Raw genomic sequence first — 111,944 nt, forward strand, 5'->3', positions numbered from 1 at the left:
CTCTCCGCCAGCCCACGATAGTGAATATCAGAAAGTGAACAGGAGGCGGAAGAGGTGGGAGTGGTAACACCAATCATGGCCGCCGAGCTCGCCGAGCTCGCTAACGCGGAGGTTCTGCATTCAGCGGCTGCCGGGGTTTCGCGCCTCTCGAAGCCCTTCCGCAAAGTGGCGAATCACGGCTTGGCCTACGCCATCATGCCGCTGCTGAACCGGCTTAGCAGGCGCGGCTATGTGCAGTACCGGCCGGACCGTTACGCCCGTCGGTTCGCGGAGATATTGCGATACCAGGCCTTCTGGGAGCAGGGCGCGACGGCCAACAATCGCGGTGACTATGCACGCCTCTACTTCCTGATCGCGACCGTCGAAGCGCTACAGAGCAGCAACCTGCCGGGATCTTTCGCCGAACTCGGCGTCTACAAGGGCTGTTCGGCCAAGATTCTCAACCACCTTGCGCCAGATCGGCCACTCTGGTTGTTCGACACCTTCGAGGGCTTCCCGCTCGAGCACGCGCGCGACGACCCTTCCTCGGCTGAGGCAGGCGGCCTCGCAGCAAGCTTGGCAGAGGTGCGGGACTTCGTCGGGGCCGCGCCGGACATTCACTATTGCCAAGGCGTGTTTCCGGAGACGGCGGCACAAGTGCCGGAGAGCGAGCGCTTCGCGTTGGTGCACCTGGATGCTGACCTCTACGCGCCGACGAAAGCGGGACTGGAGTTCTTCTACCCGCGCCTCGTCCGGGGCGGCATCCTGATACTCCACGACTATCACAGCGGCTTATGGCCGGGCGTAACTTCGGCCGTGGACGAATTCCTCGCGGACAAGCCGGAGGGGCTCGTGCGCATTCCCGACAAGTCCGGAACCGCCGCGCTCACAAGATCGCGGGCGCCGACCTGACGGCGCCTACCACGCCCGGTGCTGCCGCGCCGGCAGCCACCAATCAGCACGAGGGCCTCCTGCTAGACGCCGGGCCCTTTCGGGGAGGGAATGACTTGCATTCGGACAAGAACAGATTGGCTACGAAGGAGAAGGAGGCGGCCACGCAGGGACGGATCGACGTGACCCACCGCCGCTACCGAGTTATTGCCGGCTACCAGGCCGAAACGGGCGTCGCGATCGCGTACCTGGGGATGCGCAAGATCGAGACGGTGCGTGCCGGGAACGTGACCGAAGCCCTGGAGGCTCTCAAAGGGACGCTCGACAGGCGTTTCGAGCACCTGAGATCCGAACGGAGCGGAGAAGTCCCCAGCGAAGCGGAGTACGACGAGGCGCTCCAGGTCCTGCGCGCGGATGTGCCCGAGCAGTCGATGGCGCTGCTGCTTCTCCTCTGCCGGCTGCCCGAGGTGTCGGCGACCTTGCCTGAGTTGGCGCTTCGGCTGGGCCGGTCGGAGCCCGCCGTGACGACGGAAGCCGCGCGGCTGGGCAGGAGGCTGGGCGCCCTCCTCGACTTCGCGCCCGACCCGGAGGGGCTCGACCGGCTGTTGGCGCCGGTGCTGTCCTTTGCGCGAGTGTCGAGGATCCGGCCCGGATCCCCGCAGATCCTCCGCCTCCGGCCGGAGATCGTCGCGCCTCTGCGCGGCCTGGGTCAGGGCGAGGCACGCGCGCTGCGATGAGCGAGGATCCGACACGGAAGGACCGACCACTCGGCGGCTCGAGGGCCGCGCTCGACAGCTCGGAGACGGTGGGGCGGGCGATCCAGCAGCACCTGCTGGCTCGGCGCGCTCCTCCCGGGAGCGAGGAGATCCGCGACGCTCCCCCTCCGGAACTCGGCGAGGAACTAAGGCTTGAGCAGGAGGCGGCGGAGGAGGACGCGCGGGCTGCACCCGCGGCTGTCCGTCTCCGGGCCCTAGAGGAGGCAGGACATCATGACCATGCGCAATCGCCGTGGCGTCTTCATCGAATGCGTGGAGGGCGACATTGCGGACCAGCCGGATATGGAAGCCGTCGTCAACGCCGCTAATGCCGAGCTGCGGATCGGCGGCGGCGTCGCGGGCGCGCTGCACGCCGCAGCTGGCCCGGGCCTTGAGGAAGAATGCCGTCCCCTTGCGCCGATCCGGCCCGGGCAAGCGGTGATCACCAGTGCCCACCGCCTCCCGAATCGCCACGTGATCCACTGCCTGGGGCCTGTCTACGGCCGGGACCAGCCGGAAGACGTGCTACTGGCCGCCTGCTACCGCAACGCGCTGCACCTGGTCGAGCTGCGACGGATCCGCTCTGTCGCCTTTCCCGCAATCTCGACTGGCGCTTTCGGCTACCCCGTAGAGCCTGCGGCACGCATCGCGCTCTCGACGGTCCTGGACGAACTGCAGCACCTGACGACTGCCAGGCACGTCCGCTTCGTCCTCTATAGTGCCCAGGACGCTATGCTTCACGGGCGCATCCTGGAAGAACTCCATGACCGAACCTGAGCGCGCCATTGGAGCGCGCGCCGAGAGGCAAAACGCTTCTGAAGCAGGGCCCGTAGCGGCCCCGTCAGGCGCCGCGTCCGGACTGTCCGCCTCGTTGCGGCCTGGGTGGCAAAGGACCGCCCTTCGAGGCCGCAACGGTCGCCTTGCGTATCGGCACTCGAAGTGCGCCACCGAGTGCTCAGGAAGGCGACAGCCGGTACAGGCTCGGTAGGAGCAGCCAGAGGGTGAGCGAAGCGGCGGTCGCATAAATCGACATCGCCAGGTACTGGAGCTCCAGGCTCACCCCTAGATCGAGCAGGACCCCAATCAGGCCTGGCGCCAAGGCAGAGGCGAAGACCTGGACCCCGAACGCGAGGGAGCGAATGGCACCGAGATGTCTTGTGCCGAAGAGCTCCGCCCAGATTGCGCCAAGCAGCGTCTTCGCGCTGCCGTTGGTGATCGCGCCGAGGACCATGAAGGCCGGCACGGCGTATCGAGAGTCGAACAGGCAGAGCACGAGCACGCCTCCAGCCATCGGAAGCAGAAACAGGGGCAGGAGCCGCCTCGCGTCGAGACGGTCGATGATCGCGCCAGTCAGAAGCGCCGCCAGAACGCTGACGCCAGCGAAGGCGGGAAACCAGCTGACGAACCAGTCGAGCGTCCAGCCCTTCACCTCGACCAGATAGACCTGGTGAAAAAAGACTGCGGTCATCACAAAGGAAGGCGCGATCACACCAGACAGCAGCAGGAAGAACTCTGGCCTGCGTAGCACCTCCGCACGCGTCCATTGGCCATGGCGCCGTTCCGTAGCGAAGTTCCGGGATATCCTCTGCGTGGGTGGCTCGTTGCGAAGAAACACCAACACAAGCGGTACCGACACCAGGCACAGCGCGGCAGCCGCCACCAGCCACGTCGGACGCCACCCGAGAGTCCCGATCAAGGCTACGGCGACGATCGGTAGCGCAGCCTCGCTCGCGGGAAGCCCCAGCACCGCCAGGGACATCATCCTCCCGCGCCTGCGCTCATACCAGCGCCCGACGCCGGTCATCGAAAGATGCCCCAAGGAGCCCTGGCCGAAGAGGCGCAAGCCGAAGAGGATGGGCAGGAGCAGGATGACGGACGTGTTGCTCGCCATAGCCGCGCAACAGACGGCGAGGCCGAGCAGCACGACAACCGCCAGCCAGCGGATCCGGAAACGATCGGCCAGGCCACCCGCCCAGATCAGCACGGCAGCGCTCGCCACATTGGCGAGGGTGTACAGGCCGCCGAAGGTTCCGTCGGTCAGTCCGAGTTCCGCCTTCAGCCACGGCGCGAAAAGGGCAATGAAGTAGGTCTGGCCAAAAGCCGATGAAAGCGTCATCAGGAAAGCAGCCACGACCGGTCCGGCCGGCGCCGGACGGCGCGCTTGCATCCCTTTCTCTCTCCTTGTTGCCGACAGCGCGCAGGCCCGCCAGGACGGGGCGGCAAGGCCAACGCCACACGCCAGCGGCGGGCGGTCTCTGCCGGCGCTGACCGAAGCTGCCGAGACAGGTGCGAGGCGGAAGCGACAGGCTCGGCAGCTAGGCGATGAGTCGCTCGATAGCACCTCGGTGCCGCACCGACATCATCCGTCCGGGCATGGCTGGGTCCTTGGACTCACTCGTCGGATAGCCTTGCCCCTGCGAGGCGGTCGCGAGCGCCGCATCCGGGCGGGAGCTTCCTTCGTGGCCGATTCGCGGCCTCACCTGCGATCAGATTGCCTACGCGCACCCTGGCCGTGTGCGCGCAGCTTTGGCGCCGCCGCGTGGGTGGTGACGCCGCCGTTTAGCGTTTGAGGGGACTCGGGGCTTTCGGCTTTGCTGGCGCCAACCCCTGGGAGCCTACCTTCCGTGAGCGCGCAGCCCGCCCTGCAGTTCGATCCCCTGGCCGCGGCCGCCTTCGTCGAGCGGCGCCGGCAGGATGCCGAGGCGCTGGGCCTGACCGTGCGCGTGCGCCGCGACTTCGCCGCGCTGCAGCGGCCGGGAGAGGCCGGCGGGCAGCCGGCGGGACGCCTGTTCGGCGCCGCCGGCTTCGACCTGCTGGCCGGCCGGGCCTTCTGGATCGAGACCGCCGACCTCGAGGGCCGGCGGGTGCACCAGCAGGCCATGCGCCACGAGGATCTCGCCGGCGCGACGGCGGCCGAGCTGCTGGAGAGCCAGCTGCGCCGGCTCTTCCCCGAGACCGCCGAGCGGCTGCCGGGCCCGCTCGACTGCGCGCCGATCCTCCACCGCCTGCGCGGCCGCCTGGTCTGGCACGGCGAGGCCTGGCTCGCCGAGAGCTGGCGCGGGCGCAACCTGGCGGGCCCGCTCGGCGAGCTCGCGCTCTGCCTGGCGCTGATCGAGTGGCGGCCGGACGCCATCCTCGGCGTCGCCAGCGAGCACGACACCCGCCGCGGCTACCCCCTGCGCGAGGGCTACCACCACGCCCAGCCGCTCGGCGAGCTCTGGCGCCTGGCGCCGAGCTGGCTCTACAGCGACGACTGGATCAATTGGGTCGAGGCGGACGAGCTGGTCCGGCTGGTCGGCCTGGACCGTGGGCGAAGCGAGTCACCACACCCACGGCCGGCCCGAGGCTGAGGCTGAGCGGCAGCACCAGGCGGTGGTAGGCGACGAGGTGCGTCATATCGTCGAGCGTCAGTGCGAGGCGGACGTGCTGGGCGATCGGCCGTCCCGCCGCCGCGGCCTCCCCGTAGACCGCCGAGAGCGCCAGGGCCGAGGGCTCGCCGGGCAGCGTGCGGCGGCCGGCGACGGCCAGGGCGACCTCGCGGCCGTAGATCAGGGCCGTCGTGGTGCGCAGGCCGCAGTGCAGGTAGGGCGCGCCCTCGCTGGCCGGGGCGAAGAGCTGGAGGTCGGGCAGCAGCGCCTCGAAGCCCTCGGCCGACTCGGCCGCCTGCCCCAGGCAGGCTCCATGCCAGGCCAGGGCCTGGGCGAAGACCTCCGAAGCCGCGGCGAGCCGCTCGACGGTCAGGTCCTCGATCTCGAGGGCGGCGCCCGGACGCGACATCGCTAGCCTTCGACCTCGCGCGCGCCGGAGCCGCCGAGACGGCCGACCAGCGCCTGCAGGCGGTCGGCCTGGTCGTTGACTTCGCGCAGCTCTTCAGGCGTCAGCTGCTCGGCCGCCGAGGCGCCGAAGCGGTCGCGCATGAACTGGCGCAGCAGCGCGGCGACGTCGGCGCCGAGGTGCGCCAGGACCGGATCCGGCACGCCCTCGCCGAACAGCAGCCAGTGGACCGAGACGCCGTAGAGCTCAGCCGCCTCGCGGAGCTGGCGCACGGTCGGCTCGGCGATGCCGGCCTCGACGCGCTGCAGCGCCTCCTCCGTCAGGCCCAGGGCCGTCGCCGCCTTGGCCCGTGCCAGCCCGCCGCGGGCGCGGCGCAGACGGCCGTTCAGGGTTTCCTGCGGCCGGTTTCCGGGCCGCGCGTTCCGGTCGGTCATGCCACAGGATTGCCACTTTGGGCCTTGACGTCGAGTCGTTTTGGTCGAGCAGGTCCCTCGAGCGGGCCCGCGCGGCGGCCTGTCAGACGATCCGGACGTTCTTGAACTGCCAGGGATCCTCGCGGTCGAGATCCTCGGCGAAGAGGGTCTCGCGGCGATCGAGCGGGGTCCAGTCGCCGTAGACGCCGACGACCGGGCCGAGGTAGGGCCGGCAGATCTCCAGGATCCGCTCGTGGTCCAGCTCCTCGGGCTCGACCAGGCCGCGCGCCGGGTTCTCGCAGGCCCAGATCAGTCCGGCGAGCACCGGGATCGTGACCTGCAGCGAGGTCGCGTTGTTGTGGGGCGCCAGGGCCCGCGCCTCGTCGACCGACAGCCGCGAGCCGTACCAGTAGGCGTTGCGCGCGTGGCCGCAGAGCAGCACGCCGAGTTCGTCGATGCCGCCCGGCTGGACCTCCTCGACGATCAGGCGCTTGCTCTCCTGCATCTGCCACTGCCGGCCGCTCAGCTCGTGGACCGACAGCACCGCAGCGTCGCAGGGGTGGTAGGCGTAGTGAACGGTCGGCCGGTAGAGCGCGCCGGAGCCGCCCGGCTCGCGCACCGTCAGGTAGTCGGCCAGGGAGATCGACTCGTTGTGGGTGATCAGGAAGGCGTCGATCGGGCCGGCCAGCGGCGTCCAGGTGCGCACGCGGGTCGAGGCGCCGGGGCGCAGCAGGTAGATCGCGGCGTCGGAGCCCGACTCGTGGCGGCGGCCGTCGGGCGGCAGGGCCTTCTCGTGGCTGCCCCAGCCGAGCTCCGCCGGCTGGCAGCCCTCGGAAAAGAAGCCCTCGACCGACCAGGTGTTGACGAACTCGCCCGGCCGCTTCGGCGTCGTCGGCACCTGGGTGTCGCGCTCGGCGACATGGATCACCTTGACACCCAGGCGGCGCGACAGGGCGGCCCAGCCGGCGCGGTCGACGGGCGGCGCGGCCTCGGCGCCGGTATCGCGGGCGATGTCGAGCAGCGCCTGCTTGACGAAGTGGCTGACCATGCCGGGGTTGGCGCCGTGGGTCAGCACCGCGGTCGGCGCGCCGGGCCCCAGCGCCCGGCCGGCGGCCAGGGCCTGCTCGCGCAGGGCATAGTTGGTGCGCTGGGCGGCCGGCACCGAGGCGTCGGTGTAGCCGCCCGGCCAGGGCTCGATGCAGGTGTCGAGGTAGAGCGCGCCGCGCTCGGCGGCGAAGCTGAAGAGGACGATCGAGGAGACGTCGACCGACAGGTTGAGCAGGAAGTCGCCGGGCCCGAGGCGTGGCTCCAGCTCGGCGCGGTAGTTGTCAGGCGTCAGCGCCACCGCGCGGAAGAGGACGCCGTACTCCTCGGCGACCGGGCGGCCCGATTCGTCCGGCGACAGGATCTCGATCCGGTCTGGCGCGATCTCGAGATGGCGCAGGATCAGCGGCAGCACGCCCTGGCCGATCGAGCCGAAGCCGACCATGACGAGGCGGCGGGAGAAGGCGAGATACTTCTTCGGCTCGGCCATCGGCTTTCGACGCTCCTGCTTGGGCCCCGGGCGGGCGCGGATTCCGGCCAGCGGCCGCTGCGCCGCGCCGCATAGAGAAAAGGGCCCGGAGGCGCAACCGCAAAGCCGCGAAGACGGTCGTGGAAGGTGTCGCCAAACCCTTAACGGGCCTCGCTTTCCCGGCTCCGCCCGCCTTGAAATTTTCACTTGCGCCGGCGGCCGAAAGCTCCATATTCCGCTTCCGACGCAAATGCGCACGTGCCTCTGGTCGTCCCGAACGGCCACGCAACGACGTCCCAGCGGATCTCGTTGATTTGGCCGCCGGCCCAAGCCCCAGGGCGAAGCCGGTACGGAGACGGTGCAATGACGACACGCAGGCCGCTTGCGGCTCTCCCACACTACTTTTTCCTGGCGACACGCGACGCGACCTCGGCGCCCTCGCTGCGCTGGGACTATTGGATGCTACTCGGCCGGGACGTGCCGTCGAGCAGTACGAGGGGCTGACGCCCAGCTTCTTCCCTCGCTGCTCGAGACCACGACTCCCTTTCGGGAATTTCCGTGAACGGATTCCCGCCGGCCCCCAGGAGCCTCCGCCGATGACCCCGAAGATCGCCCGCTTCCTCGCGGAGCAGCGTCCCGCCACGCCCTGCCTAGTGCTCGACCTCGACGTCGTCGAGGAGCGCTACCGCTCGCTCGCCGCGGCGCTGCCCTCGGCCTCGATCTACTACGCCGTCAAGGCCAATCCGGCGCCCGAGATCCTGGCGCTGCTGGAGCGTCTCGGCTCCTGCTTCGACACGGCCTCCGCCCAGGAGATCCGGATGGTGCTGGCGACCGGCGCGGGTCCGGAGCGGATCTCCTTCGGCAACACCATCAAGAAGCAGGCCGACATCGCCTGGGCGCACTCCCAAGGCGTCAGCCTCTACGCCTTCGACAGCGAGGCCGAGCTCGAGAAGCTCGCCGAAGCGGCGCCGGGCAGCCGCGTCTTCTGCCGCATCCTGGTCGAGACCCAGGGCGCCGAGTGGCCGCTCTCGCGCAAGTTCGGCTGCGCGCCCGAGATGGCCGCGGACCTGCTGGTGCGCGCCCGCGAGCGCGGCCTGGAGCCTTACGGCGTCTCCTTCCACGTCGGCTCGCAGCAGACCGACACCGAGCAGTGGGACGTCGCCCTGGGCGCGGCGAAGATGGTCTTCGCCAGCCTGCAGGAGGCCGGCATCGAGCTGAAGCTGGTCAACCTGGGCGGCGGCTTCCCGACCCGCTACCGCGAAGAGATCGGCGGCATCGACGCCTACGGGGCGCGCATCGCCGAGGCGCTGGCACGGCAGTTCGGCAACCACGTCCCGGCGACCATCGTCGAGCCCGGCCGCTACATGGTCGGCGAGGCCGGCGTCATCGAGGCCGAGGTCGTGCTGGTCGCCCGCAAGTCCTATGCCGAAGACAAGCGCTGGGTCTACCTGGACATCGGCCGCTTCTCCGGGCTCGCCGAGACCGAGGGCGAGGCGATCCGCTACCCGATCCTGACGCCGCGCGACGGCGGCGCGGCCGGGCCGGTGGTACTGGCGGGGCCGAGCTGCGATTCCGCCGACATCCTCTACGACAAGGCGGGCTACGAGCTGCCCCTCGACCTGGCGGTCGGCGACCGCGTTCGGCTGCTCTCGACCGGTGCCTACACCACGACCTACGCCTCGGTCGGCTTCAACGGCTTCCCGCCGCTCGCCAGCTACTGCATCTGAGCCGGCAGGTCCGAGGGCGCAGCGGCGCCCCCGGATCGCGCCTTTCCTGGCCCGCCCACCACCAAGCCCGAGGCGCTGGCATCGCGGCCGGCCGCGTGCTAAGGCGGTCGGACCGGCCCGAGGGATCAGGCCGGGCGGCTGGCAGATCGGGTGGGGTAGATCGGGTGGGAATGTCGATGTCGATGCGTTTCCTCATGGCGGCCACCGCCGCGCTGAGCATCCTGGGCAGCGGCGCGGCCCTCGCCCAGAGCGGCTACCCCGCGCCCTACGCCCAGCAGCCCTATCCCCAGGGCTACGCCCAGCCGCAGGTCCTCCCGCAGGCCAACCCCTACGCGCCGGCCAACCGCTACCCCCAGGGCTACGCCTCGCCCTATGGCCAGGGCTACGCCGCGCCCTATGGACAGCCGGCCTACGGCACCGCCTCCTACGTGCAGCCCTCCTACGGCTCGCCCTATTCTCCGCAGGCGGGCGACCCATTCCCCGAGCAGCCGGCGCAGGGGCGCTATCAGCAGCCCGACAGCCCGACCGTGATCGTCTCGGGCGGCGGCGTCCAGACGCTGGGCGGCGCCGCGAGCGCGCCACCCGCCGCGCCGCTACGCGCCGAACAGCCGGCACGCAGCCAGCCGGTCCCGGCCGCGCAACCGCGCCGGGCGGAGCCCGCCGCCCAGCCAATCGCCGCCCAGCCGATCGCCGTCGAGCCGCCGCCGGCCACGCCCGCGGGTACCATGGCCGCCGGTTCCATGGCCGCCGGTTCCATGGCTGGTGGGCGGCCGCAGGCGCCCGCCGGCACCTTCGACGAGCTCTACGCCGCCCGCCACGAGCAGCCGCAGGTCGCCCAGTGGGAGCCGGATCCCCAGGAGGGCTACGGCGGCTGGTTGTCGGAGCTGCGCTTCGGCGTGCTGGAGCACGACGCCGGCCTGTGGAGCGGCAAGAAAGAGGACGGCCTAGACATCAACGGCGAGATCCTCTTCACCTCGCCCGCCTTCCTCGACTTCATGTTCTCGCCGCGCCCGACGATCGGCGGCACCATCCACACCGAGGGCGAGATCAACGTCGTCTATCTCGGCCTGACCTGGGAGTGGAACGTCACACCCTGGCTCTACCTCGAGGCCCAGTGGGGCCCGGCCTTCCACGACGGCAACCTGACCGGCCAGACGGCCGACAAGAAGGGTTACGGCTGCCCCGTGCTGTCGCGCGTCTCCGCGGGGGTCGGCGTGCGCTACGAGCACCATTCGCTCCAGGCCTTCTACTCGCACATGTCCAACGGCGACATCTGCGAGGAGAACGACGGCCTCGACACCGCCGGCATCCGGTACGGCTACCGCTTCTAGCCCAGAACGGGTGCGGCGGCGGGCCGCACGGACGGCGTTCCCAGGCGCCCCGGTTCTGGTCTAGTCTGCCGGCCATGCGCAGCCTGGATCGCTACATCTTCGGCCAGCTCGGCTGGACGACCATCGCGGTGACCATCGCCCTGACCTTCGCGATCTGGCTGACCCAGTCGCTGCGGCTCTTCGACTACATCGTCAACCGCGGCCTGCCGGCCGACAAGTTCCTGCTGTTCGCCGCCCTGCTGATGCCGTCCTTCCTGGGCGTCGTGGTGCCGATCGCGGCCTTCGTCGCGGTGCTCTTCGTCTACAACAAGATGGTCGGAGACCGGGAGTTGGTCGTGCTGCGGGCGGCCGGCCTCAGCCAGGGCCAGCTGGCGCGCGCCGCCGTCTTCCTGTGCGGTATCTGCGTCATCGTCGGCTACGGCATGACGATCTACCTGCAGCCGGCCTCCTTCCGCGCCTTCAAGGACCTGCAGTTCGAGCTGCGCAACGACCTCTCGACGGTGCTGGTGCAGGACGGCGTGTTCAACGAGATCGAGGACGGCCTGACGGTCTACGTGCGCGAGCGCCTCGACAACGGCGAGCTCCTCGGCATCCTGGTCCACGACCAGCGCGAGAGCGGACAGCCGGTGACGATCATGGCCAAGCGCGGCGCGCTGGTGAAGGCGCCCGAAGGGACCATGGTGGTGATGGGCGAGGGCAACCGCCAGGAGTTCGACGCCACCAAGGGACGCCTGTCGATGCTGGAGTTCGACCGCTACTCGGTCGAGCTCGGCTCGATGACCGGCGCCGACCAGATACCCTGGCGCTGGCGCGAGCCGCCGGAGCGCTATCTCGGCGAGCTGCTCGGGCCTCCGGAGGTCGAGGAGGACACGCGCTACCGCCCCCAGCTGATGGCGGAGTTCCACCAGCGCATGGTGGTGCCGCTCTACACCATCGCCTTCGTCGCGATCGGCCTCGCGGCGATGCTGGGCGGCGAGTTCGACCGCCGCGGCCGGCCGCGGCGCTTGGCCGCGGCGGTGATTGCGGTCGGCGGACTCGAGGGCCTGCAGCTCACGCTCCAGGACTTCGCCGAGCGCACGCCCGAGATCGCCGGGCTGATCTACCTGCCGCCGGTCGTGGTGACGCTCATCGCCCTGGCCTTCCTCTACCAGCGCCCGCGACGGCGGAACCGCGCCGCCGTGGCCGCCTGATGACCGCTTCGCCGGCCGAGGGCCCGGGCACCTCCTGCGACCGCGCGGCCATTGAGGCCTTCCTCGCCGAGCCGGCGAGCTATGGCCTGGACGGCGCGGCGGTCGAGCGGATCGACACCCACGTCGCGACCGTCTTCCTCGCCGGCGAGCGCGCCTACAAGCTGAAGCGGCCGGTCGCCTATTCCTTCCTCGACTTCACCACCCTCGAGGCGCGCCGCGCCGCCCTCTGCCGCGAGCTCGAGCTCAACCGCCGGACCGCGCCGGAGCTCTATCTCGCGGTCGTGCCGCTGCTGCTCGACGAGACGGGCACCCTGTGCTTCGGCGAGGCCGAGGCCGAGCGTCAGGAAGAGGCCGGGCAGCAGCAGGCCGTCGAGTGGGTGCTGGTGATGCGCCGCTTCGACCAGGAGGACCGCTTCGACCGCCTGGCCGAGAGCGGCGGCCTGGACCGACCGCTGGTCGAGCGGCTGGTCGACGGCGTGATGGCCTTCCACCAGTTCGCGGAGCGCTTGGGCAAGCCCTTCGGCGGCGCCGCCTACCTGCGCCGCGTCGTGGCCGAGAACGTGGCGGATTGCGCGGACCTCGGCGAGATCCTGCCGGCCGAGCGGATCGCGCGCTACAGCGCCGCCGCCGCCGAGGCGGTCGCCGAGGTCGCCGCGATCCTCGACTCGCGGCGTGCCGGCGGCCTGGTCCGCCGCTGCCACGGCGACCTGCACCTGGCCAACATCGTGCTTTGGCGCGGCGAGCCGACGCTGTTCGACTGCATCGAGTTCAGCGAGGAGATCGCCAACGTCGACCTGCTCTACGACTTCGCCTTCCTGCTGATGGACCTCGACGTCCGCGGACTGCGCGACCTCGCCTCGGCGGCCTGCGCCCGCTATTTCGGGCGCAGCGGCCAGAGCGCCTCCCTGCGCGCCCTGCCGGTCCTGCTGTCGATCCGCGCTGCCGTCCGCGCCAAGGTGACGGCCCTCGGGCTGGCGGCGCAGCGCAGCGAGCGGGAGCGCGCGGCGGGTGAAGCGCAGGCGCTCGCCTACCTGGCCGCCGCCGAGCGCTACCTCGAGCCCTCGCGGCCGCGGCTGATCGTCGTCGGCGGCCTCTCCGGCAGCGGCAAGTCGACCCTGGCGCGCAGCCTGGCGCCGCTCCTCGCCGGGCCGCTCGGCGCCCTGCACCTGCGCAGCGACCTGCTGCGCAAGCGGCTGTTCGGCGTCGCCCCCGAGGAAAGGCTGCCGGAGCAGGCCTACGGCCGCGACGTCAACCGGCAGGTCTACGAGCTGCTGCTCGCCGAGGCGCGCATGGCCCTGGTCGCGGGCTGGCCGGTGGTGGTCGATGCCGTCTTCGCCCGTCCCGGGGAGCGTCACGACGTCCGCGAGATCGCCGCCGATCTCGGCCTGCCGCTTGAAGCCATCTGGCTCGAGGCGCCGGACGAGCTGCTCAAGCAGCGCGCGGCGCGGCGCGGGCGCGACGTCTCGGACGCGACGCCGACCGTCGTCGAGCGCCAACTCGCGCTCGACCTCGGCCAGATCGAGTGGCCGCGCCTCAGCGCCACCGGCGACGGCGCCGCCGTCGCCGCGGCAGCCCGAGAGCTGCTCGACATCGGCCCGCCCGACGGCGTCTGATCCCAGTCGAGGCGCTCGGGCGGGCGCCGGTCCCGGGGGAGAGGGCATGGGCGAGGCTGCGGGATCGCGACGGCGGGTGGGGAGCGACGCCGAGAACCGATCGGGACTCGTGATCGGCCCCGTGGCGACGCTGCTGATCAGCGTCAGCCTGCTGGTGCTCGGCAACGGGCTGCAGGGCACGCTCCTGGTCGTGCGCGCCGGCCAGGAGGGATTCCGCGGCGAGACGATCGGCGCGATGATGTCGGCCTATTTCGCCGGCTACGCGCTCGGCTCCCTGCTTTTGCCGCGCGTGGTCGGCTCGGCCGGTCACATCCGGGCCTTCGCCGGCTTCGCCTCGATCGCCTCGGCCGTTCCGCTGATGCACCTGCTGCTCCTTGACGCACCGGCGTGGATCCTGCTGCGCGCCGTGACCGGCTTCGCCTACGCCGGCATGATCCTGGTCACGGAGAGCTGGCTCAACGCCCATGCGGTGCGGGCGACGCGCGGGCGCCTGCTCGCGCTCTACGGTATGGTCACCATGGGCGTCTGGGCGCTGGGCCAGGGCGCCCTCAACCTGGCGCCGACGGAGGGCATCGTGCTGTTCCTCGTCGCCTCGGTGCTGGTCTCTTTCGCCCTGGTCCCGATCACGCTGCTGCCGAGCCGGCCGCCGACGATCGCGGGCCAGGCGCCGCTCAAGCTGCGTCGGCTCCTGAACACCTCGCCGCTGGGCACGCTGGGCGCCATGACCTCCGGCCTGGCGCTCGGCGCCTTCTGGGGAATGGGGCCGAGATTCGCCCAGGACGTCGGCCTCGACACCGCCGGCATATCCGCCTTCATGGCCGTGGTGCTACTCGGCGCGCTGGTTCTGCAGTGGCCGCTCGGCTGGCTGTCCGACCGGCATCCGCGCCGCCTGGTGATCGCCGGCGCCTGCCTCGGCGCCGCCCTTGCCGGGACGGGCCTGGCGCTCGCCGAGCAGGCCGGCCTGCCCGCCTTGCTAACGCTCGGCTTCCTGTTCGGCGGCTTCGGCATCCCGCTCTACACGCTCTGCGTCGCCCACGCCAACGACCGCCTGCGGGCAGAGGAGACCCTGGCGGCGGCGCAAGGCCTTGTGCTGCTGAACGGACTCGGGGCCGCCCTAGGGCCGATCCTCGCCAGCCTCGAGATGCGCTGGCTCGGCCCCGGCGGCCTGTTCCTCCACGCGGCGGCGCTGCTCACGGCACTGATGGCGGTGGCGCTGCTGCGCCGCTGGCAGGGCCCAGCCGAGTCCACGACCACGCCACTGCTGCCCTGCACGCCCCAGATCGCCCTGGCCCTCGACACGCGCGGCGAGGACCGCTGAGCGGTCCGCCTACAGTTCCCGCGGCTCGGCCGGCTCCGGCGCCGCGACCAGGTCGCGATAGGCGTGCCAGGTCGCGTGGCCGACGATCGGCAGGGTGACGATCAGGCCGAGGTAGAAGGTCGCCAGGCCGGCGCCGATGAACAGCACGATCAGGCAGGCCCAGACGAACATCGGGAAGGGGTTGCGGCGCACCGCCTCGACGCTGGTCGCGATCGCCACCACGACGTTGACGTCGCGGTCGAGCAGCATCGGCGCCGAGATCGCGGCGATGGCGAAGACCAGCGTCGCCAGCAGGGCGCCGATGCCGCCGCCGACCAGCAGGAAGGGGATCGACTCCCAGCGCAGGAAGACGTGCTCGAGGAAGCCGCTCGGCGAGGGCGGGTCGTAGGCGAAGAACAGCATGAAGATCAGCGAGGCGAGGCGCATCCAGGCGATGAAGAAGAGCAGCAGCACCACGCCGAGCAGCGCCACCTGGCCGAGGTTGCGCTGCCAGGCGGTCAGTGCCAGTCGCATTGAGCAGGGCTCGCCGGCCTGGAGCCGCCGGCTGGTCTCGTAGAGACCGACGGCGAGCACCGGCGCGACCAGCAGGAAGCCGCCGGCAAGCGGCAGGAACAGCTCGAAGAGGTCCCAGGCCGCCATCAGCGCCAGCACCAGGAAGCCGACCAGCGCGAAGAGCGCGCCGTAGCCGAGGCCGACCGCGGGGGCTGCCCGCAGGTCGACCCAGCCGCGGGCCAGCCAGGTCCAGGGCTGGTCGGCCGAGATCCGGTTGATCCGCGGCACGCCGCTGGACAGCACCGCCACCTGCTCGCTCATCGTTCCCTCCCCTTTTCCGGCCCTGCCCTTTTCCGGCCCTGCCGGTCCGGCTTATGATGGCCCGGCGCGCCGGGCGGGTCGAGCCTGGCGCCAAGACAGCCCGGGACGCAAGCGGCGGGCATTGACGCAGATCAATGTCGGGAAGGCTCCTCCTGCGGCTTTCTCCTGCCAGCGGGCCGCGGCGCGAGGGCGTCCGGCTGCGACGAAGAGAGGGGAACCATGTCCGACAGCGCCGTCGTGGCGGGCCGCTATCCGGCCTCGCCCTACGATGACGGCCCGATCCGGCTGCTGACGATCGCAACCATGTTCTGGGGCGTCGTCGGCTTCCTGGTCGGCATCGTCATCGCCTTCCAGCTCGCCTACCCGGCGCTCAACCTGAACGAGGCCTGGACGACCTTCGGCCGCCTGCGGCCGGTCCACACCTCGGGCGTGATCTTCGGGTTCGGCGGCAACGCGCTGATCGCGACCTCGCTCTACGTCGTGCAGCGGACCTGCCGGACGCGACTGTTCGGCGGCGAGGAGGCCGGCTACTTCCTGTTCTTCGGCTACCAGCTGTTCCTGGTCATGGCCGCCTGGGGCTACATCAACGGCGTGACCCAGAGCCGCGAGTATGCGGAGCCGGAATGGTACGTCGACATCTGGCTGGCGATCGTCTGGGTCGCCTACCTGGTCGTCTTCGTCGGCACGATAATGAAGCGCCGCGAGCCGCACATCTACGTGGCCAACTGGTTCTACCTGGCCTTCATCGTGACCATCGCGATGCTGCACATCGTCAACAACCTCGCGGTTCCGGTGTCCTGGACCGGCGCCAAGAGCTACAGCCTCTTCGCCGGCGTCCAGGATGCGCTGATCCAGTGGTGGTACGGCCACAACGCGGTCGGCTTCTTCCTGACCGCCGGCTTCCTCGGGATCATGTACTACTTCATCCCGAAGCAGGCCGAGCGGCCGGTCTATTCCTATCGACTGTCGATCATCCACTTCTGGTCGCTGATCTTCCTCTACATCTGGGCCGGACCGCACCACCTGCACTACACCGCCCTGCCCGACTGGGCGCAGACGCTCGGCATGACCTTCTCGGTCATGCTCTGGATGCCGTCCTGGGGCGGCATGATCAACGGACTGATGACCCTGTCGGGCGCCTGGGACAAGCTGCGCACCGACCCGGTCCTGCGCTTCCTGGTGACCTCCGTCGCCTTCTACGGCATGAGCACCTTCGAGGGGCCGCTGATGTCGGTGAAGCCGGTCAACGCGCTGTCCCACTACACCGACTGGACCATCGGCCACGTGCATTCGGGCGCGCTCGGCTGGGTCGCCTTCATCTCCTTCGGCGCGGTCTACTTCCTGGTGCCGAAGCTGTGGGGGGCCACGAGGCTCTACTCGATCAAGCTGGTCAGCTACCACTTCTGGATCGCGACCCTCGGGATCGTGCTCTACATCACCTCGATGTGGATCAGCGGCATCATGCAGGGCCTGATGTGGCGGTCCTACGACCAGCTCGGCTTCCTGCAGTACTCCTTCGTCGAGACCGTGGCCGCGATGCATCCCTTCTACGTGATCCGGGCGCTCGGCGGGGTCCTGTTCCTGATCGGCGCGCTGATCATGGTCTACAACCTCGTCAGGACCGCGCGGGGCGAGATCCGCGACGAAAAGGTCGTGCTGCGTGGGCCCGCCGCCCACCGGCTGCCGGCCGAGTAAGGGGGCCCCGTCATGGCACTGCTCGACAAGCACCACAAGATCGAGAAGAACGTCAGCCTGATGCTGGTGCTGACCCTGATCACCGTCGCCATCGGCGGCTTGGTCGAGATCGTTCCGCTGTTCACCATCGAAACCACGATCGAGCGGGTCAAGGGCGTGCGGCCCTACAGCCCGCTCGAGCTGAGCGGGCGAAACATCTACATCCGCGAGGGCTGCTACCTCTGCCACTCGCAGCAGATCCGGCCGTTCCGCGACGAGGCCGAGCGCTACGGCCACTACTCCCTGGCCGCGGAATCGATGTACGACCACCCCTTCCAGTGGGGCTCCAAGCGGACCGGGCCGGACCTTGCCCGGGTCGGCGGCAAGTACTCAAACGACTGGCACGCCGCGCACCTGGCCGACCCACGCTCGGTGGTCCCGGAGTCGATCATGCCCCCCTACGCCTTCCTCTACGAGCGGCCGGTTTCCGACTCGGACATCGCCGACCACCTGCTGGCCAACCGCGCCGTCGGCGTGCCCTACGACGAGACGGCGATCGAGAACGCAGCGGCCGACCTCAGGGATCAGGCCGACCCGGCCGCCGACCACGAGGGCCTGCTCGCGCGCTACCCCAAGGCCGCGGTCGGCGACTTCGACGGCCGGCCGGGCCCGCCGAGCGAGATGGACGCGCTGATCGCCTACCTGCAGATCCTCGGGCGGATGGTCGACTTCACCGACGTCCGCCCCGACGACCTGCGCCAGCAGTAGGCCCGACCATGGAAGAGCTGGGATCCTTCCTGCGCAGCTTCTGGGTCGTCTGGCTGATGGCGATCTTCGTGGGCATCGTCCTGTGGGTCTACTGGCCGAGCCGCAGGCGCAAGCGGCGCATGCAGGACCACGCCCACATTCCCTTGCGCGACGAGCTCCCGCCGTCCGGGCCGCAGGCCCCGGACGAAACCCGGGACGACCGGAGGCCCGAGTAAGATGCCGACGAAGATCGAGAAGGACGCCGTCACCGGCACCGAGACGACGGGCCACGAGTGGGACGGCATCAAGGAGCTCAACACGCCGCTGCCGAAGTGGTGGCTCTGGGTGCTTTACGCGACGATCGCCTGGTCGCTGGTCTACTACGTGTTCTACCCGGCGATCCCCTACGTCACGGGTGCGACCAACGGCCTTCTGGGATGGTCGAGCCGCGAGCAGATCCGCGAGCAGCTGGCCGAGGCGGAGGCCGCCCGGGCGGACTACCTCGACGGCCTGCGCGAGGTCGAGCTGGCGGCGATCCCGGACGACGCCCGGCTGTTCGAGTTCGCGCGACGTGGCGGCCAGGCCGTCTTCAACGAGAACTGCGCCCAGTGCCACGGCGTCGGCGGCGCCGGCAATCCCGGCGGCTTCCCGGTGCTGGCCGACGACGTCTGGCTGTGGGGCGGCACGCTGGACGCGATCTCCACGACGGTGCAGCACGGCATCCGCTGGAACGACGACCCGGACACCCGGATCTCCGAGATGCCGGCCTTCGGCGAGATGCTGGCGCGCGAGGAGGTCGGCCAGGTCGCGGACTACGTGCTCTCGCTGTCGGGAGGCGGCGAAGGCACCGAGGCCGATCTCGAGGCCGGAGCGAGCCTGTTCCTCGACAACTGCGCCGCCTGCCACGGCGAGCAGGGCGAGGGTGTCCAGGACCTGGGTGCGCCGCGGCTGAACGACGCCGTCTGGCTCTACGGCGGCACGCGCGCCGAGGTGATCGACCAGGTGGCCCGGCCGAAGCACGGCGTCATGCCGGCCTGGTCCGGCCGCCTGGACGAGAACACCATCAAGATGCTCAGCATCTACGTCCATTCGCTGGGCGGCGGCGAGTAGCCCCCTTCCCACCATCGCCGGCCGATTTGATCCACCGCAATGCAGCAGGCGGCCGGGCGGCGCATCTCTGGCATCGCGCTGCCGCCCCTCCGGGCGGCGGCCGAATCGCTGACGGCGAGGGCCCGCAGAGCATGGCCGAACAGGTGGCCGACGACATCACAGCCGACGAGGTGGCCTCGGTCCGCGAGCAGAAGGCCACGCTGAAGCGCCAGGAGGCCGAGCAGGCGCCGGCCGGCGTCGACGCCCCGCGGCAGTCGCTCTACGCCGACCGCGTGAAGGTCTACCCGCGCCAGGTCCGAGGCACCTTCCGGCGCCTGAAGTGGGCGGCGCTCGGCATCCTGCTGGCGATCTACTACCTGGTACCCTGGATCCGCTGGGACCGCGGGCCCGGGGCGCCCGACCAAGCCGTACTGATCGACATGCCGGCGCGGCGCGCCTACTTCTTCTTCATCGAGATCTGGCCGCAGGAGGTCTACTACCTGACCGGTCTGCTGATCCTGGCGTCGATCGGCCTGTTCTTCGTGACCTCCCTCGCCGGCCGCGTCTGGTGCGGCTACGCCTGCCCCCAGACCGTCTGGACCGACCTCTTCATGTGGGTCGAGCGCCTGATCGAGGGCGACCGCAACGCCCGCATGCGCCTCGACCGCCAGCCGCTCTCGGCCGGCAAGGTCGCCCGCAAGGCAGCCAAGCACGGCGTCTGGCTGCTGATCGCGCTGGTCACCGGCGGCGCCTGGATCATGTATTTCAAGGACGCCCCCACCCTGGTCCGCGAGCTCGCCACCCTGGAGGCCAGCCAGACCGTCTGGCTGTTCATCGGGCTGTTCACGGCGACGACCTACCTGCTGGCCGGCTGGGCGCGCGAGCAGGTCTGCACCTACATGTGCCCCTGGCCGCGCTTCCAGGCCGCGATGTTCGACGAGGACACCCTGATCGTCACCTACCAGCGCTGGCGCGGCGAGCCGCGCGGCAAGCTGAAGAAGGGCGAGAACGACGACTGGTCCCAACGCGGCGACTGCATCGACTGCAAGGCCTGCGTCGCGGTCTGCCCGACCGGCATCGACATCCGCGACGGCCAGCAGCTCGAATGCATCAACTGCGCCCTGTGCATCGACGCCTGCAACGACGTCATGGCGCGCATCGGCCGGCCGCCGAACCTGATCGCCTACGACACCGAGGCGAACCAGATCGCCGCCGAGCAGGGCAAGCCGAAGCCGCGCTACAAGCTGCTGCGCGTCCGCACGCTGTTCTACGCCCTGCTGCTGGTGGGCGTGTCGGCGATCATGCTGGGCCAGCTGCTGTTCCGCGACACCCTCGACATCAACGTTCTGCACGAGCGCAACCCGCTGTTCGTGACCCTGTCGAACGGCGACATCCGCAACGGCTACACGGTCAAGCTCCTGAACAAGACGCGCGAGCCGCGCGCCTTCGTGCTGACCTTCGAGGGCATCCCCGGCGCCACCATGGAGGTGCTCGGCCAGCAGGCCGGCGGCCAGCGGGTGCCGCTGGTCGCCGAGCCTGACTCCGTCGCCACCTACGACATCCAGGTGCGCGCGCCGCGCAGCGAGGTGACCGAACCGAGCCGGCCGGTCACCTTCACCTTGACCGACCCGAGCCGCGGCGAGACGGTGGTCTACGACAGCGTCTTCAGGGGACCCGAGCGATGAGCCCGACCGAGACTTCCCTGCCCTCCCTGCGCCGGCGCCTGTTCGACAACGGGCGCTGGATTCCCTGGACCTTCGTCGGGATGTTCGGGGTCGTGCTGCTGGTCAACGGCATCATGGTGGCCGTCGCCCTCGACAGCTGGACCGGGCTGGTCGAGCACAACTACTTCCGGCGCGGCATGGAATACAACAAGGCCCTGGCCGCCGCCGAGGCGCAAGAGCAGCTCGGCTGGCAGGTCGAGGTCGCCGGCGCGAGCGAGCGACCCGGCGCGCTGGACCTGCGGCTCGCGGTCGCCGACCGCGAGGGCCGGGCCTTCGCCGCCGACCGCGTCGTGGCGACGCTGGAGCGGCCGACCCTCGCCGCGCTCGACCGCGAGGTCGCCTTCGAGGCCGTGCAGCGGGGCCGCTACGCCGCGACCCTGGAGACCCTGCCGCCCGGGCCCTGGGACCTGCGCCTGGTCGTGCACCGGGGGCCGGACAGCCACGAGTCCGTCCAGCGCCTGGTCGTGAAGTGACGCCATGAGCCTGACCGAGACGGGGCCAGCCACCCCGATCGCCCGCCCCGCCGCCCCGCCGTCGGCACGGCCGACGCCGGCGGCCGAGGCGCCCGGCATCGACGCCGCGGCCTACGTGCAGCTCGCCGAGGACGGCGCCTGGCGCCTGCACCTCCTGGTCGAGGGCATCCACTGCGGCGGCTGCGTGCGCCGGGTCGAGCGCGCGCTCGACGCCCTGCCCGGCGTCGAGCAGGCGCGGCTCAACTTGACGAGCCGCCGCCTGAGCGTCGCCTGGCGTGGCGAGCGCCATTTCGCCGCGGAGATCGCGCGCGCCGTCGAGGCGCTCGGCTACAAGGTCGTGCCCTACGAGCCCTCGCGGCTGACCGCCGAGGAGGCGCGCAGCGAGACCGAGCTGCTGCGCTGCCTGTCGGTCGCCGGCTTCGCCGCGGCCAACGTCATGCTACTCTCGGTCTCGGTCTGGTCGGGCGCCGGCGAGGAGACCGGCTCGGCGACCCGCGACCTGCTGCACTGGTTCTCGGCGCTGATCGCGCTGCCGGCGATCGCCTATTCCGGCCGGCCCTTCTTCCGCTCGGCGCTGGCGGCGCTGAAGGCGCGCAGCACCAACATGGACGTGCCGATCTCGCTCGGCGTCCTGCTCGCCGCCGGCATGAGCCTGCACGAGACCGCGACCAGCGGCGCCCATGCCTACTTCGATTCGGCCATCACCCTGCTGTTCTTCCTGCTGGTCGGGCGCTACCTCGACCGCCGCGCGCGAGGCCGTGCCCGCTCGGCGGCCGAGCGGCTGCTCGCCCTCGGCGCCCAGGCGGTCACCCTGCTCGGCGCCGACGGCAGCCGGACCCTGGTGCCGCCCGAGCAGGTCGAGCCGGGCGCCACGGTGCTGGTCGCCGCCGGCGAGCGCATCGCCGTCGACGGCGAGGTCGCCGCCGGCAGCTCCGAGATCGACAGCCAGCTGATCACCGGCGAGACCCTGCTGCAGCCGGCCGGCCCCGGCACCCGGATCTTCGCCGGCACGATCAACGTCGGCGCGCCGCTGCGCCTGAGCGTGACGGCGACCGGCGAGCGCACCCTGCTCGCCGAGATCGTGCGCCTGATGGAGTGCGCCGAGCAGCGCAAGGCGCGCTACGTCGGTCTCGCCGACCGGCTGTCGCGGATCTACGCGCCGGTGGTCCACCTGGCGGCGCTGGCCGCCTTCCTCGGCTGGACGCTGCTCGGCGGCCTCGCCTGGCAGCCGGCGCTGCTGATCGCCGTCGCCGTGCTGATCGTGACCTGCCCCTGCGCGCTCGGCCTGGCCGTGCCGGCGGTCCAGGTCATGGCCAGCGGCCGTCTTCTGCGGCGCGGCATCCTGCTGAAGTCGGCGACCGCCCTGGAGCGCCTGGCCCGGGTCGACACGGTGGTCTTCGACAAGACCGGGACCCTGACCGAGGGGCGTCCGGAGCTGCACCGGGAGGGGCTGCCCCAGCAGGCCCTCGAGGAGGCGGCCGCCCTGGCCGCGAATTCGAAGCATCCCCTGGCCCGCGCCCTGGCGCGCGCCTGCCCCGGCGTCGCCGCCGCCGAGGGCGTGATCGAGATCCCGGGCTGCGGCCTGGAGCGCCAGGGGCCGGCCGGAATCCTCCGCCTCGGCAGCCGCCGCTGGCTCGGCTTGCCCGAGACCGCGGCGGAAGGCGTCGACAGGCTGGGACCGGAGCTCTGGCTCCAGCGGCCCGGGCGGGCGCCGGTGCGCTTCGGCTTCGAAGACCGGCTGCGCGCCGACGCCGGCGAAGTCGTGGCCGCCCTCAAGCGGCGCGGCCTCGCGGTCGAGCTGCTGTCCGGCGACCGCGCGCCGAGCGTCTCGGCCGTCGCCGGGCGGCTCGGGATCGCCGTGGCGCGGTCCGGGATGACGCCGGCCGACAAGGTCGCCCGGCTCGAGGCTCTGGCCCGGGAGGGACGCCGGGTGCTGATGGTCGGCGACGGCCTCAACGACGCGCCGGCCCTGGCCGCCGCGAGCGTCTCGCTGTCGCCCTCGAGCGCCATCGACATCAGCCAGACCGCGGCCGACGCGGTGTTCCAGGGCGACCGCCTGGCGCCGGTGCTCGAGCTGCTCGAGGTCGGGCGCCGCTCCGAAACCCTGGTGCGCCAGAACTTCGCCCTGGCGCTGCTCTACAACCTCTTCGCCGTGCCGCTCGCGGTCGCCGGCTTCGTGACGCCGCTGATCGCCGCCGTCGCCATGTCCGCCTCCTCGCTGACCGTGATCGGCAACGCCCTGCGGCTCGGCCTGGGCCGGCGCGGCGCCGCACGCGCGGCGGCGGCGCCTTGACCATCCTGCTCTACCTGATCCCGGCCGCCCTGTTCCTGGGCCTGCTCGGCCTCGCCGCCTTCCTCTGGTCGCTGAAGAGCGGCCAGTACGACGACCTGGACGGCGCCGCCGAGCGCATCCTCTACGACGAGGAGAACGAGCCCCAAGAGGCGCCACCCGAGCGGGATACCCGCCCCGGCGGCTGACCCCGGCCGACCGCCCCTGCCCCGCTCCACGCGTCGAGGTTGCCCCGGCCCTGCGCTCCGGGGTACCTAGCGTGTAGGGACCGCGGGCGAGGCGATGGCTGCGTTCAGGATGACCATGGAGATCGACGGCAGGGGCATCGTCCTTGCCGTCTACAGCGGCGAGTTCACCGCCTCCGACTGGCTGCGCCAGCGCCGCGCCGTGGTCGACAGCCGATTCAGCCCGGAGGACTACGACGGCCGTCCCGTGGTCATCGACATGACCGCCTGCCAGCTGCCGCGGCGCGACTGGTCGGAGCATTTCCAGGAGGCTTCGCGCTTCCTGAAGGGGCGGCGGCCCAAGCCGTTCCGCCTGGCCATGATCATCGGCGACGATCCCGGCGCCGAGGCTGGCCTCGCCCTCTTCGCCGAGTACCAGAAGCTGCTGCACCATCCCGACTCCGAGGTCCGCACCTTCCGCAGCGGCGAGGAAGCCTATGCCTGGGCGCTGGCGGGGCTGCAGCCGCCGGAACGCACCGAGGCGTGACCGCGGCGGCTCCAGCCGGGTGCCTAAACCCGGAATAGACGGGGCCGACAGCGGTGCCGACGCCGGAGCCGACCGGGGGCCGGCGTGGGTGCGCCGGCCGCGAAAAAAAGAGGTGGAATCGGCCGAATGGCGAGCTTCAGCATGACCATGGAGGTCGACGCCCAGGGCGTCGTCGTCGCCTCCTGCGAGGGCGTGTTCGACGCGGCGCAGTGGGTGCGCCAGCGCCGCGAGGGCTTCGAGAGCCGCTACCCGCTTGAGGCCTACGACGGGCGGCCGGTGGTCACCGACCTGCGCCACTGCCGCCTGCCGGCGGGCGACTGGGCCCAGCAGTTCAAGGCGGTCGCCGACGACATGAAGCACCGGCGCCGCAAGCCCTTCCGGCGCGCCCTGATCGTCGGCGGCGAGCTGGGAATCGAGCTCGCGGTCGCGCTCTTCGCCGAGTACCAGATGATCTTCCATCACCCCGAGGTCGAGACCCGGGCCTTCCGCGACTACGACCAGGGCTACGCCTGGGCCCACGCCGTCCTGGCGGACGAGACGGCGCCCGCCGAAACAACCAAGGCCGAAACGACGAAGGCCCCGGAACCCCGGGGCCTTCGCTCGGATCCGCCGTCGCGCTGAGAGGTCAGCGCGAGTAGTACTCGATGACCAGGTTCGGCTCCATCTGCACGGCGAAGGGCACGTCGGCCAGCTTCGGGCCGCGCAGGAAGGTCGTCTTGACCTCGCGGTCGTCGACCTCGATGTAGTCGGGCAGGTCGCGCTCCGAGGAGCTCATGGCCTCGAGCACGATGGCCAGCTCGCGGCTCTTCTGCTTGACCTGGATGACGTCGCCGTCCTTGACCCGGTAGGAGGGAATGGTGACGCGCTGGCCGTTGACCAGGACGTGGCCGTGGTTGACGAACTGGCGCGCGGCGAAGACAGTCGGCACGAACTTCGAGCGGTAGACGACGGCGTCGAGGCGCCGCTCCAGCAGCTCGATCAGGTTCTCGCCGGTGTCGCCGCGGCGGCGCGTCGCCTCTTCGTAGTAGCGGCGGAACTGCTTCTCGCCGACGTCGCCGTAGTGCTGCTTCAGCTTCTGCTTGGCGCGCAGCTGGGTGCCGAAGTCCGACGGCTTGCGGCGGCGCTGGCCGTGCTGGCCCGGGCCGTACTCGCGCTTGTTGACCGGGCTCTTCGGGCGGCCCCAGAGGTTCTCGCCGAGGCGGCGGTCGATCTTGTACTTGGAATTCTGACGCTTGGGCAAAGCCCCACTCCTTCGTTTTGCAGAGTCTTGTCCCGGTAGTCCGCCGGCTCGCGTCGACGGCGGGGCCGGGGCATGCCGAGAGGCGCCCAGACCCGCTTTCCCGGGAAGGAAGGCCGGGACTATACGCAGGGCGCCCGGGATGTCAAACCTAAGCGCATGCCGAACCACGATTCCCTTTCGGCCGGCGCGAGGCAGCGCTACGGCTTCTGGGTCACCCTTGCCGGCGTGCTGGCGCTCTGCCCGGACACGCTGCTGGTCCGCCTGATCGACACCGACGTCTGGACCCTGGTGTTCTGGCGCGGCCTGCTGATGGGCGCCGGCCTGCTCGTCCTCTACGCCGCCGGCGCCGGGCGCGGCTGGCTCGGGCGAATCCTGCACATCGGCTGGCCCGGCATCGGCGCGTCGCTCATGTTCGCCGGCAACGCCATCTGCTTCGTCGTCGCGCTCGACCTGACCACGGTCGCCAACACGCTGCTGATCGTCTCGACCTCGCCCTTCTTCGCGGCATTGCTGTCCTGGATCTTCCTGGGCGAGCGGGTCTCGCTGCGCACCGCCCTGGCGATCCTGGTCGCCTGCTGCGGCATCGCCCTGATTTTCTCCGGCTCCCTGTTCGGCGGCGAGCAGAGCGGCAGCCTGTGGGGCGACGTGGCGGCGCTGGGCACCGCGCTCGGCATGGCCGGCGGCTTCGTCGTCGTGCGCCGGCACCGGCGGGTCAACATGATCCCGGCGATGGCCCTGGGCGGTCTGGTCGCGGCCGCCCTCGCCCTGCCGCTGGCTGCGCCCCTGGCGCTCGACGGCCGGCAGTTCGGCCTGACCCTGGCGATGGGCCTGCTGCTGCTGCCGGTCGCCTTCGGCCTGATCACGATCGGGCCGCGCTACATCCCGGCGCCGGAGGTCGGCCTGCTGCTGCTGCTGGAGACCGTCGCCGGCCCCCTGATCGTCTGGGCCGTGATCGGCGAGGCCGCCTCACCCGAGGCGCTGGTCGGCGGTGCCGTCGTCGTCGTCACCCTCGCGGTCCATTCCCTCATCGGCCTCCGGCAAAGCCGGCGCGCCGGCCGGCGGAGCCCCGCCGCCCTGCGCGCGGCCCAACTTGGCGCCGAGCAGCGCGGAGAGCACGCCCTGTAGCGTGCGGACCTCCTGGTCGGTCAGCTCGCTGCGCAGGAAGATGGCCCGCAGGTTGCGCGCCATGCCGCCGCGCTTCTCCGCCGGGTGGAAGAAGCCGACGCGCCCCAGCTCGCTCTCCAGCCGCTCCAGGAACCCGAGCAGCCGGCCGCGCTCGACCGGCGGCGAGGCGTTGGTGGCCAGCCGCCGCTCGGGCAGCTCGACGCCGGCTTGGTACCACTCGTAGCCGGCCAGCAGCACGGCCTGGGCGAGGTTGAGCGAGGAATAGGCGGGATTGAGCGGCACCTGCAGCAGGGTGTCGGCGAGCGCGACCTCGTCGTTGTCCAGGCCGGTGCGCTCCGGGCCGAACAGGATGCCGACCCGCTCGCCGGCCGCGACGTGGCCGCGCGCCTCGAGCGCCGCCCGGCGCGCCGTGACCACCGGCTTGACCTGCTCGCGCTGGCGCGCGGTCGTGGCGAAGACCCGCGTCAGGTCGGCGACCGCGGCGGCGGCCGTGGGATAGAGCGTCGCGCGCTCCAGCACGAGGTCGGCGCCAGAAGCCGCCGCCACCGCCGTCGGGTTCGGCCAGCCGTCGCGCGGCGCGACCAGGCGCAGCTCGGTCAGGCCGCAGTTCAGCATGGCGCGCGCGCTCATGCCGATGTTCTCGCCGAGCTGCGGGCGCACCAGGATGACCACGGGTCCCGGCGTCTCGGCGGCCAGGGCCGCCCGGTTGGTGCCTGCCAATCCGCCCTCCTAGGCCGCCGGCGCGAGGCCGGAGCGGAACAGCTTCCAGACGATGGCGTCGGCCAGCGCGTTGAAGGAGGCGTCGATGATGTTCGGCGAGACCCCGACCGTGGTCCAGCGACCCGACCGGCCGCGGCTCTCGATCATCACCCGGGTCACCGCCTCGGTGCCGGCCTGGGGCGTCAGGATGCGCACCTTGTAGTCGACCAGGCGCATCGTCTCGAGCACCGGGTAGGCCGGGTTGAGGGCCTTGCGCAACGCCTTGTCGAGGGCGTCGACCGGGCCGTTGCCGTCGGCCACGGTCATCAGCTCGCGCCCGCCGATCTTGACCGTCACCGTCGCCTCGGACTCGGTGACCAGCTCGCCACGGGCGTTCCAGCGCCGGTCGTCCATGACCCGGAAGCGGCTCAGCTCGAAGTAGTCCGGCACCTCGCCGAGCTCGCGGCGCGCCAGCAGCTCGAAGGAAGCGGCGGCGGCGTCGTAGGCGTAGCCCTCGAACTCGCGGCGCTTGACCTCCTCGACCAGGCGGCCGACGCGCCGGTCGTCGGCCTCGACCTCGACGCCGATCTCGCGCAGGCGGGCCAGGATGTTGGAGCGGCCGGCCTGGTCCGAGACGACGATGTGGCGGCGGTTGCCGACGCTCTCCGGCGGCACGTGCTCGTAGGAGCGCGGATCCTTCTCGACAGCCGAGACGTGCAGGCCGCCCTTGTGGGCGAAGGCGCGCTCGCCGACGTAGGCGGCGTCGGTCCGGCTCGCCCGGTTGAGCCGCTCGTCGAGCAGGCGCGAAAGGCCGGTCAGCTGGGACAGGGCCTTGGCGTCGACTCCCGTCTCCCAATCGGTCTTGAGCGCCAGGGTCGCGATCAGCGAGACCAGGTTGGCGTTGCCGCAGCGCTCGCCGAGGCCGTTCAGGGTGCCCTGGATCTGGCGCGCGCCGGCCTCGATCGCGGCCAGGGAGTTGGCGACCGCGTTCTCGGTGTCGTTGTGGCAGTGGATGCCGAGGCGCGCCTCGGGCAGCGCCGCGCGCACCTCGCCGACGATCCGCCGGACCTCGTCGGGCAGCGTGCCGCCGTTGGTGTCGCAGAGCACCAGCCAGGAGGCGCCACCCTCGGCCGCCGCCTTCAGGCAGTCCAGGGCATAGCCGGGATTGGCCTTCCAGCCGTCGAAGAAGTGTTCGGCGTCGAACAGCGCCTCCTCCTTGCGGCCCGCCATATGGGCGATCGACTCGCGGATCAGGTCGAGGTTCTCAGTCAGCGGGATGCCGAGCGCGAGGTCGACGTGGAAGTCCCAGGTCTTGCCGACCAGGCAGACCGCCGGCGCGTGGGAATCGGCGAGCGCCGCCAGCCCCGGATCGTTCTCGGCCGAGCGGCCCGGGCGCCGGGTCATGCCGAAGGCGACGAAGCGCGCGCGGCCCAGCGCCGGCGGCTCGGCGAAGAAGGCGTCGTCGGTCGGGTTGGCGCCGGGCCAGCCGCCCTCGACGTAGTCCAGGCCGATGCGGTCGAGCGCCTCGGCGATCGCCACCTTGTCGGCCACGGTGAAGTCGACGCCCTGGGTCTGGGCGCCGTCGCGCAGCGTCGTGTCGAAGAGGTGGATGCGCTTGTCGGACAAGGCGCGCCTTCCGGCCCGGTCGGGCGATTGAGCGAGGGGCCTTGACCTAGCCGAGGTCGGCGCCCGGGGGCAAGCGATCCCTTCCGCCCGGGGCGCGCTCAGCCGGCCGCCCGCAGCCGCTCCAGCGCCCGCTCGCGGCCGATCAGCGGCAGCAGCTCGGACATCTCCGGCCCGTGCGGCTGCCCGGTCAGGGCGAGGCGCAGGGGCAGGAACAGGGCCTTGCCCTTGCGCCCGGTCGCCTGCTTCAGGGCCTCGGTCCAGGCCCGCCAGGTCTCGCCGCCCCAGGGCTCGGGCGGCAGCAGGCGGGCGGCCTCGGCCAGGTAGTCCGGCTCCTCGACGAGCGGGCGGATGGCGCCGCGGGCGACCCGGTGCCACAGCGCCGCCTCCCCGCGCCGGGCGAGGTTGCCGCGCACCGCCAGCCAGAGCGCCTCGTCGAAGCCGGCGAGGCCCTGCGCCTCCAGCCAAGGCCGCACGCTTTCGTAGGCCATGCCATGCAGCAGGCGGGCGTTGAGGTGCGCCAGCTCGACCGGGTCGTACTTCGGCGTCGCGCGCCCGAAGCGCCCGACGTCGAAGCCCTCGACCAGCGCCTCCAGGCTCTGCCGCGGCTCGAGCGGGTCGGGCGTGCCGAGCCGGGCGAGGTAGCTGGCGAGCGCCAACGGCTCCAGACCCTCCTCGCGCAGGCTCTCCAGGGACAGCGAGCCGAGCCGCTTGGACAGGCCCTGCCCCTTCTCGTCGGTCAGCAGCGGCAGGTGGGCGAAGATCGGGGCCGCCCCGCCCAAAGCCTCCAGGATCTGGAGCTGCACGGCGGTGTTGGCGACGTGGTCCTCGCCGCGCAGCACGTGGGTGACGCCGAGCTCGAGGTCGTCGACGACGCTGGAGAGGGTGTAGAGCGGCCGGCCGTCGGCGCGCAGCAGCACCGGGTCGGACAGCTTGTCGCCCTCGAAGCGCTGGAGCCCGCGCACCGCGTCGTGCCACTCGATCGGCCCATGCTCCAGCCGGAAGCGCCAGTGCGGCCGCCGGCCCTGCGCCTCCAGCTCGGCGCGCGCCGCCGCATCCAACCCGAGCGCCTCGCGGTCGTAGAGCGGCGGCCGGCCCGACTTCAGCTGCAGCCTGCGCTTGAGCTCCAGCTCCTCGGCGGTCTCGTAGCAGGGGTAGAGCCGGCCCGCGGCCTTCAGCCGCTCGGCCGCCGCGGCGTAGTGCTCGTGCCGGCCGGACTGGCGGGCGAATTCGTCCCAACCGAGGCCGAGCCAGGCGAGATCCGCCTCGATGCCCGCGGCGAAGGCGGCCGTCGAGCGCTCGGCGTCGGTGTCGTCGAGGCGCAGCAGGAAGCGGCCGCCCGCCTTGCGCGCCCACAGCCAGTTGAGCAGCGCGATGCGGGCGTTGCCGACGTGCAGCCGCCCGGTCGGGCTGGGTGCGAAGCGCACTTTCATAGGACCTACCATTGCGTTACTGTCCTGTAGATCAACCGAGGCTTGAGACAACGATCAGAGGCTCGCATGGCACAACAACTAAAGTCTTGCTTCGTTATCTCTCCCATCGGCGAAGAAGACACGTCGATTCGGAAGCGGGCTGATCAGGTTCTAAATCATATTATCCGTCCGGCTGCCAGCGAGTGCGGCTACACACCATTTCGGGCAGACGAAATTGACAAACCTGGGATAATAACGACACAAGTCCTACAGCATATTGTAGACGATGATCTGGTCATCGCGGACCTAACGGGAATGAACCCAAACGTATTCTACGAGCTAGCAATAAGGCATGTAATAAGGAAACCCTACATACATATGATTGTGAAAGGCGAAAAAATTCCTTTCGACGTGGCTGCCTCAAGAGCAATCTTTTATGACCCAACAGACCTTGATAGCGCAGCAGAAGCTAAAGCCTCAATCGTAAAGCAGATAAAAGAGACAGAAAAAGATCCTAACAATATAGAATCTCCCGTTTCTGTCTCGGTTGACCTTCAACGTCTAAAGCAAAGCGAAGATCCGGAAGAGCGGTCTCTCGGAGATATGATTTCTCTGATGACCGACATATCTATGAGACTGTCGAAGATCGAATCTGGAGTGGTTCAAGAAGAAGACAGGTTCAGCCTTTCAGAAGTCCTGAGCATGCTGCACAGAATACAACGACGCCTCTACCAGGACGAAGAAGATGATGCGTCCGTGCGCACATACTGGTTCAATCCCTCAAAGTCATTTACGAACACCATTTCCAGAGCTGAGGCGATCAATAACAAGGTTGCTAGACTCTATTACTTAGCCGCCATTTTTGACAGGAGATTGCCATGGGCTAATATTATGCTTATCGAGATGGCTAATAGCCTATCCCAAGAAAATTTTGACCGATTTCATAACATTAGAGATTCATTCAAGAATCTTCTTATGTTCGAGCAGTATAGATTGCAAACTGATGGCGATTCCAAGCGCGCCCACAGTCTTATTCTAATGGCCGAACACCTGCTCCCTCTCATCGAAGCCTTTTGAGCACCTGCTCCCTCTCATCGAAGCCTGACGCCGGACGAGATGCCTGAGGCCTCGGTGAAGGCCGGGAGACTTAACTCAGCCCGGGCCCTTGAAGGCGTTGACGATGGGGTAGCGGCGGTCGCGCCCGAAGGAGCGGCGGGTGATCTTGACCCCCGGCGGCGCCTGGCGGCGCTTGTACTCGGCGTTCTCGAGCATCCGCCAGACCCGGGTCACGATCTCGCGCGGGTGGCCGCGCGCGACGATGGCCTCCAGCGAGGCCTCCTCCTCGATCAGGCCGGAGAGGATGTCGTCGAGCACCGCGTAGGGCGGCAGGGAGTCCTCGTCCTTCTGGTCGGGCTTGAGCTCGGCGGTCGGCGGCTTGGTGATGATGCGCTCCGGGATGGCCCGGCCCTCGGGGCCCAGGGCGTCGGCGGGCCGCGCCTGGTTGCGCCAGTTCGAGAGCTCGAAGACCGTCGTCTTGTAGACGTCCTTGAGCACGTTGAAGCCGCCGCACATGTCGCCGTAAAGGGTCGCGTAGCCGACGCTCATCTCGCTCTTGTTGCCGGTCGAGAGGACCATCGGCCCGAACTTGTTGGACAGCGCCATCAGGGTGACGCCGCGCGCGCGCGACTGCAGGTTCTCCTCGGTCGTGTCCGCCGGCAGCCCCTCGAACAGCGGCCGCAGCATGACCTCGAAGGCCTGCATGGCCGGCCCGATGTCGATCTGGTCGAGCCGCAGGCCGTTGAGCTGGGCCAGCTCGGCCGCGTCCTCCAGGCTGTCGCGGCTGGTGTAGGGGCTGGGCATCATCACGCAGTGGACGCGCTCCGGCCCCAGGGCGTCGGCGGCGACGACCGCCGAGATCGCCGAGTCGATGCCGCCCGACAGGCCGAGCACGACGCCGGGAAAGCCGCTCTTGGTGACGTAGTCGCGCAGGCCCAGGACCAGCGCGCGGTAGACCGGCTCGGCGCCGACGCCCGGCGGGCGGCGCTCGCCGTCCTCGACCTGCCAGCCGGCGGCGCTGCGGCGCCAGCGGGTCAGGCTCAGCGCCTCGACGAACTCCGGCAGCTGGACCCTGAGGTTGCGCTCGGCGTCGACGACGAAGGAGGCACCGTCGAAGACCAGCTCGTCCTGGCCGCCGACTTGGTTGACGTAGACCAGCGGCAGCCCGGTCTCGACCACGCGCTCGAGCGCGAGCTGGATGCGCACCTCGTGCTTGTCGCACTCGTAGGGGCTGCCGTTGGGGACGACCAGGATCTCGGCCCCCGACTCCTCGAGGCACTCGGCGACGTCGGAGAACCACATGTCCTCGCAGACCAGGACGCCCAGGCGAACGCCGCGGAAATTGACCGGCCCCGGCAGCGGCCCGGCGGCGAAGACCCGCAGCTCGTCGAAGACGCCGTAGTTCGGCAGGTGGTGCTTGCTGCGCACGGCCTGGATTTCGCCGCCGTCGAGCAGCAGCGCCGCGTTGTAGACCTTGCCGCGCAGCGGCGCCCGGGCCGCGGGATCGATCCGCCAGGGCGCGCCGATCAGCAGCGCCGGCCCGCCGTCCGCGGTCTCGGCGGCCAGCGCCTCCACCCCCTGCTGCACGGCGTCCAGGAAGTCGGGCTTGAGCACCAGGTCCTCGGGCGGATAGCCGGAGACGCAGAGCTCGGTGCCGACCACCAGGTCGGCCCCCTCGCCCGCCGCCCGGGCGCGCAGCGCGCGCAGCTTCTCCAGGTTGCCGGGCAGGTCGCCCACGGTCGGATTGATCTGCGCAAGCGCGATGGTCAGCTGGTCGGTCATAGCGGCCCGATGTACTCCTCGGGAATGTGTGGCTCCAGAGCGACCGCATGGAGCCTGTGCCCGAGCCGCACGATGTCACGCTCGTTCATACTGCCGCTCGGCGGATTGCAGGATGCGCGTCGCCAGGGCCGGATGGAGGTCCTGGGGTCGGCCGAGATCGACGCGACGTCCGCCGAACAGCGGGCGCAGCCCGTGCTCGATCTTCGCCAGCGTCAGCAGGGACGGGCGGATTGCCTCATCGAACTCGATCAAGACGTCCACGTCGCTGTCCGGGCCGAAGTCGTCCCGAAGGGCCGACCCGAAGAGCGAGAGCTTGCGGATGCCGTGCGAGCGGCAGAAGGCGGCCAGCGCCTCGCGGTCGATGGGGAGTCTCTCGGTCATAGCCCAACTAGCTACGCCGCCGGCCGCCGCGCGACAAGGGGGCCGACCAGCGGGCGGAAGCGTCTCAGGCGACGCTGGACAGCGGCCGCCTCGCCGCCACCGGCAGCGGCGCGACCTCGGCGCGGCCGCCGATGGCCAGGCTGACCAGGGCGTTGGGCGGCACGGCGTGCCAGCAGCCGCGCTCGATGTCGAGCGGCTCGGAGGCCAGGACGGTGCCGCTCGGGAAGTCGCGGACGTAGAGGGTCGGCGCCTTATCGTCGCTGGAGTAGCGGAAGCCGTAGACCCGCTCGCCGTCGCTGAGCGCCGCGGTGAAGCGCAGCGGCTCGGCGATTTCGGCCTCGGCCATGATCGCCTCGACCTCGGCGAGGCCGGCCATGACCGCGCCGACCGGGTCCGCCTCCAGCCCGCGTCCGGCGATCGCCAGGAACAGGGCCTCGCTGTCGGTGGTGCCGTGGCGGGCGCCGTAGAGGGCGTCGGGAATCAGCGCCTCGACCCGGCGGCGGATCCGCTCGTAGCCGCCGATCTGGCCGTTGTGCATGAACAGCCAGCGCCCGAAGGCGAAGGGATGGCAGTTGGCGCGCGCCGTCGCGGTGCCGGTCGAGGCGCGGACGTGGGCGAAGAAGAGGCGCGCGCGCAGCTGCTGGCAGAGGCTGCGCAGGTTGGCGTCGGACCAGGCCGGCAGGATCTCGCGGTAGAGGCCGGGCTCGGGCCGCTCGCCGTACCAACCGAGGCCGAAGCCGTCGCCGTTGGTCTCGGCCTTGGCCTCGCGGGCATGCTGCGACTGGGCGATCAGCGAGTGGCAGGGCTCGAGGACGAGCTGCTCCAGGAACACCGGCTCGCCGGCATGGACGGTCCAACGGCACATCGCGCGATCCTGCCCCTCGACTCGCTAGCAAGGGATGAAGACCGCCGATCAGACGCCGGTGGTCGGCACCGGCGCAAACGGCCCAACACCGCCCATCAGCGGCGCGAGACGGGGCCGCGCGGCGCGCAGGTGGCGGCCAGCTCCCGGACGAGGCGGCTCGCGGTGGTCTTGAACAGGAAGGGCAGCAGGGCGTGCAGCAGGGCGGCGCCGCCGGCGGCCAGCAGCTTGAGCCCGATGCCCGAGGCGAAGACGAAATGCTCGCCGTAGCTCTCGCCGACCGCGGCGGGATGGTCGGTGAAGGCGGCGACGAGGGCTTTCATGGTCTTCGACTCTCTTTCTGGGAAAGGGCCCCAAGAGAGTAGCCCGGATTCCGCTGGAAGCGGTCCCAAACTGCCGGCTATTCTGGCCGCCTTCTCGAACATATTCCCAGGAAAGTGGAGAACTGCCGAATGCTGGACCAGACGGACCGGAAGCTGCTGGACGCGATCCAGAAGGACGCGACGCGGACCCTGGCCGAGCTGTCCGAGTCGGTCGGGCTGTCGCGCAACGCCTGCTGGACGCGCCTGAAGCGGCTCGAGGAGGCGGGCTACGTCAAGGGCCGGCGCGCCCTGCTGAACCGCGAGAAGCTCAACCTCGGCCTGATGGTCTTCGTCTCGATCCGCACCGACATCCACTCCAGGGCCTGGGCCGAGGACTTCCGCCAGGCCGTCGCGGACCTGCCGGAGATCGTCGGCGTCTACCGCACCGCCGGCGAGACCGACTACCTGATCCAGGCCGTGGTGCCCGACGTCGCGGCCTACGACGCGCTCTACCAGCGCCTGACCGCGCGCCTGACCCTGTCGGACGTCTCCGGCGCCTTCGTCATGGAGGAGATCAAGGCGACCAGCGAGCTGCCGCTCGACTACGCGTGAGGTGAGCGGGGGCGACGCCTACCGCCGGAACAGGAACTCGCGGCCGACCTTGACCTTGGGCACGCCGTCGTACTCGACGATGTCGGCGGTCGCGTAGGTCTCGCTCCAGCGCGCCGGCAGGAAGGAGCCGGTGCCGACGGCGTCGATCGGCGCCCCGGCTTCGCTCATCAGCTTGCACTTGCGCGGGCCGAAGCCGGAGGAGGCGACGATCCTGGCCTTGTCGAAGCCGGCGCGGTCGAGCTGCTCGCGCAGGTGCCAGACGCCGGCCGCCGAGACGCCGGCGCCGACCAGGTAGCGCAGCTCCTCCTCGGTGCGGTAGCCGCGGATCGCCCGCGGCGCGTTGCGCTCGATGACGGCGTAGGAGGCCGTGGGGTCGAGGCCCTCGAGGTAGCGGCTGCTCGGCACGTCGACGCGCAGCGACAGCCGGCCGCTCGCCGCCAGCTCGGGAAAGCGCCGGCAGACCGCCAGGCTGTCGGTGATCTCCTGGGCGAAGTAGTCGACCAGCACCGTCACCGGCTCGTCGGGATAGGTCTCGACGTACATCTCGGCGGCGCGCAGGGTCGAGCCGGCGTAGCCGATCAGGGCGTGCGGCATGGTGCCGAGGCCGCGCTCCCGGCCGAAATAGTGGGCGGTGGCGTCGGTCGCGTTGCCGACGAAGCCGACGGCGCCGACCTTGCGGCGCGCCCGTTCCGAGCCGACCGAGGCGGCGTAGGCCATCTGCTCGGCCATCTCGGTGCCGGCGCAGTGGCGCGCGTCGAAGGCCAGGAAGGCGACCTTGGGCAGGTCGGTGCACATGGTGTGGGCGTTGAAGGCGGCGACGCAGGCCGGCCCGATCTTCTGCAGCAGCAGGGTCTCGAGGTCGGCGAGCTCGACGAAGGAGCCGCTCACGTACATCAGCGGCTCGCCGGCGCCGACCCAGCGGCCCTCGGCGTAGCGCAGGTCGATCTCGAAGCGGGTGCCGCGCCGCGCCGCCGTCGCCTCCAGCCACTCCACGGCGAGGCGCGGCGCCGAAACCACCGGCCGGCGCATGAAGATGGCGTAGGTCACCGGACAGTCGCCGAAGCGCGCCACGATCTCCTTGGTGCGGGTGAAGTAGGCGTCGCTCCAGGCGCGCACGGCGGCATCGCCGTCGGGCCAGCCGGCGCTGTCGTTGCGCAGGCCCGGCGCGCCGTTCCCGGCCGGCGCCGGATCCGGCCGGCTGCTGTCGTCTGGCATGGTCCCTCCCCTGGCGGGCGTCAGCCGCGATGGTTCGGCTCACGGCTCCCTGCGTCAACCCGCGCCGGGCGCGGGGCCGTCATGCCCGGCAGCCTCAGGCAGGGGCGCCGGCCGCTACTCGCCGGCGGCGGCGCGCCGCTGCGCCTCGGCCTCGACCCGCGCGCCCTCGACGCGGACCTGGCGCTCGGCGTTGAGCTCCTCGGCGAGCAGGAAGGCGAGATCGAGGGACTGGCTGGCGTTGAGCCGCGGGTCGCAGTGGGTGTGGTAGCGGTCGGCCAGCATCGATTCCTCGATCGCCTGGGCGCCGCCGATGCACTCGGTGACGTCCTGGCCGGTCATCTCGACGTGGATGCCGCCGGCGTGGCTGCCCTCCGCGCGGTGCACCGCGAAGAAGCCGCGCACCTCGCTCAGGATCCGGTCGAAGGGCCGAGTCTTGAAGCCGGTCGAGGACTTGATGGTGTTGCCGTGCATGGGGTCGCAGGACCAGACGACCTTGCGGCCCTCGCGCTGGATCCGGCGGACCAGGGCCGGCAGGTGCTTCTCGACCTTCTCGTGGCCCATGCGCGCGATCAGCGTCACGCGGCCCGGCTCGTTGTCGGGGCTCAGCCGGTCGATCAGGCGCAGCAGCTCGTCGGGGTCGCTGGTCGGCCCGCACTTCACGCCGATCGGGTTGCGCACGCCGCGCAGGAACTCGACGTGGGCGCCGTCGAGCTGGCGCGTGCGGTCGCCGATCCACAGGAAGTGGGCGGAGACGTCGTACCAGTCGCCGGTCAGGCTGTCGACGCGGGTCAGCGCCTCCTCGTAGGGCAGCAGCAGCGCCTCGTGGCTGGTGTAGAAGTCGGTCTCGCGCAGCTGCTGCACGGTCTCGGGGGTGACGCCGCAGGCCTCCATGAAGGCGAGCGCCTGGCCGATGCGGTTCGAAAGCTCCTCGTAGCGCTCGCTCTGCGGGCTGCCGGCGACGAAGCGCAGGTTCCACTGGTGAACCTTGTGCAGGTCGGCGAAGCCGCCCTGGGCGAAGGCGCGCAGCAGGTTGAGCGTCGCGGCCGCCTGGTTGTAGGCGCGCAGCAGCCGCTCGGGGTCGGGCTGGCGGGCCGCCGCCTCGAACTCCATGCCGTTGACGCTGTCGCCACGGTAGCTCGGCAGCTCGACGCCTTCCTGGCTCTCGGTGGGCGTCGAGCGCGGCTTGGCGAACTGGCCGGCCATGCGGCCGACCTTCACCACCGGCACGGCGGCGGCGTAGGTCAGGACCACGGCCATCTGCAGCAGCACGCGGAAGGTGTCGCGGATGTTGTTGGCATGGAACTCGGCGAAGGACTCGGCGCAGTCGCCGCCCTGAAGCAGGAAGCCTCGGCCCTCGGCGACCTCGGCGAGGGAGTCTTTGAGGCGCCGCGCCTCGCCGGCGAAGACCAGCGGCGGATAATCCCTGAGGGTCCGCTCGACCCGCTCCAGGGACTGCGCGTCCGGGTAGTTCGGCACCTGCAGGATCGGCTTGTTCCGCCAGTTGGCGGGCTTCCAGTTCTCACCCATCGACTTGTCCAGTACGTCCGCTTGCCAGGCCCGCGGCGCATCGGGCGACCGCGGGGACTAGGGTTTTACCCCCTCGCCCCTCGCGAATCCACAAGCGGCTTCGGCGGGCGGCTTCCCGCACCGCCTTCCGCCTACTCCGCCGCCCGCGCGGCCGCCTGACCGTCCTCGGGATCGGGCAGGGGCTGGCGCATGGTCACGAACTCCTCGGCGGCGCTCGGATGGATGCCGATCGTGCGGTCGAAGTCGGCCTTGGTGGCGCCGGCCTTCATGGCGACGGCCAGGCCCTGGACGATCTCGGCGGCGTCGAGGCCGACCATGTGCACGCCGACGACCTTCTGGCCGGCACGCTCGACGATCAGCTTCATCAGCGTCTTCTCGTCTCGCCCCGACAACGTGTGCTTCATGGGGGTGAAGGACGAGCGGAAGACGTCGACGGCGCCGTGCTTCTCGCGGGCCGCCTCCTCGGTCAGGCCGACCGAGGCGATCGGCGGCTGGCTGAAGACCGCGCTGGGGACGTCCCGGTAGTCGACCGTCGTCGGCTCGTCGTTGAACAGGGTCCGGGCCACGGCCATGCCCTCGGCGAGCGCCACGGGGGTCAGCTGGATGCGATCGGTGACGTCGCCGATCGCCAGGATCGACGGGACCGAGGAGCGGTAGTGCTCGTCGACCTTGACCGCGCCCATGCCGCTCAGCTCGACGCCCGCGCGGTCGAGGCCCAGATCCTCGGAGTTCGGCTGGCGGCCGATGGCGTAGAGCACCTGGTCGACCTCCAGCACCTTGCCGCCGGTCAGGGTCGCGGCCAGGCCGTTCGAGGTCTTCTCGATCTTCTCGATGATCTCGTTGAAGACCAGGTCGACGCCCTTCTTGGGCATTTCCTCGGCCAGGAAGGCGCGCACGTCGGCGTCGAAGCCGCGCAGGAACAGCGGCCCGCGGTAGATCTGGGTCACCTGCGAGCCGAGACCGGCGAAGACGCCGGCGAACTCCACGGCGATGTAGCCGCCGCCGGCGACCAGGATCCGCTCGGGCAGCCGGTCCAGGTAGAAGACGTCGTCGGAGACGATCGAGAGCTCGCAGCCCGGCTCGCGCGCACGCACCGGCCGGCCGCCGGTCGCGACCAGGATGTTGGCGGCCGTGACCTTGCGACCGCCGACCTCGACGGTGTGGGCGTCGACGACGGTCGCGCGCGCCTCGAAGACCTCGACGCCGGCGCCCGTCAGCAGCCGCTGGTAGATGCCGTTGAGCCGGGCGATCTCGCGGTCCTTGTTGGCGATCAGGGTCGGCCAGTCGAAGCGGCGCTCGCCGACCGTCCAGCCGTAGCCGGCGGCATCCTCGAAGTCCTCCGAGAAGTGGCTGGCGTAGACCATCAGCTTCTTCGGCACGCAGCCGATGTTGACGCAGGTGCCGCCGAAGAAACGCTCCTCCGCGATCGCCACCCGGGCGCCGTAGCCGGCGGAAAAGCGCGCCGCGCGCACGCCGCCCGAGCCGGCGCCGATGACGAAGAGGTCGTAGTCGTAGTGGCTCATCGAAGTCCCCTTTGGCAGAGGCATATGGCGGAGGCGACGCCAAAATTTAACCCGCGGCCGGCGGAAAGGCAGCCGTGCCCGGCGGTCGCGGGCCCCTTCAGAAACGGTCGGGGCGGTAGGGCGAAAGGTCGAGCGAGGGGGGCCGCTGCCCGACCAGCTCGGCGACCAGGCGGCCGGTGCGCGCGCCGAGCGTCAGGCCGAGGTGGCCGTGGCCGAAGGCGAGGATGGCGTTCGGCACCCGCGGCGCGGCGCCCAGCACCGGCATGGAATCGGGCAGCGAGGGGCGGAACCCCATCCAGCGGCTGGCGCCCTCGCTGCGCAGGCCCGGGAACAGCCGGCTGCCGCGCGTCGCCAGCACCTCGGCGCGGCGCCAGTCCGGCGGCGCCTCGAGGCCGCCGAGCTCGACCGTGCCGGCCAGGCGCAGGCCGGCCGACATCGGCGTGCAGGCCATGCCGAAGTCGCTGGAGTAGACCGGCCGGCTGAGCTGCACGCCGGGCTCGGCGATGGTCAGGTGATAGCCGCGCTCGGTGTCGAGCGGCACGCTGGCGCCGACCCCGGCGGCCAGCCGCCGGGACCAGGCACCGGCGGCGACGACCACGGCCTCGCAGGGCTCGCGGCCGCGGTCGGTTTCGACGGCGACGACGCGCCCCTCCTCGACCTGCAGGCGGCGCACCTCCTCCCGGCGGATCGTCCCGCCGGTCTCGGCGAAGCGCCGGGCCAGGCCGACGACGGTGCCGTAGGAGTCGAGGCTGTGGGCGACCTCGGGATAGTAGAAGCCGCCGGCCAGCTCGCGGGTCAGCGCCGGCTCCATCTGGCGCAGCGCCTCGGCGCCGAGCTCCTCGACGGTGACGCCGTGGGCCCGCTGCAGCTCGACGGCGCGCCGCCCGGCGGCGAGCTTCGCCGGGTCCAGGTAGGCGCCGATCCAGCCGCGCCGCACCACGGTCTCGGCCAGGCCAGCATCGGCGAGCAGCGGCAGGTAGTCGTCCAGGCAGCCCTCCAGCAGGGCCGCCATCGCCTGCGCGATCTCCTCGACGCGGCGCGGCCGGCTCGCGGCGACGAAGCGCAGCAGCCAGGGCGCGAGGCGCGGCAGGTAGCCCCAGCGCAGCGCCAGCGGCCCGAGCGGATCGGCGAGCATGCCGGGCACCCGCGCGAGGGTCCCCGGCAGGGCGACCGGCAGCACCGATTCGACCGCGAAGACGCCGGCGTTGCCGAAGGAGGCGCCCTCGCCCGGCCCCTGGCGGTCGAGCAGGGTGACGCGGTGGCCGTCGCGCTGGAGCCAGAGCGCGCTGCAGACGCCGACGATGCCGGCGCCGATCACGACGACCTGGCGCGGCCGGACCGGATTCGGTGAGGCTGAAGTCATGGGGCGGCTTGTCGCGCCGCCGGGTCGGCCGGTCAAGGGGGGCGGTCAAGAGGCGGCCGGCGGGCCCGGCGCCGCCGGGAAGCGCTGGGTCAGGCGCTGGCGCGCCGCCGGCAGGCTGCGCTCGCGCGGATGGAAGAGGTGGCGCTCCAGAAAGTAGCCGGTCAGGGACAGGCCCTGGGCGACCTCGTCCGGCCCGCCGCCGCCGCGCCCGGCGAGGAAGCCGGGCAGCGCCAGCAGGCGGTCGCGGTAGGGCTCGGCGGCGGCCAGCGAGACGGCCCGGCCGCTGCTCGGGCTGACGTAGGCGAGCTGGTCGTTGCTGCCGGTCGCGGCGCAGCGGGTCAGGTCGAGCCCGAAGCCGAGCTCGCGCAGCAGCAGCAGCTCCCACTGCACGTAGACCTCGGCCCAGTGCTCGGTCTCGAGCGCGCCGACCAGGGCCTGGAAGGCCTCGAAGCAGGCCGGATGGGGCTCACGCTCGGGCAGGACCAGCTCGGAGATGGCGGCGGCGGAGGCCAGGGCCGAAAGCCGCAGCGGGTCGTCGAGCCAGGCCGCGGCATTGGCCGCCTCCAGCTCCAGGGTCAGGTTGCCCAGGTGGTCGGCGAGACGCGCGCTCCAGCTCGCCGAGACGCGGTTGCCGGCCTGCAGCACCGGCCGCTGCCGCCGCCCCTGCCCGCCCCGCACCAGGCCGGCGTGGCGCCCATGCGCCAGGGTCAGCAGCTGCACGACCGCCGAGGTCTCCCCGTGCGGCCGCGCGGCCAGGACGAAGGCGCTGTCGGTCCAGGTCAGCATGGCCCCGACGCTAGCCTGTCCGCGGGCGGGAAGGAACGCTGATCCGCCGCAGCTTGGGGCAACTTGCGCTTCGTGGTTCGACAAGCTCACCATGAAGCGCAACCTGAAGCCCGCAATAGCCCCTCCGGTCGCTTCCTGGTGTGCCCTTCACCATGAAGCGCAACCTGAAGCCCTCGATAGCCCCTCCGGTCGCTTCATGGTGAGCCCTTCACCCTGAAGCGCAACCTGAAGCCCGCGATAGCCCTCGGTCGCTTCATGGTGAGCCTGTCGAACCATGCAAGCGAGGGAGCGCCGACGTTCTGTGCCGGTGGACCGCCCTTTCTCGTCATCCCCGCGAAGGCGGGGATCCATGGGGACTGGCCGCCTGTGACGGCGTTGCCGGCTTGAGCAGAGGTCCGACTCACTATGGATCCCCGCCTTCGCGGGGATGACGGAGGGAGGACGGAAGCCGCCGTGGCGCGGCGACGCCGCCGATCAGGCGAGGTCGCTGCGGTAGTCGGAGAGGGAGCCGTACTCGACGAACTCCAGGACGTTGCCCTCCGGGTCGCGCAGGAAGGCGAGGAAGGTCTGCGGGCGGACCTCCACGGGGGCGTCGCCGGTCAGGAAGTCGGCGCCCGCCTCGGAGAGGCGCGCAATCGTCGCGCGCAGGTCCTCGACGATGAAGGTGAGATAGACGATGCCCTGGCCGCCGAGCACCCAGGGAGTGCGCGCCGCCGCCTCGGGCGGTGCGGCAGGCTGCAGCAGCTTGAGGCGCTCGCCCCAGGGCGTCTGCAGGCGCAGCACCCGGTAGGCGCCGTCGCTGAGCGCGGAGGGCCGCGCCTTCTCGGCCGGCACCTCGAGGTCGGTGACCCGCTCGCAGCCCAGGAAGCGGGTATAGAACTCGGCCAGCCGGTCGAGGTCGCGGCAGCAGATTCCGACCTCCAGGGGTGCCACCATCTTCATCGCCTCGATCCCTTCCTTCTTCGCTCCTGGTCGCCACGCGCCCTTCAGGCGGCGCGCGGCCGGCCCTTGTCGGCCATCACCTGGCGCAGCGCCGCCTCGATCTCCTCGGCGCCGGCGAGGGTCGCCCGCTCCAGCACCTTGGACACGCTGGGCGCCGCCTCGCCGCCATGCACCCGCTTGACCGGCTGGTCGAGCCAGTCGAACAGGCGCCGCTGCAGCTCGTCGCCGAGCAGCGTGCCGTAGGACGTCCCGAGCGCGCCCTGCTCGACGATCAGCACGTTGTTGGTCTTGCGCACGCTGGCGCCGATCGTCTCCCAGTCCAGGCTGGCGCGGTCGAGCGAGCGCAGGTCGACGATCTCGGCGTCGAGGCCGAGCCGCTCGACGACCTCCTGCACGACGCGGGTCATCGAGAGGTAGGTGAGGATCGTGAGCTCGCCGCCCCGGCGCACCACCGCGGCCTTCCCGATCGGGATGCAGTAGTCCAGGTCCTCGGCCGGCGCCGGGCCGCTGCTGTTGTAGAGGTCGACGTGCTCCAGGACGAGCACCGGGTCGCGGCAGGCGAGCGCGCTGTTCATCAGGCCGACGTAGTCGAAGGGCGTCGAGGGCGCCAGGATGCGCCAGCCGACGCTGGTCGCGAAGACGCCGGCCGGATCCATCGAATGCTGCGAGCCGTAGCCGGTGCCCATGGCAACCTTGGTGCGCAGCACCAGGGGCATGTCGATGTCGCCGCCGAACATATGGCGCGCCTTGCCGACCTGATTGAACACCTGGTCGGCCGCGACCCACATGAAGTCCGGGTACATGAACTCGATGATCGGCTTGTAGCGGCCGTCCATGGCGACGCCGCCGCCCAGCCCCATGAAGGCGTTCTCGCTGATCGGCGTGCCGAGCACCCGGTCCGGGAAGTCCTGGGCGAGGCCGCGCGTCGCGCCGTTGGTGCCGCCCTTCAGGCGGTGGATGTCCTCGCCCAGGATGACGACCGTCTCGTCGGTCGCCATCCGGCGATGCAGCACGTCGGCGATGGTGTCGACGAACTTGCGCTCCTCGATCCGGCCCGCGAAGGTCGGCAACTCCTCGAACCGCCGGCCGTCCAGCTCCGAGAGGTCGCCGCGGATGCCGTGGTCGCGGAAGGCCGGCTTCGGCCAGAGCGCCTCGCGCACGCGCCGGCGGTTGCCGGCCGGCTCGGTCAGGGCCTCGGCGGCGCGGGCCATGGCCTCGAGCGCACGCGACCTCAGGGCATCGACGGCCGCGCGGTCGAGCAGGCCGCGCCCGATCATCTCGCCGGCGACGCGCTCGAGCGGATCTCGCGCGCGCCAGGCCGCCTCCTCCTCCTTGGAACGGTAGCCGAAGGCGCTGCCGGCGACCGGTCCGCTCTGGTGGAAGTAGCGGTAGACCTCCGCCTCGACGATCGTCGGGCCGCGGCCGGCGCGCATGTGCGCGAGCGCCTGGTCCATGGCCAGCTTGACGGCCAGGGGATCCATGCCGTCGACCCGCCAGGCCGGAATGTTGAAGGCCTGGCCGCGCGCCGAGAGCCGCGGCTCGGCGGTCGATTCGGCGACCGTGGTCGCGACCGCGTAGAGGTTGTTCTCGATGAAGAAGCAGAGCGGCAGGGACCATGCGCCGGCCAGGTTCATGGTCTCCAGCACAGAGCCGATGTTGACCGCGCCGTCGCCGAAGTAGCTGACCACGACGTCGCCCCGACCGGCGCGCTTGTGCGCCCAGGCGGCGCCGGCGGCCATGGGCACGCCGCCGCCGACGATGGCGTTGGTGCCGAGCACCCCGGCCTCCTCCCAGCGCAGGTGCATCGAGCCGCCGCGGCCTTTGCAGAAGCCGGGCGAGAGGCCCATGATCTCCGCCAGGGTCCGCTGCAGCAGCGGCTCGACGCCCTCGCCGAGCTCGGCGAGGGGGTCCTGGCCGCCCGGTGTCACGTGGCCCAGCGCCTTGGCCAGGAACTGGTGGTGCCCGCGGTGCGAGCCGTTGACCTGGTCGCTCGAGCGCAGCCCGACGATGGAGCCGGCCGCGCCGCCTTCCTGGCCGATGCTGGAATGCGCCGGCCCGTGCACCAGCCCCTCCCCGGTGAGCTCCAGCACCTTTTCCTCGAAGGCGCGGATCAGGTGCAGGTTGGTCAAGAGCGTGCCGAGCAGGCGCGGCTCGACCTTCTGCCAGTCGCTGCGGCTGCTGCTGAGCTCGACCCAGGGTGCGGTGCTGGCAAGGCGCTTGGTCCGGGGCATGGCGGGGCTGCCGCTCCTTCCTTCAGATGTAGCCGTAGGCCGACCAGCCGCCGTCGATCCCGACGACCTGGCCGGTCACGTAGCGCGCGCTGTCGGAGGCCAGGTAGAGCGCGAGGTCGGCGATCTCCTCGACCTGGCCCAGGCGGCCCATCGGCGTCCGCTCGCGCAGCCGGCGCTCGTCCAGCCGCTCGGACTCGAGCAGCCGCTCGACCAGGGCCGTCCTGACGTAGCCGGGCGCCAGCGCGTTGACGCGCAGGCCCTGCCCGGCCCATTCGATGGCCAGCGCCTTGGTCATCATGACGACCGCGCTCTTGCTCGCGCAGTAGGCCAGGCGTTCCGGCGCCGCGACGAGGCCGTACATCGAGGCCAGGTTGAGGATCACCCCCTGCCCGGCCGGCAGCATGCGCCGCGCCGCCGCCTGGCAGCAGAGGAAGACGCCGGTCACGTTGACGTCCATCGCCTGCCGCCACTCCGCCAGGCTCAGCTCCAGGGTCGGCTTGTTGGCGGAGATGCCGGCGTTGTTGACCAGGACATCCAGGCCGCCGAAGGCACCGTCGGCTGCTGCGAAGGCCCGCTCGACCGCCTCGGGCTCGGTGACCGATCCCTCGAGCGCCAGGACCTCGGCGCCCTGGCCGCCCAGCCTCTCCCGCGCCGCCTCGAGCGTCTCGCCGTCGAGGTCGAACAGCGCGATGCGGGCGCCCTGCTGGGCGAAGGCCTCGGCGATGCCCAGCCCCAGCCCGGCGGCGCCGCCCGTGACCAGCACCCCCCGCGCGGCGAGATCGGGATAGTGCGCCCGCGGCGGCTGCTGCGGGGAAAGGGCGCTCATGAAACCTCCAGCCAGTCGCGACGGATCTCCGGGCGCTCGCGCAGCTCCTCGGGCGTGCCCCGGAAGACGATCTCGCCGTGGCCCATGACGAAGACGCGCTGCGCCACCTTGAGCGCGATCGTCAGCTTCTGCTCGACCAGCACGACGGCGACGCCGCGGCGCTGGATGTCGAGGATCACCTCCATGACGACCTCGACGATCTTCGGCGCCAGACCCTCGGTCGGCTCGTCGATCAGCAGCACGCGCGGGTTGCCGAGCAGCGAGCGGCAGATCGTCAGCATCTGCTGCTCGCCGCCGGACAGCGTGCCGGCCTTCATGGCGCGCCGCTCCTCGAGGCGCGGGAAATAGCGGAACATGTCCTCCAGGGTCCAGCGCTCCGAGCCGCCCTGGCCCGGCTGGACGCCCATCAGCAGGTTCTCCTCGACGCTGAGGTTCGGGAAGACCAGCCGCTCCTCCGGTACGTAGCCGAGGCCCTGGCGGGCGATGCTGTAGGGCCGCAGCCCGGTCAGCTCGCGCTCGGCCAGGCACACCCGGCCCGCGCTCGCCGGAACGATGCCCATCATGGTCTTGAGGGTGGTCGAACGACCCGAGCCGTTGCGCCCGAGCAGGCTGACGATCCCGCCCTCCGGCACCGCCAGGTCGACGCCGTGCAGGATGTGGCTCTTGCCGTAGTGGGCGTGCAGCCCGGCGACCTCGAGCAGCATCAGGCCAGCTCCTCGCCCAGGTAGGCTTCCTGGACCTCGCGGTTGCGGCGGATCTCGTCCGGCGTGCCGCAGGCCAGGATGTTGCCGTAGACCAGCACCGAGACGCGGTCGCAGAGACTGAAGACGACGCTCATGTCGTGCTCGACGACCAGCAGGGTCTTGCCCTCGGTGACCTCGCGGATCAGCTCGACCGCACGGTCGCTCTCCTCGCGCGACATGCCGGCGGTCGGCTCGTCGAGCAGGATGACGTCGGCGCCGGTCGCCAGCGTCATGCCGATCTCGAGCGCGCGCTGCTCCGAATAGGTCAGGTCGCCGGCGGCGCGCTCGGCCTCGTCGGCCAGCCGGATGCGCTCGAGGATCTCGCGCGCCTCGCGGTTCACCGCCCCCAGGCGCTCGACCGGGCGGAACAGGCTGAAGCGCAGGCCGTGGCGCGCCATGACCCCGATGCGCAGGTTCTCGAAGACCGAGAGGCGGTGGAAGATGTTGGTGATCTGGAAGGAGCGCGACAGGCCGCGGCGGTTGATCTCGTGCGGCGCCAGGCCCGAGATGCGCCGGCCGCGCAGCCGAATCTCGCCCTCGCTCGCCGGGAACAGGCCGGAGATCAGGTTGAACAGCGTCGACTTGCCGGCGCCGTTCGGCCCGATCACCGCGTGCCGCTCGCCCTCCGCGATCGCGAGGTTCACGCCGCCGATCACCGGCAGCGAGCCGAAGGACTTGCCGAGCTCGACCAGCTCGAGGACGGGGCTTTCGCTCATCGGCCGACCTCCTCCGCCGGCTCGAGACTCCCGCTGCTGCGCTCGGCCTCGGCGCGCTCCAGGATCCGGTCCCAGGCGAGGCGCAGGCGGCGGCGCGCTGGGGGCAGCAGGAGCGCGCCGACCGCGGCCAGCACGAGCGGCACCACCCAGGTGAGCGGAGAGAGCGGCACCCATTCGAGACCGAACAGCTGGATCGGCGGATAGCCCGTTTCGAGCTGCCGGCGCTGGGCCTGGTAGCCCGGGGAGAACAGCACGGCGGAGATCTCGACCAGGAAGATCACGGCGCCGGCCAGGCCGAGGCCCGAGGCGGCCGCCAGCAGGTAACCCGGTAGCAGCTCGCGCAAACGCAGGCGCGACCAATGCCGCAGATGCAGGGCGAGCAGGCCGCCGATGCCGTGCGGGGCGTAGAGCATCACCAGCACGAAGATCAGTCCCTGGTAGAGCAGCCAGGAGCGGGTGGCGTCCGAGACGAAGAAGGCGAAGAGGGTGAAGATGCTGGCGCCGATGATCGGACCGAAGAACACCGTGGCACCGCCGACGAAGGTGTGCAGCACGACCTGCGCCGAAACGTGGGTCGCGAAGAGCGAATAGTTGGCGGTCTCGTTCGAGAGGGCGAGCAGCGCGCCGGCGACGCCGGAGAACATCGCCGAGATCGCGAAGATGATGACCTTGGTGGCGTGGGTGTTGTAGCCCATGAAGCGCACGCGCTGCTCGTTGTCCCTCAGCGCCAGGGTCAGACGCCCGAAGGGCGTGCGCGTGTAGGCCCAGAGCAGTCCGATCGACAGCGACGTCCAGGCGAGCGCCAGGTAGTAGACCTCGAGCGACGTGCCGAAAGCCAGGCCGGCCCAGGGCAGGCGCATCGAGGACAGCCCCGCCTCGCCGCCGAACAGCCCCTCCCAGTGCGGCGCCAGCGAGTGCAGCAGCTCGGCGATGGCCAGGGTGACCAGAGCGAAGTAGACGCCCGAGCGTATCGTCGCGAAGTAGCCGGCGACCGCGCCGACCAGGCAGCCCGCCGCGGCTCCGGCGAGCGGCAGCAGCGGTGTCGGCAGCGGCAGCGCGCCCTCCTCGACCGCCAGCATAAGGTGCAGGGTCGCGAAGGCGCCGACGCCGAAGAAGGCGGCGTGGCCGAAGGACAGCAGGCCGGCCTGGCCGATCAGCAGGTTGAAGGCGACCGCGAAGAGCGAGGCGATCAGCATGTTCACCATGGCGTTCTGCCAGCCGATGCCGATGAAGGGCGGCACCGCCACCAGGACGAGGAGCAGCAGGGCGATGGCGAGGATGCGGGCGAGCATGTCCCTCTCCTCAGCTGCGCTCGCCCATCAGGCCGGCCGGGCGGACCAGCAGCACGATGAGCATGAGCAGGAAGGGCACCGTGCCGGAGATCGAGGACACGGTGAGGGTGAAGAGGCCGCCGAGCTCGCGCGCCCAGTCGCCGAGGCCGACCATCGCCACGGCGCCGGCCAGCGACCAGTCGAGCCCGACGGCGAAGGAGCTGAACAGGCCGATCAGCAGGGAGGCGAGCAGCGAGCCCGACAGCGAGCCCAGGCCGCCGACCACGACCACGACGAAGACGATGACACCGAGCTCCAGCGCCATGTTCGGGTTGGTCGGGAAGAAGGCCCCGGCCACCGCGCCGCCCAGGCCGGCGAAGGCGGCGCCGGTGCCGAAGACGCCCATGAAGACCAGGGGCACGTTGTGGCCGAGCGCCTCGGCCATCACCGGCCGGCGCTCGGCGGCCCGGACTACCAGGCCGACCCGCGTGCGCGACAGCAGCAGGTAGAGCGCGACGAACATGGCGATCGCGACCAGGCCGATGAACAGCCGGTAGAAGGGATAGTCGGTGCCGAAGATCGTGAAGGCCGGGAAGCGCAGGTAGTCCGGCATGGCGTAGTTCACCGGGAAGTCGCCGTAGAACAGCTTGACCAGTTCCTCGAAGATGAAGGCGAGGCCGAAGGTCAGCAGCAGCTCGTGGGCGTGCCCGAAGGCGTGGACCCGGCGCAGCAGGTAGCGCTCGACCAGCACGCCGAGCAGCCCGACCAGGATCGGCGCCAACAGAAGGCCGACCCAGAAGTCGACCAGGCCGGTGATCGTATAGGCGATGTAGGCGCCCAGCATGTAGAAGCTGGCATGGGCGAAGTTCAGCACCCCCATCATGCCGAAGATCAGGGTCAGGCCCGACGACACCATGAAGAGCAGCAGGCCGTAGATCACGCCGTTCAGCGTCGAGATGACCAGGAATTCCATGCCGGCGGAGGCCTCTTTGCTGTCCGGGACCGTGGAGGGTCCGTCTCAGGGAGCGCTGATCGAAAGGACTGGGGTCAAGAAACTGGCGAGTCGCCCCTCGCCCGCGCCGCGAGGCGGGCGAGGGGCGTCGCTCGGGAGGCGGGACGCAGGCCCCGCCGACGCGTCAGGACGGGCGGACCATCTCGCAGGAGTCCTGGACCGGGTAGATGACGTCCGCCCCCGGGTTGACCTTTACGACGGCGAAGCCGAGGTCGGTGTCGTCGGCCGGGTGCTTGGGGTCGTCGACGACCTTGGAGACGACGACCGGCAGCACCGCCTGGTGGTCCTCGCTGCGCACGGTGATCGGCCCCACCGGGGTCTCGATCGAGGCGTCCTCCAGCGCCAGGGCGATCCGGCTGACGTCGATCTCGCCGCCGCCGAAGTCGACCTCTTCCAGGGCCTCGCGCAGCATGCGGATGGCGTGCACCGTCTGCGGCTCGATGTAGACCGGCAGGTGGCCGGTCTTGGCCTGGTAGTCGCTCGGGAAGTCCGTGTCGTCGGCCGCCATGTTGTAGGGGTGGGCCAGGTAGTGGCCGACCGCGGTGTCGCCGGCGTTGGCGATGTTGCCGACCTGGTCCAGGAAGGTCGTGGCGAAGCGCACCTTCAGCCCCGCGTCACCGGCGGCCTTCATCAGCAGCAGCAGGTCGTTCGACCAGTTGCCGGTGATCACCGTGTCGGGGTTGGCGTCCTTGATCTTGGCGACGAAGGGCGAGAAGTCCTGGACCTTGTTGACCTCGTGCAGAACCGTCTCGACGACCTCGTAGCCACCGCTGTCGGCGGCCGCCTTGATGGCGTCCTCCATGTCGCGGCCCCAGGAGTAGTTCTGGTTGATCGAGTAGACGCGCGTGCCGAGCTCGCCCGCCTCCTTCATCGCCTCGACCAGGGCGTTGACGCGCATCGGCGCCGTCGTCGTGAAGCGGAAGTGGTAGAAGTGGCACTTGTCGCCGGTCAGCTCGAGCGCCTCGGCGCCCAGGTTGAGGAACAGCACTTCCTCGCCGGGATTGCGGAGGTTGTGCTTGCGCACGTCCTCCGTGACCTGGCCGGCGATGGCGGAGGAGGCGCCCTGCAGGACGACGTGGACGCCGTCGGCCACCGCCTGCTTGAACTTGTCGGCCGCGCCGGTCGAGCCGCCGGCGTTGTCGTATTCGATCACCTCGATCGGCTCGCCGTTGAAGCCGCCGTTCTGGTTGATGTCGTCGACGACGTACTGGGCCGCCGCGGCGAACAGCCGGCCCGTCGAGGTCTGGGAGCCGGACAGCGATTCGATGATGCCGATCCTGAGCGGCTCCGCCTGCGCGGCGCCGGTGGCCAGGCCGGCTGCCGTGACCAGGCCGAGGGTGAATGCGAAATGTCGGCTTGCCATTGGATGTCCTCCCTAGTGGCTTGTTCGTTTGCTTGCGCTGCCGGAACACCCCCTGGAGGGGGGTCCCGGGTCGTGTCCGCCCGGTCATGGCTGGCGAGTCCGGGCAGCCCCCGCCGGATCGGCGGTCGAGGCAGGAACGAGGAAGTCGGCGAGCAGCCGGACCTGGGCGTCGAGCATGTGATGGCCGAGATGAACCCGGCAGCCGCGCCGCTCGGCCGCATCGAGGAGCGCCGTGCGCTCCGGGACCATAACGACTTCGGCGACGGTCATGCCCGGCCGCAGCAGCTCGGCGTCGAGCGGCAACGGGTCCTCGGGCCGCAGGCCGAGCGAGGTGCCGTTGACGACCAGCTCGTGACCGTCCGGCTCCGCCGGACCGACGCCGGCATCGCAGTCGGGAAAGGCATGGCGGACGCGCGCCGCCAGGTCTTCGGCCTTCGCGGCGGTGCGGTTGGCGATCGTCACGCGGGCGCAGCCCGCCTCGGCCAGGGCGAAGGCGATGGCGGCCGCGGCACCGCCGGCACCGAGCAGCAGCACGCGCTTGCCCGCCGGCCCGATGCCCTGGGCTGCCAGGCCGCCGACGAAGCCCCGGCCGTCGAACATCTCGCAGCGCAGGCGGCCGTCGGCTTCCCGCCGGACCGCATTGGCGGCGCCGACGAGGCGGGCCGCCGTCCCGACCTCGTCGCAGAGCGCCGTTACCGCCGCCTTGTGGGGGACCGTCACGATCAGGCCGCCGAGGCTGCGCAGCCGGGAGAAGGCCGGCCAGGCGGCGCCAAGGTCCGTTGCCGCCAGGTGGAAGGGCACCACCACGGCGTCGATCCCCTGCTCGGCGAACAGGCGGTTCATGACCGCCGGAGTACGCACCTGGGCGATCGGATCGGCAAGGATTCCGTAGACCAGCGTCCGGCCGGTGATCATCGGCGCCGCGCTCCTCCCCTGACGGCCGGCTTGCGCGCCGGCTCATAGTGTCGAGCGGATGTTGCCAAATTATCAGGTTGCCTGACAAGTTCTTCCGCCTAGGATGACCCCGAAAGTGGCGGCCGGCGCCTCGCGATGGCGCCGCCTCGAGAACGACGACCGGGCGGAGCCTTCGATGATCGATTTCCACGGCAAGGTGCTGCTGCTCACCGGCGCCAACGGCGCCATCACCCGGGCGATCGCGCGAACCTTCTTCGAGCTGGGCGCCGACCTGCTGCTCAGCGACCTCGACGCCGAGGGTCTTGCCGGCTTTGCCGCGGATCTGGATCCGACGGGAGGACGTATCGCCACCCTGCGCCAGGACGCCCGCTCATCGGAGCAGGCGGAAGCGCTCGCCGAGACCTGCCGGGAGCGCTTCGGCAAGGCCGACTTCCTGGTCACGGGGGCGGGGCTCTATCGCGACCAGCTGGTCGACTCGATGAGCGACGAGCAGTGGCGCGAGACGATCGGGATCAATCTCGACGGCGTCTTCTTCACCTGCCGCGCGGTCGCGCCGCTGCTGCGCGACGGCGGCGCGATCGTCAACATCGCCTCGATGGCCGGCCACCGCGGCAGCTACCAGCACGCACACTACTCGGCCGCCAAGGGCGCGGTGCTCAGCTTCTCCCGTTCGCTGGCGCTTGAACTGGCACCGCGAATCCGGGTCAATTGCGTCTCGCCTGGGCTGATCGACACGCCGCTGATCAAGCCCCTGCTGGCCGCCAAGGGCGACGCGCTGATCGAGGCGACACCCCTCAAGCGCCTGGGCACCGTCGAGGAAGTGGCGCGCACGGTGGCCTTTCTCTGCAGCGATTGGGCCGGCTTCGTCACGGCCGAAACCCTGCACGTCAATGGAGGCCTCTACGTTGCCAGTTAGGTTCGAGCACCAGGTCAACCCTTCGGCGCGGGCCGTGGCCGGCGACCTGGCCATCGACGGCTCCAGGCAACCGCCTTCAGTGCAATCGAAGGGCAGCGGGACAAGCAGGCTGGCGCGGCCACCCAGCCTGCCGGACGAGATCGCCAGGCGCCTGCGTGACGAGATCCAGCGCGACGCGTTGAAGCCCGGCGACCGCCTGCCGAGCGAGCAGCAGCTGTCGCACCGCTTCGGGGTCAGCCGCCCGGTCGTGCGGGAAGCGATCTCGCGCCTGCGCTACGACGGCGTCGTCGAGTCCTTCCAGGGCCGCGGGGTCTTCGTGAAGGGCTCCGGCAAGGGCACGTCGTTCCGCATCGACGATCCGGATATCGGCGACCAGCAGGAGCTCGGGCACATCCTCGAGCTGCTGGTCACGGTCGAAGTCGCCGCCACCGCGCTGGCCGCCGAGCGGCGCTCGAACGAACAGCTGCAGGGCATCAAGCGGGCCCTGGACGCCATGGCCACCGCCATCGACCAAGGCCTCGGGGGCGTCGACGAGGACCTCGACTTCCACCGCCGCATCGTCGAGGCCGGCGGCAATCCCTTCTTCACCACCTTCATCGGGTTCCTGGAAAGCCGCGTCCGCAACCTGATCCGCGTGGCGCGCACCCATACGGCCCGCTTCGAAGGCCTGCCCTACGCGGTCCAGCAGGAGCACGAGGCGATCTACCGCGCGCTCGCCGAGCGCGATGCCGCCGCCGCCCGCGAGGCCGCCGAGCGTCACCTGTGGAACGTCGCTTCCCGGCTGCAGCTCTACCGCAAGGACGGCGCCGACTGATCGGCGCCCGCAGGACCGGCGGCGCGGCCCCCTCGCCCTTGCCTACCCCTCGAAGTCGAGGCCCCAGTCGCGGTAGCGCGCCGGGTCGTCGATCCAGCGCTCGCGCACCTTGACGTAGAGGAACAGGTGGACGCGGGTCTCCAGCGTCTCCTCGAGCTCGCGCTGGGCCTGCTCGCGGACCATGCGGATGGTCCGCCCGCCGTGGCCGACGGCGATGCGCTTCTGATGCTCGCGCTGGACGTAGACCGTCATCTGGATCTTGACCGAGCCGTCCTTGAAGGCTTCCCAGCTGTCGGTCTCGACGGTCAGCGAATAGGGCAGCTCCTGGTGCAGCGCCAGGAACAGCTTCTCGCGCACGACCTCGGCGGCGAGCAGGCGCTGCGGCAGGTCGGAGAGCTGGTCCTCGGGATAGAGCCAGGGGCCCGCCGGCGCCTGCGCGGCCAGCCAGGCGACGAGGTCGTCGACGCCGTCGCCGTCGAGCGCCGAGATCATGAAGATGCGTTCGAAGACGGCCGCCTGCTCGAACTGGGCGGCGAGCGCCAGCAGGCTTTCCCGCCGGATCGCGTCGATCTTGTTGAGCGCCAGCACCAGGCGCCCGCCGCGCTGGGCGAGGCCCGCGAGAATCGCGCGCATCTCGGAGTCGATCGTCGGCTTCTGGGCGTCGTGCAGCAGCACCACCAGGTCCGCGTCCTCGACGCCGTGCCAGGCCGCGCCGACCATGGCGCGCTCCAGGCGGCGCTTGGCGCCGCTGAAGATGCCGGGCGTGTCGACGAAGATCAGCTGCGCCTGGCCGGCGATGGCGATGCCGCGCACCCGCGTGCGCGTGGTCTGCACCTTGTGGGTTACGATCGAGACCTTGGCGCCGACCGCGCGGTTCAGCAGCGTCGACTTGCCGGCGTTCGGCGCGCCGACCAGGGCGACGACCGCGCAGCGGCTGTCGGGCCCGCCGGGCCGGGATTCCTTCCCGGGCTCGCGCGGAACGTCCGGCTCGTCGATCATGGCTTGTCTCCCGCGACGCGGTCCAGCAGCAGGCCCGCCGCCTCCTGCTCGGCGATCCGCTTCGAGCGCCCTTCGCCCTGGGCCGGCGCCAGCCCCTCGACCTCGACCGCCACGGTGAAGCGCGGCTCGTGGTCCGGCCCCGAGCGGGCGACCCCCAGGTAGCGCGGCAGCGGCAGTCCCCGGCCCTGGGCCCATTCCTGAAGCCGGGTCTTGTTGTCCTGCGGCGGCTCGGTCGCGGCCGCGATCAGCGGATCGGCTAGCGGCAGCAGGGCGCGGCGCACCGCCTCCAGCCCGCCGTCGAGGTAGAGCGCGCCGAGGACCGCCTCGCAGACGTCGGACAGGATCGCAGGGTTCTTCTGCCCGCCGGCCTCGGCCTCGCCGGGCGATACCTTGATCAGCGGCCCGAGCTCGAGCGAGCGGGCGATGTTGGCCAGAGTGTCGCTGCAGACCAGCATCGCGAGGCGCTTGGCCAGCGGACCCTCGGCCTCCTCCGGGAAGTGCACCAGCAGGCGCTCGGCGATCAGCAGGCCGAGGACGCGGTCGCCAAGGAACTCGAGGCGCTCGTACGAGCGCCCGCCGGCGCGGCTGGAATGGGTCAGGGCCTCGATCAGCAACTCGGGATCGGCGAAGCTGTGGCCCAGGCGCTCGGCCAGGGCCGCCAACGGCGGCGGCAGGCGGCGCGGGGCGCTGCTAGTCGATCCCATTGAACAGGCGACCCCAGCGCACCGCCGTCGGCCACTTCCAGACTTCCCAGAAGCGGGCGCTGCCATCGACCGAGAAGAACAGCATGTCTGCGCGGCCGATCAGGTTCTCCTTCGGAATGAAGCCGACCTGGCGGGTCCGGCTGTCCTGGCTGTTGTCGCGGTTGTCGCCCATGGCGAAGTAATGCTCGTCCGGCACCGTGAAGACCGGCGTGTTGTCGTAGATCTCGCGGTCGCTGCGTTCCCAGATCGTGTGGCGCACGCCGTTCGGCAGCACTTCCTCGTAGGCGGTCACGGTCTGGGCGAAGCCCGAGGCGCTGGTCCGCAGGTTCGGCTCGAGCAGCGCGCGCTCGACCAGCTCGCCGTTCAGGTAGAGCCGGCCCTCGCGGACCTGGACCGTGTCGCCCGGCAGCCCGACGATGCGCTTGATGTAGTCGGTGGTGCCGTCGCTCGGCAGCACGAAGACCGCGACGTCGCCACGCTCGACCGGCTGGTCCGAGGACAGCACGCGGCCCTTGAAGGGCGGCCAGCCCCAGGGCAGCGAGTGATGGCTGTAGCCGTAGGAGAACTTCGAGACGAATAGGTAGTCGCCGATCTTCAGGGTCGGCAGCATCGATCCGGAGGGGATCGAGAAGGGCTCGTAGGCGAAGGTGCGCAGCACCAGCGCGATCAACACGGCGTAGACCACCGTCCTGACCGTCTCGCCGAAGGAGCCCCCGCTCTTCTCTTCGTTCATCGCCTCGTTTCCACAACCGGCCGCACAGGCGACCCCGCCCCCGCCGGCTCGGGCCGGGTAGCCGCATCGCGCCGGGGATATAGCGTCATTGCGCCTGGGAAGGAACCGCAGAGATCAGGACCACCGCCTGTGCCAGCGGATAATCGTCGGTGATCGACAGGTGGATGCAGGCCGTCATGCCCGGCGGCGTGATCTCGGCCAGGCGCCGCGCCGCGCCGCCGGTCAGCGCGAAGCCCGGACGCCCGGAGGGCAGGTTGACGACGCCGAGGTGCAGCCAGTGCACCCCCGCCTTCGGCACGCCACTCCCGAGCGCCTTGGCGCAGGCCTCCTTGGCGGCGAAGCGGCGTGCATAGCTGGCGGCCCGCTGGGCCCGGCGCTCGCAGGTCGCGCGCTCGACTTCGGTGAAGACGCGCGCGGTGAAGCGGTCGCCGAAGCGCGCAAGGCTCTCCTCGATGCGCCGGATGTCGCAGAGATCGTTGCCGAGACCAAGGATCATCGCCGGGTCAGGTCCCCGCCGCCCCCGGCCGCCTGGGGCGCGGCCCGCGCCGCCTCCATGACCGCCCGCATCCGGCGGATCGTCGGCTCGAGGCCGCCGAAGATCGCCTCGCCGATCAGGAAGTGGCCGATATTGAGCTCGACCAGGGTCGCGATGGCGGCGATAGGCGGCACCGTCTCGAAGGTCAGGCCGTGACCGGCGTGGCACTCCAGGCCCAGCGCCTCGGCCTCGGCCGCGGCAACCCGCAGCCGCTCCAGCTCGCGCTCGGCCGCCCGGGTTCCGGCCTGCTCCAGCCAGGCCTCGCAGTAGGCGCCCGTGTGCAGCTCGACGACCGGCGCACCGAGCCGCGCGGCCGCTTCGAGCTGGTCGGGCGCGGGATCGATGAACAGCGAGACCCGGATGCCGGCGGCCGACAGCTCGGCGACGAAGGGCTCAAGCAGAAGACGGCCTCCGGCCGCGTCGAGGCCGCCCTCCGTGGTGACCTCGCTGCGCTTCTCCGGCACCAGGCAGACAGCATGGGGCCGGTGGCGCAGGGCGATCGCCAGCATCTCCGCCGTCGCCGCCATCTCCAGGTTGAGCGGCAGCTCGATCTCCCCGACCAGGCGCTCGATGTCGCGGTCGGTCATGTGCCGGCGGTCCTCGCGCAGGTGCGCTGTGATGCCGTCGGCGCCCGCCGAGGCCGCCAGGCGGGCGGCGCGCAGTGGGTCGGGATGACCCCCGCCGCGCGCGTTGCGGATCGTCGCCACGTGGTCGATGTTGACGCCGAGGCGAAGGTCGCGCGCGGGGCCCCGGGCGAGCGGCGGCGTCACTTTCCGCTCTCCCTCGGGGCGACCGGATCCGCGCCCGGCGAGGATCTCGCAAGACGCCGGGCGCGCTTGGCGAGGCGGCGCCGGCGGGCCGCCTGATAGCCCGCGACGAGGCGGCGGACGGGAAAGTAGACGAGGAACCAGACGACCAGTGCGGTCGGAATGCCACCGACCAGCATCGGCAGGAAGACGCTCCAGAAATTGTCGAAGATATGGGTGATCGACAGGCCGGCCGGCAGGGTCTCCCGGCCGCGGGTGTGACCCAGGATCCAGCGGCCGAAGCTGTAGGTCCAGGCCCAGATGAAGGGGAAGGTCCAGGGATTGCCGACCGCGGTGCCGATCGCCGAGGCCAGCAGGTTGCCGCGCAGCAGCAGTGCAGCCAGCGCGCCCCCCACGAAGTGGAAGCCGACCAGCGGCGTGAAGGAGATCGCAGCACCCGAGGCGAAGCCGGCGGCGACGCGGTGCGGCGTGCCTGGCAGGCGGGCCAGACGATGAGCCACGTAGCGGGCGGTGCGCCGGAAGCCGGCGCTCGGCCAGACCAGACCGGCCAGACGCCTGTACCGCGGAAGAGGGTTGGCCCGTCTGAACAGCATCCTCTGGGATTCTGCTAGCTCCTGGCCCGCTCGACCGACGAGATGGTCGGCGTCGCGCGCAGGGCGGCGATCACGTGGGTCAGATGCTTGACGTCCCCGACCTCCAGATCGATCAGCATCTCGAAGAAATCGAGCGAGCGGTTGGTGATCTTGAGGTTCGAGATGTTGGCCTCGTGCTTGCCGATCACCGTGGTCAGCGCGCCCAAGCTGCCGGGCTCGTTCGAGACCACGAGGTGCAGGCGGCCGAGGAAGGGCTCGTCGCCGGCGTCGGCGGACCAGGAGAGATCCACCCAGCGCTCCGGCTGGTCATGGAACTGCGCCAGCGTATCGCAGTCGATAGTGTGGACGGTGACGCCCTTGCCGGTGGTGACGATGCCGACGACCCGGTCGCCGGGCAGCGGATGACAGCAGGCGGCGAAGTGGACGGCCATGCCCGGGATCAGCCCCTTGAGCGGCAGCGCGCCGTCCTTGCGCTTGCTGCGGCGCGCCCGGGCCAAGGGCACGATCTTGCCCGGCTTGGTTTCCTTGGCCGCGGGATAGACCGCGACGAGAACCTCGCGGGCGCTCAGGTTGCCCTGGCCGACGGCGACCTGGAGATCCTGGACGCTGTCCTGCTTGAGCTTCTTGAGGATGCCGCTCAAGCCCTTCTCGGTCAGCTCGTAGCCCTCGACGCGGAACTGCCGGTCCAGCATCTCCTTGCCGAGCGCGGCGAACTGGTCGCGCTGCTCCTGGCGGACGTAGCGTCGGATCGCCGCCTTGGCCTTGCCGGACTGGACGAAGTTCTCCCAGTCGGGCGAGGGATGCTGGGCCTTTGAGGTGACGATCTCGACCTGGTCGCCGTTCTGCAGCGAAGTGCGCAGCGGCATCATGCGGCCGTTGACGCGGGCCCCGACGCAGCTGTGCCCGACCTCCGAGTGGACCGCATAGGCGAAGTCCACCGGCGTCGCGCCGCGCGGCAGCGCGATCAGATCGCCCTTCGGCGTGAAGCAGAACACCTGGTCCTGGTACATCTCGAGCTTCGTGTGCTCGAGGAACTCCTCGGGGTTCGAGGCATGCTCCAGGATGTCGAGCAGTTCGCGGATCCAGCGGAACTTGCGGCCCTCGACCTGGTAGACCGCCTCGCCCGAGCCGTCCTGCTTGTACTTCCAGTGCGCGGCCACACCGTACTCGGCGTACTCGTGCATCTCGGACGTTCGGATCTGAGCCTCGATGCGCTGCTGCTCCGGACCGATCAGGCCGGTGTGCAGGGAGCGGTAGCCGTTCGGCTTGGGCGTCGAGAGGTAGTCCTTGAAGCGCCCCGGCACCGTCGGATAGCGGCTGTGCAGGCAACCGAGCGCGCGGTAGCAGTCGCCGACGTCCTTGACCACCACCCGGAAGGCCATGATGTCGGCGAGCTGCTCGAAGCCGACGTTGCGCTTCTGCATCTTGCGCCAGATCGAATAGGAGGTCTTGACCCGCCCCGAGACCCAGGCCTCGATCTCCTCGCCCATGAGATCGCGGTTGAGCCGATCCATGATGCGCTCGGTCAGGTGGCCGCCGCGCTCCTGCAGGAACTGCATACGCTGCAGGATCGAGTTGCGCGCCTCGCCGCTGAGCTCGGCGAAGGCCAGGTCCTCGAGCTCGTCCTTGAAGCGCTGCAGGCCGAGGCGCTCGGCGAGCGGCGCGTAGATGTCCATGGTCTCGCGGGCGATGCGCCGGCGCCGCTCGTCCGACTTGATGAAGTGCAGCGTGCGCATGTTGTGCAGGCGGTCGGCGAGCTTGACCAGCAGCACGCGGATGTCCTCGGACATCGCCAGCACCAGCTTGCGGAAATTCTCCGCCGCCTTGGTGTGCTCCGACTGCAGCTCGATCCGATTGAGCTTGGTCACGCCATCGACCAGCCGGGCGATCTCCGGCCCGAACAGCCGTTCGATCTCGGCGAGCGTGCCCCTGGTGTCCTCGACGACGTCGTGCAGCAACGCCGTGCAGATCGAGGCGCTGTCGAGCTTCAGCTCGGTCAGGATGCCGGCGACCTCGACCGGATGCGAGAAGTAGGGATCGCCGTTGTCGCGGGTCTGGCTGCCGTGTGCCTTGAGCGCGTACACGTAGGCGCGGTTCAGACGGTCCTCGTCGGCCACGGGATCGTAGGCGCGAACCCGCTCGACAAGCTCGTACTGGCGCATTACGGCCGGCAAGAACGACCCCTTCCCGCGTGAGAGTTACCGGAAGGAGTTACTATAGGCACTGAAGGAGGTCTGCGCCACGGCCCGCCCGGCGGAAAAGCGCCGGTGCGGCAAAAGGGCGGCGGCCGCCGCCCGAGGGCATGGCGCCCCGGGTCGAGGCTTCGGTTCAGGCGCTCAAGCTTCCTCGTCGCCGGCCTCCTCGGCCTCGCGCTTCGAGGAGTCGCTGCCAGGCATGGTCAGCTCGGCGGAGAGGTCGAGCTCGGTGAGCTCCTCCTCCTCCGGCTCGTCGATCTCGACCTGCTTCTGCAGGCCGGAGACCAGCGAGGCCTGCAGGTGATCGACGTCGACGGTCGATTCGGCGATCTCGCGCAGCGCGACGACGGGGTTCTTGTCGCGATCGCGGTCGATGGTGAGCGAGGCGCCCGCCGAAATCTCGCGCGCCCGCTGTGCGGCGCTCATCACCAGCTCGAAGCGGTTCGGAACCTTGATGACGCAATCTTCGACGGTAACGCGGGCCATGGCTCACCTGCTGATGATCAAACACTGAAAGCCGGCGCGAAGGCGGCCGGCTCGGCTTCTTATAGGGCCTCGGCCGCCCGGGATCAAGGACGGCGAGGCACAGGTAGGGTCACGAAGGCCTTGGGGGCGCCCGCTCCAGCGGCTCGGCCCGCTGCTCCGGCGGCAGGCCGGCGACGAGTGCGGCCACGTCGGCTCCGCTGGCCGGGTGACGCCAGCCCGGCGCCAGATCCTGCAGCGGCAGCAGCACGAAGGCGCGCTCCTGCAGGCGCGGATGCGGCAGCACCGGCCAGGCGCCGGTGGGCGAGAGGGCGCCGTTCCAGTCGAGCAGGTCGAGGTCGAGCACCCGCGGCGCGTTGGGCAGCGAGCGGACCCGCCCGAAGTCCTCCTCGATCCCGTGCAGGAGGCTCAGCAGCTCGCCGGGCGGCAGCGCGCTCTCGACCTCGGCGACGCCGTTGACGAACCAGGGCTGGTCCGAGGCCGGCACCGGCGCCGAGCGGTACCAGCGCGAACGCCGACGCACCGCGACGCCCCGCGCGGCCAGCGCCTCGAGCGCCGCCTCCAGCACGGCCCGGGGCTCGCCGAGCGTCGGGTGGGGCAGATTCGCGCCGAGCGCAACGTAGATCGAGGTCACCGGCCGGCCCTTCGCACAACCTTGCAGAATCCGAACGTTGGTGCCAGTTCTAGGCCCATCGAGAGACCCCGTCATTATCCCTTGCCGATCTCACCCCCCTTCCGCATTGCCACGAAGCCGCCTGACGTCGGCAGCCGGCAAGAAAGGTGACACGATGAATTTCTATCCCGAGGAGCGCATTGCGCTGTTCATCGACGGCGCGAATCTTTACGCGACCTCCCGGACGCTCGGTTTCGACATCGACTATCGCCGCCTCTACGACCTTTTTGCCAAGGAGTGCCGGCTGGTCCGCGCGTTTTACTATACCGCGCTGATCGAGGACCAGGAGTACTCGCCGATCCGGCCGCTGATCGACTGGCTGGACTACAACGGCTACTCGATGGTCACCAAGCCGGCGAAGGAGTACGCCGACAGCCAGGGGCGCCGCCGGATCAAGGGCGACATGGACATCGAGCTGGCGGTCGACATGCTGCAGATGGCGGACCGGCTGGACCACGCGGTGCTGTTCAGCGGCGACGGTGACTTCCGCCGCCTTGTCGAGGCGGTCCAGCAGAAGGGCGTGCGCGTCACGGTGGTCTCCTCGATCCGCGCCCAGCCCCCGCTGATCGCCGACGACCTGCGCCGCCAGGCCGACAATTTCATCGACCTGGTCGAGCTGCAGGATCGCATCCAGCGCCGCCTGCCGCCCGACCACCCGCGCGCCGTGCAGCGCCAGCAGGGCACCGCGGCGGGCAACCAGGCCGGCCGTCAGGAGGCCGACGAGGAAGAGTACGCCAACGAGGAAGGCTGAACCGTGGCTGAGCTCGCGGCAGCCGGCGCAGAAGGGGACGGAGTCGGCCGGCCGCCGAGCGACTGCCCGCTCTGTCCGCGGCTCGCCGCCTTCCGGGGTGCCAACCGGATCGCCTACCCCGCCTTCCACAACGCGCCGGTGCCCGCCTTCGGGCCGCTCGAGGCGCCGCTGCTGATCGTCGGCCTGGCACCCGGCCTGAAGGGCGCCAACCGCACCGCACGGCCCTTTACCGGCGACTATGCCGGCGACCTGCTCTATCCGACCCTGCTGCGCTTCGGCCTCGCCGAGGGCGACTACGGCGCCGACCCCGCCGACGGCCTGCGGATGACGCGCGCGCGCATCACCAACGCCGTGCGCTGCGTACCGCCGCAGAACAAGCCGACGCCCGAGGAAGAGCGCATCTGCCGCCCCTTCCTGGTCGAGGAGATCGCGGCCATGCCGAACCTGCGGGCGATCCTGGCGCTCGGCTCGCTCGCCCACGGCAGCACCCTGGCCGCGCTCGGCCTCCGGAAGTCGCACTGCCGCTTCGGCCACGGCGCCCGCCACGCGCTGCCGGACGGACTGCTGCTCGCCGACAGCTACCACTGCTCGCGCTACAACACGAACACCCGGCGGCTGACGACGGCGATGTTCGAGAGCGTCTTCGAGGCCCTGCTACCGACGCTCGGCTGAGCTCAGCCCTTCTCGCGCATCAGCCGGGCCTTCTGGCGCTGCCAATCCCGCTGCTTGGCCGATTCCCGCTTGTCGGCCTTCTGCTTGCCCTTGGCGAGGCCGAGGTCGAGCTTGGCGATGCCGCGCTCGTTGAAGTAGATCGACAGCGGGATCAGGGTGTAGCCCTCGCGCTTGACCTGGCCGAGCAGGCGGTTGCGCTCGCGCTTGTGGAGCAGCAGCTTGCGCGCCCGCTTGGGGTCGTGGCCGAAGCGGTTGGCCGGGGCGTACTCGGTGATGTGGGCGTTGATCAGCCAGAGCTCGCCGCCCGAGGCGCCGGCGTAGGCCTCGTTGATCGAGGCCTTGCCGCTGCGCAGCGACTTGACCTCGGAGCCCATCAGCATCAAGCCGGCCTCGACGTGCTCCTCGATGAAGTAGTCGTGGGTCGCCTTGCGGTTCTGGGCGACCGTCTTGCGCGGAGGCATGGCACTCTTCGTTCCGGCGCCTGGCGCCTAGCCTGGATTTCTCATACTGGAAGGGGTCGTCATCGCTCCTGGTGGGTTCGATCCGCCAGGAGAAGCCCGAAGAGCGTAGCCGAAGCTACGCTCGAGGACTTCGACGCCGCGGGCGAGCCCGCCAGGAGCGACCCGAAGGGCGTAGGTTATCGCCGCACAGGCCGCGTCGAAGCGCTTGCCCGATGCGCCGCATCGCGCTGCGCGCTTCTCCTTGCCTGTCCAACGATAACCCACGTGACGACCCCTTCCAGTATGAGAAATCCAGGCTAGTTGACCAAGCCGGCATGGACCATGGCGTCGCGAACCAGGGCTTCGGTCCGCGGCGCCACCGGGATCAGCGGCAGGCGCAGCTCGTTGGCGCAGCGGCCGAGCTGCGAGAGGGCGTACTTGGTGGCCTGGGGGCTCGGCTCGGCGAAGAGGGCGAGATGCAGCGGCATCAGCCGGTCGTTGATCCGGTGCACCGTGTCGAGGTCGCCTGCGCGCCAAGCGTCGTGCAGGTCGCCGCACAGCTTGGGGGCGACGTTGGCGGTCACCGAGATACAGCCATGGCCGCCCTGGGCGAGGTAGGGCACCACGGTGGCATCCTCCCCCGAAAGCTGACAGAAGTCGGCGCCGCAGGCGGCGCGGGTACGATAGGGCCGCACCAGGTCGACCGTCGCGTCCTTGACCCCGACGATGCGCGGCAGCTCGGCAAGCCGCGCCATCGTCTCGACCGACATGTCGACGATCGAGCGGCCGGGAATGTTGTAGATCAGGATCGGCAACTCGCTGGCGTCGTGGATCGCCTTGAAGTGCTGGTAGAGCCCCTCCTGGTTCGGCTTGTTGTAGTAGGGGCAGACGGACAGGGCGGCGTCGGCGCCGGCCTGCTCGGCGTGGCGCGTGAAGTCGATGGCTTCGGCGGTCGAGTTCGAGCCGGTGCCGGCGATCACCGGGACCCGTCCTTCCGCCGCCTCGACGCACAGCTCGACGACCCGCTTGTGTTCCGCATGGCTCAGGGTCGGCGACTCGCCGGTGGTGCCGACCGGGACCAGGCCGTCCGTGCCTTCCTCGATCTGCCACTTGACGAAGTCCTGGAAGGCCTTCTCGTCGACGGCGCCGTCGCGGAACGGGGTGATCAGGGCGGTAATCGATCCGGTGAACAGGGGGCCGGCCATGGTTCTCTCCGGGCCGCCCCGCGGCGGGCGGCCGACTTCGTGAAGGAATTCGCAGAAGGATTTCCCGCGGGGGCCGGACCATAGCGCCGGCCGGGGCCGGCGGGCAAGCGCTTGCCCGCCGCGGTTCCCGAGGTGCGGTCCGCCACGCGGCAGGACGCTGGAGACTTTTCGGAAAGCGCCATGGAATCACATTCGACGCCACACGTTAACTGGGGTGTAAGGAAGCCCGATGCTACACTCGCGCCGGGGGGCTTCTCTCGACTGTCGGCGCGCGGACAGGAGGCCTGATTGCGACCATTGTTCCGTATCCTGATGCTGCTTTGCCTGCTGGCCCCGGCCGGCCTGGCGATGGCGTCGTCCGATGCCCGCTCGGCCTCGCTCTCGGACCGCGACCGCCAACTCTACCGGGAGGCCTTCCGGAAGGCCGAGCGCGGCGAGTGGGGCGCCGCGCTGGCGCTCTCCGCCCAGGCCAGCGATGCGCTGCCGGCCAAAGTCCTGCGCTGGGACTGGCTGCGCAGCGACGGGCGTGCCGACTTTGCCGCCATCGCCGCCTTCCTCGACAGGAACCCCGACTGGCCGGGCCGCGACCACCTGCAGCGCCAAGCCGAGCGCGCCCTGCCGGCGGACCTGCCCGACGTCGCCGTCGTCGCCTGGTTCGCCGGCCTGGAGCCGCTCACCGGCGAGGGCGGTCTGCGCTACGCCGAGGCCCTGGCCCGCCAGGGCCTGGCGGTCCAGGCGGTCGAGGTCGCCCGGCGGATCTGGCGCGAACAGACCCTGGCGAGCCACCTGGAGAGCCGGCTGCTGCAGCGATTCGCCAGTGCCCTGAGCGCGGAGGATCATCAGGCCCGCCTGACCGCCATGCTGCTGAAGCGCGCCGACGATCCGGCCCGGCGCGCCGGCGCCCTGCTCGGCGCCGGCCACCACGCGCTCGCCGAGGCGACGGTCAAGCTGTACCGGCAGGACGCGGGCGTCGATCCGGCGATCCAGCGCGTCCCGGCCGAGCTGCGCGACCATCCGAGGCTGGTCTACGAGCGGGCACGCTGGCGCCTGCGCAAGGGCCTGCTGGAAGGTGCCGCGGAGCTGCTCGACCGGCCCGTCCCGCCCGACGCAGAGGCGGAGAACTGGTGGGCGCTGCGCCGCTGGGCGGCGCGCGACGCCCTCTCCGCCGGCATGATCAGCACGGCCTACCGGATCGCCGCCCACCACGGCACCAGCGACGGCCTGCCCTTCGCAGAGGGCGAGTTCCTCGCCGGCTGGATCGCGCTGCGCTTCCTGAAGGAGGACCGCACCGCCCTGGAGCACTTCGAGCGGCTCCACAAGGGCGTGGGCGCGCCGATCAGCCTGGCCAGAGGCGCCTACTGGGCCGGCGAGGCCGAGCGCGCCGGCGGCAAGGAGGCGCAGGCCCGCTCCTGGTTCCGTCTCGCCGCGATCCACGACACGACCTTCTACGGCCAGCTTGCCGCCCATCGCCTGGGCAGCGCGCCCAGCCTCGCCGGAGCACCGAGCCAGGAGCCGACCGCGGCGCAGCGTGCGGCCTTCGGGGAGCGCGAGCTGACGCGCGCCGTGCGCCTTCTGACGGAGATCGGCGCCGAGGGTCCCCTGCCCTGGATGTTCGCGGGCCTGCGCGCCAACGCCGTCAGCGAGGCCGACTGGCGCCTGGTCGCCGAGCTGGCCCGCTCGACCGGCCACAGCGAGCAGGTCGTGCGCACCGCGAAGCTGGCGCTGCGCGACGGCATCGAGCTGCCCGACCTGCTCTACCCGCCGCCGCCTCGCGACCTCGGGGCCGACCTGGAGGGGGCCCTGCTGGCCGGCCTGATGCGCCAGGAGAGCGAGTTCAACACCCGGGCGGTCAGCCCGGCGGGCGCCCGCGGATTGATGCAGCTGATGCCCGGCACCGCGCGCGAGGTCGCCGGCAAGCTCGGTCTGGGCTACAGCCTCGATCTCCTGACCGCCGATCCCGACTACAACATCCGGCTCGGGCGTTCCTACATGTCGCGCATGCTGTCGCGCAGCGGCGGCTACGTTCCGATGGCCGTGGCCAGCTACAACGCCGGCCCCGGCAACGTCGACAAGTGGCTGCGCCTCAACGGCGACCCGCGCGACGGCTCGATCGACCCGATCGACTGGATCGAATCGATTCCCTTCAGCGAGACCCGCAACTACGTCCAGCGGGTCATTGAGGGTGCCGTCGTCTATGCCCGGCGCATGGGCCTTGGCGGCGATCCCATCGCCTACTACCTCAACCGCGCCCAGACCGGGATGCTCGAGGGCGCCGAGGCGGACACGACCTATTGAAGGTCGTCCTCGCGGCGCGGCTTGCCCGCCCCACGGCGCAGGCGGTAGCCTCGCGGCCATGACCGACCCGGCCTTCAGCGACATCGGCGCTTGCGTCTGCGACGCCTATGGCACGCTCTTCGACGTCCATTCGGCCGCGGGCCGCGAAGCCGCGGCGCTCGGCGACAAGGCCAAGGCGCTGTCGGCGAGCTGGCGCCAGAAGCAGCTCGAGTACACTTGGCTGCGCAGCCTGATGGGCCGCCACGCCGACTTCTGGCAGGTCACCGGCGAGGCGCTCGACTACGCGATGGCGCTGCACGGCATCGCCGATCCCGCGCTGCGCGAGCGCCTGCTGCAGCTCTACCGCTCGCTCGAGGCCTATCCCGACGTGCGCCCGGCCCTGGAGCGGCTGCGCGCCGGCGGAATCCGGACGGCCATCCTGTCGAACGGCGAGCCCTCGATGCTGAGCGACGCCGTCGCGCACGCCGGCATCGCCGACCTGCTCGACGACGTCCAGTCGGTCGAATCGGTCGGCATCTTCAAGCCCGACCCGCGGGTCTACCGGCTGTCGGTCGAGCGGCTCGGCGTCCCGGCCGCACGCATCGCCTTCGTCTCGACCAACGCCTGGGACGCCGCGGGCGCCGGCTACTTCGGCTTCCGCGTCGCCTGGATGAACCGCTTCGGCCTGCCCGACGAGCGGCTCGGCAACAGCCCGGACGCGGTCATCGAGGGACTGGACGCGCTGCCGGCCCTGCTCGGCCTCTGAGACGAAGGCCGGGACGGGGACGGGGGCGATGGCCGGAGAGATCGAGCGACGCGTCTCGGCGCAGGACGGCCTGTCGCTGTTCTACCGGGACTGGCCCGGCCCGAACGACGGCCGCGGCCGGCTGCCCCTGCTCTGCCTGTCGGGCCTGTCGCGCAACTCGCGCGACTACCTGCAGCTCGGCGAGCGCGAAGGCCGGCGGCGCCGGGTCGTCGCCCTCGACTACCGCGGCCGCGGTCGCTCCGAGCGGCCGGCCGACTGGCGCAGCTACGACCCCCTGGTCTACCTGCGCGACCTGGGCCACCTGCTGGCTGCCGCCGGCCTCGAGCGCTTCTGCGTCGTCGGCACCTCGCTCGGCGGCTTCCTGGCCATGGGCCTGGCCGTCGCCCACCCGATGTCGCTGGCCGGCGCGGTGCTCAACGACGCCGGGCCCGGCGTCTCGACCGGCTCGCTCGGCCGTCTGGTCGAGCACCTCGGCGAGGATCGTCCAAAGGCCGACCTCGATACGGCGACAGCCTACCTCCAGGCGCTGTTCGGCGAGACCATCGGCTTTCGCGAGCAGGCAACCTGGCGGCGCTTCGCCGAGGCCAGCTACCGGCTCGGCGACGACGGCCTGCTGCACGTCGACTGGGACCCTCGGATCGTCGAGCCGCTGAAGCGCGGGCGCCCCCTGCCCGATCTCTGGACGCTGTGGCGCGGCCTTGCGCGCGTGCCGACCCTGGCGCTGCGCGGCGCGCGCTCGCCGCTCTTGAGCGCGGAGGCCTTTCGGGCTATGGGCGAGGGGCACACTTGCCTGACCCGGCTCGAGGTCGCCGGGCTCGGCCATGCGCCGAGCCTGGAGGAGCCGGAAGTCCTTGACGCACTGGAGGTCTTCCTTGCCGAGCTCGATCGCCGCGAAGGGTTCGCCCCGCCCGCCTGAAGGCATTTCCGACGAGCTGCCCGGCTTCGCCGACGTCGAGGCCGCTGCCGCCCGCCTCGCGGGCAAGGCGATCGTCACGCCGCTGCTGGAGCATCCCGAGCTCAACGAGCGCCTCGGCGGCCGCCTGCTGATCAAGCCCGAGACGCTGCAGCGCACCGGCTCCTTCAAGTTCCGCGGCGCCTACAACCGCATCGCCTCGATCCCCGGCGAGCAGCGCGGCCGCGGCGTCCTGGCCTATTCCTCGGGCAACCACGCCCAGGGCGTGGCGGCGGCGGCGCTGCTGCTCGGCCTGCCGGCGACCATCGTGATGCCGGCCGACGCCCCGGCCGTCAAGGTCGCCAACACCCGGGCCTACGGCGCCACCGTCGTTTTCTACGACCGCTACGGCGACGACCGCGAGGCGATCGCCGCCGAGCTGTTGGAGAAGACCGGCGCGACCCTGGTCCGGCCCTACGACGACCCGCTGATCGTCGCAGGCCAGGGCACCTGCGGCCTGGAGCTGGTGCGCCAGGCGCGCGGACTGGAGGCGACGCTCGACGCCGTCCTGGTCTGCTGCGGCGGCGGTGGCCTGACCGCCGGTACCGCCCTCTCGGTCAAGGCGCTGTCGCCAGAGACCGAGGTCTACTCGGTCGAGCCCGAAAGCTTCGACGACACCGCCCGCTCGCTGGCCGGCGGGGCGCGGGTCGGCAACCGGCCCGAGGCGCGCTCGATCTGCGACGCCCTGCTGTCGCCGACGCCGGGCGTGCTGACCTTCGCGCTGAACCGGCGCCTGGTGTCCGGCGGCCTCAGCGTCAGCGACGCCGAGGTCGAGCGGGCCATGGCCTTCGCCTTCAATCGTCTGAAGCTGGTGGTCGAGCCGGGCGGCGCCGTCGCCCTCGCCGCCGTCCTGAGCGGCAAGATCGCGACCGCGGGGCGGACCACGGCGATCGTGCTGTCAGGCGGCAATGTCGACCCGGCGACCCTGCAGGGAGCGCTCGACCGCAATCCCTGAGCCTGCCGGTCTTCGCGTCGGTGCGGTCGCTAGTGTGCCGCCGGAGAGGGCGAGGGTGCCGTCAGCGGGTCGTCGGCCTCGGGAGCCGGCTCCACGCCTGCCCCGGGTTCGACGATGCCGTGGCTGATCGCCGGCGACGGCAGGCTGCGCTTCTGCGGCGCCTCGAGGCGCTTGCAGAAGCCGTGGATCAGGGCGCCGGCCTCGACCGAGAGGCTCTCGTGCAGGACGTCGCCGTAGACCCGGGCGGTCTTCGTCAGGATCACGGTCTGCGCCGTCACCTCGCCCTCGACCGTGCCGCAGATCCTCAGCGATTCCGCCTCGATCGCGCCGTGGACCTCGGCGCCCTCGCCGACGGTCAGGGTCTTGCTCGAGATGTCTCCGTTGACCACGCCGTCGATCTGCACGTCGCCGATCGAGTGCAGGTTGCCCTCGATGCGCAAGTCGGCGCTGACGATTGAGGGCACACCTGACGGCTGCCGCTTGGCCGGAGCCGAGCTCGCCGAACCGGGAGCCGGGGCCGATCCCGACGAAGATTCGGAGCGGCTGTTCCTCACGCCCTGCGCACCCTGCTTCTTACCCTTTAAGAACATGGCTGGCCGCCTTCATGAACTTGAGGGGGTCCAGGGGCTTGTCCTTGAAGCGCACCTCGTAGTGCACGTGGGCCCCGGTGCTGCGCCCCGAGTTGCCGAGCTGTCCGATCTGGTCGTGGAAGCCGACCCGCTGCCCGGTCTCGACGTCGATCCGACGCAGGTGGGCGTAGCGCGTGGTGATGCCGAAGCCGTGGTCGATGTCGACGACCCGGCCATAGCCGGAAAGCCAGCCGGCGAAGGCGACGACGCCCGGTGCCGTGGCGACGATCGGCGTGCGGTAGGGCGCCACCATGTCGACGCCATCGTGGCGCGACAGCCGGCCGTTCAGCGGGTCCTTGCGCTTCCCAGCCCTGCTGGTGATCCGGAATTCGGTGGCCAGCGGGGCGGCCAGAGGGGTCGCCGCCAGCACGAGCTGAAGCGCCTCCCAGCGGCGGATCCTGTCGTCCAGGGCGCCGAGGACGGCCTCCGACCTGTCGGCCATCGGCAGCTCCGGCACCTCGTCGTAGGGCACGAAGGGACCGCCCTTGCCGTCGCCCTCGACCTTGCTGCTCGCCTCGTCGATGACCGCCTTGATGTCGAGGCCGGTCAGCAGGAGCAGCTCCTCCATGGTGTCGATCGACTGACGCGTCCGGTCGGACAGGCCCTGGATCACGGCGTCGTGGCGCTGGGCCTGCTGCGCCAGCTCGCCGCGCGCCTCGACCAGCCGGGCGCGCAGCACGTCGCGCTGCTCGGCCAGGGCCTCGGCCTTGCGGTCGGCGCCATCGAGGGTCCGGGTCAGGCTGAACAGCTGCCCTTCCAGAGCGGCGACTTGCTGGCGGCTGCCGTCCAGGCTACCGGACAGGGCTGCGACCCGGCGGCGCTGCGCGTCGCGCTCCTTGCGCAGGTCCGCGATGCGCCCTCCGGCCTCGGCGAGCTGGGCCTTGAGGCCCGACACGCGCTCGACGAGCACCGCCTCCTCCTTCTTGCCCGCCCGCAGCGCCCGCGCAAGCTGGGCGGTCCCGGATTCGAGCTCGCTGCGGCGGCGCTCCAGTGCGTCGATGCGCGCGCGGGCGTCGGCAACCCGCTCAACCTCGTCGGACAGGTGACGCTTCAGGGCCTCGCGGCCAAGCGAAGCCTGCTTCAGCTTGGCGCGCAGCTCGTCCAGCTCGACCGAGAGGCCGTCGCGCTCGCCAGCGACCGCGACGACCCGGCTGCGGGCTTTGTCGAGCTCGGACGTGAGCCTGGCGACCTCCTGCCCGAGGGCGGCCTTGGCGGCCCGCTCGGAATCCAGGTCGCCCTGCAGCAGGTCGCGCTCACCGACCAGCGCATCCCGAACCTCGGCGAGGGCGGCAAAGCGGTTCTTCCATTCGGCGACCTCGGCGTTCTTCTCGACCACGGTCGCCGCCAACTCGGCCTTGTCGCTGCGCTCGTGCGCCAGCGCCAGCTCGCGCTCGCTGAGCATGCGTCCGAGCCGCTGGTGCGCCTCGGCGACCACGGCTCGCTTGTTCTCAGTCGCCGTCAGCGCCGACTGCAGGCTCTGGATGTGACCCTTGAGCGAGCCGTTGCGCCGGGCGATGTCCTTCAGGTCGGTCTCAAGCGAGCCGAGCTGGCCGCGCAGCTCGTCCTGGGCGACCACCATGCGCGCGCGCAGCTCGGCCGTGCGGTCGTCGCGCTCGGCGCGCTGGTCGGGCGCCTCTGCGAGGCCTTCCGTCTCGAGCTGCGCGAGCAGGCGCCGCTGGGTCGTCTCGAGGTCGCGGGTGATGGAGGCGAAATGCCGCTGGTAGCGGTCGACCTCCGCCAGCAGATCGCCGTAGGCCGCCTGGGACCGCTCGATCTCCTGGTTCTGGTCGGCGAGCTGGCCGCGCTGCTCGAGAAAGCCGATCGAGGCGTAGGTTCCCCACCCCATCCCGATCGCCAGCAGCAGGGCGGCGGATTTCTGGAAGCACGGCGTCAGGCGGATGCAGCGGACCCGGTCGCTGCTGCGCAGGAGGATCTCTCGGTAGGCGAAGAGGCGATCGATGCGTCGCCGGCTGCCGTCGATGAACCGTGCCATGGCGATGCCGAGGCGTGGCGGATCGGCCTGCTTCACCCTGTTCTCCTCCCTGTCGTCGTCGCCGAAGAGTTCGCGCCCTTCGGCCGCCGGCTTACTCTAAGCCCCCCACCGGCACCGTGCCGGGGCCGTTCGCCGGCCTCGTGGCACGACCCGAACCGGGTCCGGCCCGATTGGGCCCGGTCCGAATGGGCCGTAGTTTGTCCCAAGCGGCCCCGGGAGTCCAAGCATAGAGTCGGAACCGCACCGGGAGCCCCGCGCGTCGACAGCAATCATGGCCACGTCGCGTTACGCTGCGGTTAAGAGCGCGCTTCGGGTTTTGGCGTCACCGGCCGGATCTGTATAAGCGGGCCGAGCGATCTGCAATCGAATCGGGAAGACGAGATGGGTTCCTTGTCCGGCCACCTGCGCGCGCTCGAGGCCGAAGCGGTCGAGATCCTGCGCGAGACGGTGGCGTGCTTCGGCAATCCGGTGCTGATGTATTCGATCGGCAAGGATTCCTCGGTCCTGCTGCATCTGGCGCTGAAGGCCTTCTGGCCGGCCAAGCCCCCCTTCCCGCTGCTGCACGTCGACACGACCTGGAAGTTCCGGGACATGATCGCCTTCCGCGACCGGATCGCGGCGCGGCATGGGCTGAAGCTGATCGTGCACACCAACCAGGAGGGCGTGGCCCAGGGCATCGACCCCATCAACCACCCCTCCGACCACTACACGCACGTCATGAAGACGCTCGGCCTGCGCCAGGCCCTGACCCGCCATGGCTTCGACGCGGCGATCGGCGGCGCGCGCCGCGACGAGGAGCGCAGCCGCGCCAAGGAGCGCGTCTTCTCGCACCGCACCGCCGAGCATGCCTGGGAGCCCAAGGCCCAGCGCCCGGAGCTGTGGCGCCTGTTCAACACGCGGCTGGCGAAGGGCGAGAGCTTCCGGGTCTTCCCGCTGTCCAACTGGACCGAGGGCGACGTCTGGGCCTACATCCGGGCCGAGGCCATCGAGCTGGTGCCGCTCTATTTCGCGGCGCCCCGGCCGGTGGTCCGGCGCAACGGCCAGCTGATCATGGTCGACGACGCGCGCCTGCGGCTGCTGCCGGGCGAGACGGTCGAGGACGCCTGGGTGCGGTTCCGGACGCTCGGCTGCTATCCCCTGACCGCGGCCTCGGAATCGCGCGCCACCACGCTCGACGAGGTGGTCGCCGAGACTCTCGCCTCCCGGCAGTCCGAGCGGGTCGGCCGGCTGATCGACCACGACCAGTCGGCCTCGATGGAGCGCAAGAAGCGGGAGGGATACTTCTGATGCCCGAGGCCTCGCCCGAGATTGCGTCCGAACCCCGGCTCACGTCGGCGCTCCCCGAAGCCGCGGACAAGTCCCTGCTGCGCTTCCTGACCTGCGGCAGCGTCGACGACGGCAAGTCGACCCTGATCGGGCGCCTGCTGGTCGATTCCGGCTCGGTGTTCGACGACCAGCTGGCGGCGCTCGAGCGGGATTCCAGGAAGTTCGGCACGACCGGCGAGGCGCCGGACCTGGCTTTGCTCCTGGACGGGCTGGAGGCCGAGCGCGAGCAGGGCATCACCATCGATGTCGCCTACCGCTATTTCTCGACGCCCCGGCGCAAGTTCATCGTCGCCGACGCGCCCGGCCACGCCCAGTACACCCGTAACATGGCCGTCGCGGCCTCGGTCTCGGACCTCGCGGTCCTGGTCGTCGACGCGCGCAAGGGCGTCTCCGAGCAGACCCGCCGGCACCTGACCGTGGCCCGCCTGCTCGGCGTGCGCCACGCGGTGCTGGCGGTCAACAAGATCGACCTCGTCGACTTCGACGCCGAGCGCTTCCGGGCGGTCGAGGCGGACCTGCAGCGCCACGCCGGCGAGTTCGAGAGCTGCCGGGCGATCCCGGTCTCGGCCCGCTTCGGCGACAACGTCGCCTCGCCCAGCCCGCGCCTCGCCTGGTTCGAGGGCCCGACCCTGCTGGAGCTGCTGGAGACCGCCGAGGTCGGCCGCGACGAGGCCGAGCGGCCCTTCCGCCTGCAGGTCCAGCTGGTGTGCCGGCCCGACGCCGGCTTCCGCGGCTACCAGGGCACGATCGCCAGCGGACGGGTCGCGCCGGGGGACCCGGTGGTGGCGGCGCTGTCGGGCCGGGCCACGACGATCGCCCGCATCGCGGCTCCGGAAGGCGATCGCGCCGAGGCCGAGGCGGGCGAGGCTGTGACCCTGACCCTGACCGACGAGCTCGACATCAGCCGCGGCGACGTGCTGGCCGCCGCCGGCGACCGTCCCGAGGTCTCCGATCAGTTCGCCGCCCACCTGATTTGGATGGGCGACGCCCCGCTGCTGCCCGGGCGCGAGTACCTGCTGAAGTGCGGCACGCGCACGGCCCCGGCCTCGGTCACCGAGATCTCCCACCGCCTGGAGGTAAGCAGCGGCGAGCATCTGGCCGCCAAGACGCTGGCCCTGAACGACATCGGCTTCGTCAAGCTGTCGCTGGCCCAGCCGATCGCCATCGAGCCCTATGCCGCGAACCGCCGCATGGGCGCCTTCCTGCTGATCGACCGCTTCAGCAACGCGACCATCGCGGCCGGCGTCATCGAGCACGGCCTGCGCCGGGCGACCAACATCCACTGGCAGTCGGTCGACGTCGACCGCGCCGCGCGCGCCCGGGCCAAGGGCCAGCGCCCGAGCGTGCTGTGGCTGACCGGCCTGTCGGGCTCTGGCAAGTCGACCATCGCGAACCTGGTCGAGCGGCGCCTGCACGCCGAGGGCCGGCACACCTACCTGCTGGACGGCGACAACGTGCGACACGGCCTGAACCGCGACCTCGGATTCACCGACGCCGACCGGGTCGAGAACATCCGCCGCGTCGCCGAGGTCGCCCGCCTGATGGCCGACGCCGGGCTGATCGTGCTGGTCTCTTTCATCTCGCCCTTCCGGGCCGAGCGGCGTATGGCACGCGAGCTGATGGGCGAGGACTTCATCGAGGTCTGGGTCGACACGCCGCTCGAGCTGTGCCGCCAGCGCGACCCCAAGGGCCTCTACAGGAAGGCCTATGCCGGCCAGCTCGCCAACTTCACCGGCGTCGACAGCCCCTACGAGCCGCCGGAGACCGCCGAGCTGCGCGTCGAGACCGCAGGGGAATCCGCCGAGGCGGCGGCGACCCGCATCGTCGAGTACCTGCGCGATCGCGACCGGATCCGCTGACGCCGATCGCAGCGGACGTCCTCACCGGCCGAAGCGGGTCGTCGAGGGCAGCCAGAGAGCCAGCTCGGGCAGCAGCAGCACGGCGACCAGGCCGGCCAGCAGCAGCAGGACGTAGGGCAGGACGCCGCGCACGATCTGGCCGAGGCCGGCGCCCGAGATCGACTTGATGACGAAGAGGTTCATGCCGACCGGCGGCGTGATCAGCGCGAGCTCGAGGTTGACCATCAGCAGGATGCCGTACCAGACCGGGTCGATGCCGAGGTGCAGCATGACCGGCAGGACGATCGGCGTGGTCACCAGGATGATCGAGATCGTCTCGAGGAACATCCCGAGCAGGAACACCAGGGCCATGACCGCGAGCAGGAAGCCGAGCTGGCCGATCTCCTGGCCCACGACCAGCGCCAGCAGGTCGCGCGGCAGGCCCAGCACCGAGATGACGTGGCCGAACATCGCCGCGGCGCCGAGGATCAGGAACAGCATCGCCGTGGTCCGCGCGCTCTCGTGGGCCGCCTCGAGCAGCGCGCCCAGCGGCAACGCGCCGTAGGCGAAGCGCGCGATGGCGATGGCGGCGAGGGCGCCGACCGCGGCCGCCTCGGTCGCCGTGAAGATGCCCAGGTAGATGCCGCCGAGCACGACGGGCGGCAGCACCAGCGCCCAGACCGCGCGGCGCAGGGCGCCGAGGATCTCGCCCGGCCGCGCCGCCGGCAGGCGCTCGATGCGGCCGTCGACCAGCGCGTGGAGCACGCAGAAGGCGGCGAAGAGGGCGGCCAGCAGCAGGCCGGGGACCAGGCCGGCGATGAACAGCGCGCCGATCGAGGCCTCGGTGACCACCGAATAGAGCACCATCGGTCCGGAAGGCGGGATCAGGATGCCCAGGGTGCCGCCGGCGGCGAGCACGCCGTAGGCGACGTGCGGCCGGTAGCCGTAGCGCAGCATCTGCGGGATCGCGACCGAGCCGATGGTGAGCGCGGTGGCGACCGAGGAGCCGCTGATCGCCGCGAAGACCGTGCAGGCCAGCACCGTCGCCACCGCCAGCCCGCCCGGCCAGTGGCGCACCAGGGTGTAGGCGAAGGCGTAGAGGTCGTCGACGATCTTGGCCTTGATCAGCACGTGAGCCATCAGGGCGAACAGCGGGATCGCCACCAGCACGTAGTTCGAGAGCTTGGCGTAGACCTCGTCGGCCAGACCCCCGACCCGCCCCTCGACGGCGACCAGCACCACGATAGAGGTCAGGCCCAGGCCGGCGAACAGCGGGATGCCGGTCAGCAAAAGCAGGACCAGCCCGAGCAGGATCAGGATCAGCGTCATGCCCGTCCCGCCGTCATGGCCGTCCCGCCGTCATGAGCGTCCTGCCGGCGGGGCGGCCTCGGCGCCGAGCAGCCGCAGCAGGCGAACCAGGGCGGCCAGCCCGATCAGCAGGAAGCCGGCCGGTATGCTCGCCTGGATCCACCAGACCGGCAGCGCCAGGTGGCCGGTCGAGCGCAGGTCGACCATGTGCGAGAAGGCGGTCATCTGCCAGCCCGAGACCGCCAGCACGCCGCACACCAGCAGCACGCTCAGCAGCCCGGCGATCTCGACGCCGCGCTGCCAGGCCGACGGCAGGCGGGCGCTGACCAGGTCGACCGCCAAGTGTTCGCCGCGGCGCATGACCTCGGCGCCGGCCAGCATGACCAACAGCACGACCAGATAGGAGACCAGCTCGTCGGTCCAGGCCTGCGGTCGGTTCAAGAGGTAGCGCAAGACGACGGCGTAGCCGAGCAGGCCGGCCATGGCCAGCGCGACGAGTGCGCCCAGCCATACCCCGGCCCGGCAGAGCAGGTCGATGCCGCGCCCCGAGAGGGCGAGGGCGCGGCGCAGTCCGGCCACTAGAGCTTGTCGACCAGCTCGACGATCCTGGCGGCGTCGTCGCTCGATGCCTTGAAGGCCTCCATGACCGGCGGCTGCATCGCCTGCTTCCAGGCTTCGGTCTCAGCCTCGCTCTGGATGTGCAGGGTCATGCCCTTGGCCTGGAGCTGCTCGATCGCCGCCGAAGCGGTCTCGGCGGTCAGGGCGTAGGAAGCCTCCTCGGCCTTGGCCGACGCCTCGGTGATCGCGGTCCGCTGCGCCTCGGTCAGGCCGTCGAACCAGGCCGGGTTCACGAAGATGTGGAAGTAGACCGTGAAGAAGGGCGTGACCGTGCCGTAGCTCTGGACCTCATAGTACTTGCGGCTATAGGCGGCCGAGACGTCGGTCAGGCCGGCGTCGATGACGCCGGTCTGCAGGCCCTGGTAGACCTCGGAGCCCGGCATCGCCGTCGGCGCCGCGCCGTTGGCCGCGAAGGCCTCGTCGACCAGCTTGTTGAGGCCGCGGATCTTCAGCCCCTGAAAATCCGCCACCTCGACGATCGGCTTCTTCGCCGAGGTGAAGATCGAGCTGTTGGTGGTGAACAGCCAGGCGACGTTGCGCACACCCTTCCCGAGCAGCTTTTCCTCGAGCAGCTGCGCGGCGTCCGAGCCCGGGAAGCGCTTCACCCGCTCGATGTCGGTCATGAAGTAGGGCAGCGTCACCACGTTCATCTCGGGAATCGTGTTGCCCCACTGGAAGTTCACCGAGATCGCCGCCTCGATCTGGCCGCGGGCGACCGCGGGGAAGTTCTGGTCAGGCTTGAAGGCTGTGTTGGCGCCCAGCACCTCGACGGCGAGCGTGCCCTCCGACAGGCGCTCGACGTCAGCCGCCCACTGGTCGACCAGCTGGGCGATATGGTGCGCGGGCGGCAGCTGATGGCTGACCCGCATAACGGTCTGGGCTTCGGCCTGGCCGGCTCCGGCGGAGCCGCCCGCCAGGACAGCCGCGGACAGCAGCGCGGCGACGACGGCGCGACGGCGCGTGATCCTTGTCATTCTCTTCCTCCCGGTAGGCGGCCGGCTGCACTGCCGGCCGCATTGTTCTTGGCGTCGGCGATGCTGCAGCAAAGCCCGCGGGCAGGCAATCGCCGCGCGCGTAGGGCGCAGGAGACGGAACCGACGCAGAAAGGCGGCCCGCCGGCTGGCGCCGCGGGCCGCGAGGTCTGGCAAGCGCGCCAGGGAGTATCTCGAAGAAGGGAGTTCGGAGTCGGGAAGAAGAAGAAGTCGCCACTGCCGGACCGGAGAAGACACCGCTGGGGCCCACCGGCCGGCACGCTGTCCGGTGGGCCCCTGGGTGCGCCTGCGCCGCGTTGGGGGGCGCTGCACAGGCCTCGCGAACGCTTCTTTCGAAGCGACCCCGCCCCGGGTCGGTCGGGGACACATCAACCAGACAAATTCTGCCTTACCTGGCAGTTCTGGTCGAGCAGACGAATTCTGCCTTACCTGACAGTGCTGGTCGAGTCTTTATTTGATGACATGCCCCCGAAACCTCTCCCGACAAAGAATACGATCTGCTTTCTTCTTGTCGCAAAAGTGGCTTCATAGTGGTCATTACTTGTTCGGAACAAGGCAGGAAAATGACTGCGAACTCCTGCGAATTCCGACGCATTGGCCGTCGAGGCGCACAGGCACAGACCCGCGCCGCCGCGACCGTTCAGGCGCTGGGACCGTTCGGGCACGGGCAAGCGAAGGGCGGTTACCCCCGGGCCGGCCGCGGGACTCAGGCTGCGCTCTTCTCGACCGCCACCTGGACGTCCCGGCCCTCGAGCTTGTGCGCCATGGCGAAGCCGCCGAGCGGCCCGGCGTTGAGCCTGAGCTCAACGGCAAGGGTCTCGCGACGCACCTGCTCCCCGTGCTCGGCGACCGCGCCAGCCACCTCCTCCGGCAACTCGGCCGACAGGCGGATCCGGTCGGTGACCGCCAGGCCCGCCTCCTTGCGCGTCTGCTGGACCATGCGCACGAAGTCGCGCGCCCAGCCCTCGCGCTTCAGCTCGTCGTAGACCCGGGTGTCGAGCACGACCACGCCGGCGCCGCCGTCGAAGGGCTCGGAGTCGAGGCCCTCGCCGGCGACGACGCGCAGCGTGAAGTCCTCGGGCGCAAGCTCGAGGCCGGCGATCGCGACCTTGCCCCCGGACATCGGGCTCCACTCGCCGGAACGCGCCGCCGCCATCACTTCCTTCATCTTGCCGCCGATGCGCCGGCCGATCTGCGGATTGACCTTGAGCTCCTGGCGGCCCATAGCCGCAGGATCGCCGGTGAAGGCGATCTCCTTGACGTTGACCTCCTCGGCGATGACCGAGCGGTAGGGCTCCAGGCGGGGCGCCTCGGCGTGGGCGACGGTCAGGCGCTTAAGCGGCAGGCGCGTGCGCAGCCCCTTGCCCTCGCGCAGTGCCATCACGGCCGTGCAGATCTCGCGCACCCGGTCCATCTCGGCGACCAGGCCGCGCTCGGCCGGCAGGCTCTCGGCGGCCGGCCAGTCGGCGAGGTGCACGGAGTCGGCCCCGGTCAGGCTGCGGTAGATGCGCTCGGTCACGAAGGGCAGCAGCGGCGCCATCGCCTCGCAGAAGGTGACCAGCGCCGTGTAGAGCGTGTCGTAGGCGTCGCGCTTGTCGGCGGCGTCGCGCTTGCCTGCATCGCCCGGCTCGCTCCCGGCCGCCTCCTCGCGCCAGAAGCGGGCCCGCGAGCGCCGGATGTACCAGTTGTTGAGGGCGTCGATGTAGCCCGGCACGACGGCATAGGCGCCCGGCAGATCGTTGAGGTCGAGCCGCTCCTGCAGGCGCTCGACCAGCTCGCGGGTCTTGGCCAGGACGTAGCGGTCGAGCAGACCGGCCTGGTCGCTGCGCCGGGTCGCGCGGTAGCCGTCGATGTTGGCGTAGAGCGTGAAGAAGTAATAGGCGTTCCAGATCGGGATGATCGCCTGGCGCAGCGCCTGGGCGATGCCGCGCCCGTCCTTGGGCATGGCCAGGTCGCCGCCGACCATCAGCGGCGAGGAGACCATGTACCAGCGCAGGGCGTCGGCGCCGTAGGTGTCGAAGACCTCGGTCGGGTCCGGATAGTTCATCAGCCGCTTCGAGAGCTTCTGCTTGTTCTCGTCCAGCACGACGCCGTGGCAGACGCAGTTGCGGAAGGGCGCGCGGTCGAAGAGCGCCGTCGAGAGCACCATCAGCGTGTAGAACCAGCCGCGCGTCTGGGCGACGTACTCGACGATGAAGTCGGCCGGGAAGTTCGCCTCGAAGCGCTCCTTGTTCTCGAAGGGATAGTGCAGCTGGGCGAAGGGCATCGAGCCGGAATCGAACCAGACGTCGAGCACCTCGGTGACCCGCCGCATCGTCGCCTTGCCCGAGGGATCGTCCGGGTTCGGCCGGGTCAGCTGGTCGATCATCGGCCGGTGCAGGTCGTCGGGGCGCACCCCGAAGTCGCGTTCGATCTCGTCCAGGCTGCCGTAGACGTCGATGCGCGGAAAGGCGGGGTCGTCGCTCTTCCAGACCGGGATCGGGCAGCCCCAGAAGCGGTTGCGGCTGACGTTCCAGTCGCGCGCGTTCTCCAGCCAGTTGCCGAACAGGCCGTCTCGCACGTGGGCCGGGGTCCAGACGATCTCGCGGTTGAGCTCGACCATGCGGTCGCGGAAGGCCGTCACCTTCACGTACCAGGCGTTGATCGCCTTGTAGATCAGCGGCGTGTCGGTGCGCCAGCAGTGCGGATAGTTGTGCAGGTAGGTCTCGTGGCGCACCACGAGGCCGCGCGCCTTGAGGTCGCGGATGATGTCCTTGTTGGCCTCGATGACGTTCTGGCCCTGGTAGTCCGGCACTTCGGCGGTGAAGTTGCCGGCCTCGTCGACCGGAACGACCAGCGGAATCTCATGGGCCATGGCGAGCTCGAGATCGTCCTCGCCGAAGCCGGGCGCGATGTGCACGCAGCCGGTGCCCTCGGCGACCTCGACGAAGTCGGCGGCCAGCACCACGAAAGCCCGCGGCGTGTCCTTGAAATAGGGGAACAGCGGCTCGTAGCGGCGGCCGGCAAGCTCGCTGCCCTTGAGCGTGGCGACCCGGGTCCAGTCGCCGAGCTCCTTGGCGTAGCGCTCGAGCGCCGCCTCGCCCAGAACCAGGCGCTCGCCGTCCTTCTCGACGACCGCGTAATCGAGCTCGGGGCCGACCGCCAGCGCCAGGTTCGACGGCAGGGTCCAGGGCGTCGTGGTCCAGGCCAGCAGGCGCGTGGGGCCCGTCTTCCCCTCCGCGTCTCCCGGCGCCGGCTGCAGCAGGAAGCCGACGGTCAGCGCCGGGTCCTGGCGCTCGCGGTAGGCGTTGTCGAGCCGGGTCTCGAAGTTCGAGAGCGGCGTCTGCACCGCCCAGCTGTAGGGCACGACCCGGTAGCCCTCGTAGACCCAGCCCTTGTCGAAGAGCTGCTTGAAGCCCCAGATCACGCTCTCCATGAACGGCAGGTTCATGGTCTTGTAGTCGTTCTCGAAATCGACCCAGCGGCCCTCGCGGGTGACGTAGTCGCGCCACTCCTCCGTGAAGCGCATGACCGAGACGCGGCAGTGCGCGTTGAATTCGGCGATGCCGTATTTGAGGATCTCCTGGCGGCCCGAAATGCCGAGCTCCTTCTCGGCGGTCAGCTCGGCCGGCAGGCCGTGGCAGTCCCAGCCGAAGCGGCGCTCGACGCGCCGCCCGCGCATGGTCCGGTAACGCGGCACGATGTCCTTGACGAAGCCGGTGACCAAGTGGCCGTAGTGCGGCAGGCCGTTGGCGAAGGGCGGGCCGTCGTAGAAGACGAACTCGTTGCTCGCGCCCTCGGGCCCCTTGGCCGGCCGATCCTCGACCGAGCGCTCGAAGATCCTCTCCCGCTCCCAGTAGGCGAGCGTCTCCTGCTCGATCGCCGGAAAGCTCGGGTTCGGGTCGGCCTCTGGGTAAGGCGCAGCAGCGCCGTCATCGCGCATCGCTCGGGCTCGTTTCTCGATGGTTTCTGTAAGGGTCCGCGAGACATAGCGCCGCCCGCGAGCCCTTGTCCAGCCGGGCGGGCCGGAGCGGCCGCGGAACCGATGCGCGAGGCTTGACAAGCGCGGGGCCGGACCGCTTATAAAGCGCTCCCTTGCGGGGGCCCGTAGCTCAGTTGGTTAGAGCGCTCGCCTGATAAGCGGGAGGTCGGTAGTTCAAGTCTACCCGGGCCCACCATCCTCTTCGAGAAGGGGCGCTCGCCTCAGGCGATATTCTTCCGAAAGTTGCAGTCCGCCGCTCAAGCATTGGATGTGCTTGGGATTCGACGGATGATTCACCAACTCTTCACCGCCGCCTTCCGATAGAATCTCCAGGGTAAACCGTCGAGCGCGTCGGCCGACCCGACAGCGCTTCGGCCGAGCGTTGCCGTGCCTGGCGCGGCCAGACGAGAGGGGGCTTCATGCGGCGCGCGATCTCTCGGTACGGCTTGGTTGCCGGCCTGCTGTCGCTCCTAGCGGCACCGGCCCCTGTCCTGGCGCAGGCCGAGGGCCCTGCCCTGGAGCGGATCCGCAGCGAGGGCCTGCTGCGCTGCGGCGTGGTGCGCACCGGTCCCGGCGTCTCCGAGACCGACAGCCTGGGCGTCTGGCGCGGCTTCTTCCCGGACTACTGCCGGGCGCTGGCTGCGGCGGTGCTGGGCGACGCCGAGGCCGTCGAGTTCGTGGAGGTCAGCTACACGGTACGCTTCGAGGCGCTCCGCGAGGGCGCCTTCGACGTCCTGATGGGCAACACGACCTGGACGGCATCGCGCGACACCGCGCTCGGCCTCGCCTTCACCGCGCCGCTCTACTACGACGGCCAGGGCTTCATGGCGAGCAAGGCGCTCGGCGCCACCAAGCTTGCCGATGTCGGAGAGGCGACGGTCTGCGTCCACCGCAACACCACGACCATCGCCACGCTCGAGGAGCTGGTCGCGACGCGGGGCCTGCGGCTCGAGATCCGCGGCTTCGATTCCACCGAGGGCGTCTATGACGCCTTCTTCGCGCACGACTGCGAGATCCTGAGCCAGGACCGCATCGCCCTGACCTCTGTGAGGCTCAGCCGCGCGCCCGACCCCGAAGACTACGTCCTCTTCACCGACGTCGTCTCGAAGGAGCCGCTCGGCCCGGCCCTGCGCAGCGGGGACGAGGCCTGGTTCGACGTCGTGCAGTGGACGGTCTTCGCCACCTTCCTGGCGGAGGAGCTCGGCATCCGATCGGATACGCTGGCCAGCCACCTGGACAGCCCGAGGCCCGAGACCCGGCGGCTCCTTGGCACCGATCCCGGGATCGGCCGCGACCTCGGCCTGACCTACGACTGGGCGCGGCAGGTGATCGCCCAGGTCGGCAACTACGAGGAAATCTTCGAGCGCAACCTCGCGCCGCTCGGCCTCGACCGGGGCTTGAACAGGCCGTGGAGCGAGGGCGGCCTGCTCTACGCTCCGCCCCTGCGCTAGCGTCCCGGCGGCAGACCGGAGAAGCAGCGCGTGCGATGGAACCTGATCTCGGTCCGGCTGGTCCTGGCGATCGCGCTCTTCGGGCTGGTCGCGAGCGGCACGATCCTGGCCTCGCTGGTTTCCTTCCGCAACCTCAACCAGGGCTACGGCCGCCTTGCCGAGCAGTCGGTACCCCAGCTCATCGACGCCTCGCGCCTGGGCCAGATCTCCCAGTCGATCGCCTCGACGGCTCCGACTCTGGCGATGGTCGAATCGGAGTACGTCCGGCGCTCGGTGCGCAACCAGATCGACGACCAGGTGAGCGCGATCGACCGGCTGCTGGGAGCCCTGGTCGCAGCGGGTGCCGAGGGCGGGAAGGAAGGCAAGGACTTGCTCGCCGAGATCCGCGGCAGCCGCCTGCAGCTCATCGACAATCTCGACGAGCTCGACCGCGCGGTCGCCGAGCGGCTCGCCGCCGAGGCGCGCCTGGCCATCCTCCTGCGGCAGGCGCGCAGCGTCGCCGAGGCGCTGATCGAGCTCCAGGGACAGGTGTTCGAGGCGGCCGCCGGCCTGCCGCCGCCACGCCGCGAGGCGGCGCGCCAGGACCTGCTGAGCTGGCTGGGATCGAGCGAACTGGCGCTGCTCGACGTGCTGTCGCTGCCGAGCATCGACAACCTCGCCGTCGTGCGCAGGCTGCGAGACCGCAGCATCGACACCTTCGCCGCCGCCTCGACGGCGAAGACCCGGCTCCAGGACGTCCAGCCAATCCGGCGGCGGATCGACGATATAGAGCCCTCGATCGCCCGGTTCCTGGCCACGCGAACCGGCGCCTACGCGCTGAAGTCCAGCGCGCTGACCGCGACTCGCAAGCAGGCCGGCCTGATCAACCAGAACAAGTTCCTGGCCAGCAAGTTCGTCGGCTCCACGGCCGACTATATCGCCTGGCTGCGCACCGATATCGCGCAGCGGAGCGCCGCCTTTCAGCGGGCAGCACGCCAGACCACGCTAATGCTGATCGGCCTGGCGCTGCTGACCGTCCTCACGGTCGTCGGCTTCGCCCTCTTCGTGCGCCGCAGCGTGCTGCTGCGCCTGACAGCCCTGCGCATCGGCCTGCGCGACCAGGTCGAGGGCCGCGGCGGTGCCGTGATCCCGACCCACGGCAGCGACGAGATCGCCGACATAGGCCGGGCCGCCGACTACTTCGCGCGCTCGGCCGCCGAGCGCGAGGCCCGGCTGCTCGACGAGAAGGAGCGGGCCGAGCGGCTGGCCCGCGAGGCCGAGACGGCCAACCATTCGAAGTCCGTCTTCCTGGCGAACATGAGCCACGAGCTCAGGACCCCGCTGAACGCGATCATCGGCTTTTCCTACCTGCTGAGCACCGGCAAGCTGGAGCCGGAGAAGACCTCCGAGTACGCGGGCGACATCCACGCCAGCGGTGAGCATCTGCTGGCGCTGATCAACGACCTGCTCGACTACTCGAAGATCGAGGCCGGCCAGCGCCACCTGCACATCGAGACCCTCGACGTCCAGAAGATCGCCCGCAATCTCCACAAGCTGCTGGCGATCCAGCTGGAAAAGCGCCGGCTGTCGGTCGCCTACGACTTCGAAGGCCCGGCGATGGTGCGCGCCGATGAGGTCGCGCTGCGCCAGGTCCTGCTCAACCTGCTGTCGAACGCCTCGAAGTTCTCCTACGAGGGAGAAACGATCACGATCCGCGGCCGCGAAGGAGACAAGGGAACCTATGCGATCGAGATCGAGGATCGCGGCATCGGGATCGAGGAGGATCAGCTGCCGCGGGTGCTGCAACCCTTCCATCAGGCCAGCGACAGCTACACCCGCGCGACCGGCGGCACCGGCCTGGGCCTGGCCATCGTCGAGAGCCTGGTCGAGCTCCACGGCGGCACGGTCGCGATCGACAGCGTCAAGGGCATCGGCACCCGCGTGCGGGTCAGCTTCCCGAGCGCGGCGCCCGGACAGCCGGCGACGCCGCCGGCCGAGGGCGCGAGCCCTGATCGGGCGGACCGCGCCTGAAACGCCCGCCAGCAGCGCTCGCGAGTGCCGGACGGCCGATGCCGCCCGCGGCCCCTACTTCGGCAGCGACTGCACCTCGACCTCGTCGATCTTCCAGGTCCCGCCGGCATTGATGAGCGAAAGACCGTCGAAGGGATCCTTGAACGTCCGGTCGAGGACCTGCAGCACGACCCGGCCATCGTACTCGATGGTATGCAGGCCGTTGGTGTCGCGCCGCCAGTCGATCCGGTGCTCCGCGCCGTCGTCGAAGCGGGCATCGACGTCACTGGAGCCGATCGTCGTCGCGCCGCTGCTGGTGATCGCCATCAGGCGCAGCGGCTGATTGCCCGCGGTGTGCGCTTCCAGCCGGTAGCCGTAGCCGACGTTGCTGCCCTGGTAGGGTCCGAAGTTCAGCACCGCCGGCTCGCCGGCGCCGGTCGCGCGCAAGTCGACCCTGAAGGCATTGGAGATCTGCGCGCGGGTGTGGATCGCGGCCAGGGCCTGCTGCTGCTGGACGCCGAGGACGTTGCCGAGGATGCCCTTCAGCATGTCGGGACCGATCTGCTGCGGCTGGCTGCCCTGGTTGACCGGCACCTCGCTGGTCAGCACGCCGCCGCCGGTGACGCTCCAGTTGCCGGCCACCACCTCCCAGCGCGGATTGCGCTGGTAGTCGCCGTCGTTGAAGTCGTCTGAGATCACCGTCACCGGCTGGCCGTCGCCGCTCGGCGACGTCGCCTCGGCCTCGGATTCCCCCTCGGCGCCCTCCGCGAGGCCGAGCGCGACGAGGGTTTCCTTCGAGATGGTGCCGCTCAGCGGCAGGCTGGCGTCGGACTGGAAGGTGCGAATTGCGTCCCGGGTCTTGGTCCCCATGATGCCGTCCGCCGGGCCGGCGTCGTAGCCGCGCTCGTTCAGCGCCGCCTGGACCGAGCGCGTCGTCGGACGGTCCTCGATCACCGCGCCCGCCGAGGTCTTGCCCTGGACGTGCGCGACCAGCTCGCCGCTGAGACGGCCGTCGACCAGCAGGTTGTTGTCCCGCTGGTAGGCGCGGATCGCCTCCGAGGTCGCGCTGTCGACGGTGCCGGAGACGACAGGCACGCTGTAGCCGAGGCGGCGCAGGTCCGACTGGAGCTGCAGGATCGTCTGGCGCTCGACCGTGGCCTCGGTCTCGGCCGGGACGCTGCTGTCGCTGCCGCGGTCGGCGCGCTCCGCACGGACGTTGTCGCGGATGTGCGCACTGAGGCTGGCGCTCGCCTGGCCGGTGACGAGAAGGTCGTTGTCGCGCTGGTAGTCGCGAATGGCGCTGCGCGTGCGCGAGCCCATCAGGCCGTCGGTCGGGCCGGCGTCATAGCCAAGGCGGTTCAGCCCGCGCTGGACACGCTGCACCTCGGCGTCGAACGCGAGCTGCACGGCGCCGGGTGCGGAGACGCCCGAGCCGTAGGCGCCGGCGCGCAGGCTGTCGAGCGACCCGGCGAGCGCCGTCGTCGCGCTCAAGGGCGCGGCGGCGAGCAGCGCGAAAGCGGCCACGCCGAGCGAAAGAGTCTTCAAGGTGGAATGTTGCGTGGTCACGGCGACCTCCGACTGGTTGTCTCCGGGAGCGGCGGATGCCGTTCCGGCTTGATTTCTGTCGTCCCCGTCCCGCGCACCCGTTTGATCGAGCGCGGCGCCTGCCCCGGAACCCAACGCGCGGTCCCCAGAAGTGTTCCGGCTGCAGGCTCTGCTGCCCGCCCCCCGCTAAGCACCTGCCGGGCACAAGAAAAAGGAGCCCGGCCGCAAGGCCGGGCTCCCATTCCACCGGTCAGAGAACCGGAGGTCTTACATCGCGGCCTTGCGAGCGCTCTCGAGCCAGCCGTCGACCTTGTCCTGGTTGTCGGCGATCCAGCTCTCGGCCTGCTCCTGCAGGTCCTCGGCGCTGTCGGCCCCGTCGTTCATCTGGGCGTTCTGCGCGAAGATGTCCTGCACCGGCACCCGAACCTCCTCGAGCAGGGCCCGGACGGCCGGATTGGCTTCGAGGAACTCGCTGTTGGCGACCGGCCGGATGTCGTTCGCCGGCATGCCCATGTTGCAGGGATCGTCGGCGCAGCCCTCGACGCCGGCGACGGTGGCGGCATCGACGAGATCCGCCTGGTCGTCGGGCAGCCGGGTCTCCTCGACCTGCAGCCAGACCACGTCCCGGCCCGGCTTCAGCAGCCCGACGGTCCAGTTCGGCGTCCAGGTGTAGAAGAAGATCGGCTCGCCGTTGTTGTAGCGGCTGAGCGCATCGGCCATCGAGGCGGAGTAGCCGGCCTTGATCAGGTCGACGCTGTCGCGCAGCTCGTAGGCGTCCATCTGGAAGGCGATGAGCTCCTCGCAGCCCCAGCCCGGCGGGCAGGCGACCATGTTGGCCTTGCCGTTGCCGTCGGTGTCGAAGAGCTCGGCGATCTCCGGCTTCTTCATGTCGCTGAGATACCGGATGTCGTGCTCGTCGGCGGTCTTCTTGTCGACGAGATAGCCCTGGAGCGCGCCGCCCTCGGCGACGTAGCCGACGGTCTCGGCGCCCTGCGAGAAGGTGTCCTCGTAGGTGTTGTGCAGCGGGAACCAGCCGTTGACCCAGAGGTCCATGTCGCCCTGGGCGACCGACTGGTAGAAGGGCGGGTTGTCGAGCGTCGTCACCTTGGCGACCTCGTAGCCGAGCTGCTCAAGCAGCTGCTTGTAGATCTCGGCCTGCCACCAGCCGGTGTCCCAGGTGGCGCGCGCCATCCGAACCGTCGTGCCCTCGCCGGGCTTGGCCTGGTCGGCGACTGCGTGGCTGCCGGTGGCGACTGTTGCCATCGCCGCGACGGCGACGCCGGTGGCGATGCGCGTGAAGGCTTTCCTGTCGAACATGCCTTCCTCCTTGCTTTCTGGTTCCCCCGGGCAGCCTTCCTTGGGAAGGCCCGGCCGGGGCTCGGGGAACGCCGCCGCCGCCCCGTCTCCGGGGGACCGCGGCAGTCTCGGATCGCCGCTTAGGCCGCGCGGCGAGGCTGTCGCGCGTCGCGGCCCGGGCGGAGATAGGATTTCAGCGTCTGGAGCAGCGACGGCGTCTTGACGTCGCTCTGCTCGCCGAGCGCCTGGGTGATGCGGTCGAGGACGATCGCGATCAGCACGATGCCCAGCCCGCCCTCGGTCGCCGCGCCGATGTCGAGCCGGCCGAGGCCGGTATAGACGGTGAGGCCGAGGCCGCCGGCGCCGATCAGCGCGGCGATCACGACCATCGAGAGGGCCAGCATCAGGGTCTGGTTCAGCCCGGCCATGATGGTCCGCAGCGCGAGCGGCACCTGGACCTCCCACAGCACCTGGCGCGGCGTCGAGCCGAAGGCGAAGGCCGCCTCGACCAGTTCGCCCTGGACGTTGCGGATGCCGAGGTTCGTCAGGCGCACGATCGGCGGCAGCGCGAAGATGATGGTCGCGATGATGCCGGGCACCATGCCGACGCCGAACAGCATGACGATCGGCACCAGATACACGAAGGGCGGGATCGTCTGCATGATGTCGAGCACCGGCCGCAGCACCTTGGCGAAGCGGTCGCTGCGCGCCGCGGCGATGCCCGTGGGAATGCCGACCAGGGTGCAGAAGACGACCGCGGTCAGGATCATGGCCAGGGTCGTCATGGTCTCCGACCAGACGTCGATGAGGTCAAGCAGCAGCAGCGCCAGGAAGCTGAAGAGGCCGACGCCGCGGCCGGCGACCAGCAGGGCCAGCAGGGCGACGGCGAGGGCGAAGATCGGCATCGGCACCGCCTGCAGGAAGGCGTTGAGCGCCTGCAGCACCTGATCGACCGGCCAGCCGATGGCGCGGAAGACGTCACGGAAGTTCGGCGCGAGCCAGCCCTTGACGAAGGCGTCGACCCAGTCGCCGAGCGGGAGCGTGAAGCTGTCTGACGGTTTCCACATGGCTTTGCTCCGCCCTAGGCGCCGACCGCCGCAGGGGCCGCCGCCGTCGGGGCTGCCTCCCGCGCGGTCCCGGGTTCGGGCGCCCCGCCCATTGCAAGCTGCTCGAGCAGGTCGGCCGGCTCGACGACGCCCACCAGCCGGCCCTCGTCCAGGACCGCGACCGGCAGCCCCTGCCGGTACAGCTCGTAGAGCCGGTGCAGGTGCGCCTCGGGGCCGATCGATGGGAAGTCGCGGATCAGCGCCGCGGCGAGGTCGCCGCCGTCGCGTGCGGCGCGCACCAGGTCGCGGTAGGTGACGATGCCGGCGAGCTGCCCGCCGTCCAGCACGTAGAGGGCGTTGCGGCCCAGCCGCTCCATCCGCTCGCGACCGCCCTGCGCGTTGTCGGCGCCGAGGTCGAGCGGGTGCGGCTCGGTCATGACCCGCCGGACCGCAAAGACCCGGGCGCGGTCGATGTCCTGGGTGAAGGCGGCGACATAATCGTTCGCGGGTCCCCCGACGATCTCCTCCGCCGTGCCGATCTGCACGATGCGGCCCTCGTTCATGATGGCGATGTGGTCGCCCAGGATCAGCGCCTCGTGAAGGTCGTGGGTGATGAACACGATGGTCATCTTGAGCCGGCGCTGCAGCTCGAGCAGCTCGCCCTGCATCTCGCGCCGGATCAGCGGATCGAGCGCCGAGAAGGGCTCGTCCATCAGCAGGATCTGCGGATCGACGGCAAGTCCGCGGGCGAGGCCGACGCGCTGCTGCATGCCGCCGGACAGCGCATGCGGCGGCCGGTCCGCCCAGGCCCGGAGGCCGACCTGGTCGAGAGCGGCCAGCGCGCGCTCCCGGCGCTCCGGAGCAGCCACGCCCTGCACCTTCAGGCCGTACTCGACGTTCTGGCAGACCGTCTTGTGCGGGAAGAGGGCGAAGTGCTGGAAGACCATGGCGATCTTGTTCAGCCGAATCCTCCGCAAGTCCTCCGCCGAGGCCGGTACGATGTCCTCGCCGTCGATGCGAACCTCGCCGGCCGTCGGCTCGATCAGCCGGTTGAGCATGCGAACCAGCGTCGACTTGCCGGAGCCCGAGAGTCCCATGACGACGAAAATTTCGCCCTCGCCGACGCTGAAGTCGGCGGCCTGAACGCCGACGGTCATGCCGGTCTCTTCCAGGATCTGGTCCTTCGACTTGCCGTCCCGGAGCATGGCGAGCGCACCCTGCGGGTCGTCGCCAAAAATCTTGTAGAGGTTCTTAACGCTAAGCTTTACCGACATACGCCTTAAAAATTCACCCAGGCCCAATTTCGCAAATTTCGGCGCCTTGAAGCACCCGCAGCCCCAGCAGAACAAGATCCTCCCGGGCTTGGGCGATCACTGCCAACTACAGGCAGACGAGACGCGAACATGCCGCGCCCCTGTCTCCCCCAATACCTCCAAGGCAGGGCGCACCCTATCGCCTATAGCATCCAATTGGAAGGGGGCTTCCCCATTCGAGGCTCCGAGGCGTCTCTAATCAGGCATTTGTATGTCGAGAAGGCCGCGACACGGCGGTTCTCGCGGGCGAATGCAAAACCGCCGGCCACCTTACGGTGACCGGCGGTCTGCAGATCGGGCGGCGGGTGGGGGTCAGCCGTCGGTCTTGGTTTCCGTCGCGGCCTTCTCGTCTTCCTCGTTCCCATCGAAGAGCGCTTCCTGGACTTGCTCGACGAGCGCGTGGCAGCCTTCCGCGTCCCCCTCTTCGGCGAGCGCCTCGGCGTCGTCCAGCTGAGCCAGCATGTTCTCCTTCCCGGGCGGCGAGCCATGCCAGCTCTCGGGCGGCTGGCCGGCCTCCTCGGCAGTCAGGCCGCCAAGCAGCTCGTGATCGCCTTCCTTCACGTCCTCGTCCTCGCCGATCTTCTGGCGCAGGTTGCTGATCTCGCTAAGGCAGGCCTCGGCATCCCCGCCGCTCTGCACGTTCTCTTCGTTGGCGGCGAGGGTCGAGCCGGCATTCAGCGCGGCGGCCAGGAAGAGCGCGAGCGTGGCGCTCGTCAGAAGACGGTTCATCGGTGCGTTCCTCAACGGTTCATTGTTCGAGGGTGGAACGCCCCTCGTCGCAGGGCGGTTCCGGCGGCACCGCCTCCTGCTCCCTCGCGTCCGCCCGGATTCACGCCGCCAGGGTCCGCCGCACCGCATCCCGCCAGAGCGCGAGGCGCCGGCTGCGCTGGGCCTCGTCCATCTGCGGCTCGAAGCGCCGGTCGAGCTGCCAGCGACGGGCGAACTCGTCCCGGTCGGGCCAGACGCCGGCGTGGCGTCCTGCCAGCCAGGCCGCCCCCAGCGCCGTCGTCTCCAGCACCGTCGGCCGATCGACCGGGGCTGCCAGGATGTCCGCCAGGCGCTGCAGGGTCCAGTCGCTTGCGGTCATCCCGCCGTCGACGCGTAGCACCATCTCGCCGGTGTCGCCGGCCGGCCAGTCGGCATGCATGCACTCGATCAGATCGTGGGTCTGGAAGGCGACAGATTCCAGGGCGGCGAGCGCCAGCTCCTTGGGGCCGCTGTTGCGGGTCAGGCCGAACAGGGCCCCGCGTGCCTCGGCGTCCCAGTGCGGCGCGCCGAGGCCGACGAAGGCGGGCACCAGCACGATCTGCTGCAGCGGGTCGGCGGCCGCCGCCAGGGCGTTGCTGTCGGAGGCCTTCTCGATGATGCCGAGACCGTCGCGCAGCCACTGCACCGCGGCCCCGGCGACGAAGATCGAGCCCTCGAGGGCATAGGTCGTCCGGCCGTCGAGGCGATAGGCGATGGTCGTCAGCAGGCGGTGCTTCGAAGCGACCGGCTGCTCGCCGGTGTTGACCAGGGCGAAACAGCCGGTGCCATAGGTCGACTTGACCATGCCCGGGGCGAAACAGGCCTGGCCCACCGTCGCGGCCTGCTGGTCGCCGGCGACGCCGCCGATCGCGACCGCCGCGCCGAGCAGGCCGGGCTCGGTGGTGCCGAAGTCGGCGGCGCTGTCGCGAACCTCGGGCAGCAGAGCCGCGGGAATCCCGAGGATCGCCAACAGCTCCTCGTCCCAGGCGTTGCGCCGGATGTCGTAGACCAGGGTTCGCGAGGCGTTGGTTGCATCGGTGGCGTGGACCCGGCCGCCGGTCAGGCGCCAGATCAGGAAGCTGTCGATGGTGCCGAAGGCGAGCTTGCCGGCTTCCGCCGCCGCGCGCGCCCCCTCGAGGTTGTCGAGCAGCCAGGCCAGCTTGGTGCCGGCGAAATAGGGGTCGAGGAGCAACCCGGTGCGCTCGGTGAACAGCGGCTCGTGGCCCTGGTCCTTGAGGCGCTGGCACAGCTCGGCGGTGCGCCGGTCCTGCCAGACGATGGCGCGGTGCAGCGGCTTGCCCGTGCGCCGGTCCCACAGGACCACGGTCTCGCGCTGGTTGGTGATGCCCAGGGCTGCGACCCCTGCGGCCTCGAGCCCGGCGCGCTCGAGCGCCTCGCGCGCGACCGCCAGGGTGCCGCGCCAGATGTCCTCGGGCTCGTGCTCGACCCAGCCCGGCCGCGGGTAGTGCTGCTCGAACTCCTGCTGGGCCTGGCCCAGCACCCGCGTCTCGGCGTCGAAGACCATCGCCCGCGTCGAGGTGGTGCCCTGGTCGATTGCCAGGATCGCGCCCGCCGTCATGCGACCTCCTCTCGATCCCCCAAGCTTCCCAATCCCTTGGCTTCGTCGTCAGTCTGCCGAGGAAGGAAGGGGCCGGGCAAGGTGCCCGGCCCCTCGAGTTTGCCCTCGGGAGGGTAGTGATGCCGTCAGTTCTTGGCGTTGGCGTCCTCCCAGGACTTGATCAGCTCGTCGTAGCCGATCGTCTGGGGGGTCTCCTTCTCCTCGTCCTTCTTGGCCTGCGGGGCGAGCGAGCCGTCCTTCCGGGCCTGCTCGGTCCAGTAGGCCATGTCGCGCTCCTCGTTCAGCTTGGGGCCGATGTCGCCCTGGATTCCGGCCCGCTCGATGCGCTCGAGCACCCGCTCCTGCTGGGCGCAGAGCTCGTCCATGGCCTCCTGCGGCGTCTTTGCGCCCGACGAGGCGTCGCCGATGTTCTGCCACCAGAGCTGCGCCAGCTTCGGGTAGTCGGGCACGTTCGTCCCGGTCGGCGTCCACTGGACCCGGGCCGGCGAGCGGTAGAACTCGACGAGACCGCCCAGCTCGGGCGCGCGCTCGGTGAAGCTCTCGTGCCGGATCGTCGACTCGCGGATGAAGGTCAGGCCGACGTGGCTCTTCTTCACGTCAACGGTCTTGGAGGTGACGAACTGGGCGTAGAGCCAGGCCGCCTTCGCGCGCTCGACCGGGGTCGACTTCATCAAGGTCCAGGAGCCGGCGTCCTGATAGCCGAGCTTCATGCCCTCGACCCAGTAGACGCCGTGCGGGCTGGGCGCCATGCGCCACTTCGGCGAGCCGTCCTCGTTCACGACCGGCAGGCCTTCCTTGACCATGTCGGCGGTGAAGGCGGTGTACCAGAAGATCTGCTGGGCGATCGCCCCCTGGGCCGGCACCGGGCCGGACTCGGAGAAGGTCATGCCGGCAGCCTCCGGCGGCGCATACTGGTTCAGCCAGTCGAGGTACTTCTGGATCGCGTAGACGGAGGCCGGGCCGTTGGTGTCGCCGCCGCGCGCGACGCAGGAACCGACCGGCCGCGAGTTCTCGTCGACCCGGATGCCCCACTCGTCGACGGGCACGCCGTTCGGGATGCCCTTGTCGCCGTTGCCGGCCATGGACAGCCAGGCGTCGGTGAAGCGCCAGCCCAGCGAAGGATCCTTTTTGCCGTAGTCCATGTGGCCATAGACCCGCTGGCCATCGATGGTCCTGCCGGTGAAGAACTCCGCGATGTCCTCGTAGGCCGACCAGTTGACCGGCACGCCGAGATCGTAGCCGTACTTCTCCTTGAACTCGGCCTGGATCTCGGGGTCGTTGAACCAGTCGTAGCGGAACCAGTAGAGGTTCGCGAACTGCTGGTCGGGCAGCTGGTAGAGCTTGCCGTCCGGCGCGGTCGTGAAGGATCTGCCGATGAAGTCCTCGACATCGAGGTCCGGGTTGGTGACGTCGGCGCCCTCGCCGGCCATCCAGTCGGTCAGGTTGCGCACCTGCTGGTAGCGCCAGTGGGTGCCGATCAGGTCGGAATCGTTGATGTAGGCGTCGTAGACGTTCTCGCCCGACTGCATCTGGGTTTGCAGCTTCTCGACGACGTCGCCCTCGCCGATCAGGTCGTGGTTGACCGTGATGCCGGTGATCTCGGTGAAGGCGCGGGCCAGGGTCTTGGCCTCGTACTCGTGGGTCGTGATGGTCTCGGAGACCACTTTGATCTCCATGCCCTGGAACGGCTCGGCAGCCTTGACGAACCACTCGAGCTCGGCCATCTGCTCGTCGCGGGTCAGCACCGAGGGCTGGAACTCGTCGAGCCAGCGTTCGGCCGCGGCCATGTCGGCCGAGGCGCTGCCGCTTCCGGCGAGCAGGGCAACCGCCGCGGCGGCCGCCAATAGACTTCTCTTCATGTCGTTCCTCCCTTTTGTTCGGTCCGCTTCTCTCGTCCCAGAGGGCGGGACCCTGCCCCCTTTCCCGCTTCCGCCGTTCAGACCCAGCGGAACACGCAGATCGCGTAGGCCAGGCAAACCGCCAGGGCCCACCACAGGCTCGTGCCGACGAGGCCGAGCCAGGCAAGACAGATGAAGGCGCTGCCGAGCAGCGAGACGAACAGGCGGTCGCCGCGCGTGGTCTCGAAGCGCAACAGGCCGACCCTCGGCGCGCCGCCGGGCCGCGCGTACTCCCAGACGCCCATGCCCGCGATCAGCAGGAAGATCGCCACGAAGAAGATCGCGGTGTGCCAGGTCCAGGCCATCCAGGCGAGATCCATGGTCAGAGCCTCCTTCCAGCCCGCTAGACGCGCCCCAGGGCGAAGCCCTTGGCGATGTAGTTGCGCACGAAGTAGATGACCAAGGCGCCGGGCACGATGGTCAACACGCCGGCCGCGGCCAGCACGCCCCAGTCGAGCCCGGAGGCCGAGACGGTACGGGTCATGGTCGCCGCGATCGGCTTGGCGTCGACCGAGGTCAGCGTGCGCGACAGCAGCAGCTCGACCCAGGAGAACATGAAGCAGAAGAAGGCGGCGACGCCGACGCCGCTGGCGATCAGCGGCATGAAGATCTTCACGAAGAAGCGCGGGAAGGAGTAGCCGTCGATGTAGGCGGTCTCGTCGATCTCCTTCGGCACGCCGGACATGAAGCCTTCCAGGATCCAGACCGCCAGCGGCACGTTGAACAGGCAGTGCGCCAGGGCGACGGCGATGTGGGTGTCGAACAGGCCGACCGAGGAATAGAGCTGGAAGAAGGGCAGCGCGAAGACCGCCGGCGGCGCCATGCGGTTGGTCAGCAGCCAGAAGAAGAGGTGCTTGTCGCCTAGGAAGCGGTAGCGCGAGAAGGCGTAGGCCGCCGGCAGCGCGACGCTGACCGAAATCAGCGTGTTGAGGACGACGTAGATGATCGAGTTGATGTAGCCCGAGTACCAGGCCGGGTCGGTGAAGATCACCAGGTAGTTGGCCAGGGTCGGGTCCTGCGGCCAGAGCGAGAAGCCCGAGAGTATCTCCCTGTTGGTCTTCAGCGACATGTTGACCAGCCAGTAGATCGGCAGCAGCAGGAAGGCGATGTAGAGCGTCGGCACCAGCCACGCGAGGCCGGGGCCGCCGCGCGACAGGCGCCGGGTCCGGGTCCCGCCGGCGACCTCGAGGGTGGTGTCCGTCATCGTCCCGCTCCCCCGCTCTCCGGGGCGTCGCGCCCGGCGTTGGTCATGACCGTGTAGAAGACCCAGGACAGCAGCAGGATGATCAGGAAGTAGACCAGCGACATGGCCGCGGCCGGTCCCAGGTCGAACTGGCCGATCGCCATCTTGACCAGGTCGATCGACAGGAAGGTCGTCGAGTTGCCCGGCCCGCCGCCGGTGACCACGAAGGGCTCGGTGTAGATCATGAAGGAGTCCATGAAGCGCAGCAGGATCGCGATCAGCAGCACGCGGTGCATCTTCGGCAGCTGGATGTAGCGGAACACCGCCCAGCGCGAGGCGCCGTCGATCCGGGCGGCCTGGTAGTAGGCCTCGGGGATCGAGACCAGACCGGCGTAGCACAGCAGCACCACCAGGCTGGTCCAGTGCCAGACGTCCATGACGACGACGGTGACCCAGGCGTCGAAGGGGTTGCGCGTGTAGTTGTAGCCGATGCCCAGCTCGGCCAGGGTGCGCCCCAGGAGGCCGATGTCGACGCGCCCGAAGATCTGCCAGATCGTGCCGACGACGTTCCAGGGGATCAGCAGCGGCAGCGCCATCAGCACCAGGCAGACCGGCACGCCCCAGCCCTTGCGCGGCATCGCCAGCGCGACCGCGATGCCGAGCGGCACCTCGATCAGCAGGATGATCCCCGAGAAGAGGAACTGCCGCCAAAGCGCCTCATGGAAGCGGTCGGAGCGCAGCAGCTCCTCGAACCATTCCGTACCGGCCCAGAAGAACTCGTTCCTGCCGAAGGTGTCCTGGACCGAGTAGTTGACGACGGTCATCAGCGGGATCGCGGCGCTGAACAGCACCAGGATCAGCACCGGGGCGACGAACAGCCAGGCCTTGTTGTTCCAGGATCTGTCCATCAGCCGCCCTCCTGCACCCGATGCCCGTCGGCGTAGACGTTGATGCGCTGCGAATCGAACAGCACGCAGGCGCCGTCGGCCGGGATCTCGCCGTCCTCGGGCGCCATGACCGCCAGCTCCTGGCCGCCGATCGCGACCCGCGCGATGCGGTAGCGCCCGACGTCCTCGACCTTGCGGACCGCGGCCGGCACGCCGGATCCGCCGGCCGCGCCGCAGCGGCCGAGGGTCAGGAACTCCGGGCGGATGCCGATCTCGATCCGCGCAGCCTCCGGCAGGCGGCCGTAGGCCGCGCCGAGCCGAACCTCGTGGCCCTCGACCAGGGCGCGGTCCCCGGCGACGCTGGCCGCCAAGATGTTCATGCCCGGCGAACCGATGAAGTAGCCGACGAAGGTATGCGCCGGCCGCTCGAACAGCTCGTCGGGCGTGCCGACCTGGACGACCTCGCCCTCGTACATCACGACGACCTTGTCGGCGAAGGTCAGCGCCTCGGTCTGGTCGTGGGTCACGTAGATCATCGTGTAGTCGAAGCGCCGGTGCAGGTGCTTGAGCTGCGAGCGCAGCAGCCACTTGAGCTGCGGGTCGATGACGGTCAGCGGCTCGTCGAACAGGATCGCCGCGACGTCCGCGCGGACCAGGCCGCGGCCCAGGGAGATCTTCTGCTTGGCGTCGGCGGTGAGGTTGCGCGCCCGGCGCTTCAGCGAGTCCCCGAGCTCGAGCATCTCGGCGATCTCGCGCACCCGCGCGTCGACCTGACGCTGGTCGAGGCGGCGGTTGCGCAGCGGGAAGGCCAGGTTCTCGTAGACGGTCATGGTGTCGTAGATGACCGGGAACTGGAACACCTGCGCGATGTTGCGCCGCTCGGGCGGCAGGTCGGTGACGTCGAGGCCGTCGAAGCGGATCGCGCCGTGGGTCGGCCGGAGCAGGCCGGAGATGATGTTGAGCAGCGTGGTCTTGCCGCAGCCCGAGGGGCCGAGCAGGGCATAGGCGCCGCCATCCTCCCAGACGTGGTCGAGCTGCTTCAGCGCGTAGTCCTGCGGCCCTTTCGGCGCAGGGAGGTAGGAGTGGGCGAGGCCTTCGAGCGTGATGCGCGCCATTGCCCTCTCCTCAGGCCGTCTCGCGGGCCGCGGCCCGCTCGGGTGCGGCGGCAAGGCGGCCGCTCGCGTCGAACAGGAAGAGCCGCGTCGGGTCGATCCAGACCTGGGTCGGCGCGTCGATCTCGAGGTCGTGGATGCCGTGCGCGATCGCGACCCAGCGCCGGCCGGCGAAGTCGAGGTGCACGAAGCTCTCCGAGCCGGTGATCTCGGTGACCGCGACGGTCGCGGTCAGCGGCACCGCTTGCCCGCCCGGCGGAGTCAGGTACAGGTGGTGCGGCCGGAAGCCGAGCACGTAGTCGCCTTCCGGAACGGCAGCGAGGGAACCCGCCGCCGGCAGCTCGAAGCCGTCGCCGCGCACCCGGCCGTCCTGCTTGGTCGCCTCCAGCAGGTTGAGCGGCGGGTCGGAGAAAGTGCGCGCGGTGACCAGGTCGACCGGCTGGCGGTAGACCTCCGCGGTCGGCCCGAACTGCGTGACCCGGCCCTCGTGCAGCGTCGCGGTGTTGCCGCCCAGCAGCAGCGCCTCGGTCGGCTCGGTCGTCGCGTAGACGAAGATCGCCCCCGATTCCTGGAAGATCCTCGGCAGCTCGGCGCGCAGTTCCTCGCGCAGCTTGTAGTCGAGGTTGGCGAGCGGCTCGTCGAGCAGCACCAGCTCGGCGTCCTTGACCAGGGCGCGCGCGAGGGCCGTGCGCTGCTGCTGGCCGCCGGACAGCTCGAGCGGGGTGCGCTCCAGCATCGGCGCCAGGCGCAGCAGCTCGGCCGTCTCCCGCACACGGCGATCGATCTCGGCCTTGGCGGCGCCGGCGACGCGCAAGGGCGAGGCGATGTTCTCGTAGACCGTCAGGGTCGGGTAGTTGATGAACTGCTGGTAGACCATGGCGACGTTGCGCCGCTGCACCGCGACGCCGGTGACGTCGCGGCCGTTCATCCGGATGCGGCCCTCGGTCGGCACGTCGAGACCGGCCATCAGGCGCAGCAGGCTGGTCTTGCCGGCCAGCGTCGGCCCGAGCAGGACGTTGAGGGTTCCCGTCTCCAGGGTCAGCGTCACGTCGGCGATATGCGCCCTGGCGCCGACGGTCTTGGTGACTCCGGTCAGCTCCAGCGCCATCGCCCTACTCCGCCGCCCGCATCGCCAGGGTCTCGGCGCGCTCGATCATCCAGGCGTCGAGCTCGGCCAGCTCCGGCTGCGACAGCCGCAGGCCGAGCTTGGAGCGGCGCCAGGCGACGTCCTCGGCGCGGCGCGCCCACTCGAAGCGCATCAGGTAGTCGACCTCGGCCTCGGTCAGGTCGGCGCCGAAACGCCGGCCCAGCTCCTCGGCCGTGCGGGCGGTGCCGAGCAGCCGGGCGACCCGCGTGCCGTAGGCCCGGCACAGGCGCCGCGCCGTCGCCTCGGCCAGGTAGGGGTGCTCGCGGCGGGTCCGCTCGACGAGCGCCTCGAAGCCCTCGACCGGGAAGTCGCCGCCGGGCAGCGCCGCCTCGTGGGTCCAGGGCTTGCGGCCCTCCGGCAGGTGCGGCGCCAGGCGCGCGAGCGCCGCCTCCGCGAGCTTGCGGTAGGTCGTGATCTTGCCGCCGAAGACGTTGAGCAGCGCCGCCCTGCCCGGCTCGCCGCCGTCGAGCGTCAGGACGTAGTCGCGGGTCGCCTCCTGGGCCTTTGAGGCGCCGTCGTCGTAGAGCGGCCGCACGCCCGAGTAGGTCCAGACGACCTGGTCCGGCGTGACCGGCGTCTTCAGGTAGCCGCTGACCGCCTGGCAGAGGTAGTCGATTTCCTCGCTGCTGATCGCGACCTCGCCGGGCTCGCCCTGCCAGTCGCGGTCGGTCGTGCCGATCAGCGTGAAGTCGCGCTCGTAGGGAATGGCGAAGACGATGCGCCCGTCGGCGTTCTGGAAGATGTAGGCGCGGTCGTGCTCGAACAGGCGGGGCACGACGATGTGGCTGCCCTGGACCAGGCGGACCCGGGCCGGCGCTTCGGCACCGATGGCGCCGGTCAGCACCTGCCCGACCCAGGGGCCGGCGGCATTGACCAGCACCGAGGCGGCGACCGTCTCGCGGCTGCCGTCGGGGGCCTCGAGGGTGACCTGCCAGCCCTCGGCGTCGCGGCGCGCCTCGACGCAGCGGCTGCGCACGCGGATCTCGGCGCCGCGCTCGGCCGCGTCGAGCGCGTTGAGTGCGACCAGCCGGGAGTCCTCGACCCAGCAGTCGGAGTACTCGAAGCCCTTGCGAAAGGTATCGGTCAGCGGCTTGCCGGCCGGGTCGCGCGCGAGGTCGAGCTGGCGGGTCGCGGGCAGCAGCTTGCGGCCGCCCAGGTGATCGTAGAGGTACAGGCCGATGCGCAGCAGCCAGGCGGGCCGCAGCCCGCCGTGGTGCGGCAGCACGAAGCGCAGCGGCCAGATGATGTGGGGCGCCGCGCGCAGGAGCACCTCGCGCTCGATCAGCGCCTCGCGGACCAGGCGGAACTCGTAGTGCTCGAGGTAGCGCAGGCCGCCGTGCACCAGCTTGGTCGAGGCCGAGGAGGTACCCGAGCCGAGGTCGTCGCGTTCGCAGAGCAGGACACGCCAGCCGCGGCCGGCGGCGTCGCGGGCGATGCCGCAGCCGTTCACGCCACCGCCGATGACCAGGATGTCGAAACGCGCCAAGCCGTCCTCCCGGAGCGCCGGCCTCGTGACGAGAAGGGCCGCTTTCGTTTATCGCTCTTTCCGAACGCTACTATTTCGAAATTCGAAGATCAACGGCCGAAACGAATTTTCGTTTTGTGCAATGCGAAAGACATCTCGCAGATGCGTTAAGTAGCAGAGCCGTCGATGGTTTCTACCACTTCCACCTCGGCGTCGCGCAGCAACGCGCGCATCGCCTCGTCGGGCAGGCGGTCCGTGACGAAGACGTCGACCGCCGAAACGTGCGCGATGCGCACCGGGGCGGCGCGCTCGAATTTGGTCGAGTCGGCGACCAGGATGACGTTGCGGGCGTTCTCCATGATCGCCCGCGCGACGCTGACCTCGCGGTAGTCGTAGTCCATCAGCGAGCCGTCGGCGTCGATCGCCGAGGCGCCGATCACGGCATAGTCGACCTTGAAGCGCCGGATGAACTCGACCGCCGCCTCGCCGATGATGCCGCCGTCCGAGCGGCGCACGACGCCGGAGGCAATGATCACCTCGATGCCGTGCCAGGCGCGCAGGATGTTCGCGGCGTTGATGTTGTTGGTGATCGCGAGCAGTCCCTGGTGATGGCGCAGCGCCTTGGCGACCTCCTCGGTGGTCGTGCCGATGTTGATCAGCAGCGAAGCGCTGTTCGGGATCAGGCGGGCCGCCGCCGAGCCGATCCTGCGCTTGGCGTCCTGCGCGATCAGGCGGCGCGCCTCGTAGCCGACGTTCTCGACGGTCGAGCCGATGACGGCCCCGCCGTGGACGCGGTCGAGCAGGCCGCGCTCGCAGAGGTCGTTGAGGTCCTTGCGGATCGTCTGCGGGGTCACGCCGAACCGGCTGGCCAGGCCCTCGACGTTGACCCGGCCTGCCTCCTTGGCGATCTCGAGAATCTGGTTCTGGCGCTCCGGCAGCATCGACCCTCCCTGTCCGGTCGTTCAGCCGGCGCTTTCGTTTTTCTTTCGTTTCAAGATATACCGCTTTGCCGCCGAGAAAAACCACAACGGTGTGCACCACTCAGAGGAGCCGACCATGGCGAGCGCCTTCCGCAGCGACCTCTTCGCCGGCCACCGCGTGCTGGTCACCGGCGCCGGCCGCGGCATCGGGCAGGCCGTCGCCCGCGCCTTCCTCGAGACCGGCGCCGAGGTCCTGGCGCACGCCGGGCGCGCGCCGCGCGGGGCCGAAGAGGCCTTTCCCGGCCTCACCCCGGAGGCCGCCGCTCGCCTGACCCTGACCGCCGGCGACCTGGCCGAGGAGGGGGGTGCCGAGAGCCTGCTCGCGGAGCTGCGCGCAGCGCTCGGCGGCCTCGACCTGCTGGTCAACAATGCCGGCACCATGCTCGGGCGCGTCGCCGCCGAGGCCGTCACCGCCGAGCACTACGCCCGGGTCCTCGACCTCAACGCCCGCTCGGCCGTGCTGCTGTCGGCCGGCGCGATCCCGCTGCTGCGCGAGTCCGCCGCCGGTGATCGCGGCCCCGCCATCGTCAATACCGTCTCGATCTCGGCGCGCACCGGCGGCAGCCCCGGCTCCTCGCTCTACAGCGCCGCCAAGGCCTTCGTCGCGACCCACACCCGCGCCCTGGCGCGCGAGCTGGCGCCCGACGGCATCCGCGTCAACGCCGTCTCCCCGGGCACAATCATGACCGACTTCCACCGCCGCTATTCGACGCCGGAAAAGCTGGAGGCGACCGCCGCCGCGATCCCGCTGGGCCGGCTCGGCACGCCCGAGGACTGCGTCGGCGCCTACCTGTTCCTGGCGGCGCCGGAACTCTCCGGCTACGTCACCGGGCAGGTCCTCGAGGTCAACGGCGGCCAGCTGATGGCGTGAGCCGAGCTACCCGCCGCCCAAGGTGCGCGCCAGGAGCGAGGAGAGCTCGAAGAAGTCCCATACCTGCCCCGCGAGAATGAGCGGCAGGCAGGCCATCGCGAGCAGGGTGAAGTTCCAGGCGACCCGGTAGCGAATCGTGCGGCGACGCCGGACCCGGAGAAGCTCCCTGAGCAGCGTCTGGGGAGTCTCCAGGTGCTCGACCGGGGACCAGTAGACCCAGATGACGAAGATCAGGATCCAGCTGGAGACAAGGACCGCTCCGGCACCTACGGCGCTCCCCACGAAGTAGTAGGGTGCGGGTGCATCGGCCGAAAGGAAGTAGACGAAGAAGACGGCCCCCAGAATCGAGTTGATGGTCAGGATCGTCGAGGCCTTCTGGTCGAGGATGCTGAGGGTGGCGTAGAGGTGATCGAAGACCTGCGCCTCCACGTCGCGCTCGCTCGCCCCCGCCTCGCACGCTGCCGGCTCCAGAGGGGTCGTGTCCACGCTGCCCCGGCGTGATGTCTTCAAGGCTGCGATGTGACGATCGAGGTCCTCGTCGCGCGGCAAGCCCTGGGTGAGGCGCCCGAGCCTGATCATCGGCCGATGTCCGCGTTCCAGAGCTCGGGGTGCCCGTCCTTCCAGCGCCGGAAGGTCTCGATCCAGGCGGGATCGTTGGCGACGGCGACCGCCACGCCCTCGGCCGCGAGGAGGTCTTCCGCGCCGAGCCCATTGCGGACCTCGCCGGTGAAGTTGACGTTGTCGCCGATGACCACGCGCGCGATCCCGAACTGGAGGATCGTCCCGGTGCACATCCAGCAGGGACTGAGCGAGGTATAGAGCGTCGTACCGCGCAGGCTCTGCGCACCCGCGGCCCGCAGGCAATCGATCTCGCCGTGCGCGGTCAGGTCGTTCTGCTGAACGCGCCTGTTGCGGCCGCGCGCGGCGAGGCGCCCGTCGCGCGTCAGGACCGCCCCGATCGGGATCCCGCCCTCCTCGAGGCCGAGCCTCGCCTGCTCGAAGGCCTCCTCGAGCCAGCGGCGATCTTCCTCGGTGATAGCCGCGCCGTCGCTTCCCATGACCCTCGCCCTTCCGCCTGTCGCATCAGGATGGCCGATCGGCCCCCAAGGCGCCACCTCCCGCGGCCTCGTCAGGATACGGCGCCGCCGCCCGCCGCAACGGCTACGCCGCCGCCCGCCGCCGGACGAAGGCGGCGAGCTCGCCGATCAGGGTCGCGACGTCGGCACCGACCTTCTCGAAGCCGGCGTGCCGTTCGAAGCTGGATTCGTCGCAGTAGAGCGCGCGGTTGATCTCGATCTGCAGCGAGTGCCGCCCCTCGGCCGGCGCCGAGTAGCGGCGCACCAGCTCGACGCCCTTGTAGGGCCAGTTGAGCACGACCTCGTAGCCGAGCGACTCGAAGACCTCTGCCACGCGGCGGGTCAGGGCCGGCTCGCAGGTCGTGCCGTCGCGGTCGCCCAGGATGATCTCCGGCCGCGCGACCGTGCCGTCCTCGGTCGTGGGGTCGCCCTGGGACGGCATCGAGTGGCAGTCGATGTGCCAGACCGCGCCGTGGCGCGCCTGCGCCTCCTCGAGCAGCCGCTTCAGGGCGTCGTGGTAGGGCCGCCAGTAGCCGGCGATGCGCGCCTCGACCTCGGCCGGCGTCAGCTTGCGGTCGTAGATCGCCTCGCGGCCTTCGATCAGGCTCCAGATCAGGCCGACCCCGCGCGCGGCCTTGGGGCTCGCCGTCAGGGGACGCGGCCAGGCGCCCTCGACCATCGCGGGGTCCAGGTCCTCGGGCGCGCGGTTGGCGTCGATGTAGGCGCGGCCGAAGCGGGCCGCGAGCAGGGGCGCGCCCTGGGCCGGCGCCGAGCCGTAGAGCTCGTCGATGTAGGCGTCGCGGCCGCGCAGCAGCGTCGCCTCGGGCAGCACCGCGCCCATGTCGGCGGGAAACCAGCTGCCGCTGTGCGGGCTGTCGAAGACCAGCGGCAGGGCTTGCCCCTCGGGCTCGTAGAGGTCGTAGGCGGGATGGCTCACGGGGGGCGGCTCAGCTCCGGTCGTTGAGGTGGCAGGCGGCGTAACGCCCGGGCGCGACCTCCTTCAGCAGCGGCCGCTCGAGGCGGCAGCGCTCGAAGGCGTGCGGGCAGCGCGGGTGGAAGGCGCAGCCGGGCGGCGGGTCGATCGGCGAGGGGATCTCGCCCTCGACCGGCTTGAAGATGCGCCGCCGGCTGTCGATGCGCGGCACCTCGGCGAGCAGCGCCTGGGCGTAGGGGTGGTTGGCGCCGGCGAAGAGCTCCTCCGTCGGCGCGACCTCGACGATGCGGCCGAGGTACATGATCGCGACCCGGTCCGAGAGGTGCTCGACGACGCCCAGGTCGTGGCTGATGAAGAGGTAAGTGAGGTCGAAGCGCTCGCGCAGGTCCATGAAGAGGTTCAGCACCTGGGCCTGGATCGAGACGTCGAGCGCCGCCACCGACTCGTCGCAGACCAGGAACTCGGGCTTCACGGCGAGCGCGCGGGCGATGCCGATGCGCTGGCGCTGCCCGCCCGAGAACTGGTGCGGATAGCGCCGCCGGTAGGAGGCGTCGAGCCCGACGCTGGCCAGGACCTGGTCGACGTAGCCGGCGAGCTCGCTGCGCCGGACCAGGCCGTGGAACAGCGGCGCCTCGCCGACGATCTCGGCGACCCTCAGGCGCGGGTTGAGCGAGGCGAAGGGGTCCTGGAAGATCATCTGGATCTTCAGCGAGGCCTTCTTGGCCTCGGCGCCGGCGGCGCGGGTGATGTCCTTGCCGCGGTAGGTCAGGCGGCCCTCGCTGGCCGGATGGATGCCGGCGACGACCCGGCCCAGGGTCGACTTGCCGCAGCCGGATTCCCCGACCAGGCCCAGGACCTCGCCCTCGGCGATCTCCAGGTCGACCGACTCGACCGCGTGGACGACCTCCTCCTGCACGTCGGAGCCGAAGCGCCGGGCGACGCGCTCCGCCAGGTCGAGGCTCTTGACGAAGCGCTTGGAGACGCCCTCCAGGCGCAGCAGCGGCTCGCCGCGAGCGGCGCTCACGCGACCGTCTCCCGGACCGGATGGTAGCAGCGCAGCGTGCGGCCCGGCTCGGGCACCGTCTCGGGCGGCGCCTCCTGGGCGCAGTCCTCCTGCGCGTTGGGGCAGCGCGCGCGGAAGGCGCAGCCGCTCGGCAGGGCGAAGAGCGAGGGCGTCATGCCCGGGATCTGGACCAGCCGGCCGCCGCGGCGGTTGCGGCTCGGCACCGAGCCGATCAGGCCGGCGGTATAGGGATGCAGCGGGCTGTCGAGCACCGCGTCGACCGTGCCCGATTCGACGATGCGCCCGGCGTACATGACGCAGACGCGGTCGGCGAGCCCGCTGACCACCGCCAGGTCGTGGGTGATCCAGAGCAGCGCCGTGCCGGTCTCGCCGCACAGCTTCTGCATCTCGTAGAGAATCTGCGCCTGGATCGTGACGTCGAGGGCGGTCGTCGGCTCGTCGGCGATGATCACCGCCGGGTCGTTGAGCAGCGCGATGGCGATGGCGACGCGCTGGCGCATGCCGCCGGAGAACTGGTGCGGATAGGCCGAGAGGCGCTCCTCGGGCGAGGGAATGCCGACCCGGCCGAGGGCGTCGCGGGCACGCCGCCGCGCCTCGGCCCGGTCGACCCGGTGGTGGGCGCGCACCGCCTCGACCATCTGCGTGTCGATGCGCAGGACCGGGTTCAGGGTCATCATGGGGTCCTGGAAGATCATGGCGATCTGGTTGCCGCGCAGCTGGCGCAGCCGGCTTTCGCTGGCGCCGACCAGGTTCTCCCCGTCGAACAGCACGCGGCCGCCGACGACCCGGCCCGGCGGATCGACCAGGCCCAGGATCGAGAAGCCGGTCACGGACTTGCCCGAGCCAGACTCCCCGACCAGCCCCAGCACCTCGCCGCGATTGAGCTCGAAGGTCACGCCGTCGACCGCCCTGGCGACGCCCGCGCCGGTCTCGAAATGGGTCTGCAGCTGCTCGACGCGCAGCAGCGGCACCCCGCCCTCCCCGCTCGCCGCCATCAGCGCTGCAGCCGAGGGTTCAGCAGGTCGCGCAGGCGGTCGCCGACCAGGTTGATGGCGACGATGACGACGACCAGCGCGACGCCGGGGAAGAAGGAGATCCAGTAGCGGCCGCTCATCATGTACTCGAAGCCGTTGGAGATCAGCAGGCCGAGCGAGGGCTCGGTGACGGGCACGCCGACGCCGAGGAAGGACAGCGTCGCCTCCAGGGCGATGGCGTTGGCGACCTGCACCGTGGCGATGACGATCAGCGGCGGCAGGCAGTTCGGCAGCAGGTGGCGGAACAGCACCCGCCGGCTGCCGAGGCCGAGGCAGACCGCCGCGTCGATGTACTCCTTGCGCCGCTCGACCAGGGCCGAGCCGCGCACGGCGCGGGCGTAGTAGGCCCACTGCACGATGATCAGCGCGACGATCACCTTGTCGACGCCGTTGCCGAAGATCGCCAGCAGGATCAGCGCGACCAGGATCGCCGGGAAGGACAGCTGGATGTCGACGATGCGCATCAGCACGCTGTCGACGGCGCCGCCGAAGAAGGCCGCGACCAGGCCGACCGTGCTGCCGATGACCAGGGCGCAGGCCACCGAGACGCTGCCGACGACCAGCGAGATGCGCAGCCCGTAGACGATCGCCGAGAGCATGTCGCGGCCCTGGATGTCGGTGCCCAGCCAATAGGTACCGAAGGCGTAGGCGGGCGAGCCCGGCGGCAGCGTGCCGTCCATGATGTCGAGCTGCGACAGGTCGTAGGGGTCCTGCGGCACGATCCAGGGCGCGAAGAGCGCGACGACGGCGATCACCAGGATCACGGCCAGGCCGAGCACGGCGACCCAGCTGGCGCAGAAGTCGCGCACGAGCCGCGACAGCGGCGAGCGCACCACCGGCGGCGGCGCCGCCTCGGGCAGGCCGGTCAGCGCCTCGAGCGGCGCCGCGCTCTGCGGGTCGTCGCTCATCGGCAGCGCGCCCTCACGCCTTGGCCTCGGACAGCCGGACTCTCGGGTCGAGCAGCGAGTAGAGCAGGTCGACCGCGAGGTTGATCAGGATGAAGATGAAGACGGTCATCATCAGGTAGGCGACGACGACCGGGCGATCGAGATTGACGATCGAGTCGATCAGCAGCTTGCCGATGCCGGGCCAGGCAAAGACCGTCTCGGTGACCACCGCGAAGGCGATCATCGAGCCGAGCTCCAGGCCGATCACCGTGACCACCGGGATCATGATGTTCTTGAGCACGTGGACGTAGGTCACCCGCGCGGCCGAGAGGCCCTTGGCGCGGGCGAACTTGACGTAGTCCTGCAGCGCCACCTCGCGCGTCCCGGCGCGCGCCAGGCGGATCACCAGCGAGGTCTTGTAGAGCGCCAGGGTGATCGCCGGCAGCAGCAGGTGCGACCAGCCGTCCAGGGTCAGCAGGCTGGTGCGGATCCCGAGCAGGTCGACGGTGTCGCCGCGCCCGCCGGCCGGCAGCCATTGCAGGTAGACGGCGAAGACCAGGATCAGCATCAGGCCGAGCCAGAAGTTGGGTAGCGAGAAGCCGAGGATCGAGCCGGTCATGATCGAGCGGCCGAGCAGCGAGTCCGGCCGCAGCCCGGCCCAGAGGCCCAGGAAGACGCCGACCGTGACGGCGAAGACCAGGGCCACCAGCGCCAGCTCCATGGTCGCGGGCAGGCGGTCGAGGATCAGCTGCAGCGCCGGCTCGCCATGGACGAAGGAGCGCCCGAGGTCGCCGCCGAGCGCGTTGACCAGGAACAGCCAGAGCTGCTCCCACAGCGGCTTGTCGAGGCCGAGCCGCTCGACCGTCGCCTGCTGCTCGGCGAGGTCGGCCTCCGGGCTGATCAGCACGTCGACCGGATTGCCGATCGCGTAGATGCCGACGAAGACCAGCAGGGCCATGACGACCAGCACCAGGGCCGACTGGCCGAGCCGCCGGATGAAGTAGACCAGCATGGCGTACTTTCGGAAAAACGTGGTTGGGATCGGCCGGGGCCGGGCAGCGCCCGGGCCCGGCCGATCCCGCGAGGCCTAGTCGGCCTTCGTCACGCTCATCGCCATGGTGTACTGGTCGGCGCGCGGCTCGTAGGCCAGTCCCTTGCGCGTCGCCCAGCTGGTCACCTCGTAGTGCAGCGGCAGGATGCCGTAGTCCTTGACGACCAGCTCGCTGGCCTCCTGCAGCAGCTTCTCGCGCTCGGCATCGTCGAGGGTGGCGAGAGCCTCTTCGATCTTGGCGTCGAGCTCGGGGTTGGAGTAGCGGCCGCGGTTGGTGCCGCCGTAGCCCTTGTCCTTGTCCGGCGTGGCGACCAGGGCACGCAGCGGCGAGGACATCTCGCCGGTGCCGGCGCCCCAGCCGGCCAGGTAGACGGTGAACTCGAAATCGTTGCGGCGCTTGAAGAAGACCGACTTGGTCGAGGCGTCGACCCCTGTCTTGATGCCGACCCGGCTGAGGAACTGCGCCGCCGCCTGCGCGACCTTCTCGTCGTTGATGTAGCGGTCGTTGGGCGTGCCGATCACCAACTCGAAGCCGTCGGGGTAGCCGGCCTCGGCCAGCAGCGCCTTGGCGGCCTCGGGATCGTACTCCTCGACGCTCAGGTCCATGCTGGCGCCGTACATGCCCTGCGGCAACAGCTGCTCGGCGGCGACCGCGACGCCGCCCATGATCTTCTCGACGATGGCCTTGCGGTCGATCGCCTTGGAGACCGCCTCGCGCACCCGGACGTCCTTGAAGGGGTTCTTGCCGTCGGTGCCCTTGACCCCGGGCGTCTCGTCGGCGTGCTGGTCCATGTGCAGGTAGATGACGCGGTTCGACAGGCCGGAGTAGACGCTGACCTCGGGGTCGCTCTCGAGCCGGGGCAGGTCCTGGGTCGGCGGGTTGTCGATGACGTCGACGTCGCCCGACAGCAGCGCCGCGACCCGCGGGCCGTCGCTGGTGATCGGCTTGAAGGTGACCTGCTCCCACTCCGGCGCGCCACCCCAGTAGTCGGCGTTGGCAGTCAGCACCAGACGGTCGCCCTTGACGAACTCCTTGAACTTGTAGGGGCCGGTGCCGACGGCCAGCGAGCCGTCGTTGAAGCCCTCGGTCTTCGGCCAGTCGCCGCCGTTCGAGTCGGCGACGGTCTCCTTGGAGATGATCGCGATGTTCGACAGCTCGGTCGGCAGCAGCGGCCGCGGCCCCGGCGTCTTGAAGATCAGGGTGTGCGGGTCCTTGGCCTCCATCGATTCGATGGCGTTGGTGTAGATGCCGAAGGAGGAGGGCGAGTTGGGCACGTTGGGCACGCGCTCGATGGTGTAGATGACGTCCTCGGCGTCGAAGGGCGTGCCGTCGTGGAAGGTCACGCCCTGGCGCAGGTTGAACTGCCAGGTGGTGTCGTCGAGCGGCTCCCAGGACTCGGCGAGCCCCGGCTGCAGCCGCTGCTGGGCGTCCTGTTTGATGAGCCCGTCGAAGATGTGCTCCTTCAGGGCGTTGTTCGGCCCGAGGTTGTGGTAGTGCGGGTCGATCGCGCTGGGCTCCGACCCGACGCCGATCACCAGTTCGTCGGCCTGCGCCGTGCCCGCCTGGACGAGGCCCAGGGCCAGGGCGCCGCCGAGAAGGACGGCAAGAGTTCGGTTCATCGCTAGTCTCTCCCTGTTCAACGGGGCCGCCGGCCCGTCTGCTACAGGTTCTCGGCGACCGCGAGGCAACAGTGTCCCGGACGCCGCCCGCCGGTGCAACCGTTTCGCGCAATGCCGTTTCGCGCGGGCAACAAGCCCGCGGGCGCCAGGGACTTTCCAGTGCCGGCTCAGGGCGTGATCGCGACCTTCAGCACGCCGTCGCGCTGGTTGGCGAAGAGCTCGTAGGCCGCCTCGATGTCGTCGAGCCTGTAGCGGTGGGTCACCAGCGGCTCCAGGTCGAGGCGGCCGGAGGCGACGACGTTCATCAGGCGGCGCATCCGCTCCTTGCCGCCCGGGCAGAGCGTGGAGACGATCCTGTGGTCGCCGAGGCCGGCGGCGAAAGGCTGCAGCGGCAGCGTCAGGTCGCTCGAGTAGACACCCAGGCTCGAGAGGGTACCGCCCGGTCGCAGCACGCGCAGGCAGGCCTCGAAGGTGCCGGGGGTGCCGAGCGCCTCGATGGCGACGTCGACGCCGCGGCCCTCGGTCAGGCGCAGGATCTCCTCGACCGGATCGGTCTTGCGGAAGTCGACGAGATGGTCGGCGCCCATCCGCCGCGCCACCGCGGCGCGCTCGGGCACGGTCTCGACGCCGATGATCGTGGTCGCGCCCGACAGCCGGGCCCCCGCCGTGGCGCAGAGACCGATCGGCCCCTGGGCGAAGACCGCCACGACGTCGCCGATGCGCACGCCGCCCCTCTCCGCGCCGCTGAAGCCGGTCGACATGATGTCGGGGCACATCAACACCTGCTCGTCGGTCAGGCCGTCGGGAACCGGCGCCAGGTTGGCCATGGCGTCGGGGACGCGCACGTACTCGGCCTGGCAGCCGTCGATCGTGTTGCCGAAGCGCCAGCCGCCCATGGCCTTCCAGCCGTGCGGCGTGCCGGCGCCGCACTGGGAATGGCAGCCGTCGAGCGAGGCGTAGCTGTGGCCGCTGGGGGTGATCGCCCCGGCGATCACGCGCTGGCCCTCGCTGTAGCCCTCGACGGCGGAGCCGAGCTTCTCGATCACGCCGACCGGCTCGTGGCCGATCGTCAGGCCCTTCTCGACGGGGTACTCGCCCTTCAGGATGTGGACGTCGGTGCCGCAGATCGTCGTCGTGGTGATCCGGATCAGCGCATCGTTCGGGCCGATGTCGGGGATCGGCTTGTCGTCGAGGACGATGCGGTTCTTCTCGACGAAGACCGCGGCTCTCATCTTGGCTGCCATGGCGACAGTTTCCTCCAGGTTGGGTACGAGGAGGACAAGGCCACAGTCGGCAGGGCATCCGCACTGATCGAGGTCAAGTGGAGGTGAAGTTGCCGCCGAGCCAACCGACGGTTGCCTCGCGGCGCAGCGACCCCCAGATCGACTGCATGGCAGAGCAAGACAGGCGGATGACGACCGGCAGCACCACGCAGGGACACCCGCCGGCCCTCCGGCAGCTCATTCTGGCGGCCGAACGCCCCGACGCCCGGCCCTTCGAGCTACGACGCTTCGAGGCGGCGGAGAGCGCGCTCGCGGCCGCACCGCACTTCGCCTTCCTGATCGACCTTTGGCGCAGTCGCCGCGGCGCCTGCGCCCTGCCCGACTGGGCGGACGTGGAGTTCCCGGACTTCCGTGGCTGGCATTCGGCCCTGCTCCTCAGCGATTTGCCGGACGAGACGCCGGATCCCCGCTTTCGACTGATCGGAGAGGACTACCGCGTGCTCCAGGACAGCAGCCTGCCGGGCCGCCGCTTCAGCGACGTCATGCCGCGCCTCTACGCCCGGCAGTTCCGCGCGCACTTCGAGGCGATCCGGGACGGCGGCCTGATCGGCCTGACGACCGGTCCCGCGGCCTTCGTCGGACGCGAGCACCTCCATCTCTCGATCCTGGAACTGCCGTTCCGCGCCGGCGGCACCGGTGTCCAGCGGCTGCTCCACGCCCTGCGCGTCGGCGCGTCGGCTCAGCCCTGAAGCGCCGATGCCGCCGGCAGGTAACCCCGCCTTAACCAACGATCGGGCATACCGGACTTTCCCTGCGCCCGACCAGGTTTGCCCCGCCCGATGAACGCCACCACCGACCACCGAATCCTGGAGGCCCTGTTCCAGGCGGTCGAGAACCCGGACGCCGCGCCCTTCGAGCTGCAGCGGCTGGACGTAGAGGGGG

The 111,944-nt window shown here is 70.5% G+C and carries 103 protein-coding genes, 1 tRNA gene and 1 pseudogene (1 of these 105 running past the window's edge); 38 read left to right on the forward strand and 67 right to left on the reverse strand.

Annotated features, from left to right (window positions below; translation table 11 throughout):
- Positions 1 to 75: 75 nt before the first annotated feature.
- From WD341_RS09280 to WD341_RS09290, 3 genes are all read left to right on the forward strand, one after another.
- Positions 76 to 891 carry a TylF/MycF/NovP-related O-methyltransferase gene (locus WD341_RS09280; protein WP_368425165.1) on the forward strand — a complete coding sequence of 272 codons (816 nt, stop codon included), beginning with the start codon at positions 76 to 78 and terminating at the stop codon, positions 889 to 891.
- Positions 892 to 986: 95 nt separating this feature from the next.
- On the forward strand, positions 987 to 1,607 hold the full coding sequence (locus WD341_RS09285) for a hypothetical protein (RefSeq protein ID WP_368425166.1): 621 nt from the start codon (positions 987 to 989) through the stop codon (positions 1,605 to 1,607).
- A 252-nt stretch (positions 1,608 to 1,859) separates the two neighbouring features.
- Positions 1,860 to 2,402 carry a macro domain-containing protein gene (locus tag WD341_RS09290; protein WP_368425167.1) on the forward strand — a complete coding sequence of 181 codons (543 nt, stop codon included), beginning with the start codon at positions 1,860 to 1,862 and terminating at the stop codon, positions 2,400 to 2,402.
- 178 nt (positions 2,403 to 2,580) lie between these two features.
- Here WD341_RS09290 and WD341_RS09295 read toward each other — a convergent pair whose 3' ends face one another.
- Positions 2,581 to 3,792: an MFS transporter gene (locus WD341_RS09295; RefSeq protein WP_368425168.1), complete on the reverse strand. Its 1,212-nt coding sequence runs from the start codon at positions 3,790 to 3,792 to the stop codon at positions 2,581 to 2,583.
- Between the two features lie 457 nt (positions 3,793 to 4,249).
- Between WD341_RS09295 and WD341_RS09300 the strand changes: the two genes are divergently transcribed.
- Positions 4,250 to 4,975: a hypothetical protein gene (locus WD341_RS09300; protein WP_368425169.1), complete on the forward strand. Its 726-nt coding sequence runs from the start codon at positions 4,250 to 4,252 to the stop codon at positions 4,973 to 4,975.
- Here the strand turns inward: WD341_RS09300 and WD341_RS09305 are convergent.
- The 3 genes from WD341_RS09305 to WD341_RS09315 form a co-directional block, all read right to left on the reverse strand.
- Positions 4,884 to 5,402 carry a hypothetical protein gene (locus tag WD341_RS09305; protein WP_368425170.1) on the reverse strand — a complete coding sequence of 173 codons (519 nt, stop codon included), beginning with the start codon at positions 5,400 to 5,402 and terminating at the stop codon, positions 4,884 to 4,886. The two genes, WD341_RS09300 and WD341_RS09305, sit on opposite strands and share 92 nt — an antisense overlap.
- A 2-nt stretch (positions 5,403 to 5,404) precedes the next feature.
- Positions 5,405 to 5,833, reverse strand: a complete 429-nt coding sequence (locus WD341_RS09310; RefSeq protein WP_368425171.1) for a helix-turn-helix domain-containing protein — start codon at positions 5,831 to 5,833, stop codon at positions 5,405 to 5,407.
- An 82-nt stretch (positions 5,834 to 5,915) separates the two neighbouring features.
- Entirely contained in the window at positions 5,916 to 7,346 is a 1,431-nt protein-coding gene (locus tag WD341_RS09315; protein WP_368425172.1) for a homospermidine synthase, read from the reverse strand.
- 575 nt (positions 7,347 to 7,921) lie between these two features.
- On the opposite strand from WD341_RS09315, the gene WD341_RS09320 reads away from it, so the two are divergent.
- The 5 genes from WD341_RS09320 to WD341_RS09340 all read left to right on the forward strand — a co-directional run bounded on the left by WD341_RS09320 (position 7,922) and on the right by WD341_RS09340 (position 14,504).
- Positions 7,922 to 9,052: a type III PLP-dependent enzyme gene (locus tag WD341_RS09320; RefSeq protein WP_368425173.1), complete on the forward strand. Its 1,131-nt coding sequence runs from the start codon at positions 7,922 to 7,924 to the stop codon at positions 9,050 to 9,052.
- Positions 9,053 to 9,228: 176 nt separating this feature from the next.
- Positions 9,229 to 10,383: an acyloxyacyl hydrolase gene (locus WD341_RS09325; protein WP_368425174.1), complete on the forward strand. Its 1,155-nt coding sequence runs from the start codon at positions 9,229 to 9,231 to the stop codon at positions 10,381 to 10,383.
- A gap of 74 nt (positions 10,384 to 10,457) precedes the next feature.
- Positions 10,458 to 11,573 carry an LPS export ABC transporter permease LptF gene (lptF, locus tag WD341_RS09330; protein WP_368425175.1) on the forward strand — a complete coding sequence of 372 codons (1,116 nt, stop codon included), beginning with the start codon at positions 10,458 to 10,460 and terminating at the stop codon, positions 11,571 to 11,573.
- Positions 11,573 to 13,186 carry an AAA family ATPase gene (locus WD341_RS09335; RefSeq protein WP_368425176.1) on the forward strand — a complete coding sequence of 538 codons (1,614 nt, stop codon included), beginning with the start codon at positions 11,573 to 11,575 and terminating at the stop codon, positions 13,184 to 13,186. The genes lptF and WD341_RS09335 overlap by 1 nt, the downstream gene beginning before the upstream one ends.
- Before the next feature lie 46 nt (positions 13,187 to 13,232).
- Entirely contained in the window at positions 13,233 to 14,504 is a 1,272-nt protein-coding gene (locus WD341_RS09340) for an MFS transporter (RefSeq protein WP_368425177.1), read from the forward strand.
- Between the two features lie 9 nt (positions 14,505 to 14,513).
- Here WD341_RS09340 and WD341_RS09345 read toward each other — a convergent pair whose 3' ends face one another.
- Positions 14,514 to 15,317, reverse strand: coding sequence for a DUF2189 domain-containing protein (locus WD341_RS09345; RefSeq protein WP_368425178.1), 804 nt, complete (start codon positions 15,315 to 15,317; stop codon positions 14,514 to 14,516).
- A gap of 219 nt (positions 15,318 to 15,536) precedes the next feature.
- Here WD341_RS09345 and ccoN point away from each other — a divergent pair, with 219 nt between their 5' ends.
- The 10 genes from ccoN to WD341_RS09395 all read left to right on the forward strand — a co-directional run bounded on the left by ccoN (position 15,537) and on the right by WD341_RS09395 (position 24,646).
- Complete coding sequence (gene ccoN / locus WD341_RS09350; protein ID WP_368425179.1) at positions 15,537 to 17,012, forward strand: cytochrome-c oxidase, cbb3-type subunit I; 1,476 nt, start codon at positions 15,537 to 15,539, stop codon at positions 17,010 to 17,012.
- Between the two features lie 12 nt (positions 17,013 to 17,024).
- Positions 17,025 to 17,759: a cytochrome-c oxidase, cbb3-type subunit II gene (ccoO, locus tag WD341_RS09355; RefSeq protein ID WP_368425180.1), complete on the forward strand. Its 735-nt coding sequence runs from the start codon at positions 17,025 to 17,027 to the stop codon at positions 17,757 to 17,759.
- 8 nt (positions 17,760 to 17,767) lie between these two features.
- The gene (locus WD341_RS09360; protein WP_368425181.1) at positions 17,768 to 17,974 is read left to right on the forward strand and encodes a cbb3-type cytochrome oxidase subunit 3; all 207 of its coding nucleotides are present in this window, start codon (positions 17,768 to 17,770) and stop codon (positions 17,972 to 17,974) included.
- Position 17,975: 1 nt separating this feature from the next.
- Positions 17,976 to 18,848 carry a cytochrome-c oxidase, cbb3-type subunit III gene (gene ccoP / locus WD341_RS09365; RefSeq protein WP_368425182.1) on the forward strand — a complete coding sequence of 291 codons (873 nt, stop codon included), beginning with the start codon at positions 17,976 to 17,978 and terminating at the stop codon, positions 18,846 to 18,848.
- Between the two features lie 131 nt (positions 18,849 to 18,979).
- Complete coding sequence (gene ccoG, locus WD341_RS09370; protein ID WP_368425183.1) at positions 18,980 to 20,512, forward strand: cytochrome c oxidase accessory protein CcoG; 1,533 nt, start codon at positions 18,980 to 18,982, stop codon at positions 20,510 to 20,512.
- Positions 20,509 to 21,024 (forward strand): FixH family protein, encoded by a 516-nt coding sequence (locus tag WD341_RS09375; RefSeq protein ID WP_368425184.1) that lies wholly within the window; start codon positions 20,509 to 20,511, stop codon positions 21,022 to 21,024. Before ccoG ends, WD341_RS09375 begins: the two co-directional genes overlap by 4 nt.
- Before the next feature lie 4 nt (positions 21,025 to 21,028).
- Positions 21,029 to 23,317, forward strand: a complete 2,289-nt coding sequence (locus WD341_RS09380) for a heavy metal translocating P-type ATPase (RefSeq protein ID WP_368425185.1) — start codon at positions 21,029 to 21,031, stop codon at positions 23,315 to 23,317.
- Entirely contained in the window at positions 23,314 to 23,502 is a 189-nt protein-coding gene (gene ccoS / locus WD341_RS09385; protein WP_368425186.1) for a cbb3-type cytochrome oxidase assembly protein CcoS, read from the forward strand. Before WD341_RS09380 ends, ccoS begins: the two co-directional genes overlap by 4 nt.
- Before the next feature lie 94 nt (positions 23,503 to 23,596).
- A complete protein-coding gene (locus WD341_RS09390; protein ID WP_368425187.1) occupies positions 23,597 to 24,025 on the forward strand; it encodes a hypothetical protein in 429 nt (142 codons plus the stop codon).
- A 126-nt stretch (positions 24,026 to 24,151) separates the two neighbouring features.
- Positions 24,152 to 24,646, forward strand: a complete 495-nt coding sequence (locus WD341_RS09395; RefSeq protein WP_368425188.1) for a hypothetical protein — start codon at positions 24,152 to 24,154, stop codon at positions 24,644 to 24,646.
- A 4-nt stretch (positions 24,647 to 24,650) separates the two neighbouring features.
- On the opposite strand, the gene rpsD is transcribed toward WD341_RS09395, so the two are convergent.
- Positions 24,651 to 25,265: a 30S ribosomal protein S4 gene (gene rpsD / locus WD341_RS09400; RefSeq protein ID WP_368425189.1), complete on the reverse strand. Its 615-nt coding sequence runs from the start codon at positions 25,263 to 25,265 to the stop codon at positions 24,651 to 24,653.
- A gap of 156 nt (positions 25,266 to 25,421) precedes the next feature.
- Between rpsD and WD341_RS09405 the strand changes: the two are divergent.
- Positions 25,422 to 26,222, forward strand: a pseudogene (locus tag WD341_RS09405) (DMT family transporter); the annotation flags it as partial.
- Between the two features lie 9 nt (positions 26,223 to 26,231).
- Here WD341_RS09405 and WD341_RS09410 read toward each other — a convergent pair.
- The 3 genes from WD341_RS09410 to gltX form a co-directional block, all read right to left on the reverse strand.
- Complete coding sequence (locus tag WD341_RS09410) at positions 26,232 to 27,110, reverse strand: RNA methyltransferase (protein WP_368425190.1); 879 nt, start codon at positions 27,108 to 27,110, stop codon at positions 26,232 to 26,234.
- Between the two features lie 9 nt (positions 27,111 to 27,119).
- Entirely contained in the window at positions 27,120 to 28,715 is a 1,596-nt protein-coding gene (gene cimA, locus WD341_RS09415; RefSeq protein WP_368425191.1) for a citramalate synthase, read from the reverse strand.
- 98 nt (positions 28,716 to 28,813) lie between these two features.
- A complete protein-coding gene (gltX, locus tag WD341_RS09420) occupies positions 28,814 to 30,145 on the reverse strand; it encodes a glutamate--tRNA ligase (RefSeq protein WP_368425192.1) in 1,332 nt (443 codons plus the stop codon).
- A 66-nt stretch (positions 30,146 to 30,211) separates the two neighbouring features.
- Between gltX and WD341_RS09425 the strand changes: the two genes are divergently transcribed.
- Positions 30,212 to 31,201 carry a hypothetical protein gene (locus WD341_RS09425; RefSeq protein ID WP_368425193.1) on the forward strand — a complete coding sequence of 330 codons (990 nt, stop codon included), beginning with the start codon at positions 30,212 to 30,214 and terminating at the stop codon, positions 31,199 to 31,201.
- 75 nt (positions 31,202 to 31,276) lie between these two features.
- Here the strand turns inward: WD341_RS09425 and WD341_RS09430 are convergent, their stop codons facing one another.
- The 4 genes from WD341_RS09430 to WD341_RS09445 all read right to left on the reverse strand — a co-directional run bounded on the left by WD341_RS09430 (position 31,277) and on the right by WD341_RS09445 (position 34,528).
- Positions 31,277 to 32,962 (reverse strand): NAD+ synthase, encoded by a 1,686-nt coding sequence (locus tag WD341_RS09430; protein ID WP_368425194.1) that lies wholly within the window; start codon positions 32,960 to 32,962, stop codon positions 31,277 to 31,279.
- A gap of 75 nt (positions 32,963 to 33,037) precedes the next feature.
- Positions 33,038 to 33,343: a nucleotidyltransferase family protein gene (locus WD341_RS09435; RefSeq protein WP_368425195.1), complete on the reverse strand. Its 306-nt coding sequence runs from the start codon at positions 33,341 to 33,343 to the stop codon at positions 33,038 to 33,040.
- A gap of 64 nt (positions 33,344 to 33,407) precedes the next feature.
- The gene (locus tag WD341_RS09440; RefSeq protein WP_368425196.1) at positions 33,408 to 34,208 is read right to left on the reverse strand and encodes a class II glutamine amidotransferase; all 801 of its coding nucleotides are present in this window, start codon (positions 34,206 to 34,208) and stop codon (positions 33,408 to 33,410) included.
- Between the two features lie 95 nt (positions 34,209 to 34,303).
- Positions 34,304 to 34,528 (reverse strand): DUF6356 family protein, encoded by a 225-nt coding sequence (locus tag WD341_RS09445; RefSeq protein ID WP_368425197.1) that lies wholly within the window; start codon positions 34,526 to 34,528, stop codon positions 34,304 to 34,306.
- 129 nt (positions 34,529 to 34,657) lie between these two features.
- On the opposite strand from WD341_RS09445, the gene WD341_RS09450 reads away from it, so the two are divergent.
- The gene (locus tag WD341_RS09450; protein WP_368425198.1) at positions 34,658 to 35,119 is read left to right on the forward strand and encodes an Lrp/AsnC family transcriptional regulator; all 462 of its coding nucleotides are present in this window, start codon (positions 34,658 to 34,660) and stop codon (positions 35,117 to 35,119) included.
- An 18-nt stretch (positions 35,120 to 35,137) separates the two neighbouring features.
- On the opposite strand, the gene WD341_RS09455 is transcribed toward WD341_RS09450, so the two are convergent.
- The 14 genes from WD341_RS09455 to WD341_RS09520 all read right to left on the reverse strand — a co-directional run bounded on the left by WD341_RS09455 (position 35,138) and on the right by WD341_RS09520 (position 51,552).
- Positions 35,138 to 36,334 carry a nicotinate phosphoribosyltransferase gene (locus WD341_RS09455; protein WP_368425199.1) on the reverse strand — a complete coding sequence of 399 codons (1,197 nt, stop codon included), beginning with the start codon at positions 36,332 to 36,334 and terminating at the stop codon, positions 35,138 to 35,140.
- Positions 36,335 to 36,448: 114 nt separating this feature from the next.
- Complete coding sequence (locus tag WD341_RS09460; RefSeq protein ID WP_368425200.1) at positions 36,449 to 37,861, reverse strand: class II 3-deoxy-7-phosphoheptulonate synthase; 1,413 nt, start codon at positions 37,859 to 37,861, stop codon at positions 36,449 to 36,451.
- Positions 37,862 to 37,992: 131 nt separating this feature from the next.
- On the reverse strand, positions 37,993 to 39,384 hold the full coding sequence (gene gor, locus WD341_RS09465; protein ID WP_368425201.1) for a glutathione-disulfide reductase: 1,392 nt from the start codon (positions 39,382 to 39,384) through the stop codon (positions 37,993 to 37,995).
- 97 nt (positions 39,385 to 39,481) lie between these two features.
- Complete coding sequence (locus tag WD341_RS09470; protein ID WP_368425202.1) at positions 39,482 to 40,747, reverse strand: NAD(P)/FAD-dependent oxidoreductase; 1,266 nt, start codon at positions 40,745 to 40,747, stop codon at positions 39,482 to 39,484.
- A 45-nt stretch (positions 40,748 to 40,792) separates the two neighbouring features.
- A complete protein-coding gene (recO, locus tag WD341_RS09475) occupies positions 40,793 to 41,533 on the reverse strand; it encodes a DNA repair protein RecO (protein WP_368425203.1) in 741 nt (246 codons plus the stop codon).
- A 474-nt stretch (positions 41,534 to 42,007) separates the two neighbouring features.
- On the reverse strand, positions 42,008 to 42,469 hold the full coding sequence (locus tag WD341_RS09480; RefSeq protein ID WP_368425204.1) for a VOC family protein: 462 nt from the start codon (positions 42,467 to 42,469) through the stop codon (positions 42,008 to 42,010).
- A gap of 50 nt (positions 42,470 to 42,519) precedes the next feature.
- Positions 42,520 to 44,706, reverse strand: a complete 2,187-nt coding sequence (locus tag WD341_RS09485) for a thiamine pyrophosphate-dependent enzyme (RefSeq protein ID WP_368425205.1) — start codon at positions 44,704 to 44,706, stop codon at positions 42,520 to 42,522.
- Between the two features lie 22 nt (positions 44,707 to 44,728).
- Positions 44,729 to 45,532: an SDR family NAD(P)-dependent oxidoreductase gene (locus WD341_RS09490; protein WP_368425206.1), complete on the reverse strand. Its 804-nt coding sequence runs from the start codon at positions 45,530 to 45,532 to the stop codon at positions 44,729 to 44,731.
- A complete protein-coding gene (locus WD341_RS09495; RefSeq protein ID WP_368425207.1) occupies positions 45,529 to 46,236 on the reverse strand; it encodes an ABC transporter ATP-binding protein in 708 nt (235 codons plus the stop codon). The genes WD341_RS09490 and WD341_RS09495 overlap by 4 nt, the downstream gene beginning before the upstream one ends.
- A complete protein-coding gene (locus WD341_RS09500; RefSeq protein WP_368425208.1) occupies positions 46,236 to 46,991 on the reverse strand; it encodes an ABC transporter ATP-binding protein in 756 nt (251 codons plus the stop codon). The genes WD341_RS09495 and WD341_RS09500 overlap by 1 nt, the downstream gene beginning before the upstream one ends.
- Positions 46,988 to 48,283: a branched-chain amino acid ABC transporter permease gene (locus tag WD341_RS09505; RefSeq protein ID WP_368425209.1), complete on the reverse strand. Its 1,296-nt coding sequence runs from the start codon at positions 48,281 to 48,283 to the stop codon at positions 46,988 to 46,990. The genes WD341_RS09500 and WD341_RS09505 overlap by 4 nt, the downstream gene beginning before the upstream one ends.
- Positions 48,284 to 48,293: 10 nt before the next feature.
- Positions 48,294 to 49,235 carry a branched-chain amino acid ABC transporter permease gene (locus tag WD341_RS09510; protein ID WP_368425210.1) on the reverse strand — a complete coding sequence of 314 codons (942 nt, stop codon included), beginning with the start codon at positions 49,233 to 49,235 and terminating at the stop codon, positions 48,294 to 48,296.
- Between the two features lie 163 nt (positions 49,236 to 49,398).
- Entirely contained in the window at positions 49,399 to 50,637 is a 1,239-nt protein-coding gene (locus WD341_RS09515; RefSeq protein WP_368425211.1) for a branched-chain amino acid ABC transporter substrate-binding protein, read from the reverse strand.
- Positions 50,638 to 50,721: 84 nt separating this feature from the next.
- Positions 50,722 to 51,552 carry a shikimate dehydrogenase gene (locus tag WD341_RS09520; RefSeq protein WP_368425212.1) on the reverse strand — a complete coding sequence of 277 codons (831 nt, stop codon included), beginning with the start codon at positions 51,550 to 51,552 and terminating at the stop codon, positions 50,722 to 50,724.
- A gap of 175 nt (positions 51,553 to 51,727) precedes the next feature.
- Between WD341_RS09520 and WD341_RS09525 the strand changes: the two genes are divergently transcribed.
- A complete protein-coding gene (locus tag WD341_RS09525; RefSeq protein ID WP_368425213.1) occupies positions 51,728 to 52,468 on the forward strand; it encodes an SDR family NAD(P)-dependent oxidoreductase in 741 nt (246 codons plus the stop codon).
- The gene (locus tag WD341_RS09530) at positions 52,458 to 53,282 is read left to right on the forward strand and encodes a FadR/GntR family transcriptional regulator (protein WP_368425214.1); all 825 of its coding nucleotides are present in this window, start codon (positions 52,458 to 52,460) and stop codon (positions 53,280 to 53,282) included. The genes WD341_RS09525 and WD341_RS09530 overlap by 11 nt, the downstream gene beginning before the upstream one ends.
- 42 nt (positions 53,283 to 53,324) lie before the next feature.
- Here WD341_RS09530 and era read toward each other — a convergent pair whose 3' ends face one another.
- The 9 genes from era to folK form a co-directional block, all read right to left on the reverse strand.
- The gene (era, locus tag WD341_RS09535) at positions 53,325 to 54,281 is read right to left on the reverse strand and encodes a GTPase Era (protein ID WP_368425215.1); all 957 of its coding nucleotides are present in this window, start codon (positions 54,279 to 54,281) and stop codon (positions 53,325 to 53,327) included.
- The gene (rnc, locus tag WD341_RS09540) at positions 54,278 to 54,985 is read right to left on the reverse strand and encodes a ribonuclease III (RefSeq protein ID WP_368425216.1); all 708 of its coding nucleotides are present in this window, start codon (positions 54,983 to 54,985) and stop codon (positions 54,278 to 54,280) included. The genes era and rnc overlap by 4 nt, the downstream gene beginning before the upstream one ends.
- Positions 54,972 to 55,718 (reverse strand): signal peptidase I, encoded by a 747-nt coding sequence (gene lepB / locus WD341_RS09545; protein WP_368425217.1) that lies wholly within the window; start codon positions 55,716 to 55,718, stop codon positions 54,972 to 54,974. Before lepB ends, rnc begins: the two co-directional genes overlap by 14 nt.
- 85 nt (positions 55,719 to 55,803) lie before the next feature.
- On the reverse strand, positions 55,804 to 56,214 hold the full coding sequence (acpS, locus tag WD341_RS09550) for a holo-ACP synthase (protein ID WP_368425218.1): 411 nt from the start codon (positions 56,212 to 56,214) through the stop codon (positions 55,804 to 55,806).
- Entirely contained in the window at positions 56,211 to 57,023 is an 813-nt protein-coding gene (locus WD341_RS09555; protein WP_368425219.1) for a pyridoxine 5'-phosphate synthase, read from the reverse strand. Before WD341_RS09555 ends, acpS begins: the two co-directional genes overlap by 4 nt.
- On the reverse strand, positions 57,020 to 57,613 hold the full coding sequence (locus WD341_RS09560; RefSeq protein WP_368425220.1) for a DUF2062 domain-containing protein: 594 nt from the start codon (positions 57,611 to 57,613) through the stop codon (positions 57,020 to 57,022). Before WD341_RS09560 ends, WD341_RS09555 begins: the two co-directional genes overlap by 4 nt.
- A 14-nt stretch (positions 57,614 to 57,627) precedes the next feature.
- Entirely contained in the window at positions 57,628 to 59,775 is a 2,148-nt protein-coding gene (locus WD341_RS09565; protein ID WP_368425282.1) for a bifunctional (p)ppGpp synthetase/guanosine-3',5'-bis(diphosphate) 3'-pyrophosphohydrolase, read from the reverse strand.
- 174 nt (positions 59,776 to 59,949) lie between these two features.
- Positions 59,950 to 60,294: a DNA-directed RNA polymerase subunit omega gene (gene rpoZ, locus WD341_RS09570; RefSeq protein WP_368425221.1), complete on the reverse strand. Its 345-nt coding sequence runs from the start codon at positions 60,292 to 60,294 to the stop codon at positions 59,950 to 59,952.
- Between the two features lie 109 nt (positions 60,295 to 60,403).
- Complete coding sequence (folK, locus tag WD341_RS09575; RefSeq protein ID WP_368425222.1) at positions 60,404 to 60,925, reverse strand: 2-amino-4-hydroxy-6-hydroxymethyldihydropteridine diphosphokinase; 522 nt, start codon at positions 60,923 to 60,925, stop codon at positions 60,404 to 60,406.
- A 154-nt stretch (positions 60,926 to 61,079) separates the two neighbouring features.
- Between folK and WD341_RS09580 the strand changes: the two genes are divergently transcribed.
- Positions 61,080 to 61,715, forward strand: a complete 636-nt coding sequence (locus WD341_RS09580; protein WP_368425223.1) for an NYN domain-containing protein — start codon at positions 61,080 to 61,082, stop codon at positions 61,713 to 61,715.
- A 3-nt stretch (positions 61,716 to 61,718) separates the two neighbouring features.
- Positions 61,719 to 62,387: a uracil-DNA glycosylase gene (locus tag WD341_RS09585; protein ID WP_368425224.1), complete on the forward strand. Its 669-nt coding sequence runs from the start codon at positions 61,719 to 61,721 to the stop codon at positions 62,385 to 62,387.
- A 2-nt stretch (positions 62,388 to 62,389) separates the two neighbouring features.
- On the opposite strand, the gene smpB is transcribed toward WD341_RS09585, so the two are convergent.
- Together smpB and dapA are read right to left on the reverse strand one after the other, a co-directional pair.
- On the reverse strand, positions 62,390 to 62,848 hold the full coding sequence (gene smpB, locus WD341_RS09590) for an SsrA-binding protein SmpB (RefSeq protein WP_368425225.1): 459 nt from the start codon (positions 62,846 to 62,848) through the stop codon (positions 62,390 to 62,392).
- 296 nt (positions 62,849 to 63,144) lie between these two features.
- Positions 63,145 to 64,032, reverse strand: coding sequence for a 4-hydroxy-tetrahydrodipicolinate synthase (gene dapA / locus WD341_RS09595; RefSeq protein WP_368425226.1), 888 nt, complete (start codon positions 64,030 to 64,032; stop codon positions 63,145 to 63,147).
- 288 nt (positions 64,033 to 64,320) lie between these two features.
- On the opposite strand from dapA, the gene WD341_RS09600 reads away from it, so the two are divergent.
- From WD341_RS09600 to WD341_RS09615, 4 genes are read left to right on the forward strand one after another with little or no spacing between them, the layout of a single operon-like run.
- Positions 64,321 to 66,327 (forward strand): transglycosylase SLT domain-containing protein, encoded by a 2,007-nt coding sequence (locus tag WD341_RS09600; RefSeq protein WP_368425227.1) that lies wholly within the window; start codon positions 64,321 to 64,323, stop codon positions 66,325 to 66,327.
- 58 nt (positions 66,328 to 66,385) lie between these two features.
- Positions 66,386 to 67,072, forward strand: a complete 687-nt coding sequence (locus tag WD341_RS09605) for a haloacid dehalogenase type II (RefSeq protein WP_368425228.1) — start codon at positions 66,386 to 66,388, stop codon at positions 67,070 to 67,072.
- A gap of 28 nt (positions 67,073 to 67,100) precedes the next feature.
- The gene (locus WD341_RS09610) at positions 67,101 to 67,988 is read left to right on the forward strand and encodes an alpha/beta fold hydrolase (protein WP_368425229.1); all 888 of its coding nucleotides are present in this window, start codon (positions 67,101 to 67,103) and stop codon (positions 67,986 to 67,988) included.
- Between the two features lie 4 nt (positions 67,989 to 67,992).
- A complete protein-coding gene (locus WD341_RS09615; protein WP_368425283.1) occupies positions 67,993 to 68,979 on the forward strand; it encodes a threonine/serine dehydratase in 987 nt (328 codons plus the stop codon).
- A 29-nt stretch (positions 68,980 to 69,008) separates the two neighbouring features.
- Here the strand turns inward: WD341_RS09615 and WD341_RS09620 are convergent, their stop codons facing one another.
- Together WD341_RS09620 and WD341_RS09625 are read right to left on the reverse strand one after the other, a co-directional pair.
- Complete coding sequence (locus tag WD341_RS09620) at positions 69,009 to 69,443, reverse strand: polymer-forming cytoskeletal protein (protein ID WP_368425230.1); 435 nt, start codon at positions 69,441 to 69,443, stop codon at positions 69,009 to 69,011.
- Positions 69,444 to 69,552: 109 nt separating this feature from the next.
- A complete protein-coding gene (locus tag WD341_RS09625) occupies positions 69,553 to 71,637 on the reverse strand; it encodes a peptidoglycan DD-metalloendopeptidase family protein (protein WP_368425231.1) in 2,085 nt (694 codons plus the stop codon).
- 345 nt (positions 71,638 to 71,982) lie between these two features.
- Here WD341_RS09625 and cysD point away from each other — a divergent pair, with 345 nt between their 5' ends.
- Together cysD and cysC are read left to right on the forward strand one after the other, a co-directional pair.
- Positions 71,983 to 72,888, forward strand: a complete 906-nt coding sequence (gene cysD, locus WD341_RS09630) for a sulfate adenylyltransferase subunit CysD (RefSeq protein WP_368425232.1) — start codon at positions 71,983 to 71,985, stop codon at positions 72,886 to 72,888.
- Entirely contained in the window at positions 72,888 to 74,786 is a 1,899-nt protein-coding gene (cysC, locus tag WD341_RS09635; protein ID WP_368425233.1) for an adenylyl-sulfate kinase, read from the forward strand. The genes cysD and cysC overlap by 1 nt, the downstream gene beginning before the upstream one ends.
- A 21-nt stretch (positions 74,787 to 74,807) precedes the next feature.
- Here the strand turns inward: cysC and WD341_RS09640 are convergent, their stop codons facing one another.
- The 4 genes from WD341_RS09640 to ileS all read right to left on the reverse strand — a co-directional run bounded on the left by WD341_RS09640 (position 74,808) and on the right by ileS (position 81,605).
- Positions 74,808 to 76,094 (reverse strand): TRAP transporter large permease, encoded by a 1,287-nt coding sequence (locus WD341_RS09640; RefSeq protein WP_368425234.1) that lies wholly within the window; start codon positions 76,092 to 76,094, stop codon positions 74,808 to 74,810.
- Between the two features lie 30 nt (positions 76,095 to 76,124).
- Positions 76,125 to 76,652: a TRAP transporter small permease gene (locus tag WD341_RS09645; protein ID WP_368425235.1), complete on the reverse strand. Its 528-nt coding sequence runs from the start codon at positions 76,650 to 76,652 to the stop codon at positions 76,125 to 76,127.
- Complete coding sequence (dctP, locus tag WD341_RS09650; RefSeq protein ID WP_368425236.1) at positions 76,652 to 77,665, reverse strand: TRAP transporter substrate-binding protein DctP; 1,014 nt, start codon at positions 77,663 to 77,665, stop codon at positions 76,652 to 76,654. Before dctP ends, WD341_RS09645 begins: the two co-directional genes overlap by 1 nt.
- A 724-nt stretch (positions 77,666 to 78,389) precedes the next feature.
- Positions 78,390 to 81,605, reverse strand: a complete 3,216-nt coding sequence (ileS, locus tag WD341_RS09655) for an isoleucine--tRNA ligase (protein WP_368425237.1) — start codon at positions 81,603 to 81,605, stop codon at positions 78,390 to 78,392.
- Between the two features lie 158 nt (positions 81,606 to 81,763).
- Between ileS and WD341_RS09660 the strand changes: the two genes are divergently transcribed.
- From WD341_RS09660 to WD341_RS09670, 3 genes are all read left to right on the forward strand, one after another.
- Positions 81,764 to 81,840 (forward strand) — tRNA-Ile (locus tag WD341_RS09660).
- A gap of 223 nt (positions 81,841 to 82,063) precedes the next feature.
- Positions 82,064 to 83,095 carry an amino acid ABC transporter substrate-binding protein gene (locus WD341_RS09665; RefSeq protein ID WP_368425238.1) on the forward strand — a complete coding sequence of 344 codons (1,032 nt, stop codon included), beginning with the start codon at positions 82,064 to 82,066 and terminating at the stop codon, positions 83,093 to 83,095.
- Between the two features lie 30 nt (positions 83,096 to 83,125).
- On the forward strand, positions 83,126 to 85,105 hold the full coding sequence (locus tag WD341_RS09670) for an ATP-binding protein (RefSeq protein ID WP_368425239.1): 1,980 nt from the start codon (positions 83,126 to 83,128) through the stop codon (positions 85,103 to 85,105).
- 54 nt (positions 85,106 to 85,159) lie between these two features.
- Here WD341_RS09670 and WD341_RS09675 read toward each other — a convergent pair whose 3' ends face one another.
- From WD341_RS09675 to WD341_RS09740, 14 genes are all read right to left on the reverse strand, one after another.
- On the reverse strand, positions 85,160 to 86,629 hold the full coding sequence (locus tag WD341_RS09675) for a peptidoglycan-binding protein (RefSeq protein ID WP_368425240.1): 1,470 nt from the start codon (positions 86,627 to 86,629) through the stop codon (positions 85,160 to 85,162).
- A gap of 267 nt (positions 86,630 to 86,896) precedes the next feature.
- Entirely contained in the window at positions 86,897 to 87,946 is a 1,050-nt protein-coding gene (gene proX, locus WD341_RS09680; protein WP_368425241.1) for a glycine betaine/L-proline ABC transporter substrate-binding protein ProX, read from the reverse strand.
- A 119-nt stretch (positions 87,947 to 88,065) separates the two neighbouring features.
- Positions 88,066 to 88,992 carry an ABC transporter permease gene (locus WD341_RS09685; RefSeq protein WP_368425242.1) on the reverse strand — a complete coding sequence of 309 codons (927 nt, stop codon included), beginning with the start codon at positions 88,990 to 88,992 and terminating at the stop codon, positions 88,066 to 88,068.
- A gap of 14 nt (positions 88,993 to 89,006) precedes the next feature.
- Positions 89,007 to 90,245 (reverse strand): glycine betaine/L-proline ABC transporter ATP-binding protein, encoded by a 1,239-nt coding sequence (locus tag WD341_RS09690; RefSeq protein WP_368425243.1) that lies wholly within the window; start codon positions 90,243 to 90,245, stop codon positions 89,007 to 89,009.
- Positions 90,246 to 90,596: 351 nt separating this feature from the next.
- On the reverse strand, positions 90,597 to 91,013 hold the full coding sequence (locus tag WD341_RS09695; protein ID WP_368425244.1) for a hypothetical protein: 417 nt from the start codon (positions 91,011 to 91,013) through the stop codon (positions 90,597 to 90,599).
- 100 nt (positions 91,014 to 91,113) lie between these two features.
- Positions 91,114 to 92,610, reverse strand: coding sequence for a glycerol kinase GlpK (gene glpK, locus WD341_RS09700; protein ID WP_368425245.1), 1,497 nt, complete (start codon positions 92,608 to 92,610; stop codon positions 91,114 to 91,116).
- Positions 92,611 to 92,735: 125 nt separating this feature from the next.
- Positions 92,736 to 94,469 (reverse strand): ABC transporter substrate-binding protein, encoded by a 1,734-nt coding sequence (locus WD341_RS09705; protein ID WP_368425246.1) that lies wholly within the window; start codon positions 94,467 to 94,469, stop codon positions 92,736 to 92,738.
- A gap of 77 nt (positions 94,470 to 94,546) precedes the next feature.
- On the reverse strand, positions 94,547 to 94,828 hold the full coding sequence (locus tag WD341_RS09710; RefSeq protein WP_368425247.1) for a DUF2160 domain-containing protein: 282 nt from the start codon (positions 94,826 to 94,828) through the stop codon (positions 94,547 to 94,549).
- Positions 94,829 to 94,851: 23 nt separating this feature from the next.
- On the reverse strand, positions 94,852 to 95,712 hold the full coding sequence (locus WD341_RS09715) for a carbohydrate ABC transporter permease (RefSeq protein WP_368425248.1): 861 nt from the start codon (positions 95,710 to 95,712) through the stop codon (positions 94,852 to 94,854).
- Positions 95,709 to 96,599, reverse strand: a complete 891-nt coding sequence (locus tag WD341_RS09720) for a carbohydrate ABC transporter permease (protein WP_368425249.1) — start codon at positions 96,597 to 96,599, stop codon at positions 95,709 to 95,711. Before WD341_RS09720 ends, WD341_RS09715 begins: the two co-directional genes overlap by 4 nt.
- Positions 96,599 to 97,693, reverse strand: a complete 1,095-nt coding sequence (locus WD341_RS09725) for an ABC transporter ATP-binding protein (RefSeq protein WP_368425250.1) — start codon at positions 97,691 to 97,693, stop codon at positions 96,599 to 96,601. The genes WD341_RS09720 and WD341_RS09725 overlap by 1 nt, the downstream gene beginning before the upstream one ends.
- Before the next feature lie 10 nt (positions 97,694 to 97,703).
- Positions 97,704 to 98,798, reverse strand: coding sequence for an ABC transporter ATP-binding protein (locus WD341_RS09730; protein WP_368425251.1), 1,095 nt, complete (start codon positions 98,796 to 98,798; stop codon positions 97,704 to 97,706).
- Between the two features lie 4 nt (positions 98,799 to 98,802).
- Positions 98,803 to 100,323 (reverse strand): glycerol-3-phosphate dehydrogenase, encoded by a 1,521-nt coding sequence (glpD, locus tag WD341_RS09735; protein ID WP_368425252.1) that lies wholly within the window; start codon positions 100,321 to 100,323, stop codon positions 98,803 to 98,805.
- 146 nt (positions 100,324 to 100,469) lie between these two features.
- On the reverse strand, positions 100,470 to 101,243 hold the full coding sequence (locus WD341_RS09740) for a DeoR/GlpR family DNA-binding transcription regulator (RefSeq protein ID WP_368425253.1): 774 nt from the start codon (positions 101,241 to 101,243) through the stop codon (positions 100,470 to 100,472).
- A 115-nt stretch (positions 101,244 to 101,358) separates the two neighbouring features.
- Here WD341_RS09740 and WD341_RS09745 point away from each other — a divergent pair, with 115 nt between their 5' ends.
- A complete protein-coding gene (locus WD341_RS09745) occupies positions 101,359 to 102,153 on the forward strand; it encodes an SDR family NAD(P)-dependent oxidoreductase (RefSeq protein WP_368425254.1) in 795 nt (264 codons plus the stop codon).
- Between the two features lie 6 nt (positions 102,154 to 102,159).
- Here WD341_RS09745 and WD341_RS09750 read toward each other — a convergent pair whose 3' ends face one another.
- The 9 genes from WD341_RS09750 to WD341_RS09790 form a co-directional block, all read right to left on the reverse strand.
- On the reverse strand, positions 102,160 to 102,639 hold the full coding sequence (locus WD341_RS09750; RefSeq protein ID WP_368425255.1) for a hypothetical protein: 480 nt from the start codon (positions 102,637 to 102,639) through the stop codon (positions 102,160 to 102,162).
- An 89-nt stretch (positions 102,640 to 102,728) separates the two neighbouring features.
- Complete coding sequence (locus WD341_RS09755; protein ID WP_368425256.1) at positions 102,729 to 103,211, reverse strand: nucleoside deaminase; 483 nt, start codon at positions 103,209 to 103,211, stop codon at positions 102,729 to 102,731.
- 103 nt (positions 103,212 to 103,314) lie between these two features.
- Complete coding sequence (locus WD341_RS09760) at positions 103,315 to 104,166, reverse strand: N-formylglutamate amidohydrolase (RefSeq protein ID WP_368425257.1); 852 nt, start codon at positions 104,164 to 104,166, stop codon at positions 103,315 to 103,317.
- A 10-nt stretch (positions 104,167 to 104,176) separates the two neighbouring features.
- Positions 104,177 to 105,187, reverse strand: a complete 1,011-nt coding sequence (locus WD341_RS09765; RefSeq protein WP_368425258.1) for an ABC transporter ATP-binding protein — start codon at positions 105,185 to 105,187, stop codon at positions 104,177 to 104,179.
- Complete coding sequence (locus tag WD341_RS09770; protein WP_368425259.1) at positions 105,184 to 106,182, reverse strand: ABC transporter ATP-binding protein; 999 nt, start codon at positions 106,180 to 106,182, stop codon at positions 105,184 to 105,186. Before WD341_RS09770 ends, WD341_RS09765 begins: the two co-directional genes overlap by 4 nt.
- Positions 106,182 to 107,129, reverse strand: a complete 948-nt coding sequence (locus tag WD341_RS09775; protein ID WP_368425260.1) for an ABC transporter permease — start codon at positions 107,127 to 107,129, stop codon at positions 106,182 to 106,184. The genes WD341_RS09770 and WD341_RS09775 overlap by 1 nt, the downstream gene beginning before the upstream one ends.
- Before the next feature lie 13 nt (positions 107,130 to 107,142).
- On the reverse strand, positions 107,143 to 108,120 hold the full coding sequence (locus WD341_RS09780) for an ABC transporter permease (RefSeq protein ID WP_368425261.1): 978 nt from the start codon (positions 108,118 to 108,120) through the stop codon (positions 107,143 to 107,145).
- A 75-nt stretch (positions 108,121 to 108,195) separates the two neighbouring features.
- Positions 108,196 to 109,779: an ABC transporter substrate-binding protein gene (locus WD341_RS09785; protein WP_368425262.1), complete on the reverse strand. Its 1,584-nt coding sequence runs from the start codon at positions 109,777 to 109,779 to the stop codon at positions 108,196 to 108,198.
- A 167-nt stretch (positions 109,780 to 109,946) separates the two neighbouring features.
- The gene (locus tag WD341_RS09790; protein ID WP_368425263.1) at positions 109,947 to 111,023 is read right to left on the reverse strand and encodes an NAD(P)-dependent alcohol dehydrogenase; all 1,077 of its coding nucleotides are present in this window, start codon (positions 111,021 to 111,023) and stop codon (positions 109,947 to 109,949) included.
- Positions 111,024 to 111,190: 167 nt separating this feature from the next.
- Here WD341_RS09790 and WD341_RS09795 point away from each other — a divergent pair, with 167 nt between their 5' ends.
- Complete coding sequence (locus tag WD341_RS09795; RefSeq protein WP_368425264.1) at positions 111,191 to 111,751, forward strand: hypothetical protein; 561 nt, start codon at positions 111,191 to 111,193, stop codon at positions 111,749 to 111,751.
- A gap of 90 nt (positions 111,752 to 111,841) precedes the next feature.
- Positions 111,842 to 111,944: the 5' end (the start) of a hypothetical protein gene (locus WD341_RS09800; protein ID WP_368425265.1), read on the forward strand. 443 nt of this gene lie beyond the right edge of the window; only the first 103 of its 546 coding nucleotides appear in the window; the start codon lies at positions 111,842 to 111,844; its stop codon lies beyond the right edge, outside the window.

This window comes from Tistlia sp. (assembly GCF_040905785.1).
GTDB lineage: Bacteria > Pseudomonadota > Alphaproteobacteria > Kiloniellales > DSM-21159 > Tistlia.

Coding starts and splice junctions, on each gene's coding strand:
- WD341_RS09280 (WP_368425165.1), top strand. CDS start 76: ATGGCCGCCGAGCTCGCCGAGCTCGCTAACGCGGAGGTTCTGCATTCA.
- WD341_RS09290 (WP_368425167.1), top strand. CDS start 1,860: ATGACCATGCGCAATCGCCGTGGCGTCTTCATCGAATGCGTGGAGGGC.
- WD341_RS09295 (WP_368425168.1), bottom strand. CDS start 3,792: ATGCAAGCGCGCCGTCCGGCGCCGGCCGGACCGGTCGTGGCTGCTTTC.
- WD341_RS09305 (WP_368425170.1), bottom strand. CDS start 5,402: ATGTCGCGTCCGGGCGCCGCCCTCGAGATCGAGGACCTGACCGTCGAG.
- WD341_RS09310 (WP_368425171.1), bottom strand. CDS start 5,833: ATGACCGACCGGAACGCGCGGCCCGGAAACCGGCCGCAGGAAACCCTG.
- WD341_RS09315 (WP_368425172.1), bottom strand. CDS start 7,346: ATGGCCGAGCCGAAGAAGTATCTCGCCTTCTCCCGCCGCCTCGTCATG.
- WD341_RS09320 (WP_368425173.1), top strand. CDS start 7,922: ATGACCCCGAAGATCGCCCGCTTCCTCGCGGAGCAGCGTCCCGCCACG.
- WD341_RS09325 (WP_368425174.1), top strand. CDS start 9,229: ATGTCGATGCGTTTCCTCATGGCGGCCACCGCCGCGCTGAGCATCCTG.
- lptF (WP_368425175.1), top strand. CDS start 10,458: ATGCGCAGCCTGGATCGCTACATCTTCGGCCAGCTCGGCTGGACGACC.
- WD341_RS09335 (WP_368425176.1), top strand. CDS start 11,573: ATGACCGCTTCGCCGGCCGAGGGCCCGGGCACCTCCTGCGACCGCGCG.
- WD341_RS09340 (WP_368425177.1), top strand. CDS start 13,233: ATGGGCGAGGCTGCGGGATCGCGACGGCGGGTGGGGAGCGACGCCGAG.
- WD341_RS09345 (WP_368425178.1), bottom strand. CDS start 15,317: ATGAGCGAGCAGGTGGCGGTGCTGTCCAGCGGCGTGCCGCGGATCAAC.
- ccoN (WP_368425179.1), top strand. CDS start 15,537: ATGTCCGACAGCGCCGTCGTGGCGGGCCGCTATCCGGCCTCGCCCTAC.
- ccoO (WP_368425180.1), top strand. CDS start 17,025: ATGGCACTGCTCGACAAGCACCACAAGATCGAGAAGAACGTCAGCCTG.
- WD341_RS09360 (WP_368425181.1), top strand. CDS start 17,768: ATGGAAGAGCTGGGATCCTTCCTGCGCAGCTTCTGGGTCGTCTGGCTG.
- ccoP (WP_368425182.1), top strand. CDS start 17,976: ATGCCGACGAAGATCGAGAAGGACGCCGTCACCGGCACCGAGACGACG.
- ccoG (WP_368425183.1), top strand. CDS start 18,980: ATGGCCGAACAGGTGGCCGACGACATCACAGCCGACGAGGTGGCCTCG.
- WD341_RS09375 (WP_368425184.1), top strand. CDS start 20,509: ATGAGCCCGACCGAGACTTCCCTGCCCTCCCTGCGCCGGCGCCTGTTC.
- WD341_RS09380 (WP_368425185.1), top strand. CDS start 21,029: ATGAGCCTGACCGAGACGGGGCCAGCCACCCCGATCGCCCGCCCCGCC.
- WD341_RS09390 (WP_368425187.1), top strand. CDS start 23,597: ATGGCTGCGTTCAGGATGACCATGGAGATCGACGGCAGGGGCATCGTC.
- WD341_RS09395 (WP_368425188.1), top strand. CDS start 24,152: ATGGCGAGCTTCAGCATGACCATGGAGGTCGACGCCCAGGGCGTCGTC.
- gltX (WP_368425192.1), bottom strand. CDS start 30,145: ATGAAAGTGCGCTTCGCACCCAGCCCGACCGGGCGGCTGCACGTCGGC.
- WD341_RS09425 (WP_368425193.1), top strand. CDS start 30,212: ATGGCACAACAACTAAAGTCTTGCTTCGTTATCTCTCCCATCGGCGAA.
- WD341_RS09430 (WP_368425194.1), bottom strand. CDS start 32,962: ATGACCGACCAGCTGACCATCGCGCTTGCGCAGATCAATCCGACCGTG.
- WD341_RS09435 (WP_368425195.1), bottom strand. CDS start 33,343: ATGACCGAGAGACTCCCCATCGACCGCGAGGCGCTGGCCGCCTTCTGC.
- WD341_RS09440 (WP_368425196.1), bottom strand. CDS start 34,208: ATGTGCCGTTGGACCGTCCATGCCGGCGAGCCGGTGTTCCTGGAGCAG.
- WD341_RS09445 (WP_368425197.1), bottom strand. CDS start 34,528: ATGAAAGCCCTCGTCGCCGCCTTCACCGACCATCCCGCCGCGGTCGGC.
- WD341_RS09450 (WP_368425198.1), top strand. CDS start 34,658: ATGCTGGACCAGACGGACCGGAAGCTGCTGGACGCGATCCAGAAGGAC.
- WD341_RS09455 (WP_368425199.1), bottom strand. CDS start 36,334: ATGCCAGACGACAGCAGCCGGCCGGATCCGGCGCCGGCCGGGAACGGC.
- WD341_RS09460 (WP_368425200.1), bottom strand. CDS start 37,861: ATGGGTGAGAACTGGAAGCCCGCCAACTGGCGGAACAAGCCGATCCTG.
- gor (WP_368425201.1), bottom strand. CDS start 39,384: ATGAGCCACTACGACTACGACCTCTTCGTCATCGGCGCCGGCTCGGGC.
- WD341_RS09470 (WP_368425202.1), bottom strand. CDS start 40,747: ATGACTTCAGCCTCACCGAATCCGGTCCGGCCGCGCCAGGTCGTCGTG.
- recO (WP_368425203.1), bottom strand. CDS start 41,533: ATGCTGACCTGGACCGACAGCGCCTTCGTCCTGGCCGCGCGGCCGCAC.
- WD341_RS09480 (WP_368425204.1), bottom strand. CDS start 42,469: ATGGTGGCACCCCTGGAGGTCGGAATCTGCTGCCGCGACCTCGACCGG.
- WD341_RS09485 (WP_368425205.1), bottom strand. CDS start 44,706: ATGCCCCGGACCAAGCGCCTTGCCAGCACCGCACCCTGGGTCGAGCTC.
- WD341_RS09490 (WP_368425206.1), bottom strand. CDS start 45,532: ATGAGCGCCCTTTCCCCGCAGCAGCCGCCGCGGGCGCACTATCCCGAT.
- WD341_RS09495 (WP_368425207.1), bottom strand. CDS start 46,236: ATGCTGCTCGAGGTCGCCGGGCTGCACGCCCACTACGGCAAGAGCCAC.
- WD341_RS09500 (WP_368425208.1), bottom strand. CDS start 46,991: ATGAGCGAAAGCCCCGTCCTCGAGCTGGTCGAGCTCGGCAAGTCCTTC.
- WD341_RS09505 (WP_368425209.1), bottom strand. CDS start 48,283: ATGCTCGCCCGCATCCTCGCCATCGCCCTGCTGCTCCTCGTCCTGGTG.
- WD341_RS09510 (WP_368425210.1), bottom strand. CDS start 49,235: ATGGAATTCCTGGTCATCTCGACGCTGAACGGCGTGATCTACGGCCTG.
- WD341_RS09515 (WP_368425211.1), bottom strand. CDS start 50,637: ATGGCAAGCCGACATTTCGCATTCACCCTCGGCCTGGTCACGGCAGCC.
- WD341_RS09520 (WP_368425212.1), bottom strand. CDS start 51,552: ATGATCACCGGCCGGACGCTGGTCTACGGAATCCTTGCCGATCCGATC.
- WD341_RS09525 (WP_368425213.1), top strand. CDS start 51,728: ATGATCGATTTCCACGGCAAGGTGCTGCTGCTCACCGGCGCCAACGGC.
- era (WP_368425215.1), bottom strand. CDS start 54,281: ATGATCGACGAGCCGGACGTTCCGCGCGAGCCCGGGAAGGAATCCCGG.
- rnc (WP_368425216.1), bottom strand. CDS start 54,985: ATGGGATCGACTAGCAGCGCCCCGCGCCGCCTGCCGCCGCCGTTGGCG.
- lepB (WP_368425217.1), bottom strand. CDS start 55,718: ATGAACGAAGAGAAGAGCGGGGGCTCCTTCGGCGAGACGGTCAGGACG.
- acpS (WP_368425218.1), bottom strand. CDS start 56,214: ATGATCCTTGGTCTCGGCAACGATCTCTGCGACATCCGGCGCATCGAG.
- WD341_RS09560 (WP_368425220.1), bottom strand. CDS start 57,613: ATGCTGTTCAGACGGGCCAACCCTCTTCCGCGGTACAGGCGTCTGGCC.
- WD341_RS09565 (WP_368425282.1), bottom strand. CDS start 59,775: ATGCGCCAGTACGAGCTTGTCGAGCGGGTTCGCGCCTACGATCCCGTG.
- rpoZ (WP_368425221.1), bottom strand. CDS start 60,294: ATGGCCCGCGTTACCGTCGAAGATTGCGTCATCAAGGTTCCGAACCGC.
- WD341_RS09580 (WP_368425223.1), top strand. CDS start 61,080: ATGAATTTCTATCCCGAGGAGCGCATTGCGCTGTTCATCGACGGCGCG.
- smpB (WP_368425225.1), bottom strand. CDS start 62,848: ATGCCTCCGCGCAAGACGGTCGCCCAGAACCGCAAGGCGACCCACGAC.
- dapA (WP_368425226.1), bottom strand. CDS start 64,032: ATGGCCGGCCCCCTGTTCACCGGATCGATTACCGCCCTGATCACCCCG.
- WD341_RS09605 (WP_368425228.1), top strand. CDS start 66,386: ATGACCGACCCGGCCTTCAGCGACATCGGCGCTTGCGTCTGCGACGCC.
- WD341_RS09610 (WP_368425229.1), top strand. CDS start 67,101: ATGGCCGGAGAGATCGAGCGACGCGTCTCGGCGCAGGACGGCCTGTCG.
- cysD (WP_368425232.1), top strand. CDS start 71,983: ATGGGTTCCTTGTCCGGCCACCTGCGCGCGCTCGAGGCCGAAGCGGTC.
- cysC (WP_368425233.1), top strand. CDS start 72,888: ATGCCCGAGGCCTCGCCCGAGATTGCGTCCGAACCCCGGCTCACGTCG.
- WD341_RS09640 (WP_368425234.1), bottom strand. CDS start 76,094: ATGACGCTGATCCTGATCCTGCTCGGGCTGGTCCTGCTTTTGCTGACC.
- dctP (WP_368425236.1), bottom strand. CDS start 77,665: ATGACAAGGATCACGCGCCGTCGCGCCGTCGTCGCCGCGCTGCTGTCC.
- ileS (WP_368425237.1), bottom strand. CDS start 81,605: ATGCGCGATGACGGCGCTGCTGCGCCTTACCCAGAGGCCGACCCGAAC.
- WD341_RS09665 (WP_368425238.1), top strand. CDS start 82,064: ATGCGGCGCGCGATCTCTCGGTACGGCTTGGTTGCCGGCCTGCTGTCG.
- proX (WP_368425241.1), bottom strand. CDS start 87,946: ATGTTCGACAGGAAAGCCTTCACGCGCATCGCCACCGGCGTCGCCGTC.
- WD341_RS09685 (WP_368425242.1), bottom strand. CDS start 88,992: ATGTGGAAACCGTCAGACAGCTTCACGCTCCCGCTCGGCGACTGGGTC.
- WD341_RS09690 (WP_368425243.1), bottom strand. CDS start 90,245: ATGTCGGTAAAGCTTAGCGTTAAGAACCTCTACAAGATTTTTGGCGAC.
- WD341_RS09695 (WP_368425244.1), bottom strand. CDS start 91,013: ATGAACCGTCTTCTGACGAGCGCCACGCTCGCGCTCTTCCTGGCCGCC.
- glpK (WP_368425245.1), bottom strand. CDS start 92,610: ATGACGGCGGGCGCGATCCTGGCAATCGACCAGGGCACCACCTCGACG.
- WD341_RS09705 (WP_368425246.1), bottom strand. CDS start 94,469: ATGAAGAGAAGTCTATTGGCGGCCGCCGCGGCGGTTGCCCTGCTCGCC.
- WD341_RS09710 (WP_368425247.1), bottom strand. CDS start 94,828: ATGGATCTCGCCTGGATGGCCTGGACCTGGCACACCGCGATCTTCTTC.
- WD341_RS09715 (WP_368425248.1), bottom strand. CDS start 95,712: ATGACGGACACCACCCTCGAGGTCGCCGGCGGGACCCGGACCCGGCGC.
- WD341_RS09720 (WP_368425249.1), bottom strand. CDS start 96,599: ATGGACAGATCCTGGAACAACAAGGCCTGGCTGTTCGTCGCCCCGGTG.
- WD341_RS09725 (WP_368425250.1), bottom strand. CDS start 97,693: ATGGCGCGCATCACGCTCGAAGGCCTCGCCCACTCCTACCTCCCTGCG.
- WD341_RS09730 (WP_368425251.1), bottom strand. CDS start 98,798: ATGGCGCTGGAGCTGACCGGAGTCACCAAGACCGTCGGCGCCAGGGCG.
- WD341_RS09740 (WP_368425253.1), bottom strand. CDS start 101,243: ATGCTGCCGGAGCGCCAGAACCAGATTCTCGAGATCGCCAAGGAGGCA.
- WD341_RS09745 (WP_368425254.1), top strand. CDS start 101,359: ATGGCGAGCGCCTTCCGCAGCGACCTCTTCGCCGGCCACCGCGTGCTG.
- WD341_RS09755 (WP_368425256.1), bottom strand. CDS start 103,211: ATGGGAAGCGACGGCGCGGCTATCACCGAGGAAGATCGCCGCTGGCTC.
- WD341_RS09770 (WP_368425259.1), bottom strand. CDS start 106,182: ATGGCGGCGAGCGGGGAGGGCGGGGTGCCGCTGCTGCGCGTCGAGCAG.
- WD341_RS09775 (WP_368425260.1), bottom strand. CDS start 107,129: ATGAGCGACGACCCGCAGAGCGCGGCGCCGCTCGAGGCGCTGACCGGC.
- WD341_RS09780 (WP_368425261.1), bottom strand. CDS start 108,120: ATGCTGGTCTACTTCATCCGGCGGCTCGGCCAGTCGGCCCTGGTGCTG.
- WD341_RS09785 (WP_368425262.1), bottom strand. CDS start 109,779: ATGAACCGAACTCTTGCCGTCCTTCTCGGCGGCGCCCTGGCCCTGGGC.
- WD341_RS09790 (WP_368425263.1), bottom strand. CDS start 111,023: ATGGCAGCCAAGATGAGAGCCGCGGTCTTCGTCGAGAAGAACCGCATC.
- WD341_RS09795 (WP_368425264.1), top strand. CDS start 111,191: ATGACGACCGGCAGCACCACGCAGGGACACCCGCCGGCCCTCCGGCAG.